108 protein-coding genes (1 of these 108 only partly in view) are annotated in these 115,343 nt (G+C 50.6%); 42 read left to right on the forward strand and 66 right to left on the reverse strand.

Features of this window, described 5'->3' with window-relative positions:
• The 21 genes from Q4E40_RS00545 to Q4E40_RS00645 form a co-directional block, all read right to left on the reverse strand.
• A protein-coding gene (locus Q4E40_RS00545; RefSeq protein ID WP_303409440.1) for an amidohydrolase family protein crosses the window boundary here: on the reverse strand, positions 1-814 show its 5' portion. The gene continues 431 nt to the left of window position 1, outside the view; only the first 814 of its 1,245 coding nucleotides appear in the window; the start codon lies at positions 812-814; the stop codon falls past the left edge of the window.
• 231 nt (positions 815-1,045) lie between these two features.
• Positions 1,046-1,390 (reverse strand): hypothetical protein, encoded by a 345-nt coding sequence (locus Q4E40_RS00550; RefSeq protein WP_303409441.1) that lies wholly within the window; start codon positions 1,388-1,390, stop codon positions 1,046-1,048.
• Between the two features lie 196 nt (positions 1,391-1,586).
• Positions 1,587-2,105, reverse strand: coding sequence for a DUF488 domain-containing protein (locus Q4E40_RS00555; protein ID WP_303409442.1), 519 nt, complete (start codon positions 2,103-2,105; stop codon positions 1,587-1,589).
• A gap of 61 nt (positions 2,106-2,166) precedes the next feature.
• Positions 2,167-2,565, reverse strand: coding sequence for a GlcG/HbpS family heme-binding protein (locus tag Q4E40_RS00560; RefSeq protein WP_303409443.1), 399 nt, complete (start codon positions 2,563-2,565; stop codon positions 2,167-2,169).
• A gap of 166 nt (positions 2,566-2,731) precedes the next feature.
• On the reverse strand, positions 2,732-3,115 hold the full coding sequence (locus Q4E40_RS00565) for a nuclear transport factor 2 family protein (protein WP_303409444.1): 384 nt from the start codon (positions 3,113-3,115) through the stop codon (positions 2,732-2,734).
• A gap of 118 nt (positions 3,116-3,233) precedes the next feature.
• The gene (locus tag Q4E40_RS00570; protein ID WP_303409445.1) at positions 3,234-5,345 is read right to left on the reverse strand and encodes a glycoside hydrolase family 3 protein; all 2,112 of its coding nucleotides are present in this window, start codon (positions 5,343-5,345) and stop codon (positions 3,234-3,236) included.
• Positions 5,346-5,379: 34 nt separating this feature from the next.
• Complete coding sequence (locus Q4E40_RS00575) at positions 5,380-6,633, reverse strand: M20 metallopeptidase family protein (RefSeq protein ID WP_303409446.1); 1,254 nt, start codon at positions 6,631-6,633, stop codon at positions 5,380-5,382.
• A 555-nt stretch (positions 6,634-7,188) separates the two neighbouring features.
• Positions 7,189-7,839 carry a trimeric intracellular cation channel family protein gene (locus Q4E40_RS00580; protein WP_303409447.1) on the reverse strand — a complete coding sequence of 217 codons (651 nt, stop codon included), beginning with the start codon at positions 7,837-7,839 and terminating at the stop codon, positions 7,189-7,191.
• Between the two features lie 19 nt (positions 7,840-7,858).
• Positions 7,859-9,124 carry a M20 family metallopeptidase gene (locus tag Q4E40_RS00585; protein ID WP_303409448.1) on the reverse strand — a complete coding sequence of 422 codons (1,266 nt, stop codon included), beginning with the start codon at positions 9,122-9,124 and terminating at the stop codon, positions 7,859-7,861.
• 38 nt (positions 9,125-9,162) lie between these two features.
• Complete coding sequence (locus Q4E40_RS00590; RefSeq protein WP_303409449.1) at positions 9,163-10,629, reverse strand: MFS transporter; 1,467 nt, start codon at positions 10,627-10,629, stop codon at positions 9,163-9,165.
• Positions 10,630-10,997: 368 nt separating this feature from the next.
• Positions 10,998-11,531, reverse strand: a complete 534-nt coding sequence (locus Q4E40_RS00595) for a TetR/AcrR family transcriptional regulator (protein WP_303409450.1) — start codon at positions 11,529-11,531, stop codon at positions 10,998-11,000.
• A 33-nt stretch (positions 11,532-11,564) separates the two neighbouring features.
• Complete coding sequence (gene pcaF, locus Q4E40_RS00600; protein ID WP_303409451.1) at positions 11,565-12,773, reverse strand: 3-oxoadipyl-CoA thiolase; 1,209 nt, start codon at positions 12,771-12,773, stop codon at positions 11,565-11,567.
• A gap of 12 nt (positions 12,774-12,785) precedes the next feature.
• Positions 12,786-13,283: an FUSC family protein gene (locus tag Q4E40_RS00605; RefSeq protein WP_303409452.1), complete on the reverse strand. Its 498-nt coding sequence runs from the start codon at positions 13,281-13,283 to the stop codon at positions 12,786-12,788.
• 44 nt (positions 13,284-13,327) lie between these two features.
• Positions 13,328-14,677 carry a 3-oxoacid CoA-transferase gene (locus Q4E40_RS00610; protein WP_303409453.1) on the reverse strand — a complete coding sequence of 450 codons (1,350 nt, stop codon included), beginning with the start codon at positions 14,675-14,677 and terminating at the stop codon, positions 13,328-13,330.
• A 7-nt stretch (positions 14,678-14,684) separates the two neighbouring features.
• Entirely contained in the window at positions 14,685-15,494 is an 810-nt protein-coding gene (gene pcaD / locus Q4E40_RS00615) for a 3-oxoadipate enol-lactonase (protein WP_303409454.1), read from the reverse strand.
• A 19-nt stretch (positions 15,495-15,513) separates the two neighbouring features.
• Positions 15,514-16,431, reverse strand: coding sequence for a catechol 1,2-dioxygenase (catA, locus tag Q4E40_RS00620; RefSeq protein ID WP_303409455.1), 918 nt, complete (start codon positions 16,429-16,431; stop codon positions 15,514-15,516).
• A gap of 39 nt (positions 16,432-16,470) precedes the next feature.
• Positions 16,471-16,767, reverse strand: coding sequence for a muconolactone Delta-isomerase (catC, locus tag Q4E40_RS00625; RefSeq protein WP_303409456.1), 297 nt, complete (start codon positions 16,765-16,767; stop codon positions 16,471-16,473).
• A 3-nt stretch (positions 16,768-16,770) separates the two neighbouring features.
• Positions 16,771-17,892 (reverse strand): muconate/chloromuconate family cycloisomerase, encoded by a 1,122-nt coding sequence (locus Q4E40_RS00630; RefSeq protein ID WP_303409457.1) that lies wholly within the window; start codon positions 17,890-17,892, stop codon positions 16,771-16,773.
• 216 nt (positions 17,893-18,108) lie between these two features.
• Positions 18,109-19,878 carry a SulP family inorganic anion transporter gene (locus Q4E40_RS00635; RefSeq protein ID WP_303409458.1) on the reverse strand — a complete coding sequence of 590 codons (1,770 nt, stop codon included), beginning with the start codon at positions 19,876-19,878 and terminating at the stop codon, positions 18,109-18,111.
• 162 nt (positions 19,879-20,040) lie between these two features.
• Positions 20,041-20,928: a helix-turn-helix domain-containing protein gene (locus Q4E40_RS00640; protein WP_303409459.1), complete on the reverse strand. Its 888-nt coding sequence runs from the start codon at positions 20,926-20,928 to the stop codon at positions 20,041-20,043.
• Positions 20,929-21,190: 262 nt separating this feature from the next.
• Positions 21,191-22,888 carry an arylsulfatase gene (locus Q4E40_RS00645; RefSeq protein WP_303409460.1) on the reverse strand — a complete coding sequence of 566 codons (1,698 nt, stop codon included), beginning with the start codon at positions 22,886-22,888 and terminating at the stop codon, positions 21,191-21,193.
• 578 nt (positions 22,889-23,466) lie between these two features.
• Here Q4E40_RS00645 and Q4E40_RS00650 point away from each other — a divergent pair.
• A complete protein-coding gene (locus tag Q4E40_RS00650) occupies positions 23,467-24,510 on the forward strand; it encodes an LLM class flavin-dependent oxidoreductase (RefSeq protein ID WP_303409461.1) in 1,044 nt (347 codons plus the stop codon).
• Between the two features lie 40 nt (positions 24,511-24,550).
• On the opposite strand, the gene Q4E40_RS00655 is transcribed toward Q4E40_RS00650, so the two are convergent.
• Genes Q4E40_RS00655 through Q4E40_RS00665 form a run of 3 tightly spaced genes read right to left on the reverse strand, consistent with a single transcriptional unit; the run spans position 24,551 to position 26,241 of the window.
• The gene (locus Q4E40_RS00655; protein WP_303409462.1) at positions 24,551-25,513 is read right to left on the reverse strand and encodes an adenylate/guanylate cyclase domain-containing protein; all 963 of its coding nucleotides are present in this window, start codon (positions 25,511-25,513) and stop codon (positions 24,551-24,553) included.
• Positions 25,514-25,537: 24 nt separating this feature from the next.
• Complete coding sequence (locus tag Q4E40_RS00660) at positions 25,538-25,834, reverse strand: GNAT family N-acetyltransferase (RefSeq protein WP_303409463.1); 297 nt, start codon at positions 25,832-25,834, stop codon at positions 25,538-25,540.
• 47 nt (positions 25,835-25,881) lie between these two features.
• Positions 25,882-26,241, reverse strand: a complete 360-nt coding sequence (locus tag Q4E40_RS00665) for a cupin domain-containing protein (RefSeq protein ID WP_303409464.1) — start codon at positions 26,239-26,241, stop codon at positions 25,882-25,884.
• Between the two features lie 545 nt (positions 26,242-26,786).
• Here Q4E40_RS00665 and Q4E40_RS00670 point away from each other — a divergent pair.
• On the forward strand, positions 26,787-27,446 hold the full coding sequence (locus tag Q4E40_RS00670) for an NADPH-dependent FMN reductase (protein ID WP_303409465.1): 660 nt from the start codon (positions 26,787-26,789) through the stop codon (positions 27,444-27,446).
• A 60-nt stretch (positions 27,447-27,506) separates the two neighbouring features.
• Here Q4E40_RS00670 and Q4E40_RS00675 read toward each other — a convergent pair whose 3' ends face one another.
• Positions 27,507-27,911: a hypothetical protein gene (locus tag Q4E40_RS00675; protein ID WP_303409466.1), complete on the reverse strand. Its 405-nt coding sequence runs from the start codon at positions 27,909-27,911 to the stop codon at positions 27,507-27,509.
• Positions 27,912-28,251: 340 nt separating this feature from the next.
• On the opposite strand from Q4E40_RS00675, the gene Q4E40_RS00680 reads away from it, so the two are divergent.
• From Q4E40_RS00680 to Q4E40_RS00705, 6 genes are all read left to right on the forward strand, one after another.
• Positions 28,252-28,830, forward strand: a complete 579-nt coding sequence (locus tag Q4E40_RS00680) for a Crp/Fnr family transcriptional regulator (protein ID WP_303410146.1) — start codon at positions 28,252-28,254, stop codon at positions 28,828-28,830.
• Positions 28,831-28,943: 113 nt separating this feature from the next.
• Positions 28,944-29,606, forward strand: coding sequence for an NADPH-dependent F420 reductase (locus tag Q4E40_RS00685; RefSeq protein WP_303409467.1), 663 nt, complete (start codon positions 28,944-28,946; stop codon positions 29,604-29,606).
• A gap of 46 nt (positions 29,607-29,652) precedes the next feature.
• Positions 29,653-30,225, forward strand: a complete 573-nt coding sequence (locus Q4E40_RS00690; RefSeq protein WP_303409468.1) for a YceI family protein — start codon at positions 29,653-29,655, stop codon at positions 30,223-30,225.
• A gap of 20 nt (positions 30,226-30,245) precedes the next feature.
• On the forward strand, positions 30,246-30,698 hold the full coding sequence (locus Q4E40_RS00695; protein ID WP_303409469.1) for a DoxX family protein: 453 nt from the start codon (positions 30,246-30,248) through the stop codon (positions 30,696-30,698).
• 115 nt (positions 30,699-30,813) lie between these two features.
• Positions 30,814-31,647: a 4,5-DOPA-extradiol-dioxygenase gene (gene ygiD, locus Q4E40_RS00700; RefSeq protein WP_303409470.1), complete on the forward strand. Its 834-nt coding sequence runs from the start codon at positions 30,814-30,816 to the stop codon at positions 31,645-31,647.
• 40 nt (positions 31,648-31,687) lie between these two features.
• The gene (locus tag Q4E40_RS00705) at positions 31,688-32,359 is read left to right on the forward strand and encodes an alpha/beta hydrolase (protein WP_303409471.1); all 672 of its coding nucleotides are present in this window, start codon (positions 31,688-31,690) and stop codon (positions 32,357-32,359) included.
• Positions 32,360-32,419: 60 nt separating this feature from the next.
• Here Q4E40_RS00705 and Q4E40_RS00710 read toward each other — a convergent pair whose 3' ends face one another.
• Positions 32,420-33,283, reverse strand: a complete 864-nt coding sequence (locus Q4E40_RS00710; RefSeq protein ID WP_303409472.1) for an SDR family oxidoreductase — start codon at positions 33,281-33,283, stop codon at positions 32,420-32,422.
• Between the two features lie 391 nt (positions 33,284-33,674).
• Here Q4E40_RS00710 and Q4E40_RS00715 point away from each other — a divergent pair, with 391 nt between their 5' ends.
• On the forward strand, positions 33,675-33,983 hold the full coding sequence (locus tag Q4E40_RS00715; protein WP_303409473.1) for a phosphoribosylpyrophosphate synthetase: 309 nt from the start codon (positions 33,675-33,677) through the stop codon (positions 33,981-33,983).
• 28 nt (positions 33,984-34,011) lie between these two features.
• Here Q4E40_RS00715 and Q4E40_RS00720 read toward each other — a convergent pair whose 3' ends face one another.
• On the reverse strand, positions 34,012-34,188 hold the full coding sequence (locus tag Q4E40_RS00720) for a hypothetical protein (RefSeq protein WP_303409474.1): 177 nt from the start codon (positions 34,186-34,188) through the stop codon (positions 34,012-34,014).
• Between Q4E40_RS00720 and Q4E40_RS00725 the strand changes: the two genes are divergently transcribed.
• The 3 genes from Q4E40_RS00725 (at position 34,187) to Q4E40_RS00735 (ending at position 35,428) form a co-directional block, all read left to right on the forward strand.
• Positions 34,187-34,687: a DUF421 domain-containing protein gene (locus tag Q4E40_RS00725; protein WP_303409475.1), complete on the forward strand. Its 501-nt coding sequence runs from the start codon at positions 34,187-34,189 to the stop codon at positions 34,685-34,687. The genes Q4E40_RS00720 and Q4E40_RS00725 overlap by 2 nt on opposite strands.
• A 100-nt stretch (positions 34,688-34,787) precedes the next feature.
• Positions 34,788-35,084, forward strand: a complete 297-nt coding sequence (locus Q4E40_RS00730; RefSeq protein ID WP_303409476.1) for a hypothetical protein — start codon at positions 34,788-34,790, stop codon at positions 35,082-35,084.
• Positions 35,057-35,428: a hypothetical protein gene (locus tag Q4E40_RS00735; protein WP_303409477.1), complete on the forward strand. Its 372-nt coding sequence runs from the start codon at positions 35,057-35,059 to the stop codon at positions 35,426-35,428. Before Q4E40_RS00730 ends, Q4E40_RS00735 begins: the two co-directional genes overlap by 28 nt.
• A 53-nt stretch (positions 35,429-35,481) precedes the next feature.
• Here Q4E40_RS00735 and Q4E40_RS00740 read toward each other — a convergent pair whose 3' ends face one another.
• A complete protein-coding gene (locus tag Q4E40_RS00740; RefSeq protein ID WP_303409478.1) occupies positions 35,482-36,783 on the reverse strand; it encodes a DUF5690 family protein in 1,302 nt (433 codons plus the stop codon).
• A 453-nt stretch (positions 36,784-37,236) separates the two neighbouring features.
• Here Q4E40_RS00740 and Q4E40_RS00745 point away from each other — a divergent pair, with 453 nt between their 5' ends.
• The 6 genes from Q4E40_RS00745 (at position 37,237) to Q4E40_RS00770 (ending at position 41,240) form a co-directional block, all read left to right on the forward strand.
• Positions 37,237-37,803 (forward strand): helix-turn-helix domain-containing protein, encoded by a 567-nt coding sequence (locus Q4E40_RS00745; RefSeq protein ID WP_303409479.1) that lies wholly within the window; start codon positions 37,237-37,239, stop codon positions 37,801-37,803.
• 285 nt (positions 37,804-38,088) lie between these two features.
• A complete protein-coding gene (kaiC, locus tag Q4E40_RS00750; RefSeq protein WP_303409480.1) occupies positions 38,089-39,552 on the forward strand; it encodes a circadian clock protein KaiC in 1,464 nt (487 codons plus the stop codon).
• 69 nt (positions 39,553-39,621) lie between these two features.
• On the forward strand, positions 39,622-39,897 hold the full coding sequence (locus Q4E40_RS00755; RefSeq protein ID WP_303409481.1) for a circadian clock KaiB family protein: 276 nt from the start codon (positions 39,622-39,624) through the stop codon (positions 39,895-39,897).
• Between the two features lie 234 nt (positions 39,898-40,131).
• Positions 40,132-40,323: a cold-shock protein gene (locus tag Q4E40_RS00760; RefSeq protein WP_303409482.1), complete on the forward strand. Its 192-nt coding sequence runs from the start codon at positions 40,132-40,134 to the stop codon at positions 40,321-40,323.
• 112 nt (positions 40,324-40,435) lie between these two features.
• Positions 40,436-40,666, forward strand: a complete 231-nt coding sequence (locus tag Q4E40_RS00765; RefSeq protein WP_303409483.1) for a hypothetical protein — start codon at positions 40,436-40,438, stop codon at positions 40,664-40,666.
• Between the two features lie 103 nt (positions 40,667-40,769).
• Positions 40,770-41,240 (forward strand): hypothetical protein, encoded by a 471-nt coding sequence (locus Q4E40_RS00770; RefSeq protein WP_303409484.1) that lies wholly within the window; start codon positions 40,770-40,772, stop codon positions 41,238-41,240.
• 426 nt (positions 41,241-41,666) lie between these two features.
• Here the strand turns inward: Q4E40_RS00770 and Q4E40_RS00775 are convergent, their stop codons facing one another.
• The 4 genes from Q4E40_RS00775 to Q4E40_RS00790 all read right to left on the reverse strand — a co-directional run bounded on the left by Q4E40_RS00775 (position 41,667) and on the right by Q4E40_RS00790 (position 48,156).
• Complete coding sequence (locus tag Q4E40_RS00775) at positions 41,667-44,861, reverse strand: efflux RND transporter permease subunit (RefSeq protein ID WP_303409486.1); 3,195 nt, start codon at positions 44,859-44,861, stop codon at positions 41,667-41,669.
• 36 nt (positions 44,862-44,897) lie between these two features.
• Entirely contained in the window at positions 44,898-46,043 is a 1,146-nt protein-coding gene (locus tag Q4E40_RS00780; protein WP_303409487.1) for an efflux RND transporter periplasmic adaptor subunit, read from the reverse strand.
• 19 nt (positions 46,044-46,062) lie between these two features.
• Positions 46,063-47,397 (reverse strand): TolC family protein, encoded by a 1,335-nt coding sequence (locus tag Q4E40_RS00785; RefSeq protein WP_303409488.1) that lies wholly within the window; start codon positions 47,395-47,397, stop codon positions 46,063-46,065.
• 156 nt (positions 47,398-47,553) lie between these two features.
• A complete protein-coding gene (locus tag Q4E40_RS00790; RefSeq protein WP_303409489.1) occupies positions 47,554-48,156 on the reverse strand; it encodes a TetR/AcrR family transcriptional regulator in 603 nt (200 codons plus the stop codon).
• Positions 48,157-48,317: 161 nt separating this feature from the next.
• On the opposite strand from Q4E40_RS00790, the gene Q4E40_RS00795 reads away from it, so the two are divergent.
• Positions 48,318-48,782, forward strand: a complete 465-nt coding sequence (locus Q4E40_RS00795) for a DoxX family protein (protein WP_303409490.1) — start codon at positions 48,318-48,320, stop codon at positions 48,780-48,782.
• Between the two features lie 12 nt (positions 48,783-48,794).
• Here the strand turns inward: Q4E40_RS00795 and mug are convergent, their stop codons facing one another.
• A complete protein-coding gene (mug, locus tag Q4E40_RS00800; protein ID WP_303409491.1) occupies positions 48,795-49,355 on the reverse strand; it encodes a G/U mismatch-specific DNA glycosylase in 561 nt (186 codons plus the stop codon).
• Positions 49,356-49,589: 234 nt separating this feature from the next.
• Between mug and Q4E40_RS00805 the strand changes: the two genes are divergently transcribed.
• From Q4E40_RS00805 to purL, 5 genes are all read left to right on the forward strand, one after another.
• Positions 49,590-50,003 (forward strand): DUF8192 domain-containing protein, encoded by a 414-nt coding sequence (locus Q4E40_RS00805; RefSeq protein ID WP_303409492.1) that lies wholly within the window; start codon positions 49,590-49,592, stop codon positions 50,001-50,003.
• Between the two features lie 114 nt (positions 50,004-50,117).
• Positions 50,118-50,648, forward strand: a complete 531-nt coding sequence (locus Q4E40_RS00810; protein WP_303409493.1) for a hypothetical protein — start codon at positions 50,118-50,120, stop codon at positions 50,646-50,648.
• 100 nt (positions 50,649-50,748) lie between these two features.
• Positions 50,749-51,219, forward strand: a complete 471-nt coding sequence (locus tag Q4E40_RS00815) for a YehS family protein (RefSeq protein WP_303409494.1) — start codon at positions 50,749-50,751, stop codon at positions 51,217-51,219.
• A 125-nt stretch (positions 51,220-51,344) separates the two neighbouring features.
• Positions 51,345-51,512, forward strand: a complete 168-nt coding sequence (locus Q4E40_RS00820; RefSeq protein ID WP_303409495.1) for a hypothetical protein — start codon at positions 51,345-51,347, stop codon at positions 51,510-51,512.
• 417 nt (positions 51,513-51,929) lie between these two features.
• Entirely contained in the window at positions 51,930-55,610 is a 3,681-nt protein-coding gene (gene purL, locus Q4E40_RS00825) for a phosphoribosylformylglycinamidine synthase (protein WP_303409496.1), read from the forward strand.
• Positions 55,611-55,979: 369 nt separating this feature from the next.
• On the opposite strand, the gene Q4E40_RS00830 is transcribed toward purL, so the two are convergent.
• The 20 genes from Q4E40_RS00830 to Q4E40_RS00925 all read right to left on the reverse strand — a co-directional run bounded on the left by Q4E40_RS00830 (position 55,980) and on the right by Q4E40_RS00925 (position 77,344).
• A complete protein-coding gene (locus tag Q4E40_RS00830) occupies positions 55,980-56,654 on the reverse strand; it encodes a LytR/AlgR family response regulator transcription factor (RefSeq protein ID WP_303409497.1) in 675 nt (224 codons plus the stop codon).
• A gap of 43 nt (positions 56,655-56,697) precedes the next feature.
• Positions 56,698-58,206, reverse strand: a complete 1,509-nt coding sequence (locus tag Q4E40_RS00835) for a sensor histidine kinase (RefSeq protein WP_425475169.1) — start codon at positions 58,204-58,206, stop codon at positions 56,698-56,700.
• Between the two features lie 84 nt (positions 58,207-58,290).
• Positions 58,291-58,539: a P-loop NTPase family protein gene (locus Q4E40_RS00840; RefSeq protein WP_303409499.1), complete on the reverse strand. Its 249-nt coding sequence runs from the start codon at positions 58,537-58,539 to the stop codon at positions 58,291-58,293.
• Between the two features lie 306 nt (positions 58,540-58,845).
• Complete coding sequence (locus tag Q4E40_RS00845; protein WP_303409500.1) at positions 58,846-59,475, reverse strand: HAD family hydrolase; 630 nt, start codon at positions 59,473-59,475, stop codon at positions 58,846-58,848.
• A gap of 37 nt (positions 59,476-59,512) precedes the next feature.
• Complete coding sequence (locus tag Q4E40_RS00850; RefSeq protein ID WP_303409501.1) at positions 59,513-60,463, reverse strand: phosphatase PAP2 family protein; 951 nt, start codon at positions 60,461-60,463, stop codon at positions 59,513-59,515.
• A 141-nt stretch (positions 60,464-60,604) separates the two neighbouring features.
• Positions 60,605-61,165: a DUF4833 domain-containing protein gene (locus tag Q4E40_RS00855; protein WP_303409502.1), complete on the reverse strand. Its 561-nt coding sequence runs from the start codon at positions 61,163-61,165 to the stop codon at positions 60,605-60,607.
• Between the two features lie 16 nt (positions 61,166-61,181).
• Positions 61,182-61,901 (reverse strand): CDP-alcohol phosphatidyltransferase family protein, encoded by a 720-nt coding sequence (locus tag Q4E40_RS00860; RefSeq protein WP_303409503.1) that lies wholly within the window; start codon positions 61,899-61,901, stop codon positions 61,182-61,184.
• Between the two features lie 18 nt (positions 61,902-61,919).
• A complete protein-coding gene (locus tag Q4E40_RS00865; protein ID WP_303409504.1) occupies positions 61,920-64,523 on the reverse strand; it encodes a DUF5686 and carboxypeptidase-like regulatory domain-containing protein in 2,604 nt (867 codons plus the stop codon).
• Complete coding sequence (locus Q4E40_RS00870; RefSeq protein WP_303409505.1) at positions 64,510-64,881, reverse strand: GtrA family protein; 372 nt, start codon at positions 64,879-64,881, stop codon at positions 64,510-64,512. Before Q4E40_RS00870 ends, Q4E40_RS00865 begins: the two co-directional genes overlap by 14 nt.
• The gene (locus Q4E40_RS00875) at positions 64,882-65,343 is read right to left on the reverse strand and encodes a phosphatidylglycerophosphatase A family protein (protein WP_303409506.1); all 462 of its coding nucleotides are present in this window, start codon (positions 65,341-65,343) and stop codon (positions 64,882-64,884) included. It abuts the gene before it with no gap.
• Between the two features lie 10 nt (positions 65,344-65,353).
• Entirely contained in the window at positions 65,354-66,679 is a 1,326-nt protein-coding gene (locus tag Q4E40_RS00880; protein WP_303409507.1) for an inositol-3-phosphate synthase, read from the reverse strand.
• Between the two features lie 40 nt (positions 66,680-66,719).
• On the reverse strand, positions 66,720-67,712 hold the full coding sequence (locus Q4E40_RS00885) for an NAD-dependent epimerase/dehydratase family protein (protein WP_303409508.1): 993 nt from the start codon (positions 67,710-67,712) through the stop codon (positions 66,720-66,722).
• A complete protein-coding gene (locus tag Q4E40_RS00890; RefSeq protein ID WP_303409509.1) occupies positions 67,709-68,830 on the reverse strand; it encodes a hypothetical protein in 1,122 nt (373 codons plus the stop codon). The genes Q4E40_RS00885 and Q4E40_RS00890 overlap by 4 nt, the downstream gene beginning before the upstream one ends.
• Entirely contained in the window at positions 68,808-70,049 is a 1,242-nt protein-coding gene (gene spt, locus Q4E40_RS00895; RefSeq protein WP_303409510.1) for a serine palmitoyltransferase, read from the reverse strand. The genes Q4E40_RS00890 and spt overlap by 23 nt, the downstream gene beginning before the upstream one ends.
• A 195-nt stretch (positions 70,050-70,244) precedes the next feature.
• The gene (locus Q4E40_RS00900) at positions 70,245-70,853 is read right to left on the reverse strand and encodes a TetR/AcrR family transcriptional regulator (protein ID WP_303409512.1); all 609 of its coding nucleotides are present in this window, start codon (positions 70,851-70,853) and stop codon (positions 70,245-70,247) included.
• A gap of 340 nt (positions 70,854-71,193) precedes the next feature.
• A complete protein-coding gene (locus Q4E40_RS00905) occupies positions 71,194-72,111 on the reverse strand; it encodes a pirin family protein (protein ID WP_303409513.1) in 918 nt (305 codons plus the stop codon).
• Between the two features lie 82 nt (positions 72,112-72,193).
• Positions 72,194-74,320: a PAS domain-containing sensor histidine kinase gene (locus Q4E40_RS00910; RefSeq protein WP_303409514.1), complete on the reverse strand. Its 2,127-nt coding sequence runs from the start codon at positions 74,318-74,320 to the stop codon at positions 72,194-72,196.
• 140 nt (positions 74,321-74,460) lie between these two features.
• Positions 74,461-76,407, reverse strand: coding sequence for a PAS domain-containing sensor histidine kinase (locus Q4E40_RS00915; protein ID WP_303409515.1), 1,947 nt, complete (start codon positions 76,405-76,407; stop codon positions 74,461-74,463).
• Positions 76,408-76,537: 130 nt separating this feature from the next.
• Complete coding sequence (locus Q4E40_RS00920) at positions 76,538-77,092, reverse strand: serine acetyltransferase (RefSeq protein WP_303409516.1); 555 nt, start codon at positions 77,090-77,092, stop codon at positions 76,538-76,540.
• 75 nt (positions 77,093-77,167) lie between these two features.
• A complete protein-coding gene (locus Q4E40_RS00925; RefSeq protein WP_303409517.1) occupies positions 77,168-77,344 on the reverse strand; it encodes a hypothetical protein in 177 nt (58 codons plus the stop codon).
• A gap of 160 nt (positions 77,345-77,504) precedes the next feature.
• Here Q4E40_RS00925 and Q4E40_RS00930 point away from each other — a divergent pair, with 160 nt between their 5' ends.
• From Q4E40_RS00930 to Q4E40_RS00950, 5 genes are all read left to right on the forward strand, one after another.
• Complete coding sequence (locus tag Q4E40_RS00930) at positions 77,505-78,617, forward strand: SDR family oxidoreductase (protein WP_303409518.1); 1,113 nt, start codon at positions 77,505-77,507, stop codon at positions 78,615-78,617.
• A gap of 485 nt (positions 78,618-79,102) precedes the next feature.
• Entirely contained in the window at positions 79,103-79,576 is a 474-nt protein-coding gene (locus Q4E40_RS00935; protein WP_303409520.1) for a COG2426 family protein, read from the forward strand.
• 119 nt (positions 79,577-79,695) lie between these two features.
• The gene (locus tag Q4E40_RS00940) at positions 79,696-80,820 is read left to right on the forward strand and encodes an MBL fold metallo-hydrolase (RefSeq protein WP_303409521.1); all 1,125 of its coding nucleotides are present in this window, start codon (positions 79,696-79,698) and stop codon (positions 80,818-80,820) included.
• 84 nt (positions 80,821-80,904) lie between these two features.
• Positions 80,905-82,716 carry an AMP-dependent synthetase/ligase gene (locus Q4E40_RS00945; RefSeq protein WP_303409522.1) on the forward strand — a complete coding sequence of 604 codons (1,812 nt, stop codon included), beginning with the start codon at positions 80,905-80,907 and terminating at the stop codon, positions 82,714-82,716.
• A gap of 110 nt (positions 82,717-82,826) precedes the next feature.
• Complete coding sequence (locus tag Q4E40_RS00950) at positions 82,827-83,249, forward strand: hypothetical protein (protein ID WP_303409523.1); 423 nt, start codon at positions 82,827-82,829, stop codon at positions 83,247-83,249.
• Between the two features lie 25 nt (positions 83,250-83,274).
• On the opposite strand, the gene Q4E40_RS00955 is transcribed toward Q4E40_RS00950, so the two are convergent.
• Both Q4E40_RS00955 and Q4E40_RS00960 read right to left on the reverse strand, forming a co-directional pair.
• Positions 83,275-83,442: an early set domain-containing protein gene (locus Q4E40_RS00955; protein ID WP_303409524.1), complete on the reverse strand. Its 168-nt coding sequence runs from the start codon at positions 83,440-83,442 to the stop codon at positions 83,275-83,277.
• A 15-nt stretch (positions 83,443-83,457) separates the two neighbouring features.
• Positions 83,458-83,655 (reverse strand): hypothetical protein, encoded by a 198-nt coding sequence (locus Q4E40_RS00960; protein WP_303409525.1) that lies wholly within the window; start codon positions 83,653-83,655, stop codon positions 83,458-83,460.
• A gap of 724 nt (positions 83,656-84,379) precedes the next feature.
• On the opposite strand from Q4E40_RS00960, the gene Q4E40_RS00965 reads away from it, so the two are divergent.
• Entirely contained in the window at positions 84,380-90,820 is a 6,441-nt protein-coding gene (locus tag Q4E40_RS00965; protein WP_303409526.1) for an InlB B-repeat-containing protein, read from the forward strand.
• 253 nt (positions 90,821-91,073) lie between these two features.
• Positions 91,074-91,334, forward strand: a complete 261-nt coding sequence (locus tag Q4E40_RS00970; protein WP_303409527.1) for a hypothetical protein — start codon at positions 91,074-91,076, stop codon at positions 91,332-91,334.
• Positions 91,335-91,363: 29 nt separating this feature from the next.
• On the opposite strand, the gene Q4E40_RS00975 is transcribed toward Q4E40_RS00970, so the two are convergent.
• Entirely contained in the window at positions 91,364-91,531 is a 168-nt protein-coding gene (locus Q4E40_RS00975; RefSeq protein ID WP_303409528.1) for an early set domain-containing protein, read from the reverse strand.
• Positions 91,532-91,851: 320 nt separating this feature from the next.
• On the opposite strand from Q4E40_RS00975, the gene Q4E40_RS00980 reads away from it, so the two are divergent.
• The 3 genes from Q4E40_RS00980 (at position 91,852) to Q4E40_RS00990 (ending at position 95,395) form a co-directional block, all read left to right on the forward strand.
• A complete protein-coding gene (locus Q4E40_RS00980) occupies positions 91,852-92,985 on the forward strand; it encodes an MFS transporter (RefSeq protein WP_303409529.1) in 1,134 nt (377 codons plus the stop codon).
• 278 nt (positions 92,986-93,263) lie between these two features.
• Positions 93,264-94,739: an alanine/glycine:cation symporter family protein gene (locus Q4E40_RS00985; RefSeq protein WP_303409530.1), complete on the forward strand. Its 1,476-nt coding sequence runs from the start codon at positions 93,264-93,266 to the stop codon at positions 94,737-94,739.
• Between the two features lie 287 nt (positions 94,740-95,026).
• The gene (locus Q4E40_RS00990; RefSeq protein ID WP_303409531.1) at positions 95,027-95,395 is read left to right on the forward strand and encodes an endonuclease domain-containing protein; all 369 of its coding nucleotides are present in this window, start codon (positions 95,027-95,029) and stop codon (positions 95,393-95,395) included.
• Positions 95,396-95,578: 183 nt separating this feature from the next.
• On the opposite strand, the gene hrpB is transcribed toward Q4E40_RS00990, so the two are convergent.
• Positions 95,579-98,032 carry an ATP-dependent helicase HrpB gene (hrpB, locus tag Q4E40_RS00995; RefSeq protein ID WP_303409532.1) on the reverse strand — a complete coding sequence of 818 codons (2,454 nt, stop codon included), beginning with the start codon at positions 98,030-98,032 and terminating at the stop codon, positions 95,579-95,581.
• 293 nt (positions 98,033-98,325) lie between these two features.
• Between hrpB and Q4E40_RS01000 the strand changes: the two genes are divergently transcribed.
• The 4 genes from Q4E40_RS01000 (at position 98,326) to Q4E40_RS01015 (ending at position 102,998) form a co-directional block, all read left to right on the forward strand.
• Complete coding sequence (locus Q4E40_RS01000) at positions 98,326-99,222, forward strand: hypothetical protein (RefSeq protein ID WP_303409533.1); 897 nt, start codon at positions 98,326-98,328, stop codon at positions 99,220-99,222.
• Positions 99,223-99,452: 230 nt separating this feature from the next.
• Positions 99,453-100,529: a DUF748 domain-containing protein gene (locus Q4E40_RS01005; protein WP_303409534.1), complete on the forward strand. Its 1,077-nt coding sequence runs from the start codon at positions 99,453-99,455 to the stop codon at positions 100,527-100,529.
• 159 nt (positions 100,530-100,688) lie between these two features.
• Positions 100,689-101,738 carry a helix-turn-helix domain-containing protein gene (locus Q4E40_RS01010; protein WP_303409535.1) on the forward strand — a complete coding sequence of 350 codons (1,050 nt, stop codon included), beginning with the start codon at positions 100,689-100,691 and terminating at the stop codon, positions 101,736-101,738.
• Positions 101,739-102,119: 381 nt separating this feature from the next.
• Positions 102,120-102,998 carry an extracellular catalytic domain type 1 short-chain-length polyhydroxyalkanoate depolymerase gene (locus Q4E40_RS01015; protein ID WP_303409536.1) on the forward strand — a complete coding sequence of 293 codons (879 nt, stop codon included), beginning with the start codon at positions 102,120-102,122 and terminating at the stop codon, positions 102,996-102,998.
• A gap of 247 nt (positions 102,999-103,245) precedes the next feature.
• Here Q4E40_RS01015 and Q4E40_RS01020 read toward each other — a convergent pair whose 3' ends face one another.
• The 6 genes from Q4E40_RS01020 to Q4E40_RS01045 all read right to left on the reverse strand — a co-directional run bounded on the left by Q4E40_RS01020 (position 103,246) and on the right by Q4E40_RS01045 (position 109,431).
• On the reverse strand, positions 103,246-105,378 hold the full coding sequence (locus Q4E40_RS01020; protein ID WP_303409537.1) for an AAA family ATPase: 2,133 nt from the start codon (positions 105,376-105,378) through the stop codon (positions 103,246-103,248).
• The gene (locus Q4E40_RS01025; protein ID WP_303409538.1) at positions 105,371-105,829 is read right to left on the reverse strand and encodes a hypothetical protein; all 459 of its coding nucleotides are present in this window, start codon (positions 105,827-105,829) and stop codon (positions 105,371-105,373) included. The genes Q4E40_RS01020 and Q4E40_RS01025 overlap by 8 nt, the downstream gene beginning before the upstream one ends.
• Positions 105,829-106,956: a S1 family serine peptidase gene (locus Q4E40_RS01030; RefSeq protein ID WP_303409539.1), complete on the reverse strand. Its 1,128-nt coding sequence runs from the start codon at positions 106,954-106,956 to the stop codon at positions 105,829-105,831. The genes Q4E40_RS01025 and Q4E40_RS01030 overlap by 1 nt, the downstream gene beginning before the upstream one ends.
• Positions 106,957-106,958: 2 nt before the next feature.
• Positions 106,959-108,020 carry a ComEC/Rec2 family competence protein gene (locus tag Q4E40_RS01035; protein ID WP_303409540.1) on the reverse strand — a complete coding sequence of 354 codons (1,062 nt, stop codon included), beginning with the start codon at positions 108,018-108,020 and terminating at the stop codon, positions 106,959-106,961.
• Positions 108,021-108,280: 260 nt separating this feature from the next.
• Positions 108,281-108,895 (reverse strand): cupin domain-containing protein, encoded by a 615-nt coding sequence (locus Q4E40_RS01040; protein WP_303409541.1) that lies wholly within the window; start codon positions 108,893-108,895, stop codon positions 108,281-108,283.
• On the reverse strand, positions 108,892-109,431 hold the full coding sequence (locus Q4E40_RS01045) for an RNA polymerase sigma factor (protein ID WP_303409542.1): 540 nt from the start codon (positions 109,429-109,431) through the stop codon (positions 108,892-108,894). The genes Q4E40_RS01040 and Q4E40_RS01045 overlap by 4 nt, the downstream gene beginning before the upstream one ends.
• A 308-nt stretch (positions 109,432-109,739) precedes the next feature.
• Between Q4E40_RS01045 and Q4E40_RS01050 the strand changes: the two genes are divergently transcribed.
• Both Q4E40_RS01050 and Q4E40_RS01055 read left to right on the forward strand, forming a co-directional pair.
• On the forward strand, positions 109,740-109,877 hold the full coding sequence (locus tag Q4E40_RS01050; protein WP_303409543.1) for a hypothetical protein: 138 nt from the start codon (positions 109,740-109,742) through the stop codon (positions 109,875-109,877).
• Between the two features lie 28 nt (positions 109,878-109,905).
• Positions 109,906-110,247: an ASCH domain-containing protein gene (locus Q4E40_RS01055; RefSeq protein ID WP_303409544.1), complete on the forward strand. Its 342-nt coding sequence runs from the start codon at positions 109,906-109,908 to the stop codon at positions 110,245-110,247.
• 187 nt (positions 110,248-110,434) lie between these two features.
• On the opposite strand, the gene Q4E40_RS01060 is transcribed toward Q4E40_RS01055, so the two are convergent.
• Positions 110,435-110,560, reverse strand: coding sequence for a hypothetical protein (locus Q4E40_RS01060; RefSeq protein ID WP_303409545.1), 126 nt, complete (start codon positions 110,558-110,560; stop codon positions 110,435-110,437).
• A 166-nt stretch (positions 110,561-110,726) separates the two neighbouring features.
• Here Q4E40_RS01060 and Q4E40_RS01065 point away from each other — a divergent pair, with 166 nt between their 5' ends.
• Positions 110,727-111,551: a tRNA pseudouridine synthase A gene (locus Q4E40_RS01065; RefSeq protein WP_303409546.1), complete on the forward strand. Its 825-nt coding sequence runs from the start codon at positions 110,727-110,729 to the stop codon at positions 111,549-111,551.
• A 388-nt stretch (positions 111,552-111,939) separates the two neighbouring features.
• Complete coding sequence (locus Q4E40_RS01070; RefSeq protein WP_303409547.1) at positions 111,940-113,322, forward strand: YfaP family protein; 1,383 nt, start codon at positions 111,940-111,942, stop codon at positions 113,320-113,322.
• A gap of 119 nt (positions 113,323-113,441) precedes the next feature.
• Here Q4E40_RS01070 and Q4E40_RS01075 read toward each other — a convergent pair whose 3' ends face one another.
• Together Q4E40_RS01075 and Q4E40_RS01080 are read right to left on the reverse strand one after the other, a co-directional pair.
• On the reverse strand, positions 113,442-113,813 hold the full coding sequence (locus Q4E40_RS01075) for a hypothetical protein (protein ID WP_303409548.1): 372 nt from the start codon (positions 113,811-113,813) through the stop codon (positions 113,442-113,444).
• 233 nt (positions 113,814-114,046) lie between these two features.
• Complete coding sequence (locus Q4E40_RS01080; protein ID WP_303409549.1) at positions 114,047-115,222, reverse strand: tetratricopeptide repeat protein; 1,176 nt, start codon at positions 115,220-115,222, stop codon at positions 114,047-114,049.
• Positions 115,223-115,343: the final 121 nt, after the last annotated feature.

Genomic DNA, 115,343 nt, shown 5'->3' on the forward strand with positions numbered 1-115,343 from the left:
TGGGACAGGCAATGAAATTCATACCGTTGGCCTTGAACAAGCCCATCATGCGGTGCGCGTACGCATCGTCTGCGCTGCCGAACGAGCAGGTATGGCTGGCCGCGGTTCTGTGACCGGCCCCTTCTATCATGGTCAGGGCATTGAGCAGCTCCACGAAACGCGCCATCGGGTCGTCTGTCTCGTCGCAGTGCACGTCGATCATTTTACCATATTTCATGGCGAGCTCCACCGAGCTGTGCACCGATTTTTCACCGATCTCCCGCGCCCATTCAAAGTGCGGAATTCCCCCTACGCAATCCGCTCCCATCTTCAGGCCTTCCTCCACCAGTTCATAACCGCCTTTATAAGCATACATTCCCTCCTGCGGAAAAGAGACAATCTGAATGGTTACGGTATCTTTCAGTTCCTCCCGCAACTCGAGCATGACCTGCATCCCCAGAAGTTTCGGGTCCGTCACATCAATGTGCGTGCGGATATACTGTACACCCTGAGAAACCTCTTCCCGGATGGCAGCCAGCGCCCGCTCCCGGGCATCCTCTTTCGTCTGCGATTTTTTTATATCATGCCAGCGGGTGATTCCTTCGAAAAGCGTTCCTGATTTAATCTTGCCACCATCGTTTCGGCCGGTGTAAACATAATCCAGGTGTAAGTGGGAATCTACGTAAGGTGGCAAAACCAACTTCCCGTTGAGGTCGATCTCCTCATCACACTTGGGCAGATCAGTCCCAATCTGCGTGATTTTTCCGTCCTCAACCACCAGTTCGGTTGCTGAAGCGTTGCGATAGATTTTCGCATGAAAGAATTTCTTTTTCATATTAAACTGATTTAGAATTTAATATAAAGGTGATTTGTGCAACTCAGGTATAGCGGAAGTGTGATCAGGTGAGGGCAGCCGGGAAGAGGAGCACCAGGGGGAGTATGTGCTACAGAGGATAAACAAGTCGCTGTACTTTGTGGGGTGGCTGCTTGGTCTGTCGTCCCTTAGATGGTGTGATAACATTTAACCTCTTCTTTGTTTTGAGATGCAAAAAAAGAAGAGGTAATCTCAGGTGGCTTCGCCGGGCGAGATATTGCTATACTTATCCAGCTTGGCGCGATGTAATTTTTGTAGAAGGGCAACTGTATTTGAATCCGAGTAGATGCCATCGCCCGTTACCAGTATTCCCTTCAGGCCGTTATTCATTTCCAGGCCATAAACAGTTGCCTCGTCCCCCGGATCTGAATTGCCTTCATACCGGCTTACATAAGCAATCTTTATATCATCGGCTCCAAATTTTCCAGAGTCCCACCAAACGAAGCCGTCTTTCAGGGTAAGGTCTTTATCAAATCCCAATGCTCTGAGTTTGGTTATGGCTTCTGAAGCACTAGCATATTTAAATTTTTCATTCATGATCGTCTGTCTAAATGTTGATTAATGGTCCGCTATGAAAAAATCTATTCCAGTAGGTATTAAATATCACAGCATTCTAGTCTTCAATGTGTACGGCGCCGTCCAAGGCAAGGATACTTTCATTAAACCCCGGGATTGGTTTTAATGAAAGTATCCTTGCCTCTATATTTTGCTGCCAGGGCGTTTTTATCAGCGCCTATCCCTTCACCTGATGCGTTTCCAGGTATACGGAGGTATAAGGATGTTCTTTTGCTACTCCTTCCAACATGATGTGCATCACGGTCCAGCCTCTTTCTTTGAGATAGTCCGAGATGATGGCGCGATGGCACCGCCACCATACGGCTTCGGAGCACATGTAGGCTGTTCTCTTTTGGTTGGCGACTTCTGTCAGCTTCGCTATTGCCTCTTCAAACTCTTTTGTCTCGGCATAATCAGCATAGCCGCGAAAGGAGTCGCTTCTCCAGACGGTGTGGGGGGAGTCGGGCCGGGGCTTTCTGCGGCCGCCCAGCTCCTGCTCAGGCATATACCTGATTCCAGCCTCGGGCAGGTAAGTCTCCAGGGCTGACACGTTAAAGTGCGGGTACTTTTTAGAGCCGGGATACCGGCGCACATCCACCAGCACCTCAATCTGAAAGGACTGCAGCGCGGCCACAAATTCCTCGGGGCTTCTGGTAGAGTGACCGAATGTCCAGATAGTTTTGTTCGTAGCTGACATTATAATTCTTTCCCGTTAAAGGCTTCTATACCTATTGCAGTGAAATAGTCGCTTCTTCACATTACTTTGAGATCGCTTTCACGCCAGCCTCCGCCACCGTATGGTCATTCTCAACGGTGCTGCCCGATACGCCAATGGCACCAATAATCTCTCCGTTGCCATCCGTAATCGGAATACCGCCCGGAAAAGTAATTAACCCTCCGTTGGAGTGCTCGATGTTGTAGAGGGAGCCGCCGGGCTGTGATGCCTGCCCCAGATCACCGGTGGGCATGTCGAAGAAACGGGCGGTTCTGGCTTTGCGAATGGAAATATCGATTGAGCCCAGCCAGACACCGTCCATCCGGGCGAAGGCCGTCAAGTTCGCGCCGGCGTCCACCACGGCAATGTTCATTTTAAGATTCAGTTCCTGTGCCCTCTCTTTCGCTGCCTGTACGGCCCTTTGCGCCTGTTCCAATGTCATTCCCGTTTGCTTTCAGATTTAGTGTAGATGGATGCGTTACCTACCACTGCATACTGCACACATGTCGAAAGGTTGGCTTGAATGGAGTATAGGATAATCAAATGCAGTGACCCATAGCAACTTGCGCAGCTCATTTCAGTAAAACACGCTCTTAGAGAGTACCCTTTTATTCCTTAACAACTTCAGATGTCGCAAACTCTTCCATTCTCGAGATAAGGTTGTTTTCGACGGTGTATACCTGCACCCATTTTTGTTTTAGTTCTTTTCCTGAACGTCTCACTCTTTGATGTTCCTGACCTAAAACGACCACATTGTTACCTTCCACAATGTATTGCTGTGGCTCAAAGCTGATGATCTCAGTGCCTTTGAGAATGCCATTAATAAACCTACGCGCTCCCTCCTTCCCTTCGTAAATACCTTTGGGTATAACTTGTGTGCCATGGTAAATCCAAACAGTATCATTGGAAACGGTTTCTACGAATTCCTCTACATTGCCCACACTAAAGGCAGCGAACATTTTCTCGACAACTGCTTTTGCTGCATTTTCCATTTTAAACCTTTTGTATTAATTATTATTTGCACTACAATTCTCTCTTCTAGTCTATATAAAAGACCGCTTCAGGTATACCTGGAGCGGTCTTTTCAAATAACGTCTTGGTAGCTTACGCTTATTCTGTCGCAGCTCCTGAGCTTCGGGCGCTGGCGGACTGTCCATATTGTAACCCTTCTCCGAACTTGAATAAGGCATACCCTTCGCCTTCCTTGTGGCCTGGTAAATCTTCTTTGTTATTCTCCACTGCCTGCTGACTGATCGGCGTTGTAAAAGGCATTTTGCCACTGGGGTTGAACTTCCCGGTCACTACATCAAGCAGTGCTTCGGGTTCTGCCCCGAAGGTGGCCAGTATACCCAGGAAGCGGTTGCTGGTCTGCTGGTTATACACTTCGTCAATCACAAAGGGATTGGCGTAATTGATCACCAGCACGGTAGGTTTCTTTGATGTGAGCGTGTTGATGTACTTCACATCCACCGCGCAGGCAGAAAGGGTTACTCGTATGGGAGAGTCATCAGACGGGAAGAGCGGACGGATGGTGGGCTTCACCCAGAGCAGAATCACATCCGCCTCCTCTGGCGTGGAGACGAAGGTGAGCCCTTCGTAGGTCTCCGAATATACCTTCCCCGGACCCGGCCTCACCTTCCCATATACCTTGCTATAATCCTCAAAGTATACCTTCGTGCCCTTCGCCAGCGGCAAAGCGTTTTTTTCGTTGCGCACGAGCACGATGGACTTGCGCTGTGCCTCTTTTCCGGCCTCCACAAACTCCTGCTTGCCCACTACGTCTCCGGCCCTTCCTTCGTCTACATATGGATTTTCAAACAGCCCGAGTTGGAACAGCTCTATGAGCAGCAGCGTGACCGATTCATCCACATACTGCATCACCTCCGGATGCGCTTTCAGGGTTTTAAGGAGTTGGGTGGGATCGGCATTGCCGGCAAACAGGTTGGTGCCTGCATCCAGTGCCTTTACATACCGCTGGTCAATAGTGAGATTTTCCACCCCCCAGGGCATGGATTCGATCGGGCCGGTATCGGAGTTAATGATTCCCTTGAAGCCCAGTTCGCCCCGAAGCACGTCCCGCAGAAGCCCTTTGTTATAGGCGTAAGCCACTTCTTCATACTTGGTGTCTTTGGGCAGCGAGTAATAGGGCATGATGGAAGAGGTGCCGGCTTTGATGGCTGCTTTGAAGGGGAGCATGTTCTCTTCCAGCTGGCCTCCCGGGAATACGGCAAAGCGGCCATAGGTATAGTGCGGATCAAATCCCTTGCGAGCGGACCCTCCTCCCGGGTAGTGCTTGGTGGTCATGGCGACCGACTCCTGGTTCAATCTGGGTCCCTGAAAGCCGAGTGTGATCGCAGCGATTGAGCGGGCGACGAGTCCTGGGTCTTCGCCGAAGGTGCCCTCGATGCGCTGCCAGCGGGGCTCGGTTGCCAGGTCGGCCATGTACATGTACCCCTTGCGTATACCTACCGCCAGCCACTCCTGCCGTGCCATGTCCCCGAACCGGCGAATCATCGCTGAGTCGGCCATGGCTCCCAATCCGATTTCAGATGGCCATTTGGAGAAACCGACAGACGTGGAACCCGTCGCACCCAGTGCCCCCGAAGTGATGTGGTTGCGGGGATTGGATGCGAACAGCACCGGTATACCCAGGCTATCACTTTCCGCCAGTGCCTGTACCTTGTTGGCCCAGCGTGCCATGGTGTCGGCGGGTGCGGTGGTAGTGCGCCAGATAAAATGGCGCATCTTGTGCTTGAGTATTCCTTTGGTCGTGCCGACTGTGTTCATCACCGGAAATGGGAGTGGCTCACCAGTGAACTGGTTTTTGTCGATGACGACGTCCTCCTCGTTAAACGCGCTGGTGATGGGTTTTGTCTGTCCTGAAGCTTCGAGCATGAACGATTCGTTGTACATGCGCATATCGGCAATCAGCAGCATCCCTACCTTCTCCTCCAGCGACATCTTGCTGAGCAGGTCCTTGCTTCTTTCGGCCGGCGTTAAGCGCCAATCTTCATAGGCGTCCAGCCGGCCGTTGCGGTTGAGGTCTTTGAATTGCAAGCCGTCAGCCTCCACAAGCTTAGTTGAGCGGTGACCCAGGTTGGGTTGAGACGTCTTCTCTGTTTCGGTTTCGGTTTCCGCTTCTGTCTCTTTATTGGATTGACCGCAGGCATTCAACAAGGCAAACATGACAGTCATAGAAAGGAAAGTATGAAAATTCTTCATATAGGTCCAGACAGGATTTAGCTTAATACCTACTCTATTTATTCAGATAATCCAGGATGATCTGTACCTGGGTTTTCACCCCATTCTGCAAGGCGCTCTCGTCCACCGTGAATTTAGGGTTGTGGTTCGCAGCGCCTTTCCCAATGCCAAGCGTCATGAAGCTGACGGGGGCTATTTTCCTGTAGTAAGCAAAATCCTCACTGGCCGTCATCATGGGGGCGTCAAAGACCTGTTCCTTTCCCAGGACGGTAACTGCGCTTTTCCTGGCGTGGGCGTTCAGGGCTTCATCATTCCGTATGGCCGGGTAGGTATTAATGTACTCCAGCTCGTAGGTAGCCCCGTAAGCCTTCGTAATGTTCTCAATTATTTCCTTTATTCTTTCCTCCACCTGTTTTCTGGTTTCGTCTGACGTGGTGCGGATACTGGCAGCCAATTCAGCCCTGTCTGCTATCACATTGAAAGCATCGCCTGACTGAAATTTACCGATGGTGACCACCGTCATCTCGCCCGGCTCAACATTTCGGGATACAATCGTTTGCAAAGCACTGACAATGGCAGCGCCTACCACGATCGGGTCAATTCCCAGATGGGGCATGGAGCCATGCGATCCTTTCCCGATAATGTTCAGGTGAAAGACGTCCTGCGCAGTGGAAGCTGCGCCTACCGGCAAAATGCCCACATGGCCGGCCGGGAAATTGGGCAGCACATGCATGCCAAAAAAGGCCTCTACGCCCTTTAAAGCCCCGGAATTGATGATATCGATAGCTCCTCCGGGTGGTGTTTCTTCTGCGTGCTGAAAGATAAAGTAGACCGTTCCCTTTAGCTGGCTCTGCATTTTGGATAAGGTAGCGGCAGTTCCCAGCAGCGTGGCCGTATGCGCATCATGGCCACAGGAGTGCATCACATTGTTCGCTTTTGATTTAAATGGCAAATCGGTCTCTTCTTGCATCGGCAAAGCATCCATGTCTGCCCGGAAGGCAACCGTTTTGCCAGGCTTAGCGCCTTTCAGCACGCCGATGACGCTTGTTTTGGCAGGCCTTATCACTTCGATATTGGGGAACGACTTCAGCACTTCTTCCACATACTTGCCCGTGTTTTCCTCATTGAAGGACAGCTCGGGGTTCTGGTGGATGTGCCGCCGCCACTTGATCACATCATCAGCAGGTATGTTTTTCACCCAGGCGGCATCCGTGTTCTTATTACCTGTTTTTTTACTTTGTTTCGACTGCGCACTGAGTGAGCCACTCAGAACCACGGCAAGTACTAGCAGTAATAGTCTTATCATCATATGCGTGCTGCTTTAAATTATACATTTACATACTATGTATACTGCCACACCCAAACCAGGTTGATTATTTAAGATGCTAATTATCTACTGCAGAGGGTTTTATTTACACTAAAGACAAGTTTTAAAAGAAGCAGACGCTCTGTTTTAATTTTTAAAGGCGTTTTACCACGCACGCCGGTAAACGTTTCTTGATTTCACCCCACGCTTTTAGACAAGTCTAACAGAATGTGCAATGATTTATCCTTCATCTACTTTTATGATGATGCGCAACCGCTACGAGACTATACTAAAAGAAGATATTTCTACTCCTGTTTAACCAGAGGCTGAAACCGGGCCCTGAGCTATGTGACTTTCGCGATTGACCTGGATGCGAAATGTTTGTGTACTACTGAACCAACATGGCCAAATTCAAATAAGAGTCAGTTACGTTTTCATTGGCCTTGTATCACTACCCAGGCAGGTATAGCGTCACAGCGGTAAGCATATAAATCCAGCGCAACTTCCAGGTTATTCCTAAACAGTTGCTGCAGCGCATGCACCACTAAAATTTAAAAATCAGGGTGATCCTTTTTCCTCACCAGCTTTCTTATTTGAAGGAACAGGCAGGTTCCAGCGATAGTGCAAGGCTAAAATCCGCAACGTAAAACATACTGCTAGGGCAATCAGCGCAACCCAGTCGCTTGGCACTTCTTCTATGTAGCTTCCCAAAACCACAATCAATGCCCCAATAAGTGCTGCCGATGCATAAATTTCTTTTTCCAGAATAACAGGGACCCGGGCAAGCAATATATCCCGCACCACGCCCCCGCCAACTGCGGTGGTGATTCCCAACAGCACGGCCACCTCCCCATTGTGGCCATAGTGCAGCACTTTTTGTGCTCCCGTTACGGCAAACATGGATAAACCAATGGCATCGAAGAACAGCACCGGGCGCTTGAGCCGCTGTACGACCGAAAATAAGCTGACAGTTATTCCGGCAGCAGTAATGGCAACCACCGCATAGCGCCAGTTCGTAAATCCGGCGGGCGGTATGGCTCCGATGCAAAGGTCGCGGATTATTCCCCCGCCGCAGGCGACTGTGAAGGCTAGGGCGCAGATTCCAAACAGGTCAAGGTCACGTTTTCTGGCTGCCGCGGCTCCGCTTATGGCAAAGGCAAAGGTCCCTACCAGGTCAAGGATAAGGTGGAGCGACTGTAGTTCTTCCATTCCGATATCCCGAGCCAGTTTAATGGAACCAGGCTGCGGCGGCTGTCATCATGGCCTGCAAACCAGTTTTTAAGGTTGGGTGTATGACTGGCGCAAACTTGGGGGAATGGTTACTGGGTATAGCATTTATTCGGTCTGCTTTTTTGGCCTCCTGATACGTTTGGGGGTCAGTTCCGCCTACAAACCAGAAAACATAAGGCACTTTCCAGTTCCGGCCAAAAATACTGAAGTCCTCGCTGGCAGAAGCAGGCTTGGTCTCAAATGCCCTGTCGCCAAACTGCATCTTGAAGGCTTCAACCACTCTGGCGGTGGCCTCGGCATCATTTACCGTCATCGGGTAACTGACCAGTTCCGTAAATTCAGGATCTCTTGGGGCATTGGAAGCGGCACATTCCGCGCAACAGATCCGCTTTACCGCAGAAAGGATATGGTCCTTTACACTGTCGTTGAAGGTGCGGATATTAAGTTTGAGCGTGGCTTCTTCCGGGATGATATTTTCTTTCGTGCCCGCCTGCAGCGCGCCAACGGTCAGCACGGCATTTTCGATCGGGGCTACCTCGCGGGAAATAATGGTCTGCAGGCGCATGGTGGTAGCCGCCGCCATAACCACCGGATCGATGGAAGTATGGGGTTGCGAACCATGTGAGCCACGTCCGAAGAGCCTTACTTTCAGGCTATTGCCGGCCGATAAAATGGTGCCGCTGCGATACTTTACCGTGCCGGCCTCGCCCACCATCACATGCTGCCCCAGGATGATATCCGGCTTGGGGAAACGCTCCATCATGCCATCGTCTATCATACTTTGGGCACCGCGGCCTACTTCTTCACCCGGCTGGAAAACGGCCATCAGCGTCCCTCTCCACAGGTCTCTGTTTTCTGAAAACAGCCTGGCCGCGCCCATGAGCCAGGTAACATGCAGGTCGTGGCCGCAAACATGCGATACACCGACCTCGGTTCCTTCTTCGTCTCTGGCTATCTTCGTACTGGCATAGGGCAGCCCTGTGTCTTCGCTTACAGGAAGCGCATCCATATCCGCCCGAAGCATGACCACAGGCCCTTCGCCATTTTGCAAAATACCTACCACACCGGTTACCCCAACGTCCGTTGAAACGTCGAACTGGTATCTGGCTAAGTAATCCGCAGCAATTTTAGCTGTCCGGAATTCTTCCATTGATAACTCCGGGTTCTGGTGAATGTCTTTATAGATGGCTTCCAATTCGGGCAGAAGCTGCTCTATCAAGCTGTCCAGACTATCATTGAAGGCTTTGATTTTAGGGATCTCCATAACTATCGCGTTGGTTCGAACTAAAATTTATAATCGGATTATTCAAGTACCTCTTTTGGTTTCCCCTTTGGGATCGTCATCATTATGGCAATAATGGCCACCACGATCATAAATACGTTAAACAGCAGCCCTATACCTGCCGCATAGCGCACGTTTATGTTATCCGTCCTGCCCAGAAAAAGGTCTGCCATGGGCGGTATACCTTCCATCTCGCTGAGCCCGTAAAAAATGGCTGCAGAAATGGCCACGCCAAATGCCGCACCCAACGACGAGGCCATCTTGTAGATGCCGGACGCTGAACCGGCCTTGTCACCCGGAACGTTACTTAAAGCTGCATCCGTAGAAGGGGTGGCATAGAAGCCAAGCCCTATTCCAAAAAGCGTAAACCCGATGAATGAGGCGATGATGTATTGTTCAGCCAATAAAAAGGTAAGGCTGGTGAGCAGAATGCCCACACCAGTGATAAAACAGCCCATCAGCATGGGTTTCCTCGGCCCCATCCGCTGCAATAATTTTTCACCTACCCGGATCGTACTGAGTACGGCGACTAAATAACCGACCGTAATTAAACCGGATTGCAAAGAAGACAAGCCGGCTTCTGCCTGTACGAGCGCCAGTGATACGAGCAGCGTTCCTGCAGCTCCGTTAAGCAGGAAATTGGATAGCGTTGCTCCTGAAAAAGTTTGATTATGAAAGAGGGACAGATCGACAAAGCCGTTCTCACTCCGTTTTTCTATCCTCAGAAAGATAATGCCTGAGATGATGAAAATGGCTATACCTGCAAGCACGGCGGGACTTAACCAGCCAAGCCCCGAGCCTTGCCCGATGACGATGTTGATGGCCAGCATGGCAATGATAAAAGCAATAAGCCCGGGCCAGTCAAAGGACTTTTCATCCGTGGACGTAGATTTGCTTTCCGGCGTTCCTCTAATTAACAAATAGCTGATAATAGCGACGATAATAGACAGCACAAAGATCCAGCGCCAGCCCATGGTGGAGGCAACCAGGCCACCAAATAGAGAACAGAGACCGGAGCCGCCCCATGAACCGATCGACCAGAAGCTGAGCGCCCGCTGCCGTGCTTTACCTTCGTAGTAAGCTTTCATCAGGGCCAGCGTGGCAGGCATGATGCAGGCTGCCGAAAGCCCCTGCAGAATGCGCCCGGCTAAAAGGAAAACCGCAGTACCTGAAGGCGAGATGACAATGAGAAAGGAGCCGATGACACTGAGCAGCAAACCAATATACGTCAGCTTTACCCGGCCCACCCGGTCCGCTAAGCCACCGGCTACCACTATGAAAATTCCGGAAAAAAGCGCGGTTATGCTGACGGCGAGGTTGTTGAGGTCGTGGCTGATATTCAGATCCTCCTGCATGACTGGCGCAATGTTTAGGGTGGTTTGCGCAAATAGCCAGAACGTAATAACGGCTAAGACAAAGCCCAGAATAAGCTTGTCTGTTCCCTGGTAGTTCGCGGTTCTGGTTTGAGTTTTCTCTGGAGAAGCCATACGCACCTTCATTATCTGTTAGTTGAACGTAACTGGCTCTAAAACAATAATGTAAAAAGAAAATAAATTGCTGCGTTTACCCCACACGCTTTATTTCCCGTTCGCAGGTTTTATGATTTCGCCATTGGGCAATGACTTCAGGACACTCTCTTCATACCTGCTGGTTTGTTCCTCCTTGAAAGGCAGCTTGGGCTCAGATGGATGTGCCTCCGCCACTTGATCACGGCATCAGTAGGTATAGGCAGTACCCGAAGCGAACCGCTCTTCATCCAGCATATACGGCTTGATCCTGGCAAACAAATAGCCAGAAGACAGCAGGCTTTCATCCCAGAAAGAGACTGCTCGTGTTAGTTTTCCGTTGCCACGCGCTAAAACGTATACTTCTGCTTCATCACCTCAATCAGTTCCTTTTTTATGGAAACGTCAGGCTGGTGCGCGGCAAAATATTTCCAGACGCCATCGATGTGAATCAGCAATAGCTCGGCCTCCATGGCAGGGTTGCTATACCCTAATTCCTCGAAACATTCCGTTAGTCTGAGCTGACAGGGGCGCATGAAGTTTTCGTGGTAACGGGAAGAGATGGGGTTGAGCGGCATGATCTTGTACTGCATGCGCCAGAAGTCGGGGTTGGAGCGCGTGAGGTGTATCGGCAGTTCGATCATGCTGTTGATGTAGGCGCTTTCCGAAAGTCCTTTCAGGTATAGGCTGGTCTCAACAACGGCAGTCTGGTACGCTTTCTTGATGATGGTCTCAAGCAAATGGTCTTTGGTACCGTAGTGCTTAAAAATCAGCGCTTCTGAAGTGTTGGCTTCAGAAGCGATTGATTTAGTAGAGGTGGCTCGAACACCATTCTCCGTAAACAGTTTTAAGGCAGCATCCAGTATCGCCTCTTTCTTACTCATTAGATCTCAATCAAAAAAATCAGCGAAAAGGGCTTACACCCTTTCCAGAATGACCGCATAACCCTGCCCTACTCCCACGCACATGGTGGCCAGTGCATAGCGTTTCTGTTGTCTTTTCAGGGAAAGGGCCGCGCTGTACACGATGCGTGTACCCGACATTCCCAGCGGATGCCCTAAGGCAATGGCGCCGCCACTCACATTCAGGCGCTCGTCATCATCTGCCAGCCCCCAGGCTCTGGTACAAGCCAGGCTCTGGGCCGCAAAGGCTTCGTTCAGTTCGATGATGTCCATATCGTCCATGGTTAAGCCCGCTCGCTGCAAGGCTTTTTCGGTAGCGGGCACCGGACCGATTCCCATGATGCGCGGCTCTACGCCTGCCACTGCCGAACTCACAATACGGGCCAAAGGGGTCAGGTTGTATCGCGCCAGGGCTTCTTCGGAAACGATATAAGTGGCTGCCGCACCATCGTTCAGGCCGGAGGCGTTGCCGGCTGTCACCGTGCCATTGGGCTTGAAGGCAGGCTTCAGTTTGGCCAGTGTCTCGAGGGTGGTGTTTGGCCGCACAAATTCATCTTTCGAAACGATGATTGGCTCGCCTTTTCGCTGTGGAATTGTAACGGGCATGATCTCATCTGCCATCGTACCGTTCTCCTGCGCCTTGGCTGCTTTCATCTGCGAGAGGTAAGAGAATTTGTCCTGGTCCTCACGCGATATTTGGTACATTTCAGCCAGGTTTTCTGCCGTCACGCCCATGGGGTCAGTACCGTATACCTCCTCCATTTTGGGGTTGATGAAGCGCCAGCCGAAACTGGAGTCGTGCATCTCGGAATCGTTACCGAAGGCTTTGCTGGGCTTGGAAACCACCAGGGGGCCGCGCGTCATGTGCTCTACCCCACCGGCTATAAACACATCGCCATCCCCTGCCTTGATGGCCCGGACAGCATGGATAATGGCCGACATACCGGAGGCGCACAGGCGGTTCACGGTTTCGCCGGGCACGGTTACCGGCAGACCGGCCAACAGACTAGCCATGCGGGCCACGTTCCGATTGTCCTCGCCCGCCTGGTTGTGGCAGCCCAGGATCACATCGTCCACGGCCTCTTTCGGTATGTCCGGATTACGGGAAACTAACTCTTTTATAACCATCGCGGCCAAGTCATCGGTGCGAATGGGTGAAAGTCCTCCGCCCAGCTTTCCGACCGGTGTCCTGATTCCATCTATGAAATAGGCTTGCTTGCTCATGCTTTTACTTAATTAACTGGTTTGATCTCTTCTTAGCTTATCCGATAAAAATGAGGTCGTGCCGGACACGCCGTATCCGATCAGACAACCCAACGCGACACATAAAAAACGTTCCACCCCCGCCCAGTTCGACATGGTTTCCTGTTCATGTATCACCACAATCACAAGGGCCACCACAGCTGTCCGGGCCACAGACATCAGGTTAAAAAAATGGCAAACAAGGATAGAAACCGCAATTCCAAGCATCATCATCAACACCTGAGGAACCTGAAGCAACACACACAACAGTCCGATGCTCGAGCCGATCAGGTTTGATTTCACACGCTCCACCGTGAGTCTGGAAGAGTCCTTTATTTCCGGAGACAAGACCAGCAAAATGGAAATCATCGTCCAGTAGAGCTCATACCGCGGGAAAGCCTGGTATAGCGTATAGCCAATCAGGAAGCCGATGGTACACCGGATAATGTACAGGACCATGTCCACATCAATGCTATACCTCTTGACTGCCATCTGTTCGTTTCTCCTTTACATAATTGGGCGGCGCAGGGCCATTTTTATGCTGAAAGCGCCTCTTTGAATGTTGCGGTCGTCTTCTCCCGCACTTCTTCCAGGCTCGCGCCCGGCATCAGTTCGGTCAGTGTCAGCTGCCCGTCGATAAACCGGAAAACGGCCAGATCCGTGATGATCATATCCACCGCTTTCAGGGCCGTAATAGGCAGAGCGCATGTCGGGACAACCTTAGCGGAGCCGTCTTTGTTGGTATGGGTCATGGTGATGATGAGGGTTTTGGCGCCCGAAGCCAGGTCCATGGCGCCGCCCACACCCAGCAGGGGTTGGCCCGGCACGGCCCAGTTGGCCAGGTTTGCCTTTTCATCCACTTCCAATCCGCCCATCACAGCGATGTCCACGTGCTTTCCGCGGATCATGGCAAAGGAGTCGGCACTGTCAAAGTAGCTGGAGCCCGGAAGCGCCGTAACCGGTATTTTGCCGGCATTGACAGGGTAATCCATCGCGCCGCCACCGTCCTTTGGCGAGGGGCCTACGCCCAGCATGCCGTTTTCGGTGTGCATTACAATGCCGTCTTCGGGCGTGATCAGATCTGCCACAAGGGTAGGTATACCGATGCCTAAGTTCACCACATCTCCCTTCTTCAGTTCCTTCAAAGCGCGTTTGGCCATGTTCATGCGTCGTTCGCTCACTTTCCGGGAAGAAGAAACAGAGGCAGAAGAGCCCAGGTCTTCCGTGGTCAACGTTGCCTGCACAAGGTAGTCGACGTAAGAGCCCGGCGTGTGCACGTGCTCCGGGGCTATCTCCCCTACCGGCACAATCTCCTCCACTTCGGCTATCACCAGATCAGCAGCGGTGGCCATGGCGCGGTTAAAATTCTGCTCCGTCATGCGGTAGGTCAGGTTACCGGCCGTGTCGGCTCTCCAGGCACGCACAAAAGCCACGTTGCCTCTTATACCTTCCACAAACACCTGCTCTTTTCCCTGGATCACTTTTGTCTCGCGGCCTTTTGCCAGTTCGGTACCGGCAGATGTGGGTGTATAAAAGCCGCCTATACCTGCGCCACCCGCCCGGATGGCCTCGGCCAGCGTGCCTTGCGGCAGCAATTCGTATTCAACATCGCCATCCTGCGCTGCTTTCACCGCCTCCGGGTTACTGGTAAAGAAAGAACCGATCATCTTTTTGATCTGCCCGTTGCGCAGCAGTTTGCCACCGCCTATACCTGCCTCGCCGACGTTGTTGCCGATAAAGGTCAGGTTCTTTGTTCCGGTCTCGGCAAGCGCGTGCATCAGATGAACCGGATTGCCCGTCATCCCGAAGCCGCCCTGCAGCAAAATATCGCCGTCCTTTACCAAAGCAACCGCTTCTTCAAGGCTAATCTGTGGTACCGATTTCATGTTTATATCAATGGTAGATTTCTAAATAAAAGTCGCCTTCGTTTTTGGCGGCATAGAGCACGTTCTTGGCAAACTCGGTGGGCAATTCCACGCTGGACAGGTGGTTGGCCGCGAGTTGCACGTGCCGGGAACGGGGAATGCCGCTGGCCAGATATTCGCCGTCTGCAGGTGTCGTCACCTCGTCCTGGGATCCGCTGATAACCAGGGTCGGAACGCGCAGCTTTTGCAGTTCTTCCCTGAAATCCGCGTCGCGCACAGCAGCACAACAGGCTATATACCCCTGCAGGGACGTCTGTGTAAATTTCTCCAGCACATCACGAACCGCTTCCGGGTGCTCCTGCCGGTAGGCCGGGGTAAACCAGCGCTGCGCCGTGCCATCGAGTATACTTTGCAGACCATGCTCTTTCACCTGGGCAATGCGTGTATTCCAACCCTCAGCGGCTCCGATCTTTGCAGCCGTGTTGGCGATGATGATCTTTTTGAAATGCTCCGGGTGGTGGATGCCCAGCCACTGCCCGATCAGCCCGCCCATCGAAAGCCCGCAGAAGTATACCTTGCCTAACTTCAGGTGATCCAGCAAAGCGATGACATCCTGACCCAGCTCTGAGATGCTGACCGTATCGGAACTGATGGTGCTTTGGCCGTGTCCGCGGGTGTCGTAGCGCAGTATATTGAGGTGCTTCCTCAGACATTGCGCAACATTGTCCCACATGCTCAGGTCCGTTCCCAGTGAGTTGGAAAACACAATGGTGTCATCGTGTCCCAGGTCTTCATAGGTATAGAAGCAGTCGTTACCGGCTATTTTTATAATTGGCATCTGGTTTTGGGATTAGGTTCTAACGAGGTCCGTGGGAGCGTTCAATCTCTGCGGCAAACACGCCTTCCCGTTCTTTGTGTATCTCGAAATCGAAATCAATGGAAGCGAAGGGTTCGTCGACGTTGAATTTTTCCGTGGCTTCTGCGGCAGAGTAGCGGGTGACGTGCGGCACCAGTTCTTCGCGGGTAGCAAAGGCAAAGTCATCCCAAATCAACGGGTCGCCTTCTATGTTGATCTGCGTGGTTAGTTTGCGATACCCGGGCGCTGACACAAAGAAGTGGATGTGTGCCGGGCGGTTGCCGTGGCGGCCAATTGCTTTGAGTAACTGATCTGTCGCGCCGCCGGGAGGACAGCTGTATCCTACAGGTAAAATACTCTTGAATTTATACCTGCCGTTCTCGTCGGTGATGATGGCCCGGCGCAGGTTGAAAGGCGGCTGCGAAGAGTCGAAGATAGAGTACATGCCGCGCAGGTTGCAATGCCATACCTCCACTTTCGCACCGGGCACCGGCTTGCCGTCTTCATCTTTCACCTGGCCTTGCATGTAAAGCCTTTCCCCTCCCTCTTCGGGCACGGTTTCCAGTTCGGCATAGCCCACCGACTCCGGTGATCCGGGCACGTAAAGCGGGCCTTCTATGGTTCTCGGGGTACCGCCTGTTATACCTGCCTTGGCTTCAGCCTCGTCCATGCGCAGGTCCAGGAAGTGCTCCAGCCCGATACCGGCTACCACCAGTCCCCATTCGTTGTTTCTGCCGGTTGTGGTCAGCCAGTCCACCGCCTTCCAGATTTCCTCGGGCTGGATATCCAGGTCTTCGATGGCGTAGAACAGGTCGGTGGTGAGGCGGTTTACGATCTCTTTAATGCGCTCTGAGCCTTGTCCCGGTACTTCTGTTGATTTGATTCTTTCAACAACGGCGTCTATCTGACTTTTTTCCATGATAGTTAAAGGTTTAGTTTGAGTAGTTTTTAAGGTGAATTAGTGGGCCTCTTCTTCGTTCTTCACAGAAGAGTAGTGTTGGCAAAGGGCCGTCACTTCCACCTGCATGAACGGGTATAGCGGGAGAGACATGAGGATGTCGTGCAGCTCGCCTGCGCTGGCCACATTAAAAATGCTGATGTTGGCATACTGCCCGGCAATGCGCCAGATGTGGGTCCATTTGCCCTGGCGTTGCAGGTCCTGCGAAAGCGCTTTCTCTTTCGCTTTCAATTCCTCTACATAGGTTTTATCTAGATCCAGTGGGATATCCACCAGCATGTGCACGTGAAATAGCATAGCTTATTTTCTTTTGAATTTTTCTACCTGATTCATATCCAGCTCTATACCTAAGCCCGGCCCCTGCGGAATTTCCATGACGCCGTTTTGGTAGGTTAACCTGGTCTTGACAATATCTTCTGTGAGTAAAAGGGGGCCGAAGAGTTCGGTGCCCCAGTCGAGGTGCGGCAGGGTGCTGAATACCTGCGCCGAAGCCACTGTGCCCACAGTACCCTCCAGCATGGTGCCGCCATACAGGCTGATGCCTGCCGCCTGCGCAATGGCCGCCTGTCTCTGTATGTTGGTCAAACCGCCGGCTTTGGAAATCTTCAGCGCAAAAACACTGCCTCCTCCTATCTTGGCGAGCTTAAAAGCATCGGACACCGTCCCCGCCGCTTCATCGGCCATAATCGGCACCTTGAAGTATTGTGTGAGTCGGGCCAGTCCGTCGAAATTGGTTTTGATGATGGGCTGCTCGATCAGGTCAATGCCATCCTCCTGCAGTTGGGCTATACCTTGCTTGGCGATACTTTCTGTCCAGGCCTGGTTCACATCCACAGTCACCTTCACGTCGGGGCCAACGGCTTGTTTGATCGCGCTCACATGGCGTACATCGGTCCGCCAATCGTAGCGCCCGATCTTCAGTTTGAAGGTATTGTGCCTACCGTCTTTTAAGAGCGCATGGGCTTCCTCTATGTCTTTTTGGGTATCGCCGCTGGCCAGGGTCCACAGCACGGGCAAGGTCTGGGTTACGGCTCCGCCCAACAAGGCAGCCATAGATACACCCAGTCTTTTGCCCTGGGCATCTAACAGCGCGGTTTCGATAGCGGATTTTACAAAGTTGTTTCCTTTGATATTGTATTCCAGCAAGGCCATGATGGCGTTGATGCTCAGGGCTGATTTTCCCTGCAGCAAGGGAGCGATGTAAGTATCCAGCGTCAGCTTCATCCCTTCCGGCGATTCTTCCCCGTAGCTCAGTCCGCCAATGGTGGTCGCCTCGCCTATACCTTCTATCCCGTCACTGCAAAACAAGCGCACGATCACCATCGCCTGGTTGCGCATCACGGCCATCGACAAGTGGTGCGGACGGATGGTGGGCAGATCCACGATTACGGACTCAATTCGCTCTATCTGAATATCTTTCATGCTTTAGATGTACGAGTGTATCTTAAAAATGAGCGTGTACTTACACAGGAAAGTAACCACTCACTAAGTATTACAAATTTACTCGTACACAAGCCCTACCGGTAGGACGAATTTGCTTTTACCAAGACAAATCGAACATGCGGGCGCTCATGCGCCCTTCATGCCGGTCATCTTTCTGGAAAATGGAGAGAGCATGCAGGATCAGCGGCAGGATGGCTACGGGTTTGATTCCTCGCATTCCAACAGCCAGGCTTCAGCATCTACCACCGCGTTATGGGTAGAAAGCCCGAGCTCGGGCTCCACTTTAAAGGCTTTTACCGGCCCATTCATGCGCAACAGGTCAGAATGCGCCACCTCATGGTTTACGCCTTCACTTACCCCGGTCAGGTATAGCTTGCCATTCACAGTTTTTAGCATTGCCGCATAATTGGCCAAAACAGACACCAGGGTGGCTCCCAGGCTGGACCGCCCTCTCAGGCGCAGTATAACGACGGGGTTCTGCGCATGCTCTGGTTGAGGTAACAGATGCTCTAATGTCCGGGCACCTGCATAAAACAAGTTGCCATACACGTTCAGCACGGTAATCTGGCCACTCTTGAGGGTTCTGGGAGGTGTATGTTCCTCTATTTTCCCGTCTTCTCTTTTCCGGAGCTCCACCAGCGTTATTTCCGTGGAAGACTGTGTGACGAACAGGAAGGCAGAGAGCAGCACGCCGATGCCGACGGCGGAAGGGATGGGCAAAATGAGGGTGGCCCCAAAGGTTACTCCCGCTGCCAGAAACGAGGGCCACGACTTCCAGCCGGGATTCCAGGTGGCAACGATATCGGAGAGCTTGATGCTGCGGATACCGGCCAGGATGAGCATGGCTCCCAGCGAAGGCATAGCCGTATGGGCGACGACCCCTGAAAAAACGGCCACGATCAGCGTCATCGCCAGGCTGGAAAAAATGGAAGCCCATCGGGTCTGTGCCCTGGCCAGCACGTTAATGGCCGTAGTCCCCAACGAACCACCAACCGGCAGGCCCTGAAAAAAACCGCTGGCAATATTCGCGGCCCCGTGCGCGACGAAATCGCGGGAGGCACTGGAAGGTGAGCCATCTTTGTTGGGCACACTCTGGCTGACGCCGGCCCCTTGTATCAGGATGACGATGGCGACAGCCGCAGCCCCGGTGATAATATCGATACTGATGGCTGAAAAAGGAGGCACGACCATACTTGGTATACCCCCACTGATGTCGCCCACGTCCTGCACGACTTTTACACCCTCCAATCCGAAAAAGAAAACAATAGCGGATGGTATGGCAATGGCAATTAGGGCGAAGAATTTTTTGAGCGGGGTCTTTTGCAAAAAAATGGCAAGCAGAACCGTTAAGGCTGCCATACCTGTACTAGGCAGATGCAGCTTGTCAACATTCAGCAGCAAATTGATGGTTTGGTAGATGCTGTTGCTCCCGCTCGGGGTATAGCCAGTTGCGGTTGGGAGCTGGCTCATGATCAGCAGGACTGAAATACCGGTCAGGAAGCCGATCATGACCGAAAACGAGACAAAGCGGGTCAGCCGTCCCTGGCCTAACAGCCCCAGCACCGCCTGAAAAACCCCGATGAGTACCACCAGCAGGAAGAACACCTGCCCCCGCTCCTCCGCTGGCAGCTCCCGGATAGTCTGCCCCGCCATAATGGCCGAAGCGCTTGTGGCGGTGATCATCATCAATTGTGAGCTGGAAAGAAGCCCCCCTACCAGAGGCCCCGCTATGCAGGCATAAAGCCCATAGACCGGGTTAACCCCTGCCAGCAGGCCGTTCGCCATGCCATCCGGTAAACTGCTGACGGCCGTTGTCGCTCCGGCTATACCGTCCTGCTGGAGCTTGTTGCGGGGCGGCACCTTGCGGGAGGCGTTATGCACTGCGTCGCGCAGGATAGAGAGCCCCGGTAGATGAAACTCATCATCCGGTTTTGTCTCCTTGTCTTCTGTGATAGCTTCCTGCATTGTCTCAACCCTGACCTGTGTCTGGCCTATACTTGCTGCTTACGCAAAGGTTCAGATCAAAGCAATCCGGTCCTGCCACTTTATTTGCATTTCAGGAGCCACCAGGCAAATGGGAACGGAAAGAGCATGTTGCTTAAGAAGATCAGGAGCATGATGAGAGACTTATGACTGCTTCACGCCTATCTTTTTGCGGAATTCGAGAGGTGTCTGGCCGGTCCTTTTCTTGAATAGCCGGGCAAAGTAGGCGGGGTCATCGAAGCCGAGTGAATAGGATATGTCGGCTATGTTGCTTTCTACATCGGAGAGAGCCAGTTGGGCTTTGGTGATGAAATAGTCGATGAGGATGTCTTTGGGGGATTGGTCGGCTATACCTCTGCAGATGCGGCTCAGGTGACCGGTGGAGATGAACAGGTCGCGGGCGTATTCTTCCACCGTTTTTTTGTAGGTATTCTCTGCCCGGATCAATTGCTGAAAACGCCGGTAGTATACCTTGCTGATGTTGGAGGAGGAAAAGAAGGCGCGTTTACCGCCCAGTGAAATACGGTAGAGCTGCACCAGCATCTGCCCGACCAGGTATTGCAGCATCAGGAGCCTGCCGGGAAACAGGCTGTTGTACTCGTCCACACACTTTTGCATCGTGTCAAATACTTCTGCTGTGGCAGGCTCTTCGTCAGAAATGGAAACGATGTGTATCTCTTCCATGCCGAAAATCACATCGGCTTCCCGCTGCAGCATGTGCTCCAGCACGGTGTCCGCCAGGTTGATAATCCAGCCGGAGACCTCTGTCTGATGCAGAAAACCATGTTCAATATTTTTGGGGACTACAATGAATGCAGGAGCCTGTATCGTGATTTTCTCCGTTCCATAATGAAACTCGGTATGACCATCCTGCACCAGAAAAATCTGCAGAAAATTATTGTGCGCATGCAACTTTACCTGTCCCTGGTACTGTTTCCCGATTTCCCCAAAAGGGTATACATGAATCAGCCCTTTTGCAAACTCGATGGTGTTGGTGCCGTAGAGCCCTCTGTAAAATCGTTTTTCCTGCATGGTCTAAATTGCCGATTTTAGAGAGAAATTCCAAAAACGGCATTCATCGATCATACCTAAACGTTAACTTTTATTTTAATAGAGTACCACCACAATAATCAAGATAGACGCATCTGCCGGTTCATCTTAAGTATAGTGGAGGGCGTATAAGATGTCGCTCAGCATCCGGGGCAGCCCCGCGTTGAGCAGGGTCCTAAAAACGAAGACTGGTCATACGATGCCTGATATTGTAGCCAAGACCTGAAATACGTACCTGTGTCGTTTAATCTCCCAGATTGGTAGGCTGCTTGTTCTTACCCGATGCCTTTTGCTTCCCCGATTTAGGATCCAGCCGGTGCTTTGGATCGAATCGGTAGAATTCTTCAAATCCCAGTTTAGCCAATGCCTTTTCCTCATTCGCTTTTATATACCCTACCGAGAGCGCGTAGGCCTCCCAATCGGCCTTCAACTCCCTGAACTTGTCAGGAAACTGTCCGGCTAAATTGTTTTCTTCTTTAATGTCTTCCTTCAGGTTGAACAAGTGCCATTCGTCCCCTTCCCCATAGGGAGGCGGCATAAAGATCAGTTTCCAATCCCCTTTCAGCACGGCCTTGCATTCGGTTATCTCAAAGCCGAGCACGTCAAACGCATTTCGTACCGGCTGCTTTGTCTCTTCCTGCAGGTATGGTTTCAGTGAGGTACCGTAAAGTGGTTTTACATCTTTTTCCTTCGGATAACTGATATTGGCATAGTCTAAAATGGTGGGCAGCAGATCAGCAACGTGCAACATCTGATCGGTCACTACGCCGCGTTTATGCATGCGCCTGCCGGAAACAATGAACGGCGTTTGCGTGCCCCCTTCATAAGTGGTGATCTTGAAATAAGATAATGGAGTATTGGCTACCTCGGCCCAGGCCCCGCCAATGGAAATAAAGGAATTTATTTTGCCGTAATTCTCCAGGCTGTTGTCATACTCCCTCGCAATTGACTCTTTGGTGTTCGGTGCATAAAAGTGAGGCTCTTTGGGGTTGGCTCCGTTGTCGGAAAGAAAGAAGATGATGGTGTCGTCGAATTTGTTCTCCTCTTTCAATTTAGAGAACAGGCGTCCTAAATTCCAGTCCAGGTTTTCGATCATGGCGGCATAGATCTCCATTGTCCTTGCCTCCTGCTTTCGTTCTTCCTCCGACAGCTCTTTCCACTTCTTAAACTCGCCGCTGCCTTCATTTTTGGTTAACTCCCGAGGCACAAGCCCCAACTCCTTCATCCGCTGCAGGCGCTTCTCCCGGATGGCGTCGTACCCGCCATCATAGGTGCCTTTGTATTTATCCAGACACGCATCCGGCACCTGCAACGGATCATGTGGGGCCGTAAAGGCCAGGTAGGCAAAAAAAGGATTGTCATCGTTCTGTTCTGTGATGTACTGCATCATTTTATCGGTGTAGAAGTCAGATGAGTAGAAATCATCAGGCAGTTCTTCCACCGTCTTACCGTTTTCAGAATACTCTGTGTGCGGCTCCTCGAATTCACTCAGGGCCCGCTGGTCGTTGAAGTGGCTGGCGCCCCCTCCTAAAAAAGAAAACACACGCTCGAAGCCGCGGGAGTGTGGCCGCCGGCCTTCCAGTTCGCCCAGGTGCCATTTACCCGCCATGTAGGTATGGTAGCCGGCCTCTTTCAGAATTTCAGGAATAGTCACGACATCGCTGTTCAAGTAGCCTTCGTAGCCGGGCTGCATGTATTGGTTAGTGGCATGCGCAGTCGGCATGTTACCCAACCCGGCATCGTGGTTGTCGCAGCCGGAAAGCAGCATGGCCCTGGTGGGCGCGCAAAGCGCAGAGGTATGGAAATGCCGGAAGCGGGCTCCGTTGTCTGCCAGTTGCTGAATATGGGGAGTGCTGATCTCACCGCCAAAAGGCTGGCAATCGGAATAGCCCATGTCATCCACTACTATGAGCAGGAAATTTGGTAAGCGTTGCTGCGTCATAAGATTCCTTTAAGTTATATAAAAAAGAAAATAGTAGCCATTCTCACTTCCGATGGGTTTAAAGGTATAGGCACCAGGATCACCGTGAATATTTCAGGATTAACTACCTGATTACTATACGTCTTTTTGAAAATACAGCCTACAGAAGTGTCGTTAAAAGCATGAATGGCCTAATACCAGAATGCGGCATTAAGGTTAAGACAGCAGAAGCAATGGCAGTGATGCGGTGGATGGCATCGGGGTGTTAAGGGCTACTCTGTTTTCTAGCTTTCCTATAGTGTTGTGATTTATAGTCCGCGATTATGTAACTATATTTGATCTTAAGGTGTACTCCACCCGCTCTGTTTCCTGTGTCGTTTTATCCCCCAGGAATTCTACCAACGCCTTGTTGATGCACGGAGGCACCTCCAAAATCAAAGCACTGGTATAGAGCACTATCAAAAGCTGTTACACATCAAAAAGACGACTATCTTTGAGCGTTAAGGGAGAGGCGGAAAGATGGATTTTAAATAAGGTCGCTCTAAGTTTATTTAGATTACGTAATTTATACATTGTCTGACTCAGTTGAATACCACACCATGGAAATCGGAATAACCACCTTCGTCGAAAATACACCAGACCCTTATACCGGAAAACTGCTTCCTCCTGATGAGCGGATGCGCAACCTGATGGAAGAAATAGAATTGGCAGACCAGGTAGGCTTGGATGTTTTCGCCGTTGGGGAGCATCACAGACCCGACTATATCGTTTCTTCTCCGGCTGTTGTGCTGGCGGCAGCGGCCGTAAAAACCAAAAACATTAAGTTATCGAGTGGTGTGACGGTACTGAGTTCCGATGATCCTGTGCGTGTTTTCCAGGATTTTGCCCATGTCGATCTTTTATCGAAAGGCAGAGCGGAGATCATGGCTGGGCGTGGCTCCTTCATCGAGTCTTTTCCGCTTTTCGGCAACGACCTGAAAGACTACGACACCTTGTTTTCGGAAAAACTGGAACTGCTGGTAGCGCTCAACAAAAGTGAGATGATAACGTGGGATGGCCAACACCGCCCGGCTATTGAGAACCGCGGGGTATACCCAAGACCTTATCAAAAGGAGTTGCCGATTTGGGTGGCAGTGGGTGGAACACCCCAATCGGTGGTGCGGGCTGCTACGCTTGGGCTGCCGATGGCGCTGGCCATTATTGGAGGTGAGCCGGAGCGTTTTGTTCCATTTACGAACCTGTACAAGGAAACCTACAACAAGGCCGGACATGATCCTGCCAAACTGCAGCTGGCCATTAATTCGCACGGGTTTATCGCGGATGATGCACAGAAAGCTGCTGACGATTATTATGGCCCTTACGCTTATGTGATGAGCAAGCTCGGGCGCGAGCGGGGTTGGTCTCCCATGAACAGGCAACACTATGAGGCGATGCGCGCTCCAAAAGGATCTTTGCTGGTCGGCAGTCCGCAACAGGTGATCGATAAAATACTATACGAGTATGAGCTGTTCGGCAATACCCGATTTCTGTTGCACATCAGCGTAGGTACACTGCCGCATGACATCCTGATGCGGGCCATCGAGTTACTTGGCACTGTGGTAGCACCGGCCGTTAAAAAAGCTGTCGCAAAGGCTACGTCGTAATCCCGTCACTATTAGCTAGCTGTGAATCTTAAAAGGAGGGTTATTTCTGGATCGTTTCGGGGAGAGCAGTGACTTCCTTCTTTTCATAGGGCTTGCCGATCAGTTTCACTTCATAGGGTGTGCTGACGCCCTTGAGCGTCAGGTAGTCGCAGCCAACTGCATACGGTGGGTTTTGAAGGAGGCGGTAGGCTACCGCTGAGATCACAAAGCTGTTGTTCAGTTCTTTGGTGGCGGCCTGCAGCCTGGCCGCCACGTTCACCGGAAAGCCCATCACCGTCAGGTTGTGACTCAGCCCTATACCTACGTTACCCACGATTACCCTCCCCACATGCACGCCTATACCTACTTCGAAGGTATGGTTGAAGTAGGGTCGCATGTAGGTGTTATTAAAGATGCGCAGATCGGCGAGTATCTTCAACCCGGCCAGGGTGGCCGAGTTGGCGGCTTGTTTTATTCTACTGTTCAGCCCAAATACAGCATAAAGGCCATCTCCGGCCGTGTCGATAATTTCGCCATCATATTGCGTGATGGCTTTTTTGAAAAGCGCGAAGATCCGGCGCATGATGTGGATGACATCGAAGGGAAGGCTTCTTTCAACAAAAGGCGTAAAGTCGCGGATATCAATGAAGAAGAGCGCCAGCTTACGGCTCTCCCCCATCACGGTGGTTATATTTTCTTGTGGGTCATCCACAAAGATAATGCGGTCTACTTCATCGCGGACCAGCCGCTGTACGGCCACTCCCTCCCCGTTAAGCCGGGACTGACAGGCAAGCCGCACATTATCCGGGAACTTCTTCACCCTTTTGATAGCCTGCTCAAAACTGGTGGGCGGCGTCAGCTTTTCCTGTCCCTCCAGTACCAGCACACGGCAGGTAGTACATTGCCCCTTTCCACCGCAGGCGTGGTAGTGCGGAATACCGGCAGCCAGAGAGGCCTGCAGCATCGTCTGTCCCTCCTCTACCGGAATCACTTTCTCGCCTTTAAAATTTACGTGGTGGGTCATAGGAGCTTACGGTTGCGTTATACCTTATGCATTTTTATCCGACTCCTTGCGCACCAGGTACTGGTATTCCGGGTGCTTTTTAAGATAAGAGCGCATATAAGGACACAGCGGTACCAGCTCCAGCTGATTAGCCTCAATGTGCTTCAACGCATACCTGGTCAAGGTCCCCGCTATACCCCGGCCCTCCACCTCTTTTGGAACCTCGGTATGCAGTACGGTCATTACGCCGGGCTTCAGTTTATAATCGATGACAGCGGTATGACCGTCTATGGTTGTTTCAAACCTGTTTTTGGCTGGGTTGTCTTTAACTTCTATCTCCATGATACTGGTTTTTCGATTAGATCTCTTTAAAGGAGGATGGCTATACCTTAGGCCAGGGTAATGAAAATAGAACTCCGGACGGCCTGCTCCAGATTACGGGTCTTGTGCCCCTTTCCGGTTGTGTCCTCCAGCAGCAGGACCTCCCCTTGCCTGAAGGTACGCTTTTCACCGAGCGAGGTCTCTATTTCAATGCCCACATCCAGCACGACAAGGTATTGCCGGGCTGGTGCCGTGTGAAAGTCATAATCATACGTAGACACTACTTTCCGGAAAATGACGCTCTCGGCCACTTCCGGCTCGGACAGGAATCCGATTTCCCCCTCCGGGTTAAGGGTCCTGGAAATATCCTCAAACCTACTGTCGCCGTTTTCATCTGCGTATACCCTGGTGATTGCGAAAGCTTCCATACCTACATCAATTATTTTCTGAACATCTTTTTAATCAAACTTAGGAGTGAGGCCTCCAGCCATCGGGGTCCCGAATGGTCATCTACTTCCTGCCATCTTTTCTGAAAGCTCATGATAAAGGGAGTTTCCCTTCACGGTTACAGACTCGTTTACATCTTCTTTACACACTCCGACGCTCAATTTGTAGTAACTGCCTCCCATACGCTCTCACTCTATATTAGTGTGCTTCCCCATATCAAACTGTAGCTGATATAGCCTGCAACAGGTATAATTACCACTTGCATACCTATACGTTAATTATCAACCACCTATGAGTATCTACCAAATACTTTTATATCAGGGCATTACGCTCTTGCACGCTCTGTTCCTGAAAGGGTGGGTTAATAGCCAACAACCTACCTGCCTAACTATTACCGATAACTTTTTAGTGGAGCATCGTTTAACAAATGAACATCGCTCGTACTACAGCCACAACCGGTGACAGTAGATCTTGCATGCAAAAAACAGGAAGAAATTGTCTTAAAAATTTAAAACAAGGGTTAGCTATGGAAGAGCAACAGAATAGTAGTCGGGAGCATACCAGTTTTCTGGTTTTCTCAGCTTCTCTCAGAAGCGGATCACTCAATACCAAACTGGCTAAACTGGCCGTGAAAGTCATTGAAAAACATGGCGGCACCGTGGACTTTGCCGACATGGAAGTGTTTGAGTGTCCAACTTTCAATCAGGATCTGGAGGTGGACAACTACCATCCCGAGGGCGCTGAAGCGTTTCGGAAACGCATCCTGGCAAACGATGCCATGATCATTTCATCGCCAGAGTACAACGGCTCTATGCCCGGTAATTTTAAGAACATCATCGACTGGACATCCCGTTTCAGACCACAGCCCTTCCATCAGTTCCATGCCCTGCTGATGTCGGCCTCTCCTTCTATGGCGGGAGGTAACCGGGGGCTTTGGGCCTTGCGTGTTCCTTTTGAGCACCTGGGCACCAGGGTATACCCGGATATGTTCTCGCTGGCCACTGCCCACGAGGCTTTTGATGAAGATGGCAGCCTGAAAGATAAGACGCTGGCCAAAAGGTTTGAAGACAACCTGGTCGCGTTCATGAACCAGGTGGAGGCGTCCAAACACTATCCGTGCATCAAAAAGGCCTGGGTAGAGTTTCTGGGAGAAAAAACGGCAAAGGAAACTGAGCGGGTGGAATAGGTATAGAATCTTAAGCTACAGGTTTTGCCCCGCGTAATCATTTACCTGTCACAAAACTTACTAGGAGGTAGCTTCGGAAAGTTGATCCAGTATGTTCTCACCTAAGACAATGTCGGCAACTTTTATACTTCCCTTCCCGATCTGCCTCCAAACGCCGGTCACCTGCAGCACGGCTATCCTGTCTGTGGGGGATACTTCGGCTACATAGGATATCTTGGATTCAAATAAGCGGTTGGCGACCGCCTCGTGCAGTTCCTTTACAGAAGCAGGGTGCGTGATCATGTTACGGAAGTCTGCCAGCAGGGTAAAGCCCGGTGCTGCCAGGCTGATCACTTTATTAAAGTCATTCAAATAATTTGGCACCACCTCCGGTGATTTCCAGTAACTATTTATTCTAAGGTAAATCCGGTTCTTATTTAGATCGTAGGCCAACTCGTAGAATTGGTTATCAGATACAGTAATCATCCCGCTAGTAATAAGTGTATGTGGTACAAAGATAAGAAAACAACAAAAGCTTTCCAGGTAAGTTTAGCACCGCCTGTTCCAAGAGCAGAAATCCAACTACGAAGGTCAGTTCCTGCAAGACTGGCTGTAGGAGCCAATTGCTTGTAAGGTGAAAGCAAGCGTCCAACCATTCTACGAGCCTTAAGTGGGAATGGCCGGTATTTCCGGGAGAGAAGCCAGCAAGGAGGACCGAAGGGTGGAATAAAATTGTAAATTTGCGCAGGTATAGCAGCCCGATCGTTTAAAGACAGCAGGAACAGAAGTCTCTCCCCTACTGAAAACTAACCATAACAGCGTTGTGATGTACAAATTATTCTTTCAGCACCTGAACAGTAAAGTCCAGTTAACAGAAGAGGAAGAGGCGCACATCAAAACCTACCTCACCCTGAAGAAACTTCGAAAGAAGCAATACCTGCTGCAGGAAGGCGATGTATGCAAAGCAATTGCCTTTGTGGAGAAAGGAGCCCTGCGCGCCTACTCTGTTGACGAGAACAGCAACGAGCACATCATTCAGTTTGGCCTGGAAGGCTGGACGATCTCGGATCTATACAGTTTCCTGACGGGAGAGCCCGCTACCTACAACATCGATGCCCTGGAAGACTCGGAACTGGTGCTCATCAGCAAATCGGCCCATGAGGAACTGTTGCAGACGATGCCCAAGTATGAAACCTTTACCCGGCTGAATATCACGGGCGCTTACCTGGCCATGCAGCGCCGGCTGACTTCCATTATCAGCGCTTCCGTGGAGGAGCGCTACCAGGATTTTATCGCCTTATACCCGCACATCGCGCAGCGCGTCCCCCAGCACATGATCGCCTCCTACATGGGCCTCACCCCCGAGACCCTGAGCCGCATCCGGAAGCGCATCTCCTCCAAGTAACATTCTACCAATTTCCCCTAAAGCATTGATTTGGATCAATGTTCTTTCTTGACCGGGCTCAATGCACGGGGCAGGGTAGGGCCGTACCTTTGTATTGTTAATAATTTACCAATATGAAGACAACGCAAACCATCGCCATCATAGGAGCTTCCGGAAACATGGGGGCTGCCATAGCCAAAAGTCTGTCGAAGGGCAACTACCGGCTGCTGCTTTGCGCCAACGACCTGGACAAGGCGCAGGCGGTCGCTAAAGAGATCAAAAACAGCCACCCGGATGCCGAAGTAGAGGCATCGGATTGCTCCCGGGACGCTTCCTGGGAAGCTGACATCATCATAGCGGCTGTTCCCTATGCCGCGGAGAAAGAAGTAGCCGAACGGATAAAGGAAGTTGCCAATCAGAAGATCGTTATCAGCATTGCCAATCCGCTGAACGACACTTACGACGGGTTGGTCACTGCGCCGGATACCAGCGCGGCAGAAGAACTGCAGAAGCTGTTGCCCAACTCCAAAGTGGTGAAAGCCTTCAATACCACCTTCGCCGCCGATTTCGCCACACCGGTGATCGATGGCAGGCAAGCGGACGCTTTTATAGCCGGCAATGATGAAGAGGCCCTGCAGACCGTCACCGAACTGGTCGAAACGGCCGGTTTCAATCCGATCGTGGCAGGTGACCTGGCCGTGAGCGGAACGCTGGAGCGCATGCAGCTGCTGCTCATTCAGCTGAACATGAAGTACGACTACAACTGGCTGGCAGGCTGGAAGATCCTGCACCAATAATCGAATCACAATAACTATTATAAACACTATTTAAATCACAAATCTCATGAAAAGAGTATCCTTAATTTTATTCGCATTCCTGTCGCTGACGGCTTTTACAACCCTGAACACCGTTTGGACAAACGATGACGCGCACTCGCAGCTTGGCTTTACAGTAAAACACCTGGGCATAGCCGATATATCAGGCCACTTCGATGACTTCGATGTAAAGATCACATCCACGAAGCCGGATTTCAGTGACGCAGTCGTAGAAATGACCGCCAAAACAGCTTCTATCGATACGAGAGTCGACGACAGAGACACACACCTGAAGAGCCCGGACTTTTTCAACGTGGAGAAGTACCCAACCATGAACTTCAAAAGCACTTCTGTTAAGAAAGCGGGCAAAGACAGCTACAAGCTGACTGGCAACCTGACCCTGAACGGCGTGACCAAGCCCGTAACTATGGACATGAAGTACAACGGCACAGTAGAGAACGCCATGAACAAGAAGCAGACCGCAGGTTTCCAGGTAACGGGTACCATCAAACGTTCCGACTTTAACTTAGGCAGCGGCTTCCCAGCCCCTATGATCGGCGACGAAGTGCGCATCAAGGCGGACGGTGAGTTTATCCAGTAATATCTAACCAGGAATCAGCCATGAAAAAGCTATTAAACGTGTCCCAGAGCGCCAACAGCATTGACGTTGCGCTTCTGATCACCCGGGTAGGCGTAGCAGCCCTGATGCTTGTGCACGGCTGGCCAAAGCTGGAAATGCTTTTCTCGGACGGTCCGGTTCAGTTTCCGGCCGTCCTGGGTCTTAGCGCAACAACGGCGCTTGCCCTGGCAGTATTCTCCGAAGTGCTTTGCTCCCTGCTGATTCTGGTAGGGCTGGGCACCAGGCTGGCAGCCATTCCGTTGATCATCACCATGCTGGTAGCAGTGTTTGTGGTACATGGGGCAGACCCCTTTGCCAAGCAGGAACTGGGGCTCCTATACCTGATGCCTTATACCGTGTTACTACTGACTGGCAGCGGCAGGTACTCGCTGGATTATCTGCTCCTGCGGACGGTACTAAAACCAACTTATGTCAGAACGCTTTCTGTACAGTAAGCCAACCTTAAATGCGTGCTCTCGGGATGAAAATTCCTGGGAGCACCTTTAAATTACTCAAGCTGCCATGCAACGAAAACACTTTATTAAAACACTTTTAACAGGAGTAGCAGGTATGACGACATTATCCGCTTTCAATAAATTCACAGATAACCTGGGTGAGCAGGAGCAGCTGATGCCGGTCCTCTTTATGGGCCACGGCTCCCCCATGAACGGTATCCTGGACAACGAATTCAGCCAGAAATGGGCGCAGCTGGCCAAAGATATGCCTACGCCCAAAGCGGTGCTGGTAATATCAGCCCATTGGCTGAGCAAAGGCACCCGCATCACGGCCATGGACTTCCCAAAAACCATCCACGACTTCGGCGGCTTCCCGCAGGAGCTGTTCAATGTGCAGTACAATGCACCGGGCAGCCCGGAACTGGCGAAGGAAACGGCTTCCATCATCAAATCCACCGCTGTGGAAATGGACCACGACTGGGGACTCGACCACGGCGCCTGGACCGTTATCCGGCACATGTACCCCGAGGCCAACATACCGGTGCTGCAGCTCAGCATCGACTACACCAAAGGGCCGCAGTACCATTATGAATTGTCCAAAGAGCTGGCTGCCCTTCGCAAAAAAGGCGTCCTCATCATGGGCAGTGGCAACATGGTGCATAACCTGCGCATGGTGGCCTGGGATAGACTAAACGAAGCAGAGTACGGCTTTGACTGGGCGGTGCAGATGAACACCACTTTCAAAGACCTCATCCGCAACGGGGAGCACGACAAACTGATCAAGTACGAGCAGCTGGGCCGCGAAGCCATGCTCGCTATACCTACCCCCGAGCACTACTGGCCTTTGCTGTATACCCTGGGCTTGAAAGGCAGCAAGGATGACATCTCCTTCTTTAACGACAAAGTGGTGGGCGGCTCCCTGACCATGACCTCGGTGCTGATCGGGTAATACCACATCATGCTCCCTTTAATACTTAAACGACGTAACTATGTCCCTTACAGAAATGATGAAAAAAAGCCTTGAAAACGACTTAGTGCTACAATACCTGGTGCGGCCAGCAAGCAGTGCCTCCAGCCACCCCAAAGCTGTGATGCTGTTGCATGGCGTCGGCAGCAATGAGCAGGATCTGTTCCAGCTGGCCTCTCACTTTCCGGAAGATTTCACGGTGATTTCACCGCGTGGTCCGGTTGTGCTGGGAGATGGGCGCTTTGCCTGGTACGAAGTAGATTTTTCTACCGGAAAGCCGAGTATAAATGCTGGCCAGGAAGCGAAAAGCAGGCAGGACATTCAGCAGTTTATCAGCCAGGTGAAAGAAAAGTATAACCTGAGCGAGGTATACCTGGGCGGCTTTAGCCAGGGCGCTATCATGAGTTTCAGCATTGGGCTGACGCACCCGGAGCTGGTGACAGGTATACTGGCTTTCAGCGGAAGGATACTGCAGGAGATTAGGCCCCAGGTGCAACGCAATTCAGCTTTGCAGCAGCTGAAGGTCTTTATCTCGCATGGCACGCAGGATAGCACGCTACCCGTGCATTATGCCCGTGAAGCGAAGGAGTATCTGCAGGAAGCAGGCGTACGGCTAACCTACCACGAACAAGACATGGGTCACCAGATCAGCGGTGAGGCGATAACAAAAGTAATAAGCTGGCTACAGGTATAGCCAGCTTATCAGATAAATTCCCGTATTGCGCCCGATTCTTTTTAGTACAGTTGCGCAAGCTTATCCTGCTTTCTGTGCCTGCTTCAAGGCATCTTCCACTGCAACGGAAAGCGGTGTGGTAGGCCGTCCGATCAGTTTGGAAAGCTGCCGGCTATCATCGAACAGATCTCCTTTCGACACGGACACATCCCAGCCTGCGATTGCCTTTGCCATTTCCTCAGGTATACCGAAGCTGGCAAGCGCGGCCGCATAATCAGACTCAGGCAAATTCTTGTAAGGGATTTCCCGACCCGCCTGGCGGGATAGCTCCGCAGCGAACTCGCTGAGGGTGAACGCTTCGTCACCGGCCAGTTCATATACCCTGCCTTCATGTCCTTCGCTGGTCAGGACGGCAACCGCCGCCTCGGCATAATCTTCGCGCGTGGCTCCCGAGATCCTGCCCTCTCCTGTACTGCCAATAAAAGCCCCGCCGGCCAGGGCGCCCGGAATAGAGCCCGTATAGTTTTCGGTGTACCAGCCATTGCGCAGCAGGGTATGCGGAATACCGGAATCCTTCAGGGCCGTTTCTGTTGCCTGGTGTTCCGTTGCCAGACTTACGGATGTGTTGTCGGCATGCAGCAGGCTGGTGTAGACGATTCGCTGTACGCCATTTTGCTTCGCCGCATCAATGATGTGCTTATGTTGCGAGGCACGCTTCCCTACTTCACTTCCTGATATGAGCAGCAGGGTATCTATACCTTCCAGGGCACGATTGAGTGTGTCGGGCTTGTCATAATCAGCTTCACGGGCTTCTATACCCAGGTTGGCCGCCTTTTGAGGCGAGCGTACGAGCGCCACCAGGTCATTGGCGGCGGCTTTTTCTTTCATTTTTGCTACGACGAGGCGTCCAAGGTGCCCGGTAGCTCCGGTTATTCCTATTTTCATCCTGATTGTTTTATTAGTGTGACTACTGGTTTGTACGCTGAATCTATAAAATCAGGAAGCGCCCTTCTTTAAATTTTAGCTGCTTTCTGCACAGCTGCGCTTTACAATCATTCCCAAAAGGGAAAAATCGTCTCTAAATGCAAAAGCCGTCTGTTAACCGTAGTATAAATATTCTAACATAGGAACTATAACCTGGATAGGTCGTTAATCGGGAAGTCAGATCAAGAGCCGGTATAAGTCCGAAGGTTGAAATCGGGAATCCCGATTATGCGAGGCTGCCGAAGAATTAAGGGCATTTGTCGTTAGCTGCTATACCTGAAAAAGGCTTAGCTGATTCCTCCACAAACCCGGTTCGAAAAAAGTATCAAGACAAAAAATAAAGCTAAAGAATATGAAAACGCAAAGATATAGTACGATGGTTGAAACCCTTAACAAGCTGCGCGAGCGAGGTTATACAGTAGACTTTAACTTAAAGTCCACCTGCCTGGAATGCCCCCAGCTACACATGGAGTTAAAACCTGAGGAATTTGAGATTGATGAGGTGCATCGGTTTGAAGGTGCCAGCAATCCGGATGATAATTCGGTCGTGTATGCCGTTACTTCCGATAAAGGGGTGAAGGGAGTGCTGGTTGATGCCTATGGCGTATATGCCGAAGCCGTAACTCCCGACATGGCGCTCAAACTAAGGAGAGTGCACTAAATATCCCTGTCATACTGCGTCGCCACCCCTACCCCACCGTGCTAAGGTATAGGTATAGCTCGCCGCCGGTTGTGTAGCGGTATCCGGTTGCCTCTTCCGGCGTATATAGGGCTTTGCTGCCCGGCCTCCGCCAGATGCGGTGAAGCGGCGCGCTGCTTAGAGGCGCCTGTGGCAAGGGCGCAATACCGATGCAATTAACATACATGGAGCTACTGCAAATTAACCTGTCTGAACTCTTCCACACGGAAACCCCTATACTGGAGCTTGTGCTGCGGGCCGCGATTCTATACCTGGGTATTTTGTTGCTGCTGCGCCTCGTGCCTCGCAGAACGGGCGGAGAAATGGCCACCATGGACCTGCTCTTCGTCGTTCTCATCGCGGAGGCCGCGACGCACTCGCTCGGAGGCTACTCATCCATCACCGAAGGCTTCATTGTTATCCTGACACTGATGGTCCTGAACTATAGCATCAACTTCCTAAGCTATTACTCCCCCCTTGTCGAAAAGCTCGTATCCTCACCGCCGCTGCTCGTGGTAAAGGACGGCAAACTGCTGCGCCGAAACATGCGCCGCGAGTTTCTGACAGAAGAGGAATTGATGGAGCACCTTCGTAGGGAAGGTATAGAAGACGTAATGGACGTCAAGGCTGCGCATGTCGAAGCGGATGGACACATCAGCTTTATCAGAGGCAAAAGAAGCAGCTAAAATGAGTACCTTTGCATAGCTCAGTTGAGCGAAATAAAATTTGAACCCTGTTATACCCACTTCAGTCTGACCTGAGGTGAAATACTATACCTGAATACCTATGAGCGCTAGCAGAAAATGTCCGAACTGCGGTAAGTGGTCCCGCTGGACCCAGAACCCTGCTGACCGATGCGAGCATTGCAACAGCGTATTGGACCCTGTCGCCATTGCCCGTGAGCAGGCCCGTGAGGAACGCCGGGAAGAGGAAAAAAAGCGTCTTTCAATCAACTTCATTGAAATTAACCCGGATGATGCCTGGTATACCCAGTTTTTCAAGCGGATCGGCCTGGGCTTTCAGATCGCCTTTGTGTCCATCATTTCCTTCTTCCTGTGGCTGATCGCCTTGCTGGCCGGCTAAACTGGGCCACCCTCCGCCCCCTTTTCTGGCTAATGGCGGCGGTATACCTGGGGCACTTGGGATGGCGCTGGCTCGAACTGCCGAGGCCCTGGTGGGTGCAGCATTATTTAGATGACCTGCTTTGCCTGCCGCTGGTGCTCACCCTGACCTTGTTTGTGCTGCGCTTTTTCTACGGCCCCCGGCAGCGCCTCTCCCGGTACCAGGTGGCTTTTGCGGTGATCTACTTCGCGCTGGCCTTTGAAGTATTCTTCCCCAAGTTTATGCCCCGCTATACCTCAGACTGGGTAGATGCCGCGCTTTATGCGGTCGGCGGCGTCATATTCTGCCGGTTTCTGAACAAGTGAGAACAACAATCCTGTACTGACTTTCTAAAGAAACAAGGCAGGAAAAACACTTCTTATACCTGCATCGATTTGGCAGTGCTCGCCTCTTTGGTCCGCAGCTTTTCATACTTCCTCCCAAAATAGACCATCGAAAAAGCGGTCAGCAGAATGCCGATGGCGGAGAGCCCGATCACGCTGTTGGAAAAGAAGGTGACCCAGTTCAGCTGCACCTGAAAGATCTCTTTGCTGAACAAAACCCCCACGCTGCCCACATACCCGAACGAATCCGCCAGGTAGATCAGAAAGCCGACGTTTCCGGTATACTTGAAGGTAGAGATCAGCCGGTCGAAGAAGACGGCATTGAAAGGAATGTACACCATGTAGAGGCCCAGTCCTACCAGCATCATCCACCAGACAGGGTCCATGGATTGGGCGGCGAAAAGCGCGGTTGAAATACCGGCGATAGTAAAGCCAATCAGAATGAAGACATGGGCCGTCTGCAGCGCCTTGTAATTGTTTTTGATGAGCACCATGCTGCCGATCAGAACCAGGATGATCAGGGTGATGGGAGTCTCTGTTTGCGAGAAGATGGCAGGCTGATCGAAGTAGCCCAGTTCCTTCCACATTTCTGCCCCAAAGTTATCGCGTATGTCCCGGAAGATGGTGGCAAAGCAGTAGATGAGCACGCAGGCTACAATGCCGGCTAGGAACTCCTTTACAAAGCGCTTCCGATCGTCTTCGGTCATAGGGGCGCGTTCTGTCCGCAGCCGGATGTCCTCTTCGCTGGGTGGCGGGATCTTCTCCATCAGGAAAACAAAAAGCAATAGCGGAAGGGCAAAGACCAGACCTGTGTAAAAGGGCACCCAAAACTCCGAAACACCGAACTGCACCATCAGCCAGGCACCCACGGATTTAACGAACCCGGAGGCAAAGATGAAGCTTACCGCCAGCGTGGCCCCGATAAAATCGGTGCTTCGCCTGCCCTCGACGTAAGAGAAAACGACGCCCCAGAGCATACCGAGCGGAAACCCGTTGATGAACAGGAAAGCGATGTTGTAAGGGGGTGGCACCAGGGCAAAAAACAGCCAGCTGAGCCAGGCTATACCTGTCAGGAGCAGGATAACGCCTCCCCTGCCTGTTCGTTTGAGCTCCGAGATGTACTTGATGCCGTAGAATTTGGCCAGCATATAACCCAGTACCTGGCTGATGACCAGGATCGTTTTGTAGCTGTACCCGGCTATTTCAATTCCGTCGAACGTGGCCACCGTGAAAGACTTCCGGAAGCCGAAGATCATGGTATAGGCGAAGAACACCACCACAGCAGCGTAAAGGCCAACTTTAAGCTGACTGCTATTTTTGTTTATCATCGTTGCCATACCTTGTACATCATTTCCAGTATAGTGATTTTACTTTTCGCATTGGGAATGTAGCAATTAGCAGTGGATTTACTAAATGAGTGGTCAGAAATGTTTTTATTTTCTCATGATCAGGCATTCGCCTGGCGTTTGTGGCTTCCGGCCTAATACTTAAATCCTGCGTATAGCGGAACCGCAGGTATGCACCAGTACTTTAGGCTGATGTATACCTGCATCCCGGGAAATTATAGAATTTTGGGACCCTGATAAATTCTGATTTTAAAATATACTTTCGGGATTTATGAATTAATATGTTAGATTTAACGTAATACATATATACTATCAGAACCTGTTTTGCATCTTCTTGTAAAATCCTGATCTCATTGCTCATCACTCGCTCCAGGTTCTAAGCACTTTCCCAGCAGCAGCGCCGTACCATACTCCCGGATTTGAGTATGCACCAAACCCCAGTAAATGAAGTTATACATTAAATACATGGTCAGCAGCCGCTGCAAAGCGCTGGTGCAGGAAGAGCTGAAAAATCTCGGATTACAGTCAGAATACGTGGTGGTTGACCTTGGCATCGTTGAAATACACAAAGACATCACCGACATTCAGCTGAACCAACTGAAAGAGAACCTGAGCAAGTCCGGACTGGAGTTGCTCGACGATAGCAAAAGTCAACTGATCGACAAGATAAAGACACTGATCACCGACATGATCCACGCGTCGGAAGAACAGCCGAAAGTGAATTACTCGGTTTACATCAGCGAGAAACTGGGTTACAACTATAACTACCTGGCCAACATTTTCTCAGAGGTCAAGGGCATCACCATCCAGCAGTTCATCATCATCCATAAAATAGAGAAAGCAAAGGAACTGCTGTTTTATGATGAGCTCTCCCTTACCGAAATTGCCCATCGTCTGCATTACAGCAGTGTGGCCCACCTCTCCAGCCAGTTCAAAAAGGTGACCGGCCTCTCTCCTACGTTTTATAAGAAAATAAAAGACAAGCGGGAGGGTGTGCTCGAAAACCTGTAAAATTTGATACATACTTGTAGAAGTATGTAAAGTATTCCTCTTCCATTCCTCGCACCTTTGTGCAGCCCTTTATGCGCTGTTTCAGACTGCATGGTGCATGCACTTATGTTTGAATTTTCCAGGCCAGTATCCTAACATAAGGTGTTGCGATGCCAGGCAGAAATAAATTCACAGACACTTACTTTAACACTCCATTAAGCACATTTTAGACTACCTGTCATGGTAACACCTCGACCTGTAAGTTCAAACACATACCTCCACTTCCCACACCGCATACGTTTGCCTATGAACCTTCAAAAACTAGAAACCGGAAACGCATCCTTCGATCATATATCCCACGGCGGTTTGCCACTAGGCCGCACCACGCTTGTGGCGGGTAGTTCTGGTAGCGCAAAAACACTGTTTGCGGCACAATTCCTGGCACTGGGCATACAGTTGTTCAACCAGTCGGGTGTGTTTGTCACCTTCGAAGAGCAGGTAGATGACATCCGGAAGCACCTGCGAAGTTTTCAGTGGGACATTGATACCTGGGAGAACGAAGGAAAATGGGTATTTGTGGATGCCGCTCCGAAAGAAGAGATCATAATTGCTGTTGGAGACTTTGACCTGAGCGCCTTCAGAATCAGGCTGGAAAGAGCCGTGATGAAGTGCAGAGCGCAACGCGTTGTCATTGATTCTATTGGCAGCATCTTCACGCAGTTCCATGAAGAGACACACGCCATCCGGCGGGAGTTGATACAGGTAGCACTCACATTGTCGCGCTTGGGTGCCACGTCCATCATCACGGCTGAGCGCCTGGAAGAGTATGGGAATATCACCCGTTTCGGAGTAGAGGAATTCCTGACGGACAATGTGGTGATACTTCGCAATGTGCTGCACAACGAGAAGCGCAGGCGGACCATCGAGATTCTGAAATTCAGAGGCAGCGACCATGAAAAAGGAGAAAATCCTTTTACCATAAACCCGGACAAGGCGATCGTTATAATCCCCTTGTCAGCTATGAACCTGAAGCATGTCTCTTCAAATGAAAGAGTTACTTCCGGTATACCTGTACTGGACGAAATGATAGACGGTGGGTTTTACAAAGGCTCCATCAACCTCGTTTCCGGAGCAATAGGGGCTGGCAAAACATTGTTGGTGGCCAACTTTATAAACGGTATCCGCGAGAAAAAGGAGCGCTGCCTGCTCATGGCCTTTGAAGAAAGCACCGAACAGCTATACCGCAACGCGTCTGGCTGGGGCATTGATTTTAAGCAGTTGGAAGATGAAGGACTGCTGAAAGTTATCAGCGTCTATCCTGAGATTTCCTCCCTGGAAGACCATTTCATCAACATACAGGAAGTCGTTAAAACCTTTAAACCTCACAGAATCGCGATTGACAGCCTATCAGCTCTATCACGCGCATCTTCTGACAAAGGTTTTCGGGAGTTCATCATCGCCTTTACGTCCTACCTCAAGCACCAGGAAATTACAGCCCTGTTTACGTCCAATACGCCCTTGCTCGCAGGCGGCACGTCTGACACGGAGGGTAACATCTCTCCCATCACGGACACTATTATCCTGCTACGCTATGTGGAGATGTCGGGTGAGATGCAACGAAGCATTGCCGTGCTGAAGATGCGCGGATCCAAACATGACTCTGCTATCCGCAAATTCACGATCTCAGGTGAGGGGGCTCACATAGGAAAGCATTTCGAAGGCATCAGCGGTATTCTGACAGGTAACCCTATGCTTATCAAGCTTGAGTAATTTTTGACGACAGTACACCAACAGAAGCCGGTCGACTCCGGAGCTTTCAGCCAAATTAAAAAAACGAGCATGCATGTATTTCAGCTCTTTATTAATGGACACAGCCTTAACTCCATCGAGGCTGTGGACACACTTCTTAAAATTTGCAGGGAGAACTTAAATGGTAACTATCAGCTTGAAATAATCGATATTCAGAAAGACCCTGATAAGGCGGAGGAGGCGGGCATTATTGCCATACCTACCCTCATCAGAATGGAGCCGGCACCGGTCAATCGCATCATAGGAGCTTTGAATGTCCGAAGTCGCGTATTAGCCGGATTAGGTATTTCGAGTATGCACAAATAGGGCAAACGTATGGGCAATGAAAAAACCTCATCCAGATAATTCGCCCATTCTTTGCCTGAGGAAGATCGGCACCTTGCCTATATGTATGAAGTGTAGTTCTACCGAAGCGTTGAATTAATTGCAAAGAGATGAGACCAAGGCAAGGTTTTGTAATTTATTTATCGTATATTGTAAAAAATAATGAGCAATTGTGCCTGCTGATAACCAGTACGCACATCATAACAAAACACAAGAATGAATAAAGGAACAGTAAAATTCTTTAATGACTCGAAAGGGTTCGGTTTCATTAAAGAAGCAAATTCAGATCAGGAATACTTTGTACACGTTTCTGGCCTTACAGACGAAATCAGAGAAAGTGATGAAGTGACTTTTGACCTGCAGGAAGGACGAAAAGGATTGAACGCGGTTAACGTAAAGCGCGCTTAGTTCTAAGCCATATGCACAGGAAAGCCTTGCCTCCGGCAAGGCTTTTTTATTGCTACCGGGGCCTCCATTGATTTGCGGCCCTTTTAATAAATGTAAACTTAATACGCTGAAGATGAACAGAAAATATCTAGTAGACACCGAAACACACGAGTACCTGTGCATAGCCCTGAAAAAAGGAATGGAATGGGTGCCTAACAACCAGGACTTTCTTCCTGACTTTATGAGCACGCGCACGCCGGTAACGGAAAGCGGCTCCGTTTTACTGTCAGGTGAATTCAATGACAATGCTTTTTTTGAAAAGTGGATACGAAACGGCACGAACATTTTGTTCAAGTACAAATAGCAGTTTCTCTCAAGACAAAAGTGCTGCTCGGGTGGGTATAAATTCGTAATTTTGATTGGCTGCTTAAGCCAACAAAAGTCAAACCATCAGAAAAAATTCCCCCTTGCACACTCCTGAAAAAAATCAGATCAGAGCCCTTGCGCTTTACCAGATCATTGGCGGCATACTAGGTATAGCCCTCACCGTTTGGGTCATGTTCAGCGGCGAAATGGTTATAGACCAGACGGCTCTGCGCATCGGCCTGTTCGCCGGCGGACTTTATATCTTCTCCATCCTTTGCGGGCGCATGCTGTTCCGCAATCTCCGCCGCGGCCTTGTGCTCTCCATCATCAACCAGGTGCTGCAGGTCGTGTACTTCTCATTTGGAGCCTACGGCTTTCAGTATGTGGCGGGTTTGCGCATCGGGGTGGGCGTGGATATGGTGGAAGGCTGGATCTTTAAATTCAGGCTAGCGCTCTCCTCCTTCCACTTCAGCATCGGAACCGACCTCGGCCAGAAATTCATTGGCATCAACCTCGTCGCACTTTTCCTGATATTCTGGATCGAACGGCTGCTGGAGAAGGCTCCCAGATAGCATACCTGAAAAAAGACGCAACCCTTTCTGACATCCTCTTTAAAATCTTAAGAGAACTACTGGGTTCCTCCCCTGTGCTATCAACTTTAGATCGATTTTGTCACTCCGACCCGGGGTTAGGGGCCCGCTTTTTGGGAGAAATCTTAAAGACTGGCCATGCTCTAAAATAATCCAGTTTTCTCATTACACGTAAAGCGCTAGAGTTGCCAGTATTGGCCCTTAACCCAGAGGTCAGGCCTACACGACTCGCTACCAAGATCCTTCCAGGATGACAAATAACAAAACGGAAATGGCTCCGTGCTAAGCTGTTCCAGGTATAGGTATAGCAACGTTCCGTAACCTGAAGCAAAACAAAAAGCCCCGACCATATGGCTGGGGCTTTTCGTTTATACCAGGATCAAAAATCTTGGTGTCTTGGGTCTAAAACTATGGGTTCACATAAGCAGGATCACCGCCTTCTTCATCGGGCAGGTTATCGCCTTTGGCGCGCAGTTCGGCCAGGCCTTTTTTACCGTAGGCGAGTCGGGTAATCACCACGTACAGTACCGGCACCACGAAGATGGCCAGGAAGGTAGCAGCCAGCATACCGCCAATCACCACCCAACCAATGGTCTGGCGCGATACGGCACCTGCTCCGGAAGACAACGCTAGTGGAACCACACCTAAAATGAAGGCCAGCGAGGTCATGATGATCGGGCGAAGACGCAGCTTCACCGCTTCGATCGTTGCTGCGATCAGTTCCATGCCCCGGTCCACCCGTTCTTTGGCAAACTCCACAATCAGAATGGCATTTTTGGCAGCCAGACCGATCAGCGTGATCATACCCACCTGGGCATACACGTTGTTGTCCAGCTTAGGCAGCAGTGTGAGGGCAAGTATGGCCCCGAACATACCCAGCGGAATGGCAAACAAGATGGAGAACGGCACCGACCAGCTCTCGTACAAGGCTGCCAGTAACAGGAGTACCAAGATGATCGAGAGCGAGAAAATGTAGATCGTACTGCCGCCTGCCGCAATCTCTTCACGGCTCAGGCCGGAGAATTCGTAGCCATACCCGGCAGGTAACACCTCGGCCGCCACTTCCTCCAGGGCCTGTATGGCCTGACCCGAGCTATAACCCGGCGCTGCACTGCCGTTAATGTCTACGGAGCGGAATAGGTTAAAGTGCGAAATCACAGGGGCGTTCTCCACTATCCGGGTCGTTACCAAAGCACTGAGCGGAACGGATTCTCCCTGTCGGTTCATCACATAGAACTGCTTCAGGCTTTCGATGTCCATACGGTAGGCGGTATCGGCCTGCGCCACCACCCTGAAGTTACGGCCGTAGCGTGTGAAGTCGTTCACGTAGCGGCTGCCCATGTAAGTAGACATGGTGGCATACACATCGGCTATGTTCACGCCCAGGCGCTTGGCCTTCTCGCGGTCCACATCCACGTGGTAACCCGGTGTTTTGGCCGTGAAGAAGCTATAGGCCATGGCAATTTCAGGACGCTGGTTGGCTGCCCCAAGGAACTGCCCCATTACCTGCTCCAGCTGTTTCACATCGCCGGCCCTGCGTTGCTGCAACACAAACGTAAAACCACCCGAAGCGCCCAGACCAGGTATAGCCGGCGGCGCCACCACCAGAATATTGGCTTCTTTTATACCTGACAGCTTTTGCTGCAGCGTAGCCATGACACCCTGCAGGTGCTCCGATTCATCCTGACGTTCATCCCAGGGCTGCAACTGCACGAAGAAAGTACCACTGTTCGATTTGAACGAGAAGTTGATCGCGTTGAGGCCGGCAACCGAGGTATAGTTACGAATAGCCGGAATGGTGGCCATCTGCTCGGCTACCTGATTCAGAACAGCGGACGTACGGCTGGTAGAGGCTCCCTCAGGCAATTCTATTGACACAAACATGCGGCCCTCGTCTTCGGTAGGTATAAAGCCGGTCGGTTTGTTCACAAACAGGCCGAAAGTGCCCACATAGAGGCAAGCCAGCAGTATGAGTACCAGCGGTGTCGCTTTGATGCTCTTGCGCACGCCCACAGAGTAAGATTCCGTTGTGCGGGCAAACCAGTTGTTAAACTTATAGAAGAACTTGTTGATGCCGCGTGAATTTTTATCCACGTTCATCGGCTTCAGCATCAGCGCGCACAGCGCCGGTGTCAGGGTAAGGGCCACAAACGCGGAGATCAGTACTGAAATGGCAATCGTGATCGCAAACTGCTGATATAGACGGCCTACGATGCCTGGTATAAAGCCCACCGGTATAAACACGGCTGCCAATATGAGCGCAATGGCAATAACCGGTGCCGTAATCTCTTTCATGGCCTTCCGGGTGGCATCTTTAGCCGAAAGCCCCTCATGGTCTATGTTATGCTGCACCGCTTCCACCACCACAATGGCGTCATCCACCACAATACCGATCGAGAGCACGAAACCAAAGAGCGTCAGCGTATTGATCGTAAAGTCTAGCGGAATGAAGAAGATGAAGGTACCGATGATGGACACAGGTATAGCCAGGATCGGAATGAGCGTAGCGCGCCAGCTCTGCAAGAACAGGAACACCACAATGATCACCAGGATAAGCGCTTCTATCAGCGTCAGCACCACCTCGTTGATCGACACCTGCACCACCGACACCGTCTCAAACGAAACGATGTAATCCACGTCGGCCGGGAAAGTCTCCTTCAGGTCGTCCAGTGCGGCGTAAATACCCTCGGCTGTATCGAGCGCGTTACTGCCCGGCGCCTGGTAGATCAGCATCATGGTGGCCGGGTTGCCGTTTATCTTGGATTCACGGCCATAGTCGAAGCGGCCGAATTCGATACGCGCCACATCGCGCATGTACACGATCGAGCCATCGGCAGGGTTGGTGCGCACAATGATGTTGCCGAACTCTTCCTGCGTCTGCAAACGTCCTGTTACCGTGATCGGGTACTGAAATGCCTGCGAACTGTACTGCGGTGAGTTACCCACCGAACCGGCCGCCACCTGCAGGTTTTGCTCCTGAATGGCCGCCGTCACTTCGCTCGCCCCGATGTTGTACTGCGCCAGTTTGTCCGGCTGCAGCCAGATGCGCATACTGAAGTCCTGGCCAATCGAGAAAATATCCCCCACCCCGCTTACACGCATCAAGGCATCTTTGATGTAGATGTTGGTGTAGTTGTCGAGGAACTGGATATCGTGGGTGCGCTTCGGCGAATAGATACCGATCACCATCATGATACTCGGGTTACGCTTACGCACGGTCACGCCCAGTCGGCGCACTTCTTCCGGCAGGGTCGGCTCTGCAATACTGGCGCGGTTCTGCACATCCAGTGTGGCAATGTCAATGTCAGTCCCGATCTCGAAGGTAACCGACATGTTCATCTGGCCGGTACCGGTACTCGTGGACGAAATATAGGCCATACCCGGCGAACCGTTGATCTGTGTTTCGATTGGTGTGGCAACCGCCTGTTCTACCGTGAGCGCGTCCGAACCCGTGTAGTTAGCCGATACCGAAACCGATGGCGGCGAAATATCCGGGTACTGTGTTACGGGCAAATTCAACATAGCCAGCACACCCACCAGTACGATCACGATCGAGATCACCATGGCGGTAACGGGCCTTCTTATAAATACGTCTGAAATCATAATGTCTGCTTAATCCTCTGAAAGACCTGTTTCCAATTATCTTGCGGCTCCTGCCTGCGGCTTGCCCTGTTCAGGTCCGCCCAGCTGCACTTTGGCTCCCTGGCGCAGGCGCTGTATACCTTCGGTTACGATCTGCTGTCCTTCTTTCAGGCCTTCGCGCACTACAATGCTGCCGCCCACACGTGAGCCCAACTGCACGTTCTGCTGCACCACGGAATCGCCCTGCACCACATACACGTAGTACTCACCCAGCTGCTCTGTCACCGCCTTGGACGGGATCACGATCTGATCGCCCAGGTCCTGGTTCAGCACGTCCAGGCTCACGGTCATACCTGGTATCAGTCTTTCGTCCGGGTTCGGGAACTGCACGCGCACCGTCGTGGTGCCTGAGCGGCGGCCAATAGCCCTGTCGATGGCGACCAGCTTGCCATTGTGCTTGTACTGCTCGCCGTTATTGAAGCGGATGGTGAAAAGGGAGTCGGGCTGTTTGCCCTGCTGCAGGTTGTTGAATCGGCCGAGCTCACCTTCATTGATCACAATGTCAACAGCGATCGGGTCGGAAGAGGAAATGGTGTTCAGCAAAGGTTGCCCCGGCGATACCTGTGCCCCTACCCTTACCTGCGAGATGCCAATGGTTCCGCTGAAGGGCGCATTGATCACCGAGTAGCTTAGGTCGGTAGAAGCGCTGCTTACCTGCGCCTGCGCTGCTGCCACCTGGGCGCGGGCGGTCTGTACTTCGGTACGGGCGTAATCCACCTGCTGGCGGGCAATGGCGTCACGCTCGGCCAGGCGCTCGTAGCGCTCTAGGTCCTTCTCGGCACGGGCCAGGTTGGCCTTGGCGCTCTGCAGACTGGCGCGTGCCTGCTGTATACCTGCCTGGTATTTGTTCTGGTCTATCTCATAGAGCTTCTGCCCCTTCTTGACACGCTGCCCGTCCTGTACAAAAATGTTGGTGATGTAGCCCGATACCTGCGGACGCAACTCTACTTCCTGCAGCGGCACTACCGTGGCTGGGTAGGTGTCGCGGCCGGTTACGCTTTGCTGCTTAACCTGAATCGTGTTTACCGGAACGGCCATGGCCATCGGGTTCATCTGCTGCTGTGCGGCATCGTCACCGCCACAAGACATAAGCAAAGTTGGGCTGATGATGGCTGCAAACAGCCAGGTGTACTTATTCTTCATTGTCCTGATTCTCTGTTTTTTATCGGTTGATGTCTATGTTTCCAAGGGCTCGCTGCAGGTCTAGTTTGCTGGAGAGCACGCTGTAAAGGGCATTGTAGTAGTTGAGTTGGGTGGTGCGCAACTCGGTCTCGGCCACGATCAGGTCCACGTAGGCCTTCACGCCCTCATCGTACTGCAGCTTGATGATCTCGTACACCTCTTCGGCCATCACCAGGTTCTGCTGCACCGTGCGCCACTCTGTGTAATCGCCTTTGTAGTTGGCCAGCGCTGTCTGGTACTCCGTGTTGATGGCCCTGCGCGCGTCTTCGAGCTGCACATCCAGGCGGTCTTCCTGCAACTGCGCGATCTTCAGGTTCTGCAGTCTTCGCGTCCCCTGGAAAATGGGGAGAGAAGCCTGTATACCTACCGACGAGTTCGGGAAATGCTGGTTGTACAGGTTGCCAAAATCGTTGTTGAAGTAGAGGAGGTTGTAGTTGGCAAAAGCGGAAACAGTCGGCAGGAAACTCCAGCGGTTGTAGGCCGTGTTCAGCTTGAGCAGGTCGCGCTGCGTCTGCAGCTGTTGCAGCTCTATCCTCCTGTCAAAAGTGAGCAATTCGGTAGTATCCACCTGTACTTCCTGCTCCATCCGGCCGTAATTGTAGGTCAGGTTCAGCTCCTGCTCCACCGGGTATCCCATCAGCTGCTTCAGGTAGGCCAGGCTGGCTTTAATGCTCTCCTGCACCCGCTTGCGGTCCGACCGGATGTTGGCCAGCGTGATGGCGGCACGCTGGTAATCGGTCTTGTCCACGATGCCTACCTCGTAGCGACTGCGGGCATCGTTGTACTGCTTTTCCTGGCGGGATATGTTCTGGTCCAGGATGCGCAGCTGCTCCTTGGTGAGCAGTACATTGTAGTAGGCCTTGCTCACCTCCACCACCGTGTTGATGCGGGTATCAGTCACCTGCTGGTCCAGCAACAGTTTTCTGGAGTTGGATGCCTTGGTGGCTAGAAACAGGTTATTGTCGAAAATGTTCTGGGTGGCCTGCAGCGCTATGTTGGAGTTGTACTTCTGTCCGAAGGTGATGATCTCGCCTCCGATCGGCTGCTGCGGCCGCTTGATATTGTAGGTACCCCCGAAATTGGCACTGATTTGCGGAAACCATCCCGACAGGCTGGCCCTGATCTCCTTGTTGCCGATCTGTTCGTCGATCAGCGCCTGTTCCATGGCCGCCGTGTTCTCCAGCGCGTAATTCACGACCTGCTCCAGCGTCAGGCTGTCAGTCGGTGCCACGCCTTTGTTATCCTGCGCGAACAGGGTGCCGGGCACCAGCAGGGAGGCAATCAGCAAGTGTTTAAAATATAGCTTTAATTTCATGTATGCGTTTGGTGTTCAGCTTATTGGTTGAGTATTAAACGTGAAGATGCAGCAACCGATGGTGCTGCTACAGCTTTAGTTTGTTCTTTCATGTTTCATTTTGGCGCTTGTGGTTAATGTTTACAGATAGTGGAATAGCCTTTGGGTTCAGGGCAGCTAACGACCAAGGGCAATACCGTCCCAGAGCAACTGCTGTATCTGTTGCAGCTCCTTTCTGTCGAAGTGGAGTCTGCCGCTGGCCGTCATTTTGGCCATCGAGATAATACTGCTGTGGGTGAGCGTCGCCAGAATCTTGGGGCTGACCTCCTTTAGCTCCCCCTCGCGGATGCCGCGCTCAAAAAAGGCGAACAGCAAGGTATAGAACTTGTCTTCCGCAAGTGGCGGCATGGTTGTATGGTATGGCGAGTTCACAAACTGCTCGAAGAACCTGAGCATATCCTGGTTGTCGCGGTAAAAGGTATAGAGCCCGGTCCAGAGTTTAAAAAAGCACTCCTTGAAAGGTATAGTAGCTGAACTTTCCCGCTCCACCACGGCAACAGCCTGCTGCTGCGCATAGTTAAACAGCTCACGAAGCAAATGTTCCTTGCTTTCGAAATAGTGGTAGATCGTGCCTGCGGCCACCCCGGCATGTTTGGCGACCATGCTCATGGGCGTACCATGAAAGCCGTTTTCCCTAACCAGCTCCATCGTGCTCTTGAATATGGCCCTCTTTTTATCCGACATGTGCTCCATAGACCCTACCTCCAATTGAATGTTCATTCGGTTTACAAAGCTACGCTTGTATCTACAATTGTGAAAGCAATTCCGTCAAAAAGCTGGATTTTCTGGCCAAACGACGCTGGAAGCATGGTAAATAAACGGGATTGCATGCGTGAACGTAAATATAGCTATAGCACGTTTTTTCACTAAAGCATACAGCCATGGCACTTACACATGAATTCCGCCACAGCCCCCGTATCAACAGCGCCAACAACCCGGTCTGGATGGACGGCCTCAGAATCCTCCTCGGTCTGTTCCTGTTTGTAAAAGGGCTACTGTTTCTGGAGCACACCACCGATGTTTTCTACATCTTCAGTTCCAGCCAGGACGTGATCTCGACTGGCAAGGCACACTTTCTGACCAGTCTGGTGCATATAGTGGGTGGCCTGATGATCGCTTTCGGGATGCTCACGCGCCTGGCGCTGCTCTGCCAGATCCCTATCCTGATAGGCGCGCTGCTGATCGTGAACCCGCAGCGCGGTATAAGTTTAGAAAACACTGAGTTGATCATGTCCCTGGTCGTCATGGCCCTCATCCTGTTCTTTATGATCAAAGGTCCCGGCCGCTACTCCGTTGACAACAAAGTACTGCGACCGAAGCAATCGGAGGCAGCAGCAGAGGCTTAAGTTCTACACTAACTAGAGCGAATCGACAAAGAGGCGCAGTTCCTGGTATACCTCGGCAAGCTTACGCGGCGGGAAATGAGCATTCAGGCCGCTGGGGTTTGGCAGCACCCACAGCCTGGTGTTCCCGATGGTCTGTACCTGCATACCTATACCTGCAGTTGCTTTCCCGAAAGCCACGCGGTAGGCGGATATACCCAGCAGGGCCAGCACCTGCGGCTGGTACGCCATCACTTTCTCCTCCAGTTTGCTCCCTCCTTCTTTCAACTCCATCGCTGACAACTCAGCAGCATTGGCCGTGGCCCGGTCCACGATATTAGTGATTCCAACACCCAGGTCCAGCAGGCTACTTTCTTCCGAGGGCAGGTATATCCGGGGCGTAAAACCCGCCGCGTGCAGGGTTGGCCAGAAGCGGTTGCCCGGGCGTGCAAAGTGATGCCCAACAACAGCCGTGTAAAGCCCGGGGTTGATGCCGCAGAAAAGGACTTTGAGGTTGGGAGCAATGATATCCGGTAAGGTTCTTCCTTCAGCCGCCGCCAGCTCATCTTTGGTGGGTCTTCGTTTTTGAGGTTGCATACCTGTTCTTTACTCAGGCGTGGTGCTTGCGGTTATATCCTGGGCTAGGTATAGCGTTGTTTTCAAGTAAAAAAGCTGATATGATCTAAGATGAACTAAAGGTCATAGGCAGGTAATTCACTTTGCTGCAGAGTGTATGTTATTCCGTTTATCTGCTATATTTGGAGTATAGCGGGAGTAGTATTACTGTTAGCTAATAGTTGGCAACAAGCTGAAAAACAAAGACCACATCGAATGAAAAGATATTTGATGATATTAACCTCTACCATATTGACAAACTTGGTATTCCAAAATATCTCGTTTGGACAAGAAATTAGCTCCAATTTGACAGTTAAAGAGCAACGACTTCTTGACTCTTTGCTGACTAACAAAAAGACAGACTTCAGTTTCAAGGACAAGAAGGTTGCATTTATATCAGGACATTCCGGAACTGACATCAACCACAAAGACTATTTTCTTAAGACATTCATTTTTGACTATTTGGATAAAGGTATAGACCCTGTAATTTCATACCGTGTACTTAATGAACAAGAAAGACTGACGGCAAACGGTTACGATATCATAGTAATGCAGGTTCCAAAAATTTATACCTCCAGACAACATAAAGCCAACCTGAAAAAACTCGCTAAACTTGAGCCAAAAAAATAAAAAGCCTGTTGCCAACACAATGCTTAAGTTACCCTCGTTGGCGCTGCGGGCATCTTAAGCACGCGGCCGTTATAGGGCATTTAAAAAGAAATAGTGAGAAATTTAATTTTCATATTGGCAACTCTGATTTTAACAAGTTGCGGTAAGCAAGACGACTTTTATTCTGTAACTAAGATTATCTACATCCAAGACACAATTTTTGTGAATGAGCCATTTGATTTTAGGCTAGTATTACGAAATGACAGCTTAAACAAAATGAAGTTTACAATTGATGACACTGTTCAAAAATCAGTTTTCTTCAACCTTTTTTTTAGGTGTAACGACCAATTATTACGGTCAGATGTTGAAAATCCAAATAACCTAAAACACAACTATCAGGAATACCATCTAAAAAATGGAGATTCTTTATCATATCGACTCACCGGAATATTAAGACAAGTAAACAATTCCCTACAAATGCAAATAGGAGGTTACCAAAGAATTTATAAAATAGAAAATACACCTTGTGACCGATTAACTATAGATTTTGGAGGAATGTGGATTCCAGGTGACTTCAATCCACTTGATGCAATGCAAGGATATAATTTTAGGAAAAATATATTTGTTAGCCTTGATACTACAAAGGCAGCCTTTTCTAAAAAATAAAAGAAAAGCGACCTATAACCACACCTATAAGGTAGCTCCGCCTCCGCACAGCCCAGTCCGTTAAGGCGGTATTTATAAAGAAATCATTCAAAGTATAAACATGAACAACAACGATATTTTACGCCGGCTCCGCTATACATTTGATTTTAATGACTCTAAGCTAATGGAGCTTTTTAAGTCTGGGGGGGAGCAGGTAACCCGCGCAGAGATCATCGAGTTGATGAAAAAGGAAGATGAGCCTGGGTTTAAGGAAATGAGCGACCTGCACCTAGCAGCTTTTCTCAATGGTTTTATAACCGAGAAACGCGGTAAAAAGGAAGGCGAGCAACCTAAGCCCGAAAATAAACTGAATAACAACATAATACTTCGTAAGCTCAAAATTGCCCTGAACCTGATAGACGAAGACATTCTTGATATTCTGGAACTGGTAAAATTCCGTTTAAGCAAGCACGAACTCAGCGCCTTTTTTCGCAAACCCGACCACCAGCATTACCGCCTACTCCAAGACCAGATTCTGCGCAACTTCCTACACGGCTTGCAACTAAAGCACCAACCCGAATCAAGTAAATAAGATAGTTATAAAACTCGCAAAATGCACAAGACTAAGTAAAAGCCTAACCCTGTTCAGCCGTAACTCATGCAATGCTTCAGGCTTCGGATGTACCAACTAGTTGATTACAATTTATTACTTTCAAAATGGACAAATTAAGACTTGAAATTGAGGAGAGAGAAGATGGTAAACTTTTAAATAAAGTTGTCATTCCTTATATCAATGACAAGCCTCTAATTGAAATTCTAAAAAAGATAGAGCTTAAGTTCGACAAAAGTGATTACTTAAATGAATTGAAAAAGTTAAAGGTGTAAAACCTTCTCGTCATTCACCGTCACCCCCCTTCGATCAGGCGCTTGATGGTGGCGTGGCTTTCATAAGTTAGCAGGATAACGCTGTATCCGGTTTTCCCAGTCTGGTTGCGCCTAGCACACTCCCTGATCAAACTAATGGTCTCCGCATTCTTCTTCCTAAAACTTTATACCCCCCTCTCTCCTACGCTTCTCAAAAAAATATCCTTACTTTTGTTTTAAAATTGGCACCACAGTAAAATTCGCGCGTTAAATGAGCGACCATCAGGAGGTTCTACCCTCCACACTGTTACCCAGGTTAGTACATGCACATTGCCTGCACAGGCAATGCGACCGCACTCGGAGTGCCCCTATACCTGGCTCCCCTGCCCGATTATCCAAATTTGAACCGTATCTTTGCGCATAGAAAAACAACCAAGCATGCTTCATTTCTTTTTTAGTCAGCCCGATACAGTTTACGCCGTACAAACCGCAGCGGAACTAAATTCTTCAGACATTCCCAAACTCGAATGGCTTTTTGGAAATGCCGAATTAAAGCAAGAGAGCAACCTGGAGGGCTTTTTTGTGGGTCCCCGCGCTGCCATGATCACGCCCTGGAGCACCAATGCCGTGGAGATCACCCAGAACATGGGCATCGAAGGCATTATCCGGATCGAAGAATTTGCCGTCGTAGCGGCGGAGTTCACGGATTTCGACCCGATGCTGTCGCAAAAGTACAAGGGGCTGGATCAGGAAATCTTTACGATCGACATTCAGCCGGAGCCTGTGCAGCCCGTGGAGGACATTTCGGCTTACAACAAGCAGGAAGGACTGTCGCTGAGCGAGGAAGAGGTGGATTACCTGAATAAGCTAGCTGAAAGGGTTGGCAGACCGCTGACTGATTCTGAAGTATTCGGCTTCTCGCAGGTGAACTCCGAGCACTGCCGCCACAAGATCTTCAACGGCAAGTTTGTGATTGATGGTGAAGAGAAACCTACTTCACTCTTCAAGTTGATCCGCAAAACATCAGAGACACACCCGAACGATATCGTTTCGGCTTACAAGGATAACGTGGCCTTTATCAAAGGGCCGGTGGTGCAGCAGTTTGCCCCCAAGCGTGCCGATGTGCCTGACTATTATCAGGTGAGAGATTTTGAATCGGTTATCTCCATCAAAGCAGAGACACATAACTTCCCAACGACTGTAGAGCCTTTCAACGGTGCCGCTACAGGATCAGGTGGTGAAATCCGCGACCGTCTGGCTGGTGGTCAGGGATCGCTCCCGCTTGCTGGTACAGCGGTGTACATGACCGCCTTATCGCGACTGGAAAAAGACCGCCCTTGGGAACAGGCTACGCAGGAAAGAAAATGGCTGTACCAAACACCCATGGATATCCTGATCAAAGCTTCTAACGGAGCTACTGATTTCGGTAACAAGTTCGGGCAGCCGCTGATCACGGGTTCGGTGCTCACGTTCGAGCACGACGAAAAAGCAGATGCTATTGAAACTCCACGTAAGCTGGGCTATGACAAAGTGATCATGCTGGCGGGTGGCGTTGGTTACGGCAAAGCGAGTCAGGCCCAGAAAGGTCACCCGAAAACAGGTGATAAAATCGTGATCCTGGGTGGTGAGAACTACCGCATCGGTATGGGCGGAGCAGCTGTATCCTCAGCTGACACCGGCGAGCACGGCTCAGGTATAGAACTGAACGCCATCCAGCGCTCCAACCCGGAAATGCAGAAACGCGCCGCCAATGCCATTCGGGGTATGGTGGAAAGCGAGAACAACCCCATCGTTTCGATACATGACCATGGTGCAGGCGGACACTTAAACTGCCTTTCGGAACTGGTGGAAGAAACAGGCGGCAAAATTGACCTGGACAAACTGCCGGTTGGCGATCCTACCCTTTCAGCCAAAGAGATCATAGGCAACGAGTCGCAGGAACGCATGGGGCTGGTGATTGGCGAAAAAGATATTGAAACCCTGCAAAAGATAGCAGACCGCGAACGTGCCCCCATGTATACCGTGGGCGACGTAACAGGCGACCACCGCTTTACCTTCGAGTCGGCCTCTAATGGTCAGAAACCGATGGACCTGGAGCTGAGCGACATGTTCGGCAGTTCGCCTAAAGTGGTGATGAACGACAAGACGGTTGACCGGGAATACCAGCCGGTAACCTACGACGAAAGCCAACTGCATACCTACCTGGAGCAGGTGCTGCAATTGGAAGCCGTGGCCTGCAAAGACTGGCTGACGAATAAAGTAGACCGTTGTGTGGGAGGTCGTGTGGCGAAGCAGCAGTGTGCTGGTCCGCTGCAGTTGCCGCTCAATAACTGCGGTGTGATGGCACTGGATTTCCAGGGCAAAGAGGGTGTTGCCACTTCGGTAGGCCACGCTCCTATTTCTGCCCTGATCGATCCGGCTGCGGGTAGCCGCAATGCCATCGGCGAATCGCTCTCTAACATCGTTTGGGCTCCTATGAAAGATGGTTTGCAAAGCGTTTCGCTTTCTGCCAACTGGATGTGGGCCTCCAAGAACGAAGGAGAAGATGCTCGTCTGTACAAAGCAGTAGAGGCCTGCTCTGAGTTCGCGATTGCCCTGGGCATCAACATCCCGACGGGCAAGGACTCGCTTTCGATGAAGCAGAAGTATAAGGACGAAGACGTGATTGCGCCAGGTACAGTGATCATCTCAGCAGCTGGAAATTGCAGCAACGTGCGCCAGGTGGTGGAGCCGGTGTTGCAGCACAATGGCGGCAATATTTATTACATCAACCTGTCCAATGACAGCTTTAAGCTGGGTGGCTCTTCTTTTGCGCAGGTCCTCAACAAGATCGGCAACGAAACACCGGATATCACCGATGCGGCCTTGTTCAAGAACGCGTTCAACACGCTGCAGCAGCTCATCAAAGCAGACAAGATAGCCGCAGGCCATGATATTGGCAGTGGCGGTCTGATCACGACCCTGCTGGAAATGTGCTTTGCGGACAATAACCTGGGCGCCTCCATTGATCTCACCTCGCTGGGCGAAGCCGATAGCATCAAAGTGTTGTTTGCCGAGAACATCGGTGTGGTATTCCAGGCTTCGGCCGAGGTGGAAGAAACCCTGCATGCGAATGAAATTCCTTTCCATAAAATAGGTATAGCCACCTCTTCTGCCACGCTGGAACTGAAGAACGGAAGCGATGCCTATACCTTCGACATCGCCCAACTGCGTGACACCTGGTTTAAGACTTCCTACCTGCTGGACATCAAACAAAGTGGCCCGCACAGCGCCCGGGAGCGTTTTGAGAACTACAAGAAGCACGAACTGAGTTATACCTTCCCGGCCGGATTTGACGGCAAAAAGCCAGCGATCGACAGCTCGAAGCCAAGAATCAAGGCAGCTATCATCCGCGAAAAGGGCAGTAACTCGGAGCGTGAAATGGCCAACGCCATGTACCTGGCCGGCTTCGACGTGAAGGACGTGCACATGACGGACCTTATCTCGGGAAGAGAAACGCTGGAGGATATCCGCTTCATCGGAGCCGTGGGTGGCTTCTCTAACTCAGACGTGCTGGGTTCTGCTAAAGGATGGGCCGGTGCCTTCATGTACAACGAAAAAGCGAAAAATGCCATCGAGAACTTCTTTAAACGCGAGGACACACTTTCAGTAGGTATATGCAATGGCTGCCAGCTGTTTGTGGAGCTCGGCTTCATCACGATGGGGCACGACCAGAAGGCGCGCATGCTGCACAACGTGAGCCAGAAACACGAAAGTATCTTCACTTCCCTGACTATCCAAGAAAACAAATCGGTGATGCTTTCGAGCCTGGCCGGTGCCACACTGGGGGTTTGGGTATCGCACGGAGAAGGTCGCTTTAGCTTGCCGCATACCGAGGACAAGTACCAGATCGTTTCGAAGTACGCCTACGAGACGTATCCGGCCTGCCCGAACGGCTCTGACTACAACACCGCCATGATCTGCGATGAAACCGGACGCCACCTGGTGATGATGCCGCACATCGAGCGCTCGCTCCTGCAGTGGCAGTGGGCGCACTACCCGAAAGGCCGCCACGATGAAGTATCGCCTTGGATGGAAGCGTTTGTGAACGCCAGAAAATGGCTGGAAGCGAACCAATAGGTATACCGCTTTAAATAACTTGAAAAAGGCGCTCCGGAATTAACCGGAGCGCCTTTTTTATTCTTAGCTTTCCATCGCCAGGCTTTTACTATTACACTGCTCAGTTGTTCCCAAAAAAAAGCAGGACTCCTAAGAGCTTTGAGGTTATTTCATTCTAAAAAAACTCTTTCAAAGCTCACTGTCATTCTGTTAAGAAACCTGGTCAGAGGGGTGATAAACCTATGCTACTTGTGATTAAGATTCCTTCGGAATGACAAAAGAGTTGAGCGAAATAGCGCCCCTCCATGGGCGAACTCCCTGGCATGAAACACCCCTCTGCGCTCCCCTCAAGGGGAGAATTCTCTGGAGTGAAACACCCAGGTATAGCGATCAAATCCCCTGCAACTGCTGCATATAAGAAGCGCCCACTGGCACTTCATTTCCTTTGATGCATACCTGGTGGCGCTCGATTTTGTCGATCTGCTTTTTGGCCACAATGTACGAGCGGTGCACCCGTACAAAACTGTCGGCAGGCAGTTGCTCGCTCAGTTCCTGGATCGTCATGCGCGAAAGTAGCTTCTTGCCTTCCAGCACGAAAGTCACGTAATTGCCCGCCGCCTCCAGGTATAGGATCTCGTCGTAGTAGACCTTCACCTGCTCGTAACCGGTTTTCAGGAACAGGTAGTCCTTGACCGGAGCCGTTGTGCCACGCAATTGCAGGAGTTCCTGGGCTTTGTTGCAGGCTTTCACAAACCTGGGCAGTGAGAAGGGCTTTAGCAGGTAATCCACCGCATCCAGCTCAAAGCTCGTGACAGCGTGTTCAGAATAAGCGGTCGTGAAGATCACCATCGGCTTTTTCGACAGACTGGTCACAAACTCCAATCCGGAGATATCGGGCATCTTAATGTCCAGGAACAGCAGGTCGACCGACTCATTTTGCAGGAACTCCAGCGCTTTGAAGGCATCCGTGAAACAACCCAGCAGCTCCAGGTAAGGCACCTTGGCGGCATGCGCCCGCACCACTTCCAGCGCCATCGGTTCGTCGTCTATTGCTATTGCTCTCATGCTTGCTGCTATACCTTAACTTCTATACCTGCTTTAAATATACTTACAATTGAAGGGTGAGGTGCACAAAAAACTCTTCCGGTGTCTCCCGGATGATCAATTCATGCCTGTCCGGGTACAGCAGGTCGAGGCGTTGCTTCACGTTTTTCAGCCCGATGCCCGACTTGTCCTTCTCGGGATCCTGCTCTGACTTGCGCTGTTTGCTGTTGTACACATCAAAATACAGCTTATTCGGGTCACTATGCAAACTTATTCTGATCCAGGATTTGTGCTGCAGGCTGATGCCGTGTTTGAACGCATTCTCAATAAACGGAATCAGCAGCATGGGGGCAATGTGCTTGTTGCTGACTTCATCCGCTATCTTGGTCTCGATGGTGATGTTGGGCGAAGACGAAGTGCGCAGCAACTGCAGATCGATGTAGTTGCGGATGTACTCGACCTCGCGGGAAAGCAGGATTTTCTGCTGGTGGTTTTCGTGCAGCATGAAGCGCATCATGTCGCCCAGCATCTGTATACCTTGTGCGGTACGCTCGCTGTTCTCCTGCAGGGCCGTGCCGTACAGGGTGTTCAGGGCGTTGAAAAGAAAATGCGGGTTGATCTGTGAGCGCAGGAAATCCAGGTTGGCGCTTGTCGTTCCCAGCTCTTTCTTCAGCACGAACATCTCTTCCCGCCCCTTCATCTGGCGCTTGAACAGGAACCACACAAATGGCGCCGTCACTACCAGTTGGAAAAGCGAGTTGAAAAAGCTCAGGCCAAAGGCATTGTCCTCGTCATGAAAGAAGAGCAGTAGCAGAAACGCGACTGGCAGATAGGCTACGATCACGACCACAAGTGACACCAGCAGGTACTTCCGGAGGGGGCGCTTTGACTTGAGTGCGTTCGGGATCAAAAAATAGTAAGCACCACAATAAAGCATTAAGGCACTCAGGGAAAGTATCCCCAGGGTCACCGTGATATCCTGATCCAGGTTGAACACCATCAACAGAAACACACTTACCATCCAGATGATGAAGGCGGTGAGCGTTTCCCGGTTAATAAACCTATACCTGGCCGAGATGGCCGTAGCGTTCGACAGCAGGTAGAGTCCGCTGTATTTGATAAAGGTATAGATTCCCACCAACAGCAACAGGAACAGGGTATGCCGGAAGCTGTCCTGAAAGATCAGGTCGTAGTCCTGCTCCCCTGGATAATACCAGTTGATCAGATAGCTTTTGGTGTAGGTATCGAGCACGCCCGACACGAGGCTGTAGGTCAGGTATAGGCCCAGCAGGAGCAGGGAATAAAGAGGCACACGTACCTTCTGCATCAGACTGGGTATAATCCTGTAATTGAGCAGCAGGAAACCCAGGTATAGCAGGGTATAGCGGATGAGCTGTGGCCAGAAATGGTGCTTATAGAAACGATAGCCTATCCCGGCATCCTCAAAATCCCACCTGTAGGAATCGTGTGAGGTGGAGAGCGAGAAGATAGAGAAAACAAAAATGGCAGTAGCCACCCAGAACTCTATTTTAGAAGTCTGGAGCGGTTTTGCGAAGTGGTGGTCTAGTGTCATATCATGCATAGAACAATGATAAATGAAAGGGTTGAGTATAAACAATAAATGTGATGAATGCGGCTGATTTTGTGACGGATGATACTAGAACAGGGTATCGAGTATAAACTGCAGCAATTGAGCCAATTGCCCTGCTACATCGATGTCTTCGAATAAGAGCTGCCCCTCGTCCGGCCCTTGCAGCGTGGCCAGCAAGCACATCAGCGTATGCTGCATCTTCCCGCTCGTCCCCAGCAGGGTGCACAAACAGAGCAGTATCATCAGATTGATACCTTTCAGGGTCTGCACCCCATTCAGATAGTTCCTGGAGATATTCCGGATCGTTAATTCCATCTTTTCGTTCGTCTATTCTTATCCTGCTTCGTGTTGGCCACTACTTAGCTGGCCTTAACAGGTATAAGATTAGGAAACTGAACACAGGAGGTCAACTAAAAGTGATGAACCACCAGAAAGATGTGATAAACCGTACGAGGAAGCGGTCTGGTGACTCCTTTGAGCGTACCAGTTTGTTATACAGGAGGATTTCCGACACGTGGAGCATAAAAAAACCGCTCCAGCATTGGAGCGGTTCTGATAACGAAAAGTGCGTGGGGCTATACCTTATACCTGATTCAAGTCAGGGCCATACAAACCCTTGCCCTATACCTGGTCTACACGCACCCACCGCATGCCGGCGGCCTCTGCAGCCTGCACGCCGGGCTCGCCGTCCTCGAAAACAAGACAGCGGTCGGGTGCTACACCCAGCTTTTCTGCCGCCAGCAAAAACGGGTCGGGAAACGGTTTGCCTTTTGCTGTGTCGCCAGCGCACACCAGCACTTCTACCAGATGATCGATCTGTAGCACCTCCAGCGTTTTCCGGATCATCTTCGTCGTCCCTCCAGATACCACGCCAATCTTCACCTTGCCGGCATGGGCCACCAGGTGGTCTACCACAAACTGCACAGGCTTTGTTTCGGCGATGAACTCGTGGTAAAACAACTCCGATTTGGTCTGCTCAAAGGCGATGGGGTCGAAGCTGCTTCCATACCGCTTGTTGATCTCAACGACCACGGCAGGTATAGGAAGTCCGGCAAACTCATCTACAATGGCAGGGTCAATCGTGACGCCTTGCCCTGCAGCCACTTTTACATAAGTCTCCTTATGCGCCTGCATGTTATCAGCCAGTGTGCCATCGCAATCATACAGAAAGGCCTGGTAGTCACCTGCTGTTAGTTTGAGTAGCGCTTCAAAGGAACGCTTGTTTTGTATGGCAAGTTGATCTTGAGTCATGTTGTGGAGATTACGTTTTGCCTGGTCACAGGCGTTGTTAGCGGATGGCGGCTACGAACCGCCCGATGGCCCTGCTCACAGCCCCTTTGCTGGCCACCAGCCAGTTGAATAAGAGGATGCCGCATGTAGCACAGACTATACCTGCCAGCACATCCAGCACATAGTGGTGCGAGGTATAGACCGCCGCAAACCAGATACCCACCGTGATGATGGTAAAGAGCACTTTGGCAACTATTCCCAGTTTGTTCTTCAAGGCATAGTAGAGCACGATGAGCGGATAAGCGGAATGCAGCGAAGGCATGGCTGCAAACACATTGGAGCCTTTGACATACAGCGAATGAAACACCGTAACACCAAAGAACGCATCGAAGCGCACCAGGCCTGCCGTGTTGCCCGGCGTGGTGGCGATAAACTCAAAACCATGCAGCTGCACGTACCAGGGCGGCGCAGCCGGGTATAGGTAATACACGACAAAGCCGAGCAGGTTGACGAGCAGAAAGGTCAGCGAGAAGTATACGAACTGCTGCCGGTTCCAGAAGAACAGAAAACCCGCAAAGGCCAGCGGCACCGGCACCCAACTGAGGTAAAAGATCCCGCTCAGCACGTCCAGAAAGGTATGGCTGTTTAACTGCCAGTATTCATTGGGAGTCAGTATAATACCGCCGTCACGTATCCCAAACACGACTTTCTCGGCGTTATACAAATCCTCAATGTGCACGGCGTTGAACCAGTAGTTCGGGAAGGCTTTCATGTAGTCGTACAGTACCCAAAACACAATAAAGACCGAGAAACCGGTGATGAACTTACGGGTGATGGGCGTGGCAAAATACAAGGCATTCGCCAGGCCGATCAAAAACAGCTGATCAGTTTTGAACCCCACTAGCAAGTAGGACAGCAGCAGGTAGCCCACCGATAAGGCGGCCAGTGCCAGTATTTCCCGGCGCGATACGCCCTTCTTCTCCCCTGCCGCCTCAGTTGTTGTACGCATGTTATTCTTTGTCAATATCAGATCCGAAAACTTTGTCCCGCAGCGCCGGGCTCACCGTAGCCTGTTTTAATGACGAAAAAGAGGTGTGACTTCCGGAGATTCTTCCGCCAGGCTGACACGAAATTAAATTTCATCAGTAAGCTAAGGTTTAAAGCGACCTGTCACTGCCTTGCCGGTAGCAGCGTCATGGCCGCTCAATTCCACGTACACCACGTTGGGCACCCAAAACGTACCGCCTTCTATGCGCACGAACACCCGATTCAGGATCGCTTCTTTCTTATTGATCGTGGTATAGACGTGGAACTTACCATCCCCTGCCTTGCGCAGGTATAGGGGTAGCTTTCCATAACTCACAAACTTCAACTCGTAATGGTCCTTGCCCAGCTTTTTGGTATTCAGACCATAGGCGAACTTACGCTGTATGTAGTTCAGTTCCTTGCGCTCTCCCCCATCGGCATATCGGATCCAATAAGTGTGTACCGGCTCTGTTTCGTTCAGTGCTCCCTGTGTTGTCCGGTTCAGTTCGTATACCACCGTGTTGGCGTTGGGGTCGCGCTGCACGTAAAACAACAGTCCTTTGATGCCCTTCGGCACCGGTAGCGTGTCGGCCTTTGCTTCTGCCATACCTACCACACTGTTGGCACGGGCGCTGCCTATACCTGCGTATAAGAGCAGGAATGACAGGTAAAATAATTTTCTCACGTTGTTATGCTCTTTCTTAGCGTGTGGCCATCTCTTTCTGCTCCATGGCTTTTTTGGAGTCCATCAGCCTGTTGTAGGCCGTAATGTTCGTCATCACTGCCATCACCGTGATAGGCAGCGTGAAAATAGACATGGTCTCGAACACATGGAATGGAACGCCCGGTATATATACCTTGTAATCGTCTCCCACAAAGTAGTAAGTAATGCCGCAGGCGATAGCCGATACCCCGATCAGCACGATCCGCTCCGGACGTTGCATCAGGCCCCCCTTACACTCCACGCCCAGCCCCTCAGCACGTGCCCGGGTATAGCTCACCATCATCGAGCCGATCAGGGCGATGAAGGCGAAGAGCGAACTGAGCAGGTAGTGGTGCGAGATCAGGTAGTAGCAGATGCCCATGAACATGATCATCTCGCTGTAGCGGTCCAGCACTGAGTCGTACATGGCCCCGAACGTGGACTTCATGTTACCCAGCCGCGCCACCTGCCCGTCGAGCATGTCGAATACGCCGGCGAACAGCACCAGCGCACCGGCCCAGCCCACGTACTCGAGCTCGCCCCGGTTACTGGTCTCACCACCCCATATAAAGATGCCGGCCACCCCGATGTTCAGGATAAGCCCGGTGGTGGTGACCGCGTTGGGGGTAAATCCCAGCCTGATCAGAAGTCGCACAAAAGGGTTGATCACCGTGTAGATTCCCTGCTGCAGCGCATCGCGTACTGATTTCATGTCCATACTACTATGCTGTGAGTATTAAAAATCAAACTTAAACCTGCCCCTTATACCTATATCGGAAACATTTGGATGATCCAGGTAGGTCAGGCGCTTCACCACGTCTATTCTGAAAAAGTTAAAAATGTTACCTACACCTATACTCGCCTCCATATAAGGCTTGTTTTCAAGAGTATACGTGAGAGGCAAACCATTGGCATCAGTCGGGAAGCGCAGCAGGTCTGCGTTCGCGTAAGGTACGTTTTCTTCGCGCACTTTGCCATACAGTGCCTTAAAGGTTACGAACTCCCGAAGCTTAGTTTTCTTGATCAGCGGGAGCTTGTTGAAGATAAAGCCGTTGAAGCCGTGGTCGATGTGCACACTGGCATACTGGTCGCTCACAAACTCCAAGAAGTTCATCAGGTTGTAAGACTGCAGCTGGTACGAGTAACTCTGGTTGGCGCGATGGATCATGAGCAGCGGGAACGGCACCTGCCCGAAGATGTAGCCACCTTCCGTCACCACATCCGAGTAACCCAGCTGCGAGAGATAAAAGCGCTTGCTCACATTCAGGGCCACCTTCTGGTACTCAAACTGCCCTCCAAACGTGCCTTTTATACCGGCTGCTGCCCGCAGCGTAAACACCGGGTGCCGGCTGGCGACAGGGGTGCGGTAGATCTTTCCCTGCAGAAACTGCTCGTTCGGCGCCCAGCGCAGCTCCAGCGAAGCCTCGGTGGTAGTCAGGTGCTGTAATGGCAGCGACTCGACTTCGCCACTGGCATCGCCCACTGGCAGGTACTGCAGCGAACCGGCCGGTGCCTGTTTCCAGTTCCGGAAGCCGATGCGGTAGGACATGTGGTTTTCAAACTCCCGCAGGTAATCGATGTTGTAGGTTTCGCTGTAGAGCCACTTGTCGTTTTCGCCGCGCTTAAAGGAGAGCAGGAAATTGTCCTCCTGTACAAACTGCAGCTCCTGGCCCGGAATATTGGTGTCCTTTTGATAGCTCACGCGGATCGCTCGCACCGGAAACTCCCAGATGGAGCGGTCGGTAAGCGAGTACGTGCCGCCCACGTAGTACTTCCATTTTTCGTCCTTAAAGCCATAGGCCGTGTAGGACTCCAGCATGACTTTCTTGCTGAAGTTGTTGGTCGTACGGCCGCCAAAGCGCAGTCGGAAGCCCTCCACCGGATTGAAGCTGTAGAACGTGTTGATCGGGCCGATCTCGATGTTAGCACCTGCCCGCTTATACCCTGCGATCAGGGCAGTTCCCCAGTCCATGGTGCGCCGGAAGGATTTCATGTTCACCAGGCTGTCGATGTTGGTGTACGTGTTGACCTCCACGGCCGAAAGCGAGTCGTGCCGGCTGGCCTGCCAGAAGTCCTCGCCCTGTCCGGCTGTTTCCTGCGCCCGCACGATGGCCTCGCCCTCGTAGCGCGATGCTGGTTGAGCCTCATTTATTTTGTAGTCCTTAAACGAAACCACACGCTCTCCATAAAAGCCCATGTCGCTGTTCTGGGTGAGGCCGAAATCAGCTTTGAGGCCGCTTCTGCTCAGGTGGTAGTGGCCATCGGGGTTCTTCTCGAAGTCCAGCTTGATCTTCAGGTCGCGCACCCAGTTGATGCTCGCACCCTTGCTCACCTCCATGTCCACGCTTTGCACGGCGTAGGTGCCGTCGAGCGTTACGTACATGCTGCCGGTAAACATAAAGGCTGACGGATTGCGCGGCTCAAACTGCAGCTTGGCCAGTTGCTGGCCACCATCTGCCGTCACCGTGTCCTTTAGGTAGAACTTGTAGAAAGTAGGCGCCATGTCGGCAATCGGGCTCAGGAACTGGTTTGTCAGGATGGTGATGTTATTGTCGTAGATATCCACGTCCTGGTACATGTGCTGCATGTAGGCCATGATGCCCTGGTTGTCGACAAACTCCCCGAAGTCCACTTTCTTTTCGGCCTTTACCACTGTCTTGCGCGCCTGCGGCGACTTGCGGTAATACTGCTCCGTCAGCTCCTCCTGTATAAAGAAAGGCAGCACGGCCATTCCCGCGAGCACGGTGGTATCGATGTTGTTGGTGATGAAGTCGTACTTACGCAGCAGGAGATTGCGCTTAAGTTTCTCAGGCGTGTTCACCAGCGACATCTGCGTTTTCTCGTACTGCTCGTACTGCACGTAGTCGTAGTTTTCCGGCTTGTTCTTGGCCTTGTTGTCCACGACCAGCCTGATCAGGTCAACTGCCGGGTTGTTCTTGTTGCTGTAGTGTACCTTCCGCTTTTTGCCTACCACCACTACCTCGTGCAGCAGTTTGGCATCGGTTTGCAGCTTTACCTGCAGGGTCTGCTCCTGCCCCGGCGTCACGGCCAGGGTGGTTGTCTGGTAACCCAGGTATGAAAATTGTATTTTGTTTACGATCTGGTTTGTCCGGATCTGGAAGTTTCCCTCGTAGTCGGTGCTGGTTCCCGTGCTAGTGCCCGGAATAAAAACAGAAACGCCGATGAGCGCCTCGTTGGTGGCAGCGTCTTTCACGGTGCCCTTAATCGTTGTGAGACCCTGGGCCATCACAGGTGTGGTGTATACGCCTGCCACCACTAGCAACAGGAAGCATAACAGCCGGTATAGGTATAGACTATACCTATTCCTATTTAAATACATATCGTTTTTGAAAAATGTAATTGTAAAAAAAGCCTACAAGCAGGGAGGTGACAATTTTGGAGTAGAGGTATGGCAGCCCGCCATACTGAGTAATCAGATACACACCGGACGCGTTCAGCACCAGGCTTCCCTTCCAGATGACCAGGTATTTGACTGCCTGCAGCGGCACTGTTCTATGCACTGCCTGGAACACCCAGTTCCGACCGAGTGCAAAATGTGTGATGCCCCCTGAAATGGTGCCTATAACGGTGCCTGTCACATACCAAACACCCAGCAGCTCCACCACCAGCACCGTGACCAGAAAGTCCACAGCAGAGGCTACCATCGAAGCAGCCTGCGCCTTCAGAAAGGTAAACATTTAGAATAGCTTCAGGTATAGCAATATTTGTAAAACAATATTTGCGTAAACGCCCGCCACTACGTCGTCCAACATTACGCCTAAGCCTCCCCTCACTTTCTCCAGTTTCCTAATATACAGCGGCTTCACAATATCGAAGAAGCGAAACAGCACCAGGCCGGCCAGCAGCGTGCTGAGCGTCACAGGTATAAACAGCATGGTAATCAACATACCTGCCACCTCGTCTATCACTACTTTCTTATCGTCTTTGCCCCAGTGCGGCTCCACCTCATTGGCTGACCAAACGCCCAGTACTGTGAGCAGCAGCGTGATGATGGGAAGCCAGAGAACAAGCTGGTCTCCACCCGCCTGGGGTATGGCATACAGACACAGGCAGACAGCCACAGCAGCTACCGTGCCGCCCCCTTTGCCCATGTAGCCGATGCCCAGACTGGTGGAAACCAATTTGTGTAATTTCAGCATGCTGTTCCGTTTACTTCGACTCTACCAGATCTTCGTAGTAGTCCAGGCCCAGGTGCGTGATCAGGTCTTCGCCCATGATGTGGCGCAGCGTATTCTGCAGCTTGATCAACTGTTTGAAGATATCGTGCTCCGGACGCAGTCCTTCCGCAGTCTGGGGCGATTTGTAGTAGAAAGACAACCACTCCTGGATACCGCTCATACCGGAACGCTGCGCCAAGTCAGTGAACAGGGCCAGGTCCAGCACGATAGGCGCTGCCAATATCGAGTCGCGGCACAGGAAGTTGATCTTGATCTGCATCTTGTAACCCAACCAGCCAAAGATGTCGATGTTGTCCCAGCTCTCTTTGTTGTCGCCGTGAGGCGGGTAATAGTTGATGCGTACTTTGTGGTACAAGTCGCCGTACAGTTCCGGGTTGTCCTCCGGGTGCAGAATGTCTTCCAGCACGCCCAGTTTCGATACTTCCTTGGTTTTGAAATTGTCCGGATCGTCCAGTACCAGGCCGTCGCGGTTACCCAGAATATTGGAAGAGAACCAGCCATTGATGCCCAGCGCTCTGGCCTGCAGACCGGGTGCTATGATCGTCTTCATCAGTGTCTGTCCTGTTTTAAAGTCTTTTCCGGAGATCGCCACACCATTCTCTTTGGCCAGCTCCACCAGCGCAGGTATGTCCACGGTCAGGTTAGGAGCACCGTTTGCGTAAGGCACACCCAGTTTGAGGGCGGCGTACGCATAGATCATGCTTGGCGCGATGCGCGGGTCGTTGTTACGCAGGCCTTCTTCAAAGGCAGCCACCGTCCGGTGCACGTCGCTCACCTCGGTGTATACCTCCGTAGAACCGCACCACACGATCACCAGACGGTCGCAGCTGTTTTCTTGTTTGAACGTGCGCATGTCTTCCATCAGCGCCTCGGCCAACTCATACTTTGTGGCGGCCTCTTTCACGTTGGTGCCGTCCAGGTTTTTAGCGTAAGACTTGTCAAATACCGCTTTCATCGGCTTGATGGTCTCCAACTCCGGCTTGATGGAGTGCAGCAGCATGGGCTCCAGCACTTTGGCGTTCACGGCCGCCTCAAAAACGTTGTCTTCATACACGTCCCAGCCACCAAAAACGATGTCGTTCAGGCTGGCCAGCGGCACAAAGTCTTTGATCAGGGGGTTGCGGTTATCCGTGCGCTTGCCCAGTCGGATGTTGCCCATCTGAGAAAGTGAACCTACAGGCTGAGAGAAACCTTTTCTGATCGCCTCTACCCCTGCAATAAATGTGGTGGCAACTGCTCCCAGTCCTGGAAGCAGGATACCCAAGCGCCCTTCGGCTGGTTTTACTTGATATTCCATCTTATTCACTTAAGGTCTAAAACTGTTTTAAAATCAATACTTATAGCCAATTGTTTTCTTTATACCATTTCAAGGTGTGCGCTAGCCCCTTCTCCAGGTCGTACTCCGGCACAAAGCCCAGGTCCTGCCGGATCCGGTCGATGCTGCAGTTCCAGTTCTCGGCGGCCAGCTCGTTGAGCTTCTCTTTGTTCAGGACCGGCATCTTGCTGCTGGCAGCGTAAGCCGCCTCCAGTAGCCGGGCCATCACATTCACTACGCCCATCGGTACGTGAAAGCGGATAGCCTTCTTGCCCAGGATGCGCTTTGTGATGGTAGCCAGCGCGTAGCGGTCATAGCTGTTGCCATCTGACAGGTTGTAGCTGGCATGGTGCATCCCTGCGCCCAGCGCCTGTATCACTGCTCTAGCCAAATCCTTTACATACACAAAGCTCAGCCACTGCGGCTTGGTGCTGATGTAGGGTTCCAGCCCCAGGTTCAGGGTCTTGAGGACGATGAAAATATCCTTCTCCCGTGGACCGTACACCGCCGTCGGGCGCAGTACCACCAGGGGCAGGTCTTTTATTTCCGCCAGGTACTGCTCGGCTAGGAGTTTGCTTTTGCCATAGGCCGTGACTGGCTGCGCCTTGCTCTGCTCATGGATGGGCGTCGTGTCGCTGTACACCACCGGCCCCAGCGCCGCCAGACTGCTGATGAAGACAAACTTCTTCAGCGGAATATCAGCTACTGCTGCAGCCTGTGCCAGCTTTTGGGTATAGCCGGCGTTTACCCGGTTATACTCCCGCTCGGTCTTGGCTTTGGTGATGCCAGCCGCATGAATGATGTAATGGTACTGCTTCTCCTCCAGCTCCTTGACCAGCGCTGCGGAGTCGTTGAAGTTAAGCGAAGTGTAGTGGATGCCAAAAGCCTGCAGGTGCGCCACTTCGCTGGAAGGGCGCACGGCGGCGTATACCTCCAGCCCTGCCTGCACCGCTGCCTCTACCAGGTGGTGGCCCACAAACCCGCTTGCTCCCGTTATCAGTACCCGCTCCTTCATATCGCTTTCTCGTAGATCCTGTATTTTTTATAAGGCGTTGCACCCATCTTCAGCAGCCCCTGGTTCATCAGCACGTTGTTCTCCAGTATCCAGGAAGCCTCCGCTGATTGCATCTTTTTTTCCCGGTGCTTCTGCATGGCGGCGCCATAAAAACAGGCCTCAATGCCCATCTTCCGGTAACCCTCCACTACGCCCAGCGCGATGATCCGCACGGCTGTTATCTTTTTCCGCAGCAGCAGCAACTTGAAAATACCGGTCGGCAACAAACGTCCTCTCCTGATCTTTTTCAGGATCTGGTTGATATCAGGTATAGCCAGTGAAAAGCCCACCACTTTCCCGTTGTGCTCGGCAATCAAACAGAAATCCGGGTCCACGATCATCTTCAGATCTTTGGCCATGTAGTCAAATTCCTGCGGCGTCATCGGCACGAAACCCATGTTTTTATCCCAGGCGGAGTTGTAGATCCCGCGCAGGCTCTCTGCTTCCTGCTTGTAGTTTTTCAGGTTGATGGGACGGATCACAATGCCTCTCTGCTCCAGGCGCTCTCGGAGTGCCGTTGCCATACGGGCAGCTTTGTCGTTGTACCCCTCGGCCAGAAACTGGTAAGCCAGCAGGTCCACCTTCTTCTGAAAGCCCAGTTTCTCCAGCAACTGGATGTAGTAACTGTAGTTATAGGGCATCATGGCCACAGGCGAGCTGTCAAAGCCCTCCACAAGCAAACCGCAGGTTTCGTTCGTAGAGAAGCTTACCGGCCCGATCATGGTGGTCACCTGCTTTGCCAGCAGCCATTGCTGCGCCTCCTGTATGAGCTTACCGGCCACCTCCCCGTCGTTCACGCAGTCAAAGAATCCAAAGAAACCGTCCTGGCTGTTGTTGAAGACGTTGTGGTTGTTGTTGAGGATAGCCGCGATCCGCCCGACTAGCTGGTCCCCGTCGTAGGCCAGGTATAGCTGTACTTCGGAGTGCTCGTGAAACGGATGCTTGCCGGGAGTCAACAAGTCCTTTTGCGCGATGTAAAGCTCCGGCACGTAGTGCGGGTCGGCTTTATACAGCGCATGCGGAAAGTCAATGAAGGCTTTCAACTGCTGCTTGGTCTCAACAGGCAGTACTCTCTTCATAAGACGTATTTCGGGAGTTGATGCCGAGCAGTTTAAATGCATCGGCAATTTTAGTAACCGCCTCTTCGATCTGGCCAAAGGTATGCGTGGCCATGATGGAGAGACGCAGCAGGGTAGCATGCGCGGGCACGGCAGGCGCCACTACCGGGTTCACAAAGATGCCGTTGTCCTGCAGCACTTTGGTCACCTGGAAGGTAAGGTCGTTGTCGCGCACATACACCGGAATGATCGGAGTCTCTGTCGGCCCCAGTTCCAGGCCGGCGGCCGTCAGGAGTTTTATCGCATAGTGGGTGTTCCGCCAAAGCTGCGCACGGCGCTCCGGCTCCGACTGAATGATATCCAGGGCGGCGAGTGTGCTGGCCACGGAGGCTGGGGACATACTGGCACTGAAGATGAGCGAACGCGCATGGTGCTTCAGATACTCGATCGTATCGAAGTCGCTCGCAATAAAACCACCCAGGGAGGCAAGTGACTTGCTGAACGTTCCCATGATCAGGTCCACCTGGTCTGTCAGCCCGAAGTGAGAGGCCGTGCCGGCACCCTGTTCGCCGATCACACCCAGACTGTGTGCATCGTCTACCATAATACTGCCACCGTAGCGCTCCGCCAGGGCCACCAGTTCCGGAAGTTTTACAATGTCGCCTTCCATGCTGAAAACCCCGTCCACCACGATGAGCTTGATCGCCTCGGCAGGCAGGCGGCTCAGTTTGCTCTCCAGGTCCTGCATGTCGTTGTGCTTGTACTTGATCACCCTGGAAAAGGAGAGCCTGCTGCCGTCGATGATGGAGGCGTGGTTGTACTCATCCAGAATGATGTAATCGTTGCGGCCGGTGAGGCTGGAGATCACACCCAGGTTTACCTGAAACCCGGTGCTGAATACCAGGGCGGCATCTTTGCCCACGTAGGCGGCCAGCCTGCTCTCGAGCTCCATGTGGATGTCGAGGGTGCCGTTCAGGAAACGCGAACCCGCACAGCCGCTGCCATACTTCGATATGGCATTGACGGCCGCCTCCTTCACCTTCGGATGGTTCGTAAGCCCTAAATAGGCATTCGACCCAAACATCAGCACTTTCTGGCCGTCTATAATGACTTCCGTATCCTGAGCAGACGCTATTGATCTGAAATAAGGATAGGCTCCCTGCGCCATTGCCCTCTCGGCTGCCAGGTAGGCAGCGCTCTTCTCTCGGGCGAGGATTTTCTCACGAAGTATATTGCCCATCTACAATACGTTAAATAATATTTGCATTCATTTAATTGGCACAAGCCCTATCACGCCATCAGCAGGTATGAAGCTGCGTATAACAGTTCTTATAGTTCTCCTTGTTCATAAATTATAGAACTAATAACACCTACTAATATTACTTTTAATTATTGATATTTCCTTAATTTTTATGGATTATTTTTGGATTACGCTTTAATCAGATGCAGGGGACTTTGTTTTCAGTCCGCGCATTAAAATATTATTGATGATGTCCATCCGGCCCTCCAGTGCAGCGAACTTGTTTTCAACCAGCAGGCCTACCTCCAGCCCCCGAAAAGCACACACCATGGCAAATGCAATAGCGTCTATGTCATCTGCCGCATACTGTGCAAACTCTCTGCGCTCAAGGCCAAATCGGAGGATACTGCGGACCAGGCTTATTTCTCTCAGCTCATACCTTCTGTGCAGATCCCGCAGGCGAGGAATACTCGCTTCTATCTCCCCTTTGATCACATTATAGAGGTTTGCCTTCTTTTTGAGGATATTGAACCGGGTAAGGCACAGCGTTCTCAGCTTATCTTCCGCCGTCTGCATTTTGTTTACCTCCTCCTGCAGCGTCCGGAAAACCTCATCCATTTCGCGCGTCAGCACCGCGTCAAAGATCTCGTCCTTGCTCTTGTAATAATAGTAAAGGGTACTCTTCCCTTTTCCGGCGGCTTTGGCGATGTCCTCCATCGTGGTTTTGGACCAACCGAAGTGCCTGAACAGTTTTTGAGCCTCGTCCAGAATCTCCTTCCTTACAAGTTCATCCTTCTCCATCATACCCGTTAGACCAAAATCGTTTTTCGGTCCAAAGGTAATTAAAAGTTAAACATTAATCTACTTTTTGCGAGTCAATATTTTTCGAAGTTTTAAATGGAAAGCTGACCGATACCTGTATTTCACAACGCAACTGCTGCGCACAGGCAAATCGGGCTGATTGAACAAGTAGGGATTTTTAGGCCCCGGTGAGGCTGAGAAAGGAGTTTTGGAAAAAGATCAGGTATGACCCCGGCAGCTGTAGCGCTTCAGTAAGCCGCATGATGTAAACTACTGATGCTTTTTCTTGCAGGGCAAACGGAGCAATTCAAAAGGAAAAAGCACACGCTATACCTGCCATACCTTAGGAGAGTGCCTGTGGTGCCGGTCCGCCGCCTGCGGGTTTCGAACGGTCAGCCGGGAGCGGCACGTATTCCAGGTTGTCGTTAGGCGGCAACAGGATGCGTCCTTCTTTCCAGTCGGCTTTCGCCTGCTCTATCCTTTCCTTGCGCGACGACACAAAGTTCCACCAGATAAAGCGCTCACCCAGCGGTTCTCCGCCCAGCAGCATCAGCGTAGCGGGCTCTTTTGCCAATATCATCGGGTCCGCTCCTTTGGTAAACACCAGCATCTGCCCCACCGTGTAAGTTCTGTGATCGACTTCAATGCTTCCTTTGGCCACGTAGATTCCCCGCTCAGAATGCTCTTTTGGCAGGCCAAAGCGGGCGCCTTTCTCCAGCACGACATGCAAATAGAACATGGGCGAGTGCGTTTTCACGTCGTTGCGCAGTCCGTAGGCATCCCCTGCGATCAGGCGCATCCACACGCCGGTTTCTGTAAAGATGGGTAATTGTTCGGGCTTGTAGTTTTCAAATGCAGGGGCGGCTTCCTCGTCTTTTTCGGGCAGCGCAACCCAGGTCTGGATCATTTCCAGCTCGCCGCCGGCCAGGGTGGCGGGGTCTTCGAAGCGCTCGGAGTGCGCAATGCCGCTGCCGGCCGTCATCCAATTCACCTCTCCCGGCCGGATGATCTGCTCCACGCCCAGGCTATCGCGGTGGGTCACCTGACCGCCAAACAGGTAGCTGACCGTGGACAGGCCGATGTGCGGGTGCGGCAGCACGTCCATGTCGTGGATGAGCGGAGGCTGCACCTCAACAGGACCGGCATGGTCCATGAAGATGAAAGGGCCAACCATGCGGCGCAGCCGAAAGGGCAGTATGCGCCGCACATCCATTCCGGGGGCGAGCGAAGCTTTGCGGGCTTCAATGACAATATCCAGCATAAATACGCATTTACATGAATCCTATACCTGACGCAAAGACCTGCCACTTTCTGCAGCAACAGTGCCTGAATCGGTCATAAGCTTACTTACTGAAGTATACGCTGAAGGTTGTGCCCTTGCCCAGCTCGCTCTCCACTTCTATCCTGCCGCCCGCGTTCTCCACAATCCTTTTCACCATATACAATCCCACGCCGGACCCTTCCACATGGTCATGGAAGCGTTTGAACATGGTAAAGAGTTTGTTCTGCTGCACAGTACTTAAACCCAGGCCGTTATCCTGTACCTGCAGTACCTGAAATCCGTCCCGCTGTTCGCAGCTTATCTTAATGTGCGGCTTCCTGTCCGGATGGCTGTACTTGATGGCGTTCGACAACAGGTTGTAAAGAATGCTGCGCAGGTTTTTCTCTGAGAAGGCCCTGGTCGAGCAATCGGCAACATCCGTTTCCATGTGCGCATCAAACTCCGTGATCATTTTGACCAGGTCAAGCTCCACTTCCCGGATCATGTCGGCCACCACCACATACTCCTGCTTGTTCAGTTCCTCTTTCTGCAGCTTGGAGATTTCCGTCAGACTGGCGATCGTCTTCTTGAACCTGGACACTGAGCCCTGGATCATGTTGAGTATTCTCCTTACCTCCGGTTTGCCGAGGCTGTGCTCAGAGAGTTCGAACAACAGTTCGCTCATCAGCATCTCGATGTTCGAGATCGGCGCCTTTAAGTCGTGGGAGGCAGTGTAGATGAAGTTATCGAGGTCCTTGTTGATGTAGACGAGTTGCTGGTTGGCGATGCCAAACTCTTTGTTGGCCTTTTGCAGCTGCTGTTCGCTTGCCTCCACCGTCTTGCGCGCCTGCACCTGCTCGGTCACTTCGAGCGCGAAGACCACCACGCCGTCGATTTGGTTTTGTTCGTTGTAACGCGCCTGCTGAATGTAGCGGAAGTACCTGTCCTCCATTTCGCCATCGGGACGGGCAAACGGAATGTACATTTCCTTCTCTTCGTGGGTGTACCCTGTCTCATACACATCTCGAAAGGTCTTATACACCGGGTTATCTTTAATTTCGGGCAGGGCCTCCAGAATGGGTTTCCCAAGCAGCTCCCTCCCGGGGAAAAAAGCAGCATAGGCCGGGTTTACCAGCTCATATACCAGGTCAGGCCCGTTTAAAATACAGATGGCGGCCGGGGCTCCCATAAAGAGGCTTTGGAGCCGTTTGCTTTGTCGCTCCGCCTCCGCCTGTGCCTGCTCCAGTTCAAAGGTGCGGCGTTTTATCACTTCCTCCAGCCCCAGGTTCATAGTATGCAGCGATGCGGCGCTCGATTCCACCTGCTGGCGCGCCGTCACGAAGTCGGTCACATCCAACGCGAAAATCAGTATGCCATTCACATTCCCCTCCGCATCCAGCAGGGCCTGGTATATAAAATTCCAGTAAATGTCCTCGGCAGGTTGCCCTTCGTAGCGCGCCACCGGTATTAGCAGTTCCTTCCCTTCGTAGGTGATACCTGTCCGGTATACCTCGTGTATGATGTCATAAACCGCTTGGTGCCTGAGTTCTGGCAAAGCCTCGAACAGGGGCAGGTTCAGCATCTCGCGGCCCGGGAAAAGCTGGTAATAGGAGCTATTGATCACCTTGTAGATGAAAGTCGGCCCCTCGAGCATGGCGCAGGCCGCCGGCGCCTGGTCAAAAAAGCGCTCCATGCGCAGGCGCTGTTGCTCTGCCTGGGCTAGCGCAGCCTGTTCTTTTGCCCGGCTTTCCTGCAGCTGTGCCTCTGTTTTCAGGGCGTCCGAAATATTTTTCGTCTCATGCAGAATACAAACGAGCTCGTTCTGGCTATTGTAAATGGGGGTGTTTGTGGAGACCCAGTATCGCTCCAGAAATTCCCCGGGTTTGTCGGGGTGCGGAATGTCGAACCGCGTGCCATCCATTTTGTGGGGTTGGCGGGTAGAAATCGCCCGTTCGATGGATGCCCGCAGGGTTACCGAGGGAGTGAGCTCGGGCGTATTGGGGTTATCCGGGAAAACAGTGAAGAGATGCTTGCCCATGATGTGCTCACGGGTTAAGAACGCTTCGCGCAAATAAGCCTCTGAGGCACCCATGATGGTCAGGTCAGGCGAAATAAGCAGGATTAAACCACTCTGCGCTTCCAGCAATTGCCGGTACGGGATGGTTGGGTCTGACTGATTCCCCTGCGTGGGAACGGCGCTATGTAGCATGCGGTACTTTTATTGTTTACACTGATTGCGGGTATGTATGGAGGGTGTTACCGGAAAGCGGCCCGGCCATTAGAAGGCGCCATCCACTCATGCTATACCTGTATGTTCGCCCCTATACCTGGACCTTTGCCCGGCAGCGATCAGTTTTTTGATTGATGGAAACTGATAATAAAACTGGAGCCTACGCCCACTTCGCTGTCCACCGCTATGCTGTCGCCGGCATTGTCGAGTATGCGCTTCACCAGGTATAGCCCTATACCTGTACCCTCCACATGGTCGTGCGCACGCTTAAAAAGCGAGAAGATCTTACCGATCTGCTTCGGAGTGAGGCCAAGGCCATTGTCCTGCACGGTAAGTTCGTATAGCCCCTCCCTGGTGATGGCCGTGCTGATGTTGACCACCGGGCTGCGATCCGGGTCGGCATACTTGATAGCGTTGGAAACCAGGTTGAACAGGATGCTTCGAAGATTTTTTCGTGCGTAGCGTAGCGTGTCAAACTCCATAGCGGTGCACTGCACCACGGCGCCGGTGTGCTCGATGTAGGGCTGCAAACTGATCTTGACGTCCTCGAGCATGTCCCTGATCTGCACATCCTCAGGGGATTCCTGCTCATGATTCAGCCTGGTGACATCTGACAGATCAGCGATCACGTTTTTGAGCGTGCCGAGTGCACTGCCCATGTAACTTAACAGCACTTCATGTTGTTCGAGGCTGTCGCCCAGGTCTTCCCTGAGCGCCTGCAGCAGGCCTTCGAGGTTGGTGATCGGGGCTTTTAGGTCGTGGGAGGCCGCGTATACAAAATTGTCGAGCTCATTGTTGATCTTGATCAGCTCGCTGTTCTTGTGCATCAGTTCCTCGTTACGCCGCCGCTCCGTCAGGTCACGGGTTACTTTGGAGAAGCCCAGCAGCCGCTTTTTGCTGTTGTAGATCGGTGTGATCACCACGTTGGCCCAAAATGCGGTGCCGTCTTTGCGGATGCGCCAGCCTTCGTCCTCGAAGCGCCCCACTTCCTGCGCCTTCTTGAGTTCGTACTGCGGAAACCCGCTCGCGATAGACTCCCGGCTGTAGAAAGTAGAGAAGTGGCGCCCTATGATTTCTTTCGGTTTATAGCCCTTGATGCGCTCGGCACCTTCGTTCCAGCTCATGACGATCCCCTCCGGATTCAGCATCAGAATGGCGTAGTCCTTCACGCTGTCAATCATGAGGCGGCTTTTCTCTTCGCTCTCCCGCAGCTCTTCGTTTGCAAGGAAAAGCTGCTGCTCCATTTTCAGTCTTTCCGTGAGATCGCGCGTGATCTTTGAAAAGCCGATCATCTCTTTTTTGGAGTTGTAAATGGCGGTGATCACCGTATTGGCCCAGAAGGCGGAACCGTCTTTCCGGTAACGCCAGCCATTGTCCTCAAAGCGTCCGTGCTCTTTGGCCTGCTGGAGTTCATAATCCGGGAAACCCTGCGCGATCAGGTCCTGGCTGTAGAACCTGGCAAAATACTTCCCGATGATCTCGTGTGCTTCGTAACCGTTCATGCGGTGGGCGCCATTGTTCCAGGTGGCCACGTTACCGGCCGGGTCCAGCATAAAGATGGCATAATCGGTTACGCCCTCTATGAGCAGACGAAAGCGCTCTTCGCTCTCCTTCAGCTCCTCGAAGGCACGGTAGAGGTCATCCTCGGCTTTTTTGCGCTCAGAGAGGTCGCGGGTTATTTTGGAGAAGGCGACCAACTGCTGGTCCTTGTCATACACAGGCGTGATGACCACATTGGCCCAGAAAACAGAGTCATCCTTTTTCACGCGCCAGCCCTCCTCTTCGTACTTGCCCGCCGCAATCGCTTTGGTCAGTTCCTGAGCCGGGTATTCATCATCAATGTCCTTTTGGGTGTAGAAGATCGAAAAATGCTTCCCAATGATCTCCTCGGCATCATAGCCTTTGATCTGCTTTGCCCCGGTGTTCCAGGTGATGATGTACCCTTCGGTATTGAGCAGGAAAATAGCATAGTCTGTGATACTGTCAATAAGAATCCGGTACTGCTCATCGCCGCCGGTGTCTATACCTGCTGCGGTAACAGTAGCTGGGTTTAAGTTTACGTCCATTCAAAAAAGCTGCTTAGGTAAGGTGAGTAAGGTGCGCGTTGTTCAGCCTTTGATGTATAAAACTGATTGTATTGGGCTAATATAAGCGAAAAACTGGTTTAGAAAGCTCACTAAAGTAAAAAAAACCAGGCTATACCTCCTGCGGCTGCAGGTCAGCGCTTCGCTCACTCGGCACAGCAGGCTGGTCGAGGCGCTTAATGACACGGGCCGGGTTACCCACTGCCACGCAGTTATCGGGTATGTCTTTTACCACGACAGAGCCAGCGCCAATACGCACATTGTTGCCAACGCGCACCTCACCGATGATGCACACGTTAGAGCCTAGCTCCACGTTATTGCCGATAATCGGCGAACCGGTGTAACTGCCGTCTTCACGGCGTATGTTACCCAGGGTGGTGGAGTGGCGGAAAAAGCAGTTCTCACCAATCACGGAGCAGCCATTTACGACCAGGGCCTGTCCGTGGCCCAGGAAGAAATTCTTACCCACTTTGGTCCAGTGGGGCAGTTCTATACCCAGGATCCATTCGACAAAGATCTTGTAGAAGGCCAGGTAAGGCAACCAGATAATGCGGAAAAAGGTGTTGATAGAGGCAGGGCGGGCGATGCGGAACATGAGCATCACAAGGCGACCTTTCAGGTTACCCTTGTTCACGTTCCAGTCCTGGAACACATAAGACAAAAACATAGGCGAATGTTAATTTATATTCCACATACGCTATGTTGCGACCTGGCGTTGCAACATTCATGAGCGGCCTGTCCCCTATTCAGGCTTTTTCCGGATGGCCCCGTATAGCACAGGGCTGAAAAAACGCAGGTTTTCCAACACACAGGCCATGCTGAAAAATTTCTCAGGATCGATCTCAGGCTCTTCCGCCATGGTGGCCAGCAGCATGTCCAAGGTATAGGCAAACGTGGCGTCGAATTCTTCTTCGGTCATATGTATACTATACCTGTCCGGTATACTCCTGCTGTATAACCACAATGATAGCCAATTAATTTCACACGAACCTGATGCGGCCATTTCTTAACTGCAGGTCCGGATGTGCGTACCTTAAGTAGTACTTCATCATTTTCACTACAAAACAAACTTAAGACGTATGACGATCAAACTCAAACCTTTAAAAGACCAGGTAATGGTAATTACCGGGGCCTCAAGCGGTATCGGGCTGGCCACAGCTCTTGCCGCTGCCGAAAAAGGAGCCCGGCTGGTGCTGGCAGCCCGCAATGAGCAGGCACTGCAGGAGATAGCCCAGGAAATAAATGACAAGGGCGGACAGGCGATTGCCGTGGGGGCTGATGTAGGCCGGCAGCAGGACATCCAGCGCATCGCCGATGCGGCCCTCTCCCATTTCGGAGGCTTCGACACCTGGGTGAACGACGCCGGCGTATCCGTTTACGGCCGTCTGCTGGAAGTGAGCGACGAAGACAACCGCCGCCTCTTCGACACCAACTTCTGGGGACTGGTATACGGCTCGCAGATGGCGGCCATGCACCTGCGCAACCGGGGTGGCGCGATCATCAACATTGGTAGTGTGCTTTCCGATATCGGCATTACGATGCAGGGCATGTACAGTGCCAGCAAGCACGCCGTGAAGGGCTTTACAGATTCGCTCCGCATGGAGCTTGAAGAAGAAGGCGCGCCCATCTCGGTTACCCTGATCAAGCCGTCCGCCATCAACACCCCCTACCCTGACCATGCCAAAAACTACACCAGCCACAAGCTGACCCTTCCGCCACCTGTGTACGAACCGGAAGAAGTGGCCAATGCCATCCTACATGCTGCCACACACCAAAAGCGCGATGTTATGGTTGGCGGTGGCGGCAAGCTGATGAGCCTGACCAATAAAATTGCCCCTGGCCTGATGGACCTTGCCAACGAAAAGCTCATGACCGACCAGCAGTTGCTCGACGAGCCGGCGCAGCACCGGGAAGGTACCCTGCACCAGCCCGGTGAGGGCGGCCGCATACACGGTCGCATCAAGGACACGATGCCAACCAGCCTGTATACCCGCACTGTTACCAACCCGCTGGTGGCAGGCGCTGTCGTGGCCGCCGCAGGTGCCGCTGCGCTGGCGCTGATGGGCAAAAAGCGCAAGGAAAACGGCACCAACAGGTATAAGCAGTCGAATACCAGGCCTGAGATGGTAGAAGTGGTGGAGATCGTGGAGGAAGTACACGTAACCTCGCTCCCACCGCAGCGACCGCTGTAAACCCGGATTCCCGGCTCACACTATTTGATGAGCCTCGACATGATTAAACAAAAACAGGTGCAAAGGCCAGAATTTTTGTACCTGTTTTTGTTTATATGGGTAGAGGGACTATTATTACCAATTCATATAATTGAAATAATACAAATAAAACAAATATAAAGACTTCTACGACTTATCATTTACCTTCTTGTTTCTTCTGCCCAAATATTGCCCTAAAGCGCTTTAAACCTGTTTTAGTCTTGTGGACCTTATCTTACATCTGATGTTATATTTACAATCAGTAAATCACTATATCAAAAAACTACCAAATCACGTTGAATTATATTGAAAGTCATACTGTTAGCAGTACGGCGGTAAGCGAGCTAGTACATGCGGCTGTCGATTTATTTCAAGCTACAGGCTGCTGTACCGATGTATAACCACCGAATTTGCCGCTATATTTGCAGGCTTTTACGTAGTAGCTTAGCTTTTTTTCTGAGAATAATATGTTTGAAACGCTTCTCTATACCTTTCTTTTGAGTATCTCTCCTTTCGGTGAAGCGCGGGCAGGCATACCGTACGCCATACTTAATAACGTGCATTTTATACTGGCCTTTGTGGTCGGCACTGTGGCCAACACGCTGGTGTTCCCGCTTTTCATGTGGTTGATCGATACCTTCAGCCGGAAGTTCTGGCCGTTCAGGGCCTATAAAAGAGGGGTGGTCTTTCTGTCGAAGCGCGCCAAGAAACTGGCCGGCGACAATGTGCAGAAGCACGGTTTCTGGGGGCTGATGGTGTTTGTGATGATCCCGCTTCCGGGTACGGGCGCCTACATGGGCACCATTGCAGCCAACATCTTCAAGATCGAGCGCAGAAAGGCTTTCCTGGCCATCAGCATTGGCGTCGTGATTTCGTCTATTTTCATGGCCTTGGCAACGCACTTCGGTCACCTGGGCGTTACGCAGCTTTCTGCTAATTAACGCCATATTGCGTCTAGGCACACAAGCCCTGTTTGCACAGTCCGTCCTGTCGAAAGCAAACAGGGCTTTTTGCTTATCCAGCCTACTGCACTGAGCGAAAGAATGCGTAATTTTGGCGCATGACGCTCAAAAAAATCACGTCCTACAGTCTACTTTCCCTGCTTTTGATTAGCGGTGTAGCCGGATGCAGCTTTATGCACCTCTCGCCCCAGTTTGGCGGCGAGGCCAAAGGAGAACGGCTGCAGCTCATGCAGGCTTCGCCCAATTACGAGGATGGTGTCTTCCACAACCCGGTGCCTACCAACATGGACATTGGCTTCGGGGGCTATGTCAAAATGATCAACTCTCGCCTCTTCGACAAAACAGAGAACCAATCGCCTGACTGGGAGCTTCCTGTTCAAAAGATAGAGCCGGGCCAGCTCGCTTCGGCGCAAGACACCGCCACGGTGCTCACCTGGTTCGGGCACTCCACCTTCCTGATCGAATTGGACGGAAAACGCCTGCTCGTTGACCCTATGCTGGGCGAGCGAGCCTCTCCGCTCAGCTTCCTGGGGCCGAAACGCTTTACAGACGAACTGCCCATTGCCGCTGAAGACCTCCCTTATATTGATGCGGTACTCATCTCGCACGACCACTACGACCACCTCGACTATAGCTCCATCAAAAAACTGGCAGAAAAGACCGGTCATTTCTACGTGGCGCTGGGTGTGGGGGCGCATTTGGAGCGCTGGGACGTTCCGGCCGAAAAGATCACAGAGCTGGATTGGTGGGACGAGGCCGAACTGGCAGGTATAACATTTGTGGCCACTCCCGCCCGCCACTTCTCCGGCCGCGGCATCTCCGACCGCATGAAGACCCTCTGGACCTCCTGGGTGATTCAGGGCAAAAACGATAAGATCTTCTTCAGCGGCGACACAGGTTATTTCGAAGGCTTCAAGGAGATTGGCGAACGCTACGGTCCCTTCGACATTACCCTGCTGGAGTGCGGGCAGTACAACGAACTCTGGTCCGGCATCCACATGATGCCCGAAGAAACCGTGCAGGCCCACCTCGACCTGAAAGGAAAGCTGATGATGCCGATCCACTGGGGCGCCTTTGCCCTGGCCCTGCACTCCTGGACCGACCCGATCGAGCGCGTGACGAAAAAAGCGGAGGAATTGAACGTACCTATGACCACGCCCCGCATCGGCGAGCCCATTATCCTGGAGCGGCAGGTTCCGCACTCGCAGTGGTGGGAGAAGTAGCAGGTATAGCCCATTTGGCAACACCAGAGGCCCTGACGCAGTAATGGTGTATAGGTATAAATTTGAAGGCAGGAATTCGTGAACATGAACGAAGAAACAGCACAGGCGGCGAAGCCCAAACGCCTGTTTGATTGCATCGACTGGCAACTGAAAAACTTTCCGCTGGACGACATGCTGGCCGCCAAGGAAGACGGTGCGTGGATCAGGTATAGCACCCGCGACGCGCAGGACAAAGTGAACCGCATCAGCGCTGCCCTGCTCAGCCTCGGCATTAACAAAGGCGACGGCACTGCCGAGGGCCGCGACAAGATCGCGATCATCAGCCCCAACTGCCCTGAGTGGATGCTGGTAGACATGGCCATACAGCAGATCGGCGCTATCTCGGTCCCCATTTATCCCACCATCAGCAACAGCGAACTGGAGTTTGTGCTGCAGGATGCCGCAGTGAAGCTGGCCTTTGTCGGGAACGAGGCACTCTACCGCAAAATACTGGGGATGCAGGACGCGCTCCCTGCCCTGGAGTCTGTCTATACCTTCAAACAGGTAAAGGATGCACCGTATTGGAAAGAACTACTGGCGGAGCCCTCTCCCTATACCTTGCAACAGCTGGATGTGCTGCGCGATGCCGTGGACGAGCACGAACTGGCGACCATCCTCTATACCTCCGGCACCACCGGCACGCCCAAAGGCGTGATGCTCTCGCACTACAACATCCTGAGCAATATGTTCGACAGTGCGCTCATTATTCAGGAAGTGGGCGTGTTCCGAAAAAAGGCCATCAGTTTTCTGCCGCTCAATCATGCCTTCGAGCGCATGGCCACCTATTGCTACTTTTACTGCGGCGTGTCGATCTACTATGCCGAAGGGATGGAAACCATTGCGGCAAACCTGCGCGAAGTGAAGCCCACCATGTTCACGACCGTGCCGCGTCTGCTCGAGAAGGTATACGAAGGCATTGTGGCCAAGGGATCTGAGCTGACAGGCAATAAAAAGAAGATCTTCTTCTGGGCGCTGGAGCTGGCCGAGCGCTTTGAGATCAACAAACCGATGCCACTTGCTTACCGGCTGCAACTGGCCCTGGCCGACCGGCTGGTGTTCAGCAAGTGGCGCCAGGCGCTGGGGGGCGAAGTGAAGTCGATCATCACGGGCGCGGCTGCCTGCCAGGTGCGCCTGCTCCGCATTTTCACCGCAGCTGGCATTGTCATACAGGAAGGTTACGGCCTGACCGAGGCCTCCCCGATCATTAGTGGCAACCGCTATTCCGAAAAGAACCGCACGTTCGGCACAGTCGGTCCATTGCTCAAAAGCGTGGAGGTGAACATTGCTGAAGATGGCGAGATCCTGTGCAAAGGCCCGAACGTGATGATGGGCTATTACCGCCGTCCGGACCTGACTGCCGAGGTGATCGACCAGGACGGCTGGCTGCATACCGGCGACATCGGCACGATGGTAGACGGCAAATTCCTGAAGATAACGGATCGCAAGAAAGAGCTTTTCAAGACCAGCGGCGGCAAGTACGTAGCCCCGCAGCCGATCGAGAACAAGATGGTGGAAAGCAGCTGGATCGAACAGATCATGGTGGTGGGTGAAACGCAGAAATTCGTGGGCGCGCTGATCGTGCCGGCTTTCACTAAGTTGCGGGAGTGGTACGACACCCAGGGCAAATCCTACCCGGGCAACCGCGAAGTGCTGGAAGATCAGGAGGTATGGAAGCTGATTAAGCAGTCAGTGAACCAGTACAACCTGGAGTTTAACCCCGTGGAGCAGGTCAAGAAATTCGCGCTTATACCTGCCGAGTGGTCCATCGAAAACGGGGAGCTTACCCCGACACTCAAGCTTAAGCGTCGCGTCATCCTGGAAAGGTATAAAGACCTGGTGAGCTCGCTGTACGTGTAGTATACCTCTACACTGTTTACGGTAGCGTGAACGATAACATCAGCCCAGGTATAGGTGGCTTCGGACCTCTGCCGGAAAACTCTCTGCTTTTCTGAGCAGTATGTATAGGTATGAATGACCCTGAAGAAAAGCTGGAAGAAGCCGGCACCGTATTGCCCCACCCCCAAACGCTCGTGCCGACAACCCTGAGCAAAGCGAATGTTTTGTTTATCGGGCCTGTGGAGAATGGCTATTTCAAGCCGGCGCCGGACCTCAAGCAGAGCCCACCGCGCTGGGAGCCGGGTCAGTACAGCCTGGCAGCCGGGAAGTGGCCCTCGCCCAACCTCACCGCCGACCTGCTGGACCTTACGCCCTACAACGGGCAGGCCATTCTGGTCATCGCCTCTGACTGGAACCAGGAGGTGATCAGTGAGGCGCGCATTTTCGGCGTGCTCGACAAAGTTGCCTGCGACGTGCTACAAAAGTTTGCCTACGGGCACATGCAGGACAAGGAGGAAGAAATAGCCTCCTACATCTCAGGTATAAGTAATTAAATAAAGCTGCTGTAGTGAAAGCTATTTAGAGTACTAACTGGGTGTTCGTGCCGCCATACTCGTTGGGGGTTTCTCCCTCCTCGTTCGGATCGTTTCGCCATTCGGTGCCGTCTACCAGGTATTTGAATTCGTGCTGCGAATGGCGCGGACGCGTCTGCACACTCTCGAACGCGCCTCCTTTTTTCCTGTTCATCTGGATCGGCGCGTTCTAATCGCCATTTAGCATCCGTTTCTCTACTCTTTCCCCATCCGCCAGGCCCATCGTAAACTTCACCTCGCCCTGGTCTTTGGTCTTTAGGTAGGTCTTCCGGATCATCCTTCTGCTTCTAAGCTGGTTTTTCTTCTTATTCTTTCGATTAGCGTAAGCCGAAGACACGATGCCTGGCTCCTCTCCTCTCTCGCGCATCTGCCTCAATGTTAATTCTTTACTCTAGTGCAAGGAATTTTGTTAGGGATTGGGTAGACCAATTATAACCACACTTCGCAGAAGGGATTATAAAATCTCCATCACACTACAGAGAACAACTTGTTACTCTCAACCGCACGTTTAGCGTCAGCGCAACTTATATACAACTTCCAGTAGTGTAGCTACATCTCCTAAAGCTACTCAATACGCTACCAATTGGCTTTTATTTATAATGTACTGCACCTCCTTTCCTCACAAAACCTGTACAATGTAATCAGCACTGGGTACTTCCAGTAGTTAATTCATCTATCAATACTAAGATGCACCCAGCTTTGCAGCTTTAAAATATTATAGTTTCAAATATCCCGCAATTAAACCACTGTACTTAGCTAATACAAATTTTTATTCCGTGAGTTATATAATTATTTAAGTTAAAGGTTGTTCATAAAAAAAATTAAAAGGTATAAGTATAAACCTTTTCACATTTTATTAAACCATACCAATAAATAAAAGCTATTAATTTTAATTACTCCATACCTTATCATTCGTCAATATGATAAATATCTACTCGTTTGCGCAGCTATCGTTTGAATATAAGTTTTCCTTCAAGGAGCATTATTACAAAACATGGATATTCAAGAGAACTTGCTTCAAAGTTGTTTTTCTGTTCCTGCTTCTTTGTCCTCTTTTGGCATCGGGGCAGTGGACTTCGAGATCAAATGCATTGAAGAAGCGAGCAGAATGCCCCAGCATATTATACCAGGGAAAGATTTACATTTTCGGAGGTTTTGGGGAACACCCTGATGTAGAGCTTACCAACGAGGTATATGACCCTGCATTAGATGTATGGTCGCCGCTAGCGTCTTTTCCAATTGGCAAACACGTGACGCACCAGGGAGCCGTACTAGTGGACGACAAGATCTGGCATATTGGTGGCAGGACCGTTGATAATCGTGGTCCGATCACGAGTCAGGTGCTTATATTTGATATCACTAGCAACACATGGGCTAATGGGCCTGAACTCAAAGACCCTGCTACGGGCAAGGCACTGCCTATGGGTGGTGGTGGCGCCGCATTGATAGGTCGAACTATTCACGTATTCGGCGGCTTTTCCGCTGATATATGCATTGACCAAAACTCCTACCACTTAACTATAGACATCGACAAGTGGCTGACAGATCCGCAGAACACTTCCTGGGAGAATAGGAGGTCGCCCATGCCCATTGCGCGCAACCATGTAAATACGACAGTTCTGGGCGGCAAAATATATGCCCTTGGTGGCCAGTTTGGCCATGACTGCAATGGTGCAGACCAGGTGTTTTGCCATGTGTACGACCCGCTTACAGACACCTGGACGAGACTAAGTGACCTACCTGCTGCTAGGTCTCATTCGGAAGGAGGCACTTTCACTTCGGATGGAAAGCTATACATGGTAGGCGGTCAGGGCCCAACTGGCAGTGGCGTGAATACTGTACTGGTGCTGGATCCCCAAGCAAATAATGGTCTTGGCACCTGGTCGAACGCTACAGAGTTACAACTACCAGGCTCCTACTATGGCATCTCTAGCAAAGTGATAGGTAGCACTTTTATAATCTCACATGGAGCGTTGGTAAATATCTCTGACGAGCGAACAGAGACTTATGCGGCACCCATTACACGTAACATTCCCTATGAGCTCGGCTTTACAGCATCCTGCATTTCAAAGACAATCATTGCCGGCAGGCAGGAAGTTATCAGGAACCTGCTCTTCACAGTGGAAGAGGAAACACAGTATACGCTAAGCTCTAGTGCCCCCTGGCTCAGTATCACCAAAAACGCCTCAGGCGTGGCTGTCCAGGCAGCGGTTGATGTAGAAGCCACGATAGATACAAGAAGCTTAATCCCAGGAGATTACACAGCTACGATCACTGCTAACGGAACAGGAGACGGCCCAACTTTTAAAGGCAGCAGCTTCTGTGTTAACCTGAAGGTGCTGTCAGAGAATGAAGCGTATACCTTAGAAGTGAACACGGTTGGCCCGGGCACGGTGTCTAAGAGCCCGGACCTGGAGCTGTATCCCGCTGGATCTACGGTTTCGCTAACGGCCACACCGGCTCCGGGATTTTTATTTGCCGGCTGGAGTGGCGACGTTTCTGGAACGGCTAACCCATTGGCAGTTAGTATGACTGCAACAAAATCCTACACTGCTACTTTTGTGCGAAGCACCCGGTTAAATGCCGGTGGTGTGCTGTTTACCGATGGTCAGGCACGTATGTGGGCGACAGATGCCTTTTTCACGGGTGGAGTGGTAAAATCCAGGTCCTTTGACGTAGCCGCTACTACAGACGATGAGCTCTACCTCAACTATAGAAATGCTTTTTCCTCAAGCTCTACTATCCCAGGTGCTCCATTCAGCTACGCCATCCCCCTTGAGGCCGGGACTTACAATATAAAACTTCACTTCATCGAGCCTTATTACGGTGCACCAGGAGGCGTGAAGGGCAGTGTTGGAGCCAGGGTGTTCCATGTGGACATAGAAGGGCAGCGGGTGCTGAATAACTTTGATATCTATGCCCAAGAAGGAGCCGGCAAGGCAGTCGTGAAAATGTTTAACGGAGTGAATGTAACGGGCGGAAATCTTGACGTTCTGTTCACCTCCGTCAAAAACAACGCTACCATTTCAGGTATAGAGTTCGAAAAGGTCGCTACAACCACAACGTACACATTGGCCACGAGCACCACTGGCAGCGGAACGGTGAGTAAAAGCCCTGATCAAAGCAGCTACACCGCCGGCACGGAGGTCACGCTGACCGCGACACCTGCTACCGGCTATACCTTTGCCGGCTGGAACGGCGACGCCTCCGGTACCACCAATCCAATGAAGGTGCTCTTGGATAAGAATAAGAGCATCGTAGCCAATTTCACGGCCTCCCCCACGGATCCTGAGGAGCCCCTGCTGCTGTTTACCCCCACCTCTGTTTTGGTAGATCTACCCGTAGGGCAACAGAAGGAACTAAAGGTTAATCTTAACAACTCAGATGAGGATCCGTTAGCCGTGCAACTGACAGCCAGTGAAGGTAGCAACTCTGATGTTCCAAGCTGGCTTCTTTATGAAGGCAAAACTCTTTCCAATACCAATAATGTCATCTTTAATCTGGGCGCGTCTGGCAACGAGGTAATCTTCACCATTAACGCAGGAACACTGAACCCAGGCACCTATACGGCAACAGTCAGGGCTTTCGCTGCAGGTTATTCCCCAGCCGAATTGATCGTGACGCTGGAGGTTGCCAGTTATGAAGAAAGTCTGCGGCCCTACATAACAGCCGTTCGGCCTGGCCATGGAGCCACAGGAGTGTCACTGAGTCAGTCAGTTTCCGTGGATGTGGCCTACCCGAGTGGCAAGTCCCTTGACGGCAATACTGTCAATACTTCTACAGTGAAGCTCTACAAAGTGTCGGGTACCTCTAAAACTGAAGTTTCGGGCACAGCGGTGAACGCCACAGCAGCCGGCGATGCTATTACACTTTCCGGCCTGCTACAGATAAATACCACCTATGAGTTTCACATCAGTGATCAGGTAAAAGACGGCAACGGCTATGCCCTGAAACCTTTTACTTCCCGCTTTACGACCATTACTTCTACCAGCGATGTGCCTACGGATCTGGCAGGCATAGCTTTCTCGGAGCAGATCCTGGTGGACAACTCCTTCGGCTCAGACGGCTTTACCACGCTGGTGATCGGTCCTGATAACCGCCTTTACGCTGCTACCTCCGGTGGTAAGATAGAGCGTTGGGACATCAAAACGGATGGCACGCTGGCCAACCACATCACCATCTCCCCCTTTAGTGCCACCAGACGTCTTTTGATCGGTCTGCGCTTTGCCCCCTCGGCTACCGCCAGTAACCTTGTTGCCTGGATTAGCCACTCCTCTCCCGAGTTTGCTGACGCTCCAGAGTGGAGTGGCAAGATATCGCGCGTGAATCTGACAAACCCGGCGAGCCCGCAGGTGACAGACTACGTGATTAACCTGCCGCGATCTACCAAGGACCACGCCACCAATAGTATCGATTTCGGACCGGACGGAGCATTATACTTCCTACAGGGAAGCAATACGGCCATGGGTGCTCCGGATGGCGCATGGGGCTACAGGCCAGAAAGACTTCTAACTTCGGCAGTCCTTCAGCTCGACATAGCAAAGGCAGAGCAACAGACGCTACCGCTCGATGTAAAAACGGAAGAAGGAGGCACGTATAATCCCCACGCTTCCAGTGCTGCGCTTACCATCTATGCCACCGGCATCCGTAATGCCTACGACCTGGTGTGGCATTCGAACGGGCAGCTGTATGTTCCGACAAATGGATCCGCGGCGGGCGGCAATACGCCTGCGTTAAAGTCCGGAGCGGTATGGTCAAATGGCCAGGTATATACCGGACCTGATGTGCCGGAAATGACTAACGTAAGAGATACACAGAGCGATTACCTCTTCCGGGTAGTGAAGGGCGGCTACTATGGTCATCCGAATGTACTACGAGGCGAGTACATCATGAACGGGGGCAACCCCACCTCTGGTACCGACCCAGGCGAAGTAACCTGGACAGCAAACGGACTAACGTATGGCTATCCGGTTGGCACGCCCATGGAACCAAACCATAAAGGCTGGGCCTTCGACTTCGGCCTTAACAAATCTCCCAACGGGGTGATTGAGTTCAAGAGCAACGCATTTGAGGGCAAGTTGAAGGGCAAGCTGCTTGTGTGCCGCTTCAGCGGCGGAGATGACATCATGGTGCTGGAACCAGGTACAACAAACCTGGACATCATCCGGGCTACCGAAGGCAGTGACGTGCCGGGGCTACGACGACCCTTTGCCAACCCGCTTGACATGATAGAAGACGTGCGTACAGGAAACCTCTACATCTCTGAGTACTTTGACGGCAACGGAGGCGGACAGCCCCGCATAACGCTGCTCCGCGTGGGCCAACCACAAGTAGCCTCCAACCTCATAAACGCCGGCGGCAACCAGTATACTGATAGCCAGTCCCGCACCTGGTCGGCAGACGTACACTTTTCAGGAGGTCTTACGAGAACCAGATCCTTTGATGTGGCAGGTACTACCGATGATGCGTTGTACCTGAGCTACCGCTATGCGGCAAGTGGAGCACCTTTCAGCTATAATGTGCCGGTTACCGAGCCGGGTACCTATGTAGTAAAGCTATACTTCCTGGAGCCGTACTTTGGTGCTCCAGGCGGCGTAGCGGCAAAGGGAGGTGAGCGTGTCTTTCATGTAGATGTGGAAGGCTTGCGTGTACTATCTAACTATGACATCTTCTTACAGGACGGTGCAGGTAAGTCCGTGGTGAAAACTTACAGTGGCATTGAGGTAAAGGATGGCACCCTGGATATTGTTTTCAGTTCGTTAAAGGATAATGCCATTATCTCAGCCATAGAATTTGAAAAGGTCGCTACGTCCACCAACTACTCGTTAACTACAAGCACAACTGGCAACGGTTCAGTGGGCAGAAGTCCTGATCAGAGCAATTACACCGCCGGTACAGAGGTCACGCTCACCGCGACACCTGCTTCCGGCTATACCTTTGCCGGCTGGAGCGGAGACGCCTCCGGTACCACAAACCCGCTAACTCTTACCATGAACTCAAACAAGAACATTACTGCCACCTTCACGGCAGTACAGCAGACGGCCTATTCTCTTTCTGTGATTGTTTCTGGTAATGGTACAGTTACCTCAAATCCGGACGAGGCAAGTCATCCGGCAGGATCTGAGGTAACGCTGACGGCTGTACCGGCAGTTGGTTTCCAGTTTTCGGGGTGGAGTGGTGATGCCTCAGGTGATATAAATCCACTCGTCCTTACCATGGATGGGAACAAGGAAGTCACAGCTGGTTTTACAGCCGTAGCAGAAGAGACTTACACCATAACAGCAGAAGCAGGAACAGGCGGCTCCACAAGCCTGACACCATCTAAATCCAGCTATGCCTCCGGTGACAATGTAAAAATAACGGCCACGCCAGACGCTAACTATGAATTTGTAAACTGGACTGGTGATATAACAGACACCAGCAACCCATTGAGCGTTACCGTGACAGGAAATCTTGCTGTAAAAGCAAATTTTAAACTGAAGCAATATAGATTGGTAGTTAGCGCAGGGCCCGGTGGCAACGTCTCCTGGAGCCCTGAACAGAGCAGCTACGAACATGGCACAACAGTAACGCTCACAGCAAATCCGGACCAAGGTTATCAGTTCTCAGGCTGGAGCGGCAGCGTTACCGGCATGGCAAACCCTACCACCATCACCATGGATGCTGAGAAGTCCGTGACAGCAAATTTTGTTGCCATGCCTACGGCAGGCAGTACGGTTCGCATCAATGCCGGTGGCCCGATGCGGGAAATAGAAGGAATCGTCTGGACAGGATGCCCTACTTCTATGGACTGCAATGGCTTTGTTTCAGGTGGCAACCCATTCTTAAAAGTGGCTCCTTCAATCGTGGGTGTTCCTCAGTTTATGGACCGGGATATTTTCGAGACAGGATGGACGAATTCCACCGGAGGCAGCGCACGAAAGAATATGTCAGCCTTTGCATTCAATATCCCGGTGACAAATGGTGATTATTTGATCAGGCTCTACTTCGCGGATCTGGATAAGACGGCAGCGGGGCAGCGAGTCTTCGATGTAAATATAGAAGGTGGTAAGAAAGAACTCACCAGCTTTGATATAGTGAAAGAGGCAGGACGCAACACGGTTGTTATGCGAGAAATACCAATGAAAATTCTGGACGGAACGGTGACCATTGATTTTATCCGGCAGTTAGACAACCCTATTATCAGTGCTATAGGTATTGTCCCAGTGCAGGCAGAAGCGTCAGCCAATGCGATGCTCCTAAAAGAGGAGAAGACTGCAGTTGAACATATACGCACCATCAAGGTCTATCCAAACCCTATGTCCAGAGAAACAGGTAACGTCGAGATGGAAAACTTTGGCAAAAACGAAGTTGTCAACATTTCTGTTTACACTGCTACAGGACAAAAGGTATATGAGAATGATATGGAAACGGATGTGATGGGTGCAGCCAGCATACAAATCAGGATCGATAAGCAATTGAACAGAGGCATTTATTTTATCAAGGCGACATCTGCCTCGGGCTCAACCTTAGCTAAACTTTTGATAGAATAGCGTAGTGAAAAAGCAAAAGGGCTGAGACGATAAAACGCTTAAGCCTTTTTGCTATTTCTGCCTATATTTCAACATTTTAACCCACTTATCTTTCACACCCCATCTACGTAATCACCACCTCCATCTGCTGTGCTACCTGATTACCCGATAATTATCTACCGTGTTGGAAGTCCAAGAGGTATGATCGCTGGTCAAACAGTCGGTAAACCATTATAACAAAGAGTTAAATCCAGTGGCACAAGTCAAAAAACTTGTGCTTACACCATGCGGGTGGTCCATTGAAAACGGTAAACTCACCCCTTATCTCACCGCCGACCTGCTGGACCTTGCGCCCTACAACGGGCAGGCCATTCTGGTCATCGCCTCTGACTGGAACCAGGAAGTGATCAGTGAAGCGCGCATTTTCGGAGTGCTCGACAAAGTTGCCTGCGACGTGCTACAAAAGTTTGCCTACGGGCACATGCAGGACAAAGAAGAGGAAATAGCCTCCTACATCTCAGGTATAAGCAATTAGATTAAGCTGCTATTTTAAAGGAAGTTTGTTTACAAGACCAACAGGGAGTTGGTGCCGCCAGACTCATTGGGGGCTTCTCTGTCGGCATCCGGGTCGTTTCGCCATTCGGTGCCGTCTACCAGGTATTTGAATTCGTGCTGTGAATGGCGCGGAAGCGTCTGCACACTCTCGAAAACGCCTCCTTTTTTCCTGTTCATCTGGATCGGCGTGTCCCAATCGCCATTTAGCCTCCGTTTCTCTACTCTTTCCCCCCATCCGCCAGGCCCATCGTAAACTTCACCTTGCCCTGGTCCTTGGTCTTTAGGTAGGTCTTCCGGACCATCCTAATTATGTTTTTTCCTGCGAAGGAAGGTTGCTTAAGTGAATCAATTCCGGAAGGCGTTGCATTTTCCTGCAAACGATAACATGTGCTCTTTCCTGATAAGTACTGAATTCGCAGAAGACATCTGTTCAAAAAAAAGAATAAACGTATCTAAAGGCTTTACTTTTTAGCAACTTGCGTCTTTATTTTTCCGCAATGCATTCTATCACCACGAACCGGCTTTCACTTAGCCTTTTTTTCCTTCTTTCCGGCTTCAACTTTTCAAGCTGGGCATCCCGCATCCCCACCATCGTTTCCACACTTCGCCTGAACGAGGCCGAACTGGGCAGCATTCTCCTGACCATGCCGGTGAGCTCGCTGATCGGCTTGCCTTTATCAAGCTGGCTTGTCACCAGGTTCGACAGCCGCTTACCCTTGATTGTGGCTATGGTCCTGAATGCCGCTTCGCTTTCGCTGATCGGAATAGCTGCCACACCATTTGCCCTGGTCGTGGCCTTATTCCTGTTCTCGCTGAGTATGCGTGTGTTTAACATCGCGATCAATACCCAGGCCATTACGCTGCAGAAACTCTACGACCGCAAAATAAACGGCGCCTTCCATGGTCTCTGGAGCACAGGCGGCATTGTGGGCGTCGGCGTTACCACACTGCTGGTTTCGCTTGGCATATCCATCGTGCCGCACCTGGTAGCAGTCTCTGTCATCACGACGCTACTTGTGCTGGGCGCCTTCCCATACCTGCTGCGCAATGACCGCTCCACGACGGGCAATAAACTCACGTTTGGCAAGCCCGATCCGTACATCCTATACCTGGGGCTGCTTGTGTTCTTTGCAGCCGTTTGCGAAGGCGGCATGTTCGACTGGAGTGGCATTTACTTCCAGCAGGTGGTGGGCGAAGAGGTCTTTACCGCAGGCTATCTCATTTTTATGTCGTTTATGGCGCTTTCGCGATTCGTTTCAGATCGTATCATCGAGAAGATCGGAATGGAAAGAACCTACGTGCTCAGTGCCAGCCTTATTTTCTCAGGTATAGCACTGGCCATTCTGTTCCCGAGTTTCTGGCCTGCCATGATTGGCTTCTCACTGGTAGGCTTCGGCACCGCCTCGGTTATACCGATGACGTACACGCTGGCGGGCGCCTCCAAAAAGTACTCGCCTGGCATCGCCATCTCCATGATCGTGACCTTCGGTATTGTGGGTATGCTCATGGGCCCGCCGCTCATCGGTTACCTGGCCCACGCCTTTAACCTCAAGTTCGCTTTCGTCACCTTCGCCCTGGCAGGCGCCATGCTGATCCCTATCTCCAGAAAATTCTTCCGGTTGGAGCGTTAGGTTTGGCTGTAAGTGATGGCTGTTAGCGCTGCTGTGTGGGTGGTCTGCTAATCCGTAAAATTATTTTTGATTATCAGCAGGGAGTCTGGGCTTTGGCTTAGGCTCCCTTTTTTTATTGTTATACCACTCAACATGAGGAATTTACTTCAGGCTTATATGCAGCAATTCCCGTTTAAACCGACCTGCATCCCGAACAACAACCCTAAGTAAGTCCTTACTTATTAAATTTTCTGTTTAATTTAAACAGCCAAAACCTTATTAACCCCTACCATCAGCCCATGGAAAACCTTATCAGTTCGGTAAACGACATCGTCTGGAGCAATGCGCTTATCATACTTTGCCTTGGGGCAGGTGTATACTTCTCCATTGTCACAAAATTCCTGCAGGTACGCTATATCCGTGAAATGCTGCGCCTGCTTTTCCAGGGGGAATCCTCCAACAAGGGCATCAGCTCTTTTCAGGCCTTTACCGTAGCCATTGCCGGGCGTGTCGGCACTGGTAATATCGCCGGTGTAGCCACTGCCATTGCCATGGGTGGACCGGGTGCCGTGTTCTGGATGTGGGCGATCGCCTTCCTGGGCAGCTCTTCTGCCTTTATAGAAGCGACACTGGGCCAGATTTATAAGCAGGTAAAAGATGGCCAGTACAGAGGTGGCCCGGCCTTCTACATTGAGAAAGGGCTTGGCGTAAAATGGTATGCTGTTTTGTTTGCTGTCGCTACCATCATCAGTATGGCCCTATTCCTGCCAGGCGTGCAGAGCAACAGCATCGCCTCCGGGATCAGCAATGCCTTCCAGGTACCGGTGGCGTATACGGGTGGCGCCGTTACCTTGCTGTTGGCCCTTATTATTGTAGGGGGTGTGAGGCGCATCGGCAACGTGGCACAGGTGGTAGTTCCGTTTATGGCGGGTGCCTACGTCCTGATGTCGGTCGTCATCATCCTGATGAATATTTCGGAAGTGCCCGCCGTGCTGAACCTGATCATCAGCTCTGCATTTGACCTGGAGCCCGCTTTTGCCGGCGTGTTTGGCATGGCCATTTCGTGGGGCGTGAAGCGAGGCATTTACTCCAACGAAGCAGGCCAGGGCACTGCCCCGCATGCTGCCGCCGCGGCCGAGGTGAGCCATCCTGCTAAGCAGGGCCTGGTGCAGGCCTTCTCTGTATATGTGGATACGCTTTTTGTATGTACGGCTACGGCGTTCATGATCCTGTTTACAGGACAATACAATGTGGTGAATCCGGAGGGCGGCTTCCTGGTGGAGAACCTGCCAGGTGTGCCATTCGGGCCGGAGTACACGCAGTTGGCGGTTAGCTCCCACTTCCCCGCGCTGGGTAGCGGCTTTATCGCCATTTCGCTGTTTTTCTTTGCCTTCACCACCATCATGGCCTACTACTACATTGCCGAAACCAACCTGAGCTACCTGAATACCAAAAACAAAAAGTGGATGCTCTGGGCGCTTCGCTTCTTTATACTTGCCGCCACCTTCTACGGCTCCGTAAAGACGGCAGAATCGGCCTGGATGCTCGGCGATATCGGCGTGGGTATCATGGCCTGGCTGAACGTGGTCGCCATCATCCTGTTGCGCAAGCCAGCCTTACGCACCCTGCAAGATTACATATCCCAGCGCAAAGCCGGACTCGACCCGACGTTTGATCCAGAAAAACTTGGTATAAAGAACGCCGGAGACTGGAATAAAGCAATCGGCGCTGACGAGCCGGAGGCGCAGGACCAAAGAGCGCTGGAAGCAGTTTAGCTTCTTAAATGAAATTCCTTAAACTAAAAGAGACGCAATGAACGCGTCTCTTTTTTGTTTTGCAGGGTAGTCGTTTTTTGGGGACTATCCCATTACTGTTCGAAACCTGTGAAAGTATTGTTTTCTGGCCTGGATACAGGAAGCGAAACTGTCCCCTTGAGGGGATTATACGGGTATTCTCTTGAATCTATAAAGCCTTCAATACGCGCAATCTGGGGTCTCCGCAGAACTTAAAAACCCTGCCTTGTGTATGGGTTACAGAGCGTTGCATGTGGTAAATACCAGGCATGAAAAAGAACACCATTATACCTTACAAGGAGTATCTTAAAGTCAAAGCAAGAGAACTGAGGAAAAACAGCACGCTTGCTGAGATTCTTTTATGGCAGGAAATAAAGGAGAGAAAACTACTGGGCTACCAATTTCACAGGCAAGTGCCTATGTTAGATTATATTGTTGATTTCTACTGTCATGAATTACAACTAGCAATTGAGATAGATGGGGATAGCCATGATTATAGCTTTGATAATGATGCAAAGCGACAGTCGGAGCTGGAAAGGTATGGAGTAATGTTTTTAAGATTTGATGATATCGAAATCAAGAAAAACATCCAAAATATACTGCGAACATTAGAGCATTGGGTAACTGAGAACCAGTGATATTGCCTGTGCATGATTACACCCCTGTGGTCCCCTCAAGGGGACAGTTCCGCTATTACTATTTCAAAATTTAGTACGCTTAGCATCGAAAGAATAAGGTTACTACCTGGTATAGTCTTAAAAACGGAAGAAAAGAGTGTCCCCTTGAGGGGACTACAGGGGTGTAATCATGCACAAACATCACTAAACTCCCCGCTCCCATTTCACTTCCGGAAACACCACCTCCAGCTGCCGCTTGATCACACGGTAATTCCCTTTCCAGAAACTCGCCAGGTCTGATACAGTAGTGATCGGCTTAAGCTCCGGACTGAGCAAAGCCAGCTCTACTGTCATCTCGCCATCATCCACTGTCGGGCTTTGCTCCCAGTCCAGCACGTCCTGCAGACGGATTTCCAGCGTGGGTTGCTCACCGTTTGGCTTGTAGTCGAGCGCTATATCGGCGCCATCCGGCAAGGCTATGCTGGTCGGAGCCAATACCGCTAGCCGCGCCCGTTGCTCTTCGCTCAGGAACCTGGCTTCCAGTATCGGCAGGAGCTCCAACTCCATCAACTCGTCCGGGTGCTCGATGTCGAAGAGGTAAGACTTCAGCCAGTCCCAGTTGGTCATGAGCAAAGTGGCGGTGCTCACGTCGGGCCAGGCTTCTGAAGGGCGCCACTTGCGCAGACTCAGTACACGATTTTGCCATTGGGTGAGTTCGTGGTTGAAATCCAGCAGGTGTTCGCCTTCGTGCTTGATGGCTTCGGAGATGGCCGGTACGCGGTGCTTCTCGTCGGGGGCTGGCAACGGCTTGCTTTGCAGCACAATGCTGCCGATGCGAGTGTCAATGGAGGCGGTGAGTTCGCCGTCGTTCAGGTCCCAATGGTAACATTCCTGCTGCTTCACGAGCGGCGCCAGATCCCGTGGGTTAAGCGGCGAGGCCAGGAAAATGCGGCCCGGGTTATCGCCTGTTCCCGCATGCAGGTGCGCGATGGCCAGCCAGGGCTCATGCGCCAGGTCGTCGCGGTGACCGGCGGAGGCGTATTGTCCGCTAGCCAACTGGAACTGGGCATTGTTGCCGGGACGGGCGTAGGCGATGCGCTCGGGGTAGCAATGCGTGAGCAACACACCGGTTTCGTAATCATCAAAAGTGCCATTCTCCGGCTCTATGCTGAACAGGGAGCGGTACGAGCGGGCGATCTTCTCGATCTTGCCGAAACGCTTGCCCTGCCCCTGCTCTTTCCTATACCTGCGCAGGGCTTCCACTCTTAAATTAATGTCGATGCCGGCGTTGCGGTCCAGCGGGTCGCGCTCTTCCAGCACGGCGGCAATATCACTTGCCAGCGCTACCTGTTTGGTTTCTTCGGCTTTGAGCAGCATGTGCGCAATGCGCGGGTGGCAGGGCAGCGTGTGCATACGCTTGCCGTGCTCGGTGATGCGGCCATGCTCCAGCGCCTGCAACTGGTGCAGCATCTCGGTAGCATATTGCAGGGCAGCGCGGGGTGGCGGATTCAGCCAGGTCAGGCCCCGAATATCGGTAATGCCCCACTGCGCCATATCCAGCACCAGCGAAGCCAGGTCGGCTTCCATGATCTCGGGGGTGCGGTGCGGGGCCATGCGCTCCTGCGTGGTTTTGCTCCACATGCGGTAGGCGGTGCCGGGGCCCAAACGACCGGCGCGACCGGCCCGCTGGTCGGCGGCGTCTTTGGAGATGCGCACCGTTTCGAGGCGCGACAAACCGGACTTCGCATCGAAGCGCGAGGTTTTGCCGAAGCCTGTATCCACCACTACCGAAATGCCTTCAATGGTCAAACTGGTCTCTGCGATGCTGGTGGCCAGCACTACTTTGCGTCTGCCGTCGCGGTCGGGCATGATGGCGGCGTACTGTTTGCCAAAAGGCAGCATCCCGAAAAGGGGGTGTATCCTGAAATCGCGCAGCTGCCTGCGCAGGAGCTCTTCTACTTTCCGGATATCGTTTTCACCGGGCAGGAACACAAGGATATCCCCTTGCTGCTCCTTTGCCGCCTGCACCACCACTTTGGCCGTCATTTCGGGCAGTATGCGGTCGTCGGCGTCGCCGGTGTAAAAAGTCTCGATCGGGTATTGCCGCCCCATGCTTTGCGCCACCGGGGCCTTGAGCAAGCTCGTGAGCTGGGGCATATCCAAGGTGGCCGACATCACCATGATGCGCAGGTCGGGCCGCAAGGTATGCTGTGCCTCCCGGCTCAGGGCCATGGCCACATCGGCGTGGATACTGCGCTCATGAAACTCGTCGAAGATCACGATCCCTATACCTGTCAGCGAGCGGTCGCTGTGAATCATGCGCGTCAGGATGCCTTCGGTTACGACCTCAATGCGGGTCTTGTCTGAGATGCGCGTCTCGAAACGGATGCGGTAACCGACGGTCTGGCCTACCTCCTCGCCCAATAGCTGCGCCAGGCGTTCGGCAATGGTTTTGGCTGCCAGGCGCCGTGGCTCCAGCATGATGATCTTCTGACCCTCGAGCCAGGGCTCGTCGAGTATGGCCAGTGGCAGCAAGGTGCTTTTACCGGCTCCCGGAGGGGCATTGACGATCAGGGTATTCTGTTCCGAAAGATGTTCTCTGACGGCAGGTATAATTTCCCGAACGGGCAGGTCTATGGTGAAGGGATTGAAAGGCAATGGAAAGGCTTTTAATAAAATTAGAATCAGGTATAGCTTGGTACTGGCCTGCAATTTACACAATGTCGGGCGAGAAAGTACAATGCACCAGTATAGGAAGCAGCAAACGCTCACTGCCCCATGCAGTTAACTGCTACTTATCATGCCTTCACTAAACTTTTTAGTACACCGGCATGCTATACGTTGAATAGGTATAATTATTATAATATAAATCATAAATAACACGTATTGTAATTATACTTATATCCCGAGTCAGTATCACGCAACAGCAGCCATCAATTACAATTTAGCATATGAAAAAGCTTAAAGCAACCTTATCCGTAGCGCTAGCTGCCTGTATGACCTTTTCCTGTCAGGATCAGCTACAGGAAGCAGAAATGGCACCTCAGGCTGCCTCATCTGAAAGCATGCTGCAGACCAATACCCGGCATGGAAAGTACATGGTGTACAAAGCAGAGTACATCACTTCCGGCGAGGGAAAAGAAGTGGGCAATGTGGTTTACTTCAACCACCGGGGCAACAAGCAGCTCTCCGATGACTTTGTAGAGGATTATAGCGAGGATGGCACCCGCGACATCACCTACTATGTCGATAATAACAGACCGTCAGAGGATTTGTCTGCGGACGTTACTGAAGCTGCCATCGACAGAGCGATGGACACCTGGGATGATGTGACCTGCTCCGATCTGGGTATGACGAAAGTACCATACGACGGCCGGCCAGCCGGATTCATCGCTGCCCTGCTGGGCTATGAAGGGAGTTTTGCGTATGTGGCAGATGTCGTGCATGCAGGCTGGCTTCCGGCAGAATTCTTTGATATGATTGCCCCTGGCGGAAGTACCTTTATCCTTGCCGCAACGTTCACGCTCATTTATGTAGATGGTGAAGGGAACCTGACAGACATGGATGGCAATGGTAAAGCGGACGTCGCCTGGAGAGAGATCTACTACAACGATGCCTTCACCTGGAATGATGGCTATACCTACGATGTGGAGACAATTGCTTTGCATGAAGCAGGCCATGGCCTGAGCCAGAATCACTTCGGAAAGGCATTTACAACCCTGAAGAACGGCAAACTGCATTTCGCTCCCCGATCTGTTATGAACGCAGCCTATTCGGGTGTGCAGACCGAGATATCCGGCACCGACCTGGGCGGCCATTGCAGCAATTGGGCGAACTGGGGTAAGTAACGATGAAAGCACGCTAGCAAAAAAGGACCCTTCCATGGAATTGGAAGGGTTTCTTTTTTTATAGGCTATACCTGTTTGCATTTCCGGAAGCATTCGAAGCAGCTGCGTGCCCCTTCCAGCCTGTGTGGGCTATTATAGCCGGAGACCTGCATCTGCAGCGAGGCTGGTGCGTAAACAGAAGGTATACTGTGCGTGAAAAGCGGTTGTGTTACCAGTAATCCAGACCAGCTATGATCCTACGGAAATCATATAAGATACTAGCCTTCCTTGTGCTCCTGCTGATCGCCTTCCGGGTGGCGCTCCCCTACCTGGTGAAAGACTATGTGAACAAAACGCTCAACGAGCTGCCCGGCTACACGGGCCATGTCGAAGATATTGACATTTCCCTGTACAGAGGCGCTTACGCCATCGACCACCTGGTGCTGGAGGAAGAAGGCGGCAATCCCAAATATTCTTTTCTCAACATCCCCCGAACGGACCTGTCTGTTGAGTGGAAATCGCTGCTGAAGGGGAAACTGGTTGGGGAGGTCGTGATGCAGGACCCGGTGCTGAATATGGTGGAAGTGAAAAAGGCTGCGGCCTCCGGTGAAGAGCCAACCCGTGCACATTGGACGAAAGTGGTGAAGGATCTGATGCCGATCACCATTAACCGCTTTGTGGTGAACAACGGCAAACTGGCTTACTTCGATTTCAGCAAGAAACAGCAGGTTGACCTGCACATCTCCGACATGCAGCTGGTTGCCTACAACCTGGCCAACGTGGAGGATGCCGCCCACGAGCTTCCGTCGACGGTGCACCTGACGGGGCAGTCGGTTGGTGGCGGCAAACTGAAGGGAGATATGAAAGCCAACCTGCTCAAGGAGCTGCCCGACTTTGACATGACCATCGAGCTCACAGGGGTAGACCTGACCAGCATCAATGACTTTATAGAGGCCTACGGCAAGTTTGATGTGGAACGTGGCCGCATGGACATGTATAGTGAGCTCAAGCTGAAAGATGGCCAGCTGGATGGCTATGTGAAGCCCTTCTTCGAGAATGTAAAAGTGCTGAACCTGAAAAAGGACGTGAAAGAGGAAGGCATCTTACGGACAGCCTGGGAAGCCATTGCCGGCCTGTTCGTGGAGGCCGCCGAAAACCAGCCCCGGGACCAGATCGCCACCAAAGTCCCCATCAGCGGCAATATAAACCAACCCGACACCGACGTCTCCACCACGGTGTTCAACGTGCTGCGCCATGCCTATATCAAAGCCTTCAACAAAGGTATAGAAGCAGAAGCAACCAAAGCAACTGCAACGGAAGAGAAATAGGAAAGTCAGGGTGTCCTTACTGGTTTGGGGTTTCGTGCAGAAAGGTGTTCCCTCCCGGCAATTATACCACAGCTCATAAGAGGAAGGGACACCTACAGGTAGAAAATTAAAGCCTGGCCGAAACGCTGTAGAGTATAAATAATGTGTTTATTTGCGCTCATGTCTACAGGTCATGTCCTTCTTATTCTGCTCAGCGGCTTAGGTGTTTTCCATGGCTTGGTATTGGCTGTTTTTCTCTGGTTCTACCCCAAAGGGCTTCCCGTCTCCAATAAAATTCTGAGCGTCCTGTTGCTGGTGCTTTCCTTCCGTGTCGGGAAGTCCTTGTTTCTGGAATTCGTGGACGGCGTATACCTGCAGGTCATCTTTGCAGGCCTTTCCACGCTAATGCTCATCGGGCCGCTCTTTTACTTCTATACCCGTTCGGTGCTCGAAAAATCGATCCGGTTCACCGCTGCTTCCCTCCTGCACCTCCTCCCTTTCCTGGCCGGGCTGGCTTTTAGCTTTTTCATCAACAAGGAGAATGCGAAAACAACGCCTATACCTGTGTTTGTGCTCCTTTTCTGTGTGTATTATGGCCATTACCTGCTATACCTATACCTGACTTACCGGAAGATACAGCGGTACAGGGTAGCGATCGGGCAGGCTGATGCCGCTGCGCAATGGCTGCGCCTGCTCGCCTATGCATTGGCGGCGCTTTGGGTGGTGTATGTCCTCAACCTGCTCGATGACGATGTGCCCTACATCCTGGGGCCCATCCTGTATTCTGTTATCGCGTATGGGGTGAGTTATGTCGTGATCCAGAAAGGCTATATCGGTGCGCTTGACACGGCCAAGTATAAAACGACGCCATTGCCGGAGGCGGAAGTAAACCAGATCTACGAGGAAGTGAAGGCGCTACTGGAAGAGCAGGAGCTTTACAAAAACCCGGACCTCTCGTTGAGCACCTTCAGCAAGGCGCTGAAAGTAAGTCCGCAAAAAATCTCGATGGCGATCAACAGCAAATCCGGCTCCAATTTTAACGGCTTCGTGAACCAGCACCGCATCAGGCACGCGCAGGCATTACTGCAAACGGGCCAGGGCAGCGAACTCACCATTGCGGCCATCGCCTTTGAGGTGGGTTTCAACAGCCTTACCAGCTTTAACACCGCCTTCAAAAAACAACTGCACGAAACGCCTTCTGCTTACCGCAAAAGAGTCATGCAAGGCTAGGGCAACTCTTGACATCACTTCATACAGTAGAACTATTAAGTTATGGAAGAAGCTATCCCCTTGAGGACAAGTGAGACGCGAGTCGAAACTTGCGACCGTAGGTCATAGGGGTGTAAATTCGGCGCTAAGATGATAGTAGGCTAGTTTGCAATTTATCGCACCTGTAAACACAGCCCTCTGAGAGCTCCGCTCGCAAGTTTCGAACTCGCGTTCTCACTTGTCCTCAAGGGGAGAATTATCAGGATCTAAACAGCCCTAGCTTTTGCAGTTCCTTCTCTCCTTTTTATTCAAAAATCGTGATTTACTATAGGTAAATGATCATTCCGGAAGATTCTGACACCTGCTCGCGCTTCATTTGTGTCATAACTAAACCCTATGATCATGTTACGACTTCTTTTTACAGCGGCGCTACTGCTTGCCGCTATCACGGCTTCGGCACAGCTAACACCTTTTGAGTTTGAAGGTACCAAGCGAAAGTACCTGCTCTACCTGCCTGCCTCCTATGCGGCAAACCCTTCTCAGGCCTTTCCGGTGGTGTTCCATTTTCATGGTGGGGGCATGACGGTAGTCGAGCAAATGTTTTACTCCAGAATGAATGAGGCCGCCGACAAACACAATTTTATTGTAGTGTACCCATCGGGTATAAAGCAGGACTGGAATGTAGGCTTTGAGATGTCGCACCAAAAGGGCACCAACGATGTGGGCTTTGTACGCGCCTTGCTCGACAGCCTGAAACAAAGCTACCGGATAGATGCCAAAGCGATCTTTGCGACCGGACTGTCGCGGGGCGGTTTCTTCTGCCACCGCCTGGCGGCTGAAATGCCCGATGATTTTGCAGCCATTGCCTCTGTCGGCGGCCCCCTGCCCGATTCGGTAAAATTCTATCACCGCACAGCTAAACCGATCAGCGTGATGCAGGTGCATGGCACGGCCGACGAGGTGGTGAAATACGACGGGAAAGCCAATGCCTATGCCTCGGCCCCGGCTACTTATACTTACTGGCTGACGCACAACAAACTGCCTGACCAGAAAGAAAGCAAGAAGGTGCTCAATACGAATAAGAAAGACAATACCTCCGTCACGATCCAGGAAGTAAGCGGCAAAGGCATTACCGTGTCGCTTGTCACGGTCGAAAACGGGGGCCATACATGGCCGGGCAGTGATCCGTTTAACATCGGCTACCCCTTGGGGAATACCACCTCTGATATTGATATAAATGAAGTCATGTGGAGCTTCTTCAACAAAAACAGGAAGCGGTGAGGTATAGGTTGGTATAGGAAAGCAGTAAAATTGAGATAGCGGCTATACCTGTTAAAAAGAGCAGTCCCGGAACTTAGTATCCGGGACTGCTTTGTTTTTTTGAGTGATTTGCCGAAAGATGTGCCTTTACGACAGGTATAATTTTCCGAACGAGTAAGTCTATGTTTAAATGGGTTGAAGGGCTAAGTATTTTTACTATTAAACCACTTTTAGAGCAACCACCTGTTAAAGAATCTTTTATTTTAAATTAATTAGTCTCAATAAACTTTATACTTTTTCCTACTTCATCTAGTTCATAGATATAATAGTCCTCTTCTCTCTTTAAATCTTTCAGTAAATCAGTTAAATCAATTTTGTCATCATCTCCTAAATTTTTATCTACTGAGGTAAATATGATAATTTGTTTATCTCTAATAGCTGCACACTCCTCAAATAATGCTTTCAAACTAGCACTATCTGTTCTATGCTGACCTGGTTCATCAAAGAGTACAAGACCTGGATGATTTTCACCTTTTTGAAGCAATGAAATAGAATATGCCCATATATTTCTCACAAAATCAGAAGCAGAAGAATTTACTCTAATAGATTGTGGCTGAGCATCATCTTTTCTGAACTTGAAAACAGGAAAATATTTAAAAGGGTCATCGTCCTGAATGGATATATTCCAAATGGGGTTACTTGAGTACTTAAAATTTTCTAAATAAAGCTTATAGGCTTTTTCAAATTCATTTAACTTTAGCTTATCTTCTAGATGACTCTTGTTAAGTTTATCTTCATCTTTTAACAACTCATAATAAGAGCCTGCCAGCTCCTCAAGTGCTTTTAGATCTTCTTTAAATCTTTTATACAAGTATTGAAATTCGCTTATACTTTTTTCTAATCGAACTCTGATCAAGGTATCAGACTCAGAAAACTCTCTGTCATCAGCAACTAATTCTTTTAGTAATATTTTTATTTCATCCTCAAGCTCCCTTTGCTGCCTTACGTAATACTTTCTAACTGTTTCCTTCTCCTTGATAACCTTCTCTAATGAATCAATTGAGCTTTGAATAAGTTTTCTTTGCCCGTCTAAATATGCAATATTCTCTTGCAAACTAAGTTTCTCAATCTTAATATTTTCAGAAGACATCAAGTCCACTGATATATGCTGGGTACAAGTGGGACACTTGCTGTAAACATCTTCTTTGATTATGGCTTGATCAAATACCTTCTGGATTCCTTTTTGTGAGGAAAGCTCTTTTACTACATCTTTTTGATGTTTCTGCAATGCAACCAGCTGTTCCTTTTGGATACCAAAATTTTGATCGAAGGATTTAAATTTCTTTAAAAAAGAGTCATACTCCTTATTTGTATTCTCGAAACTGATTCTAGCTTCTTCCTTATTATCCCCTACTCGAACAAGAGGTTTTTGCCTTAAAAGTTGTAGGCTCTTTTCTTTTGTTTCTATTAATTGATTTATGGGCAGTGGTAAATCCCCTGCTTTATCTTTGATAAACAGATTAGTTGTTTTTAAAACATCTTTATCTTTAGTTATATTCTCAGGAACATCTTTCAATAATCCGTCATATTCAGCAGAAAGTAACTCCAATTTATTATAAATGAATTTCCATCTTATCTCTAAGTCTCTTTTAGTTCTACCTATTTTATCCTTCTCAGTAGAAGTATTAAGTTCATTTAAGTTTAAAAGAAATTCGACTACTTTCTCTTTTGTTTTCGGAATCCCGAAATAAGGAGTTGTAGCAAAAAAATCAGACCAGCCTTTAGTCTGCTCAATAAATAAAGAAGGGAAAATTGCCTGTAAATAAAGGGGGCTGTAACCATCTTTTTTTGATGAATTTGAAACTATAGGCAGATCAACCCCAATGAATTCTGCAAACCAGCTATAAAAACCAAAGTCGTTGTCATTATTATTAGCACCCCTTATATATAAAGTTCTAGTTCTTGTATTAGATGAAATAGCAGAATATTCATCATTGTATACTGTGACTGTTTTCGCTAGTTCCCTTCCCTCAGCATCATCTTGCCCAGGGTTTATATATCTTCTAACAGTTACAATTTCACCTTTTGTATTAGAAATTTCAACTAGAACTTTTGAAGTAAAGACGCTATAGCTTTTTACTACTTTCCCTGAAGCTTTCTCATAAATATTGAATTCGGATTTTACTGCTTTATCTAGTGCCTTTTCATTTTGGCCACCGAGTAATTCTTCCATACCCAAACTATAGTATATGCAAGAATTTATTGTTGTTTTACCTTTAGAGTTGTGACCAGCTACAATATTTAATCCGTGTTCAAAAGGTATATCAAAACCAAAAATGTCTTTAGAACTTTCTTGTTCCTTAGTCTTGATCTCTAATCTGAGTCTATTAATTCTAAACATTTTCTTTAGTTAATACCCAAGCTTTACTTGCTTTTTCAATTATGACTTTAGGAATGATGCCTATTTGCTTAATCTTAGTAATATCATCCTCAAAAACCTTTAGCTTCTCAATTTTTGATAAGAATTGGTTTCCTTTACCTGTCAGTTTAATTTCTAGTGAATTAGAGACTATTTCTCTTACACAGTATTCATTTACTAAAGCTAGAATTATTGTTTTATCAAGAGATGGTTCGAAACTCCAAGGTACAATAGTATCTCTACCAGCTCTGGCTATACTTCTAAGTACATCAAAGTTTTCTTCTGACCTAATTCCCCAAAGGAAAACATGTAGTGATAGTAATGGAGCCTTGAAGGGTTTACGTGTACCGTATCTCAACACAGCAAGGAGCAACACTAGCTTATAGATAAGTGGTACTGGAATTGGTTTAGTATCTAATTTTATTTCGATCATTACTCTTCTTGAAAATCAAATGAACAATTCATCAACCATTCTGTAACCTTATGTCGAGCTAGCTCAGTATTGAGATAGTTACTATTGTCATTAAACATATCTTTGATATGTTTTGCAAAGTCTTCTTCAAGCTGTCGAATAAGTTCTTTAGCCTCATTTCTATCTGCTACATCTCTCGTGTAAGTTTCTTTTACTCTCTTTTCAAATGAAGTTGCAGTATTTTCATAGCTCTTAATCAGTTCACTCTTGCTCCTAATATTTTCTAGTTTCTCATTTTGGCAAAGAAACTCTAAGATTCTCTCACTAGTGAGCCTAACTGCTTTCGCTTCCGGGTATAATACTCTATGTTTTCTTATAATATTATCAAAATCATCTACATTAAGTTTTGACCATTCCTTAACATCTTCCTCAGATTTGGTTTGATCTAATCCTTCTACATATTCCTCTAAAAAATCTATATCACTTAGATCTTTAAAACTATCAAATAAGTTTTCAAGTAAGTTTGTAATTGGACAACAGTCTAAATCATCATTCAAAGCTTTTTCGCCAACTACACTCTTCAGTATTCCAATAAGATAAAGTTCTTTGCCTTTAAGTATAAACACCCCACTACCAGATAAACCTTTAGCCAATGTAGCTCCATCTTCCCCTCCTTGATCAAAAGTTTTGGCTTCCAGCGTGATCTTGAACTGGTTTTTAGATATTGTTAATATTTTGGCGCCCCAAGGTCTGTATTCATTAGGATTACTGTTTTGGTACCCACAAAAGCGAACGTTCTCTTCTTCAATGAACCTAGTTCCTTTGTAAATCCTTAAGAAATCACAATCACTTATGCATGGGTCTTCAATTTTTAGTAATACCCAATCATTATTGTCACAGAACTCGACTATTTCAAGGACATTCACCCTCCTGAACTTACTTGAGTAGTTGTCTTGTATTTCTACACAAATTTTGTCTGCTGTTACCCCACAGTATTCGTTATTCTCTCCAAAAATGCAATGATGTGCTGTTATCAAATAGAAAGAACCACCATCTAAAACTATAACTCCACTTCCTTGATTTGCAAAATCATCATCAGAAATTTTAATAGATGTTCTTGCACAACATTGCTGAATTCTCCTTGGCATAATTATAAAGGGACTTCGGTGATAGAGTCAAAGTAACTCCAATTTCCAATACTTAAGTCTGAGGAATTAATAAGCTGACCACACTTTTTTTGGATATCATCCACAGGATAGTTAAAAAAGATTAATCTTTCAACTTCATAGTCTCTTTCAGGATGATGCACTATTCTAGCTATTGTCTCTCTATCAGGATGTTTATGGCTTGCATTACCACCGTTAGTAGATATTCCAAATTTATCACAATTGATTATATCTAATAATTCACAACTTGTGTTATTGATACTTCCATGGTGTGACACCTTTACAAAATCAACTAATAGTTTATTATCTTTAGTATAGCCCTTATCATTTAAAGAATTTACTAAAACTTCAGATCTTGCATCCCCTAGCATCAGAATAGACTTGTCAGGAGTTCTTAATATAAAAGCTATTGAAGAACTGTTAAATAAATCATTTTCAATATTCTTAGAAGGTTTAAACTCTTCTTTAGCGAGGTCTACTAGGGCTCCTTTGGATATTTGAGATGCTGTCCCAGTGGAAGCTTTAACTTTGACATCAGACGCGTTTAATTCTTTTGATATTATAGGCCACTGTGCATACAAGGAATTAAGTATTGATGTAGTAGGGGACAGAATTTCAATCTCTATACCCTCAGGTAGTGAAGGAGAAAATTCGTTTGTAACGAGAGAAAATATAGAAGAGCGAGCTACCTTATTGTCTATAAGTAGCTGCTCTATAGACTTCCCTTGATTATAGCTTATCTTTTCGCCACTAGGAGTCTTCGCTAAATTTGCTCCATTGATCCAGAATGATCCAACCTTTATCTTAGCAAATAGTGAGTTTTTGAAGAATCTTATTAATCCTGCAATATGATCTGAGTCGATATGAGTAAGAATAAGTAAATCAATTTTTGAGATTTGCTTTAGCTCATTTTTAAGGCTGTAGTCAAAAGTTGAAGCAGTTCCTCCATCAATAAGGATAATAAAGTCATTGCCAGAACAGTCAAAGGTTTTAATTAAAATACAATCACCATGATATGCTTCTAGTAGTTTAAGCTGTGTCTCCAATAGGTAGAAGTTGATTACTATTTTTAATGATCCAATGTAAGAGCGAATATAATATATTTAAACTTTAATATAAACTTTTACTCTTTTGTTTCATCTCTTGCTGCCGCGAGCTTACAGCTCGCGCCTTTTCTTTACCTCGCCGCATTATAGCAAGCGCGAGTAACAGCCCCTGGCAAGTGCTGGAGCTGGAAGTCTGTTTGTTCAAAAAACACAAGGGAGTACCAAAGGCTCCTGCACACACAGTTGCCTTTCTCATGATCTTACTCCACACTCAAACGCTGCAAAATGGCTTTGCAGGGTGAAGCGGATGTGACGGTGAGTTGGTGAGGCGTGTGGAGCGGAACGGCAAAGTAATCGCCGGCGACCAGGTTGTAGGTCTCCTCCCCTGCACGCATCAGGCAGGTGCCCTCCACGATCAGGAAGCGTTCGTATTCATCGTGATGCAACTCCTCCTCGGTTTGATGACGCACCCACACAATAGCAGTGGTGGCAGTGGGCGTATAGCCGATGATGCGGGCATGGATCTGATCGGCATCAGCGGGCAGGATGGCCTTGGGGTCGTCGAGCCATTTGCCATAGTCGCTGATGCGGGAGTTGGGCGTGACTGCCGGTGGAGATTCCGGGAGTTCCCCCTGTTTCATCCGCTCCAGGTAATCGACGGTAGCCATCACCAGGGTTTTTACGGTGGAGCGGGGCTTTATGGCTGAGGCCTGTGCGTAATGCTCCATAGCCAGGCTGATCTGCTCAATCTCCTGTTTTACTTCGGGATAGGCAGCCGCCATTTTTTCTACGGCAAGCACGTCCTCCTCACTGGCAGCTCCCATCACATACAGCTCCAGTATACCGGATTCTATAAATTCTGCAACTGTGTTCATGCTGACTTATCTGCCTTTAAATGAGTGAATGCACTTTTCAACACCTCTTTCAAAGCTGCTTCGGTCATATGCAACTCGCCTGCCGCTTCGGAACAGGAGCGCCCTTTCAGGTATATCAGTTCCAACGCGCTTTTCTCCAGTGGGTCAAGCGAACAAAAGTTTTCCTGACTGGCATGCCCCTGCTGCAAAGGTACTATATTATTTTGCTGCGGTTTAGGTTCACTTGCAGGATTTACAGAAGAGCTAAAGCGACCTGTCTTCACAGCTTCCAGGGCAATTCCCCTGGCAATGGCAAGCCCCCAGGTGAGCAGGCGTTCTTTGGAGGCGTCGTATACCCCGATACGCGCCCAGATGGCAACAAAAGTTTCCTGTAGTACTTGTTCAGCCACTTCCGCATCAGGCACAATCCGGGAGATCACCCCCAGCAGCACGGGAGCGTAGGCGTCGTACAATACGCCAAGCATTTCCTGCCTGCCCCGCCTGAGCGCGTCCACCAGACTCTGTTCTGTTTCACCCTGAAAATCTATTCCTGACATATATGGTTTACTTTCCCACTCAAAGTCTTTGCAGAAGCCGAAGGAGACATTTTGTTGAACTGAAAGTTTAAAGGTGCCTGGCCGCAACCAGGACTCGAATTAGGTATTTACAGGGACTTATACAGAAAGGAATAAACCATCCGGACTGCTTCAAAGTCCTTTCAGGAATCGCTTACTGGCATTGCACTTGATCTAACCAACCAAGGCCACCCACTCCGGTTCATATCCAAAAAGCCTGGGTATAAACCTGATTTATTGCACTAATACGTAATTACTTTACGCACGTTTTACATTATACACCTTGTGCTATGTATTATGAAAAAGAACAGCATGCAACCGGCCCGGCTGTTGGCGCAGGCTTGCAGCTCCTGCCTTTTCTTTTCCACGCAGCTATACCTTCAGTACGAGTAACAGTAGAAGCTACAAGCCCGCGCCAGCGGGTGTAATAGCCTGATATTTTACGTAAATTAGCACATGACAAAAGCTGAAACAGAGATCATCGACCACCTGCACTTTCATCCAAAATACCTTGAGCTGGTGCGGCAGCGCCGGAAAACGTCTACGGTCCGGTTAGGGTATGTCCTGCCAAACGCCATACAGTTGCCGCTGGTTTTTGGGGATATGGCTTTACCGGAAAAGGCACAGATAGAAAAGTTGGATTTCACCAAATCGTTTGCCGACTTGACCGAGGCTGATGCCCTAATGGATGGGTTTGAGAGCCTGGATACCCTCCGGGCAGACCTGAAAGTGTTTTATCCGGACATTACAGCCGAAGACCGTTGTACCATCATTTACTTTAAGTTGCTACCCGCGTAAAAATTGAAATGCAGGCGATTCCCCCGCTGCCGCAAGTTTGCAATTCGTGTCTTTTCTTTTCCACACAGCTATACCTTCAGCTAAAGCAACAGTACGAGCGACAAGCTCGCACTAGCACAGGAGGGGCCTAAGCGGATTCGAAATAAAGCGCAAAGCTGGCCTCTATCACCTTTGCTTCCTCATCTGTTCAGGCAGTAAATTCCTTTTCCCTTGCCCGCTTCGACAGCTTGCCTCCTGACTGCTCCAGGAACTTGATCAGCAGGGCCGCCATTTTATCCGGCATCTGGAATCTATCATCCAGCCAGGTTTTCATGCGATCGTATTGCTGCAGATAGACTACTGATCTTATCCAAGGTATAGGCCACACAGTCGAAGAGGCACTCTGCCTGCGGGGTGGGGTCTGCCTGTATCTCACACCAGTACAAAAACATGCGTATTCACTGCTGTAACCAGGACATTGAACCTCCTTTATCACTATCTTGCAAGGCAATTTCCATCTCCTATACCTGAGCAAAACCTTGCGCTACTTCTTTCATATCGGCTATAGCGGCACGCACTACAAAGGCTGGCAGCGACACCCCTATGGCGTGGGAGTGCAGCAGGTGATAGAGGAATGTCTGAAGAAGATTCTGAAGCAGCCCGTCGCGATTGTGGGTTGTGGCCGGACGGATGCCGGGGTACACGCGAGCCAGTTCTTTTTTCACCTGGATGTAGCGCAGCCTTGGGACTTTGACATGCTTTTCCGGCTGAACAAAGTGTTACCGCCCGATATTGCCGTGTTCGACATACTACCGGTGGAGGGCCTGCCCCATGCCCGCTTCGATGCCTGCCAAAGAAGCTACGACTATTTTATCCATACCTACAAAGATCCGTTTCTGCACGATGTAAGCGCCCTGTACCCCCTTCGGAACCTGAACCTGGAGGCCATGCAGGCGGCCACTGCCCTGCTCCCCCTTTACTCTGATTACCGGAACCTATGCCTGACGCCGGCCGACCATGACAGCACCATCTGTCATGTAACAGAAGCCCGCTGGTTGATGGATACGCAGGGTGACAGGCTGCGTTTTCAGATATCGGCCAACCGGTTTCTGAGCCGCATGATCCGCATTCTGGTGGGCCAACTCTTGAAGATTGGAACCGGCGCACTCAGCCTGCCCGAGTTTGAAAGTTACCTGGCGCTTGAGACAGCACCCAAACACCTGACACCTGCCTATCCGCAGGGGCTATACCTGTCCAAAGTCACCTACCCTTTCCTGGACATTCCGCCCCGTCCTTCCTTCTCTCCTGCCTTCCGGCAGGTATAGCTGCCAACTGGCAAACACACTGACATTACTCTGCTGGCGCGAGCTTGTAGCTCGTGCCTTTTCTTTTCTATGCCACTATACCTCCAGCAGGAGTAACAGTACGGGCTACAAGATCGCACTAGCATCACCAGTTAAACGGGAAAGCCCCTGCTCATTGCAAGGACTCTTCTGTTGTAGTACTTAAGTCCACTAACACTGAGGTCAGGTATACAAACCAATTAAAGCGCTATTACAATTATATAAGTAGCTCATATCAAGGTAGCTAACAATTTTTTTATGTAGATATCAAAAATACCTATTAGTGGGTATTTTTGATATTTTTTATAACTTTAGTGATAATATATAGTAAGTTCATTGTTTTCAATGTATAAACTATAAAAACCAGATCATGAAGAAGTTATATCTATTATTACTGCTTCCTTTTTTTATCTTCTCTTGTAGCGATGATTCGGAAGAAGTTAATCCAAACTTATCTAAACTTGAGGTGAATTTATACACACCACGAAGCATCACCCAGGAAGTAGTACCCCAACTTACGATTAAAAATGATGAAGTACAGGCCACTGCCTTCGGGCGATTCAATGGTACAGTGCCACTGGGTATTGAGAAGCTTTATATTTCTGATAGCGAAACAAAGACTGAGTGGGTGGTACTAGTAGATGAAAGTGTCAGACCCGTTTTTATGTATGGCATCAATTCAGCCACCAAACAAAAGCTCCCCTATCTGTACTGGATAGACCATACGAGCCAATCGCAGTATACATTACGATTTTATGAATACGACTGGGTTAACAGACTCGGTACACTTGAATATGAAGTGAAAGTCACCGATGATAAGCATGAGGTGATTTTCGATAATGCCACGCCTTCAAAAGGAGGAAGAAGTGCAGGAAAGAGAACAAAGTCCTATCCTGCACCTGTTATTTCATTTGAAACGTACGGCTTGAAAACTTCCGAAAGTTCAAGTAAGCTTGCTGCAGACGAAAGTATAGATGAAATTTTCGACAGGAAAGTAGGTGAACTCATGGACCTGCTGAAAGAAACAAAGACCAAACTAATTGAAGCACCCTGCGACGTCAGCGAAGCTGTAGACAGCCCTAACAAGAGCTTTGTATGTAAACTCTCCGAGCAGGTAAATAAAATAACAGATAAAGAGATATTTGAAGATGTTGAGAAGGCTACCGAACAAGAGCAATCGGGAAGCAAATTCGGATTTGATGGGTTGAAGATAAAGTTAGACCTGGATTTCTTTGATGACTATGACATCACGGATAACATTGAAAGGCATCTGAATGATGTACATAACTCGGGAAATGCCAATTCAAATTTAGAGGACTGGGTATCAGATATGCAAGAGCTCTCCGATACCGAAAACGAAGCGCTAAACGACTTATCGGATTCTAAAGGAGTTATTCAGATAGGGCTCAGCTGGAATACTACAGCTGATATAGACTTGCATGTTGTAGATCCATTTGGCGAAGAAATTTATTATAGTAATCCTTCTTCTTCTTCAGGCGGGTATCTAGACCTGGATGATACAGACGGCCATGGACCTGAAAACGTTTACTGGACTAAAAATATACCTGATGGCCAGTATAAAATATACTTGGTTTATTTTGCTCCCGAAAATGGTCCAGCTACAGATTTCACTGTTAAGATAATAAATGGATTAGGTGTCAGAGAAAGCATACCGGGATCACTCGGTTTTTTTGATCACAATAAAGTGCACATAGTCACATTCACTAAATCTGGCAACACACTTAAGTTTTAGAAAAAATTTATTTTGTCCCTCAGATAACTTAGTAAAAAATTTAATCACCAGAACTTCAAACAAAACAGCCCCTGATCTAAAGCAGGGGCTGTTTTATTCCTATAAACTGTTGCTTCCACTTAATCTTCAAAGCCTTCCCGCAATTCTTTTGAGTCGGCATAACAGACGGGACTGCTATTTTCCTTCCGCTCTGCTTTTTCCTTTACCAGTTCATCGTAGTTGGCTGGGGTGGCCAATAGCCTGCACTTCGGGTAAATCACGACACCCCTTCGGACGATCTTACTGTTCACCTCTATCTCCTGCGCGTTTACGCCTTCAGCCCCATACACATGGATTGTGAAGAAATGATAGTTCGTTTTCTTCGCATATCCTTCTGCCGTTATTCTGCCGGTTACAGTCCGCTCCCCGATAAAGTCGGATGTCTCCCCTTCTGTATAAGGCGTGTACACCGACTCCGTCCACTCTACTTTACAACCTACTGTCAGATTCATATTCCTGCTATTTGCTTTAGTAGCTATACGTTTACCGTGCCGCAAAATATAAATTTCCTGGCTCCCGTTGCAGTTACACGCCAGCACATCCGCTAAAGTATAAAATGCTTGCCTGGGTCGCGGATAGTAAAGCATAAACAGGAACTTCCGGACACAGGATACCAGAAAAAAAACCAGCCTCTCAAGTTAAGTGAGAGGCTGGTTTCCAGATCAGGCTAAAGCATTTGAACCTGTTATTTATTGCAGCCGCATTGCCACGTATAGCCGTCGAACTCTACTGTAACCTGGGCCACGGTTGTTCCTTTCTGGTATTTAGACACCTTTGGTGCCTTCCCTTTCATGGGTCCGGAAAGCCAGGTGATGACGCCTGTTTTGGCGTTATAGCTATACCTACCTGTTCCGCCATCATCCAGCCAACGGTAGGTACCATCCTTTTTCAGGGCAAAATACCCTTTGTAATCATACCGGTAGGCGGGGCTAACATTCGGGCCATTCCATACAGACTGGTCGCAGGTATAGTTGCCGTACACCAGGGCACCGCCATACGTTACTTTGCGGGCAGGAGTAGTTTTAACTTCTTTGGAAGCCTGCAGTTTACTCCATTTTGCTTTGCCCGAAGCCACATCTCCGGCATAGCGTGCAGCCAGCGTTTTGTCGCCGGCTATGGCTGCCTGGTAAAAGGGTTTTGCCGCTGCGTCGTTGCCCTGGGCAGCGAGCGAGACCGCTTTCAGGTAATTGACATAAGGGTTCTCAGGGTCTACGCTTAGCGAAAGGCTGAACCTGGTTTCAGCACTGCTGAACTCGCCTTTTTCATAATAAAATATGCCTTGCACCGCTTCCTGGCCAGGGGCAAACATCTGCGTTTCTTTACCACCCGTGGCATCAGAATGCTTTAGCTGCGCGATGTAGGCATCCAGTCCAGTAGCTACTGCTTCAGTTTTGGCTGGAGTAGTTTCGGCAGGCTGATCGTTATTGGCAGGTGTGGCTGGTTTTACAGGTTCAGAAGCAGCTTGGGCAGGCACGTCCTTTTCATGGCGCGCCTTGAGTGAAGGGTCCAGTTCGATCGCTTTCTGGAAAAACTGCTGTGCCAGCTTTGTCTTTTCAGGGTCTTTTTGTTTGAGAAGCGAAACAGCATACTGGTAATTGGCAAAAGCATGATCGGGGTGCGCCCGCACGATGCTCGCAAAACTATAGGCAGCAGAAGCATAATTACCTGCCTCCAGGTACTCCTGGGCATACATAAAATCAGAACCAACTGACAAGAAAGCAGTTTCGCTCCCGCCCGTAGCCGAGGAATGTTTCAGTTTCTTAATGTAAGCATCCAGCGCATCGCTCGCTTCCTGAGCATAAAGCTGTGCGGTGCCTAGGGCCAGTGAGCAGACAAGTATGAATTTTAGAATTTTTCGCATCTTATAAAAGTATAAGTTATCCAGCTATAAATCTAAAAATTATTTATATAAATATAGGCTTTCTAACTACACTTTTTATGTCGTTTATTTCCCATTGCAGGACCTGGCAGTTCTTGTTATT

The sequence above is a fragment of the Pontibacter coccineus genome (assembly GCF_030546575.1).
Lineage (GTDB): Bacteria > Bacteroidota > Bacteroidia > Cytophagales > Hymenobacteraceae > Pontibacter > Pontibacter coccineus.

Excerpts from the sequence above, each read along its gene's own strand:
- Q4E40_RS00550 (WP_303409441.1), bottom strand. The coding sequence starts at position 1,390 with ATGAATGAAAAATTTAAATATGCTAGTGCTTCAGAAGCCATAACCAAA.
- Q4E40_RS00555 (WP_303409442.1), bottom strand. The coding sequence starts at position 2,105 with ATGTCAGCTACGAACAAAACTATCTGGACATTCGGTCACTCTACCAGA.
- Q4E40_RS00560 (WP_303409443.1), bottom strand. The coding sequence starts at position 2,565 with ATGACATTGGAACAGGCGCAAAGGGCCGTACAGGCAGCGAAAGAGAGG.
- Q4E40_RS00565 (WP_303409444.1), bottom strand. The coding sequence starts at position 3,115 with ATGGAAAATGCAGCAAAAGCAGTTGTCGAGAAAATGTTCGCTGCCTTT.
- Q4E40_RS00570 (WP_303409445.1), bottom strand. The coding sequence starts at position 5,345 with ATGAAGAATTTTCATACTTTCCTTTCTATGACTGTCATGTTTGCCTTG.
- Q4E40_RS00575 (WP_303409446.1), bottom strand. The coding sequence starts at position 6,633 with ATGATGATAAGACTATTACTGCTAGTACTTGCCGTGGTTCTGAGTGGC.
- Q4E40_RS00580 (WP_303409447.1), bottom strand. The coding sequence starts at position 7,839 with ATGGAAGAACTACAGTCGCTCCACCTTATCCTTGACCTGGTAGGGACC.
- Q4E40_RS00585 (WP_303409448.1), bottom strand. The coding sequence starts at position 9,124 with ATGGAGATCCCTAAAATCAAAGCCTTCAATGATAGTCTGGACAGCTTG.
- Q4E40_RS00590 (WP_303409449.1), bottom strand. The coding sequence starts at position 10,629 with ATGGCTTCTCCAGAGAAAACTCAAACCAGAACCGCGAACTACCAGGGA.
- Q4E40_RS00595 (WP_303409450.1), bottom strand. The coding sequence starts at position 11,531 with ATGAGTAAGAAAGAGGCGATACTGGATGCTGCCTTAAAACTGTTTACG.
- pcaF (WP_303409451.1), bottom strand. The coding sequence starts at position 12,773 with ATGAGCAAGCAAGCCTATTTCATAGATGGAATCAGGACACCGGTCGGA.
- Q4E40_RS00605 (WP_303409452.1), bottom strand. The coding sequence starts at position 13,283 with ATGGCAGTCAAGAGGTATAGCATTGATGTGGACATGGTCCTGTACATT.
- Q4E40_RS00610 (WP_303409453.1), bottom strand. The coding sequence starts at position 14,677 with ATGAAATCGGTACCACAGATTAGCCTTGAAGAAGCGGTTGCTTTGGTA.
- pcaD (WP_303409454.1), bottom strand. The coding sequence starts at position 15,494 with ATGCCAATTATAAAAATAGCCGGTAACGACTGCTTCTATACCTATGAA.
- catA (WP_303409455.1), bottom strand. The coding sequence starts at position 16,431 with ATGGAAAAAAGTCAGATAGACGCCGTTGTTGAAAGAATCAAATCAACA.
- catC (WP_303409456.1), bottom strand. The coding sequence starts at position 16,767 with ATGCTATTTCACGTGCACATGCTGGTGGATATCCCACTGGATCTAGAT.
- Q4E40_RS00630 (WP_303409457.1), bottom strand. The coding sequence starts at position 17,892 with ATGAAAGATATTCAGATAGAGCGAATTGAGTCCGTAATCGTGGATCTG.
- Q4E40_RS00635 (WP_303409458.1), bottom strand. The coding sequence starts at position 19,878 with ATGCAGGAAGCTATCACAGAAGACAAGGAGACAAAACCGGATGATGAG.
- Q4E40_RS00640 (WP_303409459.1), bottom strand. The coding sequence starts at position 20,928 with ATGCAGGAAAAACGATTTTACAGAGGGCTCTACGGCACCAACACCATC.
- Q4E40_RS00645 (WP_303409460.1), bottom strand. The coding sequence starts at position 22,888 with ATGACGCAGCAACGCTTACCAAATTTCCTGCTCATAGTAGTGGATGAC.
- Q4E40_RS00650 (WP_303409461.1), top strand. The coding sequence starts at position 23,467 with ATGGAAATCGGAATAACCACCTTCGTCGAAAATACACCAGACCCTTAT.
- Q4E40_RS00655 (WP_303409462.1), bottom strand. The coding sequence starts at position 25,513 with ATGACCCACCACGTAAATTTTAAAGGCGAGAAAGTGATTCCGGTAGAG.
- Q4E40_RS00660 (WP_303409463.1), bottom strand. The coding sequence starts at position 25,834 with ATGGAGATAGAAGTTAAAGACAACCCAGCCAAAAACAGGTTTGAAACA.
- Q4E40_RS00665 (WP_303409464.1), bottom strand. The coding sequence starts at position 26,241 with ATGGAAGCTTTCGCAATCACCAGGGTATACGCAGATGAAAACGGCGAC.
- Q4E40_RS00670 (WP_303409465.1), top strand. The coding sequence starts at position 26,787 with ATGGAAGAGCAACAGAATAGTAGTCGGGAGCATACCAGTTTTCTGGTT.
- Q4E40_RS00675 (WP_303409466.1), bottom strand. The coding sequence starts at position 27,911 with ATGATTACTGTATCTGATAACCAATTCTACGAGTTGGCCTACGATCTA.
- Q4E40_RS00680 (WP_303410146.1), top strand. The coding sequence starts at position 28,252 with ATGTACAAATTATTCTTTCAGCACCTGAACAGTAAAGTCCAGTTAACA.
- Q4E40_RS00685 (WP_303409467.1), top strand. The coding sequence starts at position 28,944 with ATGAAGACAACGCAAACCATCGCCATCATAGGAGCTTCCGGAAACATG.
- Q4E40_RS00690 (WP_303409468.1), top strand. The coding sequence starts at position 29,653 with ATGAAAAGAGTATCCTTAATTTTATTCGCATTCCTGTCGCTGACGGCT.
- Q4E40_RS00695 (WP_303409469.1), top strand. The coding sequence starts at position 30,246 with ATGAAAAAGCTATTAAACGTGTCCCAGAGCGCCAACAGCATTGACGTT.
- ygiD (WP_303409470.1), top strand. The coding sequence starts at position 30,814 with ATGACGACATTATCCGCTTTCAATAAATTCACAGATAACCTGGGTGAG.
- Q4E40_RS00705 (WP_303409471.1), top strand. The coding sequence starts at position 31,688 with ATGTCCCTTACAGAAATGATGAAAAAAAGCCTTGAAAACGACTTAGTG.
- Q4E40_RS00710 (WP_303409472.1), bottom strand. The coding sequence starts at position 33,283 with ATGAAAATAGGAATAACCGGAGCTACCGGGCACCTTGGACGCCTCGTC.
- Q4E40_RS00715 (WP_303409473.1), top strand. The coding sequence starts at position 33,675 with ATGAAAACGCAAAGATATAGTACGATGGTTGAAACCCTTAACAAGCTG.
- Q4E40_RS00725 (WP_303409475.1), top strand. The coding sequence starts at position 34,187 with ATGGAGCTACTGCAAATTAACCTGTCTGAACTCTTCCACACGGAAACC.
- Q4E40_RS00720 (WP_303409474.1), bottom strand. The coding sequence starts at position 34,188 with ATGTATGTTAATTGCATCGGTATTGCGCCCTTGCCACAGGCGCCTCTA.
- Q4E40_RS00730 (WP_303409476.1), top strand. The coding sequence starts at position 34,788 with ATGAGCGCTAGCAGAAAATGTCCGAACTGCGGTAAGTGGTCCCGCTGG.
- Q4E40_RS00740 (WP_303409478.1), bottom strand. The coding sequence starts at position 36,783 with ATGGCAACGATGATAAACAAAAATAGCAGTCAGCTTAAAGTTGGCCTT.
- Q4E40_RS00745 (WP_303409479.1), top strand. The coding sequence starts at position 37,237 with ATGAAGTTATACATTAAATACATGGTCAGCAGCCGCTGCAAAGCGCTG.
- kaiC (WP_303409480.1), top strand. The coding sequence starts at position 38,089 with ATGAACCTTCAAAAACTAGAAACCGGAAACGCATCCTTCGATCATATA.
- Q4E40_RS00755 (WP_303409481.1), top strand. The coding sequence starts at position 39,622 with ATGCATGTATTTCAGCTCTTTATTAATGGACACAGCCTTAACTCCATC.
- Q4E40_RS00760 (WP_303409482.1), top strand. The coding sequence starts at position 40,132 with ATGAATAAAGGAACAGTAAAATTCTTTAATGACTCGAAAGGGTTCGGT.
- Q4E40_RS00765 (WP_303409483.1), top strand. The coding sequence starts at position 40,436 with ATGAACAGAAAATATCTAGTAGACACCGAAACACACGAGTACCTGTGC.
- Q4E40_RS00775 (WP_303409486.1), bottom strand. The coding sequence starts at position 44,861 with ATGATTTCAGACGTATTTATAAGAAGGCCCGTTACCGCCATGGTGATC.
- Q4E40_RS00780 (WP_303409487.1), bottom strand. The coding sequence starts at position 46,043 with ATGAAGAATAAGTACACCTGGCTGTTTGCAGCCATCATCAGCCCAACT.
- Q4E40_RS00785 (WP_303409488.1), bottom strand. The coding sequence starts at position 47,397 with ATGAAATTAAAGCTATATTTTAAACACTTGCTGATTGCCTCCCTGCTG.
- Q4E40_RS00790 (WP_303409489.1), bottom strand. The coding sequence starts at position 48,156 with ATGAACATTCAATTGGAGGTAGGGTCTATGGAGCACATGTCGGATAAA.
- Q4E40_RS00795 (WP_303409490.1), top strand. The coding sequence starts at position 48,318 with ATGGCACTTACACATGAATTCCGCCACAGCCCCCGTATCAACAGCGCC.
- mug (WP_303409491.1), bottom strand. The coding sequence starts at position 49,355 with ATGCAACCTCAAAAACGAAGACCCACCAAAGATGAGCTGGCGGCGGCT.
- Q4E40_RS00805 (WP_303409492.1), top strand. The coding sequence starts at position 49,590 with ATGAAAAGATATTTGATGATATTAACCTCTACCATATTGACAAACTTG.
- Q4E40_RS00815 (WP_303409494.1), top strand. The coding sequence starts at position 50,749 with ATGAACAACAACGATATTTTACGCCGGCTCCGCTATACATTTGATTTT.
- Q4E40_RS00820 (WP_303409495.1), top strand. The coding sequence starts at position 51,345 with ATGGACAAATTAAGACTTGAAATTGAGGAGAGAGAAGATGGTAAACTT.
- purL (WP_303409496.1), top strand. The coding sequence starts at position 51,930 with ATGCTTCATTTCTTTTTTAGTCAGCCCGATACAGTTTACGCCGTACAA.
- Q4E40_RS00830 (WP_303409497.1), bottom strand. The coding sequence starts at position 56,654 with ATGAGAGCAATAGCAATAGACGACGAACCGATGGCGCTGGAAGTGGTG.
- Q4E40_RS00835 (WP_425475169.1), bottom strand. The coding sequence starts at position 58,206 with ATGACACTAGACCACCACTTCGCAAAACCGCTCCAGACTTCTAAAATA.
- Q4E40_RS00840 (WP_303409499.1), bottom strand. The coding sequence starts at position 58,539 with ATGGAATTAACGATCCGGAATATCTCCAGGAACTATCTGAATGGGGTG.
- Q4E40_RS00845 (WP_303409500.1), bottom strand. The coding sequence starts at position 59,475 with ATGACTCAAGATCAACTTGCCATACAAAACAAGCGTTCCTTTGAAGCG.
- Q4E40_RS00850 (WP_303409501.1), bottom strand. The coding sequence starts at position 60,463 with ATGCGTACAACAACTGAGGCGGCAGGGGAGAAGAAGGGCGTATCGCGC.
- Q4E40_RS00860 (WP_303409503.1), bottom strand. The coding sequence starts at position 61,901 with ATGGACATGAAATCAGTACGCGATGCGCTGCAGCAGGGAATCTACACG.
- Q4E40_RS00865 (WP_303409504.1), bottom strand. The coding sequence starts at position 64,523 with ATGTATTTAAATAGGAATAGGTATAGTCTATACCTATACCGGCTGTTA.
- Q4E40_RS00870 (WP_303409505.1), bottom strand. The coding sequence starts at position 64,881 with ATGTTTACCTTTCTGAAGGCGCAGGCTGCTTCGATGGTAGCCTCTGCT.
- Q4E40_RS00875 (WP_303409506.1), bottom strand. The coding sequence starts at position 65,343 with ATGCTGAAATTACACAAATTGGTTTCCACCAGTCTGGGCATCGGCTAC.
- Q4E40_RS00880 (WP_303409507.1), bottom strand. The coding sequence starts at position 66,679 with ATGGAATATCAAGTAAAACCAGCCGAAGGGCGCTTGGGTATCCTGCTT.
- Q4E40_RS00885 (WP_303409508.1), bottom strand. The coding sequence starts at position 67,712 with ATGAAGGAGCGGGTACTGATAACGGGAGCAAGCGGGTTTGTGGGCCAC.
- Q4E40_RS00890 (WP_303409509.1), bottom strand. The coding sequence starts at position 68,830 with ATGAAGAGAGTACTGCCTGTTGAGACCAAGCAGCAGTTGAAAGCCTTC.
- spt (WP_303409510.1), bottom strand. The coding sequence starts at position 70,049 with ATGGGCAATATACTTCGTGAGAAAATCCTCGCCCGAGAGAAGAGCGCT.
- Q4E40_RS00900 (WP_303409512.1), bottom strand. The coding sequence starts at position 70,853 with ATGATGGAGAAGGATGAACTTGTAAGGAAGGAGATTCTGGACGAGGCT.
- Q4E40_RS00905 (WP_303409513.1), bottom strand. The coding sequence starts at position 72,111 with ATGCTGGATATTGTCATTGAAGCCCGCAAAGCTTCGCTCGCCCCCGGA.
- Q4E40_RS00910 (WP_303409514.1), bottom strand. The coding sequence starts at position 74,320 with ATGCTACATAGCGCCGTTCCCACGCAGGGGAATCAGTCAGACCCAACC.
- Q4E40_RS00915 (WP_303409515.1), bottom strand. The coding sequence starts at position 76,407 with ATGGACGTAAACTTAAACCCAGCTACTGTTACCGCAGCAGGTATAGAC.
- Q4E40_RS00920 (WP_303409516.1), bottom strand. The coding sequence starts at position 77,092 with ATGTTTTTGTCTTATGTGTTCCAGGACTGGAACGTGAACAAGGGTAAC.
- Q4E40_RS00925 (WP_303409517.1), bottom strand. The coding sequence starts at position 77,344 with ATGACCGAAGAAGAATTCGACGCCACGTTTGCCTATACCTTGGACATG.
- Q4E40_RS00930 (WP_303409518.1), top strand. The coding sequence starts at position 77,505 with ATGACGATCAAACTCAAACCTTTAAAAGACCAGGTAATGGTAATTACC.
- Q4E40_RS00935 (WP_303409520.1), top strand. The coding sequence starts at position 79,103 with ATGTTTGAAACGCTTCTCTATACCTTTCTTTTGAGTATCTCTCCTTTC.
- Q4E40_RS00940 (WP_303409521.1), top strand. The coding sequence starts at position 79,696 with ATGACGCTCAAAAAAATCACGTCCTACAGTCTACTTTCCCTGCTTTTG.
- Q4E40_RS00945 (WP_303409522.1), top strand. The coding sequence starts at position 80,905 with ATGAACGAAGAAACAGCACAGGCGGCGAAGCCCAAACGCCTGTTTGAT.
- Q4E40_RS00950 (WP_303409523.1), top strand. The coding sequence starts at position 82,827 with ATGAATGACCCTGAAGAAAAGCTGGAAGAAGCCGGCACCGTATTGCCC.
- Q4E40_RS00955 (WP_303409524.1), bottom strand. The coding sequence starts at position 83,442 with ATGAACAGGAAAAAAGGAGGCGCGTTCGAGAGTGTGCAGACGCGTCCG.
- Q4E40_RS00960 (WP_303409525.1), bottom strand. The coding sequence starts at position 83,655 with ATGCGCGAGAGAGGAGAGGAGCCAGGCATCGTGTCTTCGGCTTACGCT.
- Q4E40_RS00975 (WP_303409528.1), bottom strand. The coding sequence starts at position 91,531 with ATGAACAGGAAAAAAGGAGGCGTTTTCGAGAGTGTGCAGACGCTTCCG.
- Q4E40_RS00980 (WP_303409529.1), top strand. The coding sequence starts at position 91,852 with ATGCATTCTATCACCACGAACCGGCTTTCACTTAGCCTTTTTTTCCTT.
- Q4E40_RS00985 (WP_303409530.1), top strand. The coding sequence starts at position 93,264 with ATGGAAAACCTTATCAGTTCGGTAAACGACATCGTCTGGAGCAATGCG.
- Q4E40_RS00990 (WP_303409531.1), top strand. The coding sequence starts at position 95,027 with ATGAAAAAGAACACCATTATACCTTACAAGGAGTATCTTAAAGTCAAA.
- Q4E40_RS01000 (WP_303409533.1), top strand. The coding sequence starts at position 98,326 with ATGAAAAAGCTTAAAGCAACCTTATCCGTAGCGCTAGCTGCCTGTATG.
- Q4E40_RS01005 (WP_303409534.1), top strand. The coding sequence starts at position 99,453 with ATGATCCTACGGAAATCATATAAGATACTAGCCTTCCTTGTGCTCCTG.
- Q4E40_RS01010 (WP_303409535.1), top strand. The coding sequence starts at position 100,689 with ATGTCTACAGGTCATGTCCTTCTTATTCTGCTCAGCGGCTTAGGTGTT.
- Q4E40_RS01015 (WP_303409536.1), top strand. The coding sequence starts at position 102,120 with ATGTTACGACTTCTTTTTACAGCGGCGCTACTGCTTGCCGCTATCACG.
- Q4E40_RS01020 (WP_303409537.1), bottom strand. The coding sequence starts at position 105,378 with ATGTTTAGAATTAATAGACTCAGATTAGAGATCAAGACTAAGGAACAA.
- Q4E40_RS01025 (WP_303409538.1), bottom strand. The coding sequence starts at position 105,829 with ATGATCGAAATAAAATTAGATACTAAACCAATTCCAGTACCACTTATC.
- Q4E40_RS01030 (WP_303409539.1), bottom strand. The coding sequence starts at position 106,956 with ATGCCAAGGAGAATTCAGCAATGTTGTGCAAGAACATCTATTAAAATT.
- Q4E40_RS01040 (WP_303409541.1), bottom strand. The coding sequence starts at position 108,895 with ATGAACACAGTTGCAGAATTTATAGAATCCGGTATACTGGAGCTGTAT.
- Q4E40_RS01045 (WP_303409542.1), bottom strand. The coding sequence starts at position 109,431 with ATGTCAGGAATAGATTTTCAGGGTGAAACAGAACAGAGTCTGGTGGAC.
- Q4E40_RS01050 (WP_303409543.1), top strand. The coding sequence starts at position 109,740 with ATGTATTATGAAAAAGAACAGCATGCAACCGGCCCGGCTGTTGGCGCA.
- Q4E40_RS01055 (WP_303409544.1), top strand. The coding sequence starts at position 109,906 with ATGACAAAAGCTGAAACAGAGATCATCGACCACCTGCACTTTCATCCA.
- Q4E40_RS01060 (WP_303409545.1), bottom strand. The coding sequence starts at position 110,560 with ATGAAAACCTGGCTGGATGATAGATTCCAGATGCCGGATAAAATGGCG.
- Q4E40_RS01070 (WP_303409547.1), top strand. The coding sequence starts at position 111,940 with ATGAAGAAGTTATATCTATTATTACTGCTTCCTTTTTTTATCTTCTCT.
- Q4E40_RS01075 (WP_303409548.1), bottom strand. The coding sequence starts at position 113,813 with ATGAATCTGACAGTAGGTTGTAAAGTAGAGTGGACGGAGTCGGTGTAC.
- Q4E40_RS01080 (WP_303409549.1), bottom strand. The coding sequence starts at position 115,222 with ATGCGAAAAATTCTAAAATTCATACTTGTCTGCTCACTGGCCCTAGGC.